The organism is Paenibacillus sp. FSL R7-277, from assembly GCF_000517965.1.
GTDB classification, from domain to species: domain Bacteria; phylum Bacillota; class Bacilli; order Paenibacillales; family Paenibacillaceae; genus Paenibacillus_AQ; species Paenibacillus_AQ silagei.
This window is the reverse complement of record NZ_ASPX01000037.1, coordinates 57,672-173,014: the sequence shown is the minus strand read 5'-3', so window position 1 is coordinate 173,014 and position 115,343 is coordinate 57,672. Positions and strand designations below refer to the sequence as shown.

Here is a 115,343-nt window from a genome sequence, read left to right as displayed (position 1 = left end):
CTCGCAGCCATCAGTGTGGGTGTCGTTGGCGACAAGACGCTGCTCGATCTGAATTATGAAGAGGATTCCAAGGCGAAGGTGGATATGAACGTGGTCATGACGGGCAGCGGCGCTTTCGTTGAGGTTCAGGGCACGGGCGAAGAGCGCCCGTTCACCCGCCAGGAGCTGGACCAGCTGCTGGGTCTCGGAGAGAAGGGGATCTACGAGCTGATCGCTGTGCAAAAAGAAGTCCTTGGCGCCATCGCGCTCAAAATCCCTGCCGGCCAGACCGGTCAAGAGGTGTAGGATGAAGTCCGGCAGCGGAATTCTGATTGTCGCGACGAAGAACAAAGGCAAGGTGCGGGAGTTCCAGCATGCCTTTGCTCCCTTGGGACTTACGGTCAAAAGCATGTATGACTACCCGGATCTGCCGGATGTGGTCGAGGACGGGGCCACTTTTGCAGAGAATGCCTTCAAGAAATCCCGCGCTGTAGGAGACGCTCTTGGACTGCCGGTGCTGGCAGACGATTCCGGTCTCTGTGTAGAGGCGCTGGACGGAAGCCCCGGCGTATACTCGGCCCGTTATGCCGGCGAGGCGGCGGATGATGAGGCGAATAATCTGAAGCTGATGAGCGAGCTGGAGCGGCTCAAGCAGGGGGAGGATACCGGACAGCCGCTGCTGAGTCCTGCCCGGTTCGTCTGTGCCCTGTCGCTCTATGATCCGGCGGACGGCCGGGAATGGACGGCTGAGGGTACGGTCGAAGGCTGGATTACCTCGGAGCCTGCGGGTGCCGGCGGTTTCGGTTATGACCCGCTGTTCTATCTCCCGGAATACGAGAAGACGATGGCTGAGCTGACGCTTGAGGAGAAGCAGTCGATCAGCCACCGCGGGACGGCGCTGCGGCGTCTGACCGAGAAGCTTGCTGCTGCGCAGAGCGGCGGTAAATAGAAGAGTTGGAATCTTGGAAGCAGCCCGTAAGTAGAATATGCTCGGGGCTGCTTCTGTTTTTTTTAGATAATAATCCCCCCTGATTATGGAAATTTATCCCTAGCATATCCTCCGGCTTTGTATGAGAATAAGAGTTGACTTCACCCCTTCGCAGGTCCTGCATCCTTCCGCAAATCGTCGCGATCCACCCACCCTGCCCTGTACCAAACAACAACGTAGGCCGTAGCGGAGCGAGTGATCCGTATGCTGCTGAACTGCGCTTTTTTTGAGCTGTATTTCACTATTCTACCAGTCAGATTGCCAGGAGTTTAATAGTTTCACAGGGTGAAGGTCAAGGCCAATCGGGTCCGGGAGGTGAACGCTGAGCTTTCTCATTCACGGCAAGGGAAGAACGGTCACTTAATATCCTTGATGGCAAAGACGCATGGATGTCCATGAAGCAGGCTTACAGGTTACGCATTGAACCGGGGAGGTAATCACGAAATGGCCTTTATCAAAAGCAAATCCTTTGTGCTTGGCTTGGCGGCAGTCCTTTTCCTTACTCTTTTTTCGGCTTTTGGTGCAAACAGCAGAACTGTTCAGGCAGCCGGAGACTACAAGATTGTCGGCTACTATGCTTCATGGGCCGCCTACGGGCGGGCTTATAATGTAACGGATATCGATCCTGGTAAAATGAATGTCATCAACTATGCCTTTGCCGACATTTGCTGGAACGGAATACACGGCAATCCCGACCCGACCGGGCCGAATCCGGTCACCTGGTCCTGCCAGAACGAGCAGGGACAGGCGATCAGCGTTCCCAATGGCACCGTAGTGCTGGGCGATCCCTGGATCGATGCCCAGAAAAGCTTCGGCGATGATAAATGGGATGACCCGATCAAGGGGAATCTGAAGCAGCTCTGGAAGCTGAAGGAGAAGAATCCGAATCTGAAAACGATGATCTCTGTCGGGGGCTGGACCTGGTCCAACCGCTTCTCGGATGTGGCTGCCACGGCGGCAACCCGTGAGGTGTTCGCCAATTCTTCCGTCGATTTCATCCGCAAATACAAGATGGACGGTGTCGATCTGGACTGGGAATACCCGGTCAGCGGGGGACTTGCGGGCAACAGCTACCGTCCTGAGGATAAGCAGAACTACATCCTGCTGCTCCAAAAGATCCGGGAGAAGCTGAACGCCGCAGGAGCTGCCGACGGCAAAACGTATCTGCTGACCATCGCTTCCGGTGCCGGACCGACCTACATCCAGAATAACAATCTTAGCGGAATCGCCTCTGTGGTGGACTGGATCAACATTATGACCTACGACTTCAACGGCAGCTGGAACCCTACTACCGGCCACAATGCGCCGCTGTATTATGACCCGGCAGCCGCATCGTCAGGGCTGACCGAGCCGGCGAACTATAATATCGACAAGGCGGTGACCAGCTATCTGAGTGCAGGCGTACCGGCTAATAAGCTGGTGCTCGGCATGCCGTTCTACGGCCGGGGCTGGGGCGGGGCCCCTGCTGCGGGGAACGGGCAGTATCAGGTATCTGCCGGGATCTCCCAGACCGGAACCTGGGAGAAGGGCAACTACGATTTCAGTGATCTGGAAGCCAATTATATCAATAAGAACGGCTACACCCGTTACTGGAACAATACCTCCAAGGTTCCTTATCTCTATAACCCGTCCAATCAAACCTTCATCAGCTATGATGATGCCGAATCCATCGGCTTCAAAGCCAGCTACCTGAAAACCAAGGGTCTGGCCGGAGCCATGTTCTGGGAGACCAGCGGAGATCGCAACAAGACGCTGCAGACCAAGCTCAGCGCTGAACTGGGCGGCGGAGTGGTCACACCAACGGCTACGCCGGTGCCGACCGCAACGGTGAAGCCATCGGCCACGCCGACCGCAACAGCTACGCCGACTGTGACACCAGGTCAATGCACGGCCGCTGCGTGGAGTTCCACCGCTGTCTACACACAGGGGCAGCAGGTCTCCTATGGAGGGCTGATCTATCAGGCCCAGTGGTGGACGCAAGGGGACCGGCCGGATCTTAGCGGAGCCTTCGGGGTGTGGCGGGTGACCGGAACCTGCGGTAACGCTACTCCGCATCCGACAGCTACGCCACTCCCGACAGTAAGCCCTTCGGCTACGCCGACAGTAGCGCCAACCTCTACTCCTGTAGTGACACCAGTCCCTTCGGCTACCCCAGGCGCTGCTGCCTGGAAAGCGGGCGCCACTTATAGTGTCGGCAATATCGTAACTTACAGCGGGCAATCCTACACCTGCCTGCAGGCGCATACCTCTCTGGCCGGCTGGGAGCCGAATGTCACTCCTGCGCTCTGGAAGCTGAACTAAAGGCGGAGCGGACAGCACGGAAATCCAGCCATAGGGCATGAGTATGCCTAAGTATAGAACAAGGAACGGTGCTGGCTTTTAAGCTGGCACCGTTTTTTTAAGTGCTTTTTAGAATAGGCTGTTTCGTACACGATCCTGCTTATAGATGAGTGCGAGCTGACAGAGTTGGAAAAGAGGCACTTAATTGTGCCGAAATGCGCTACTTAGAGCGAACAGTTGGAAAAAGTACAGTTAATCCGCCGAACGCTCCCCATTCAAGGGAATCTGGGCCGATTAAGTGTTGTTTCTCCAACTAATTTCTGTAGGTGCCATAATATTTCTTATTTAGATGTATTAAATCCACTTGCTTGATCCGCCCCTCTCCATTCCAGTTCAGGCGTGGTGGCTGGCACCGTATTTATAACTAATTCCGTTCCTTGGAGGTTTTGGAAGCAGGATTCCGGGGTACGGAAATGTGGGTAATGAGTTTTTTGCGCTTCGATGGGATATATTTATGTTTAAATACAATTTAGCCGACCTGTATCCCGCTTAAGGTTCATAAGCTTCCACAGGCTGAAATATAATGAACAGACAGGCGGCTGTCCCGGCCTCCAAAAATTTTGTGAAACGTGATGCCGATTATTTCGTTATAGTAGTATATAGCGGAAGGTGGTGGGTTCACCAATGAGTATGTGGGTATTATGGTTGATTGCCGCTGGCGTCTTGTTTGTTGTAGAGATGTTTACGTTTACATTCTATTTGTTATGGCTTAGCCTGGGAGCCTTGGCTGCCGGACTGGTTGCGCTTGTGCTGCCGGATGCATGGCTGCTGCAGGTTGTAGTGGGTTCGCTGGTAGCCCTGGCCCTGACGTTCTTCACCAAGCCATTGTCTGAGCGGCTGCGCAATGCGCGGGGCTTCAAGGATACGGGTACCGAGATTATCGGCAGGCAAGGTCTGGTCGTTGAACCGATTGAGCCTGGCCGTTACGGGCAGGTCAAGATTGGCGGCGATACATGGAGTGCGACCTCTACAGTAGCACTGGGCAAGGGTCAGCAGGTAATTGTAGTAAGAAGAAGCACTACCATTATTGAAGTAGAACGATGGGGGGATATGTACTAATGGAATTGGTGATTATCGGAATTATTATTGTTGTCGTCGTAGTATTTATCGCAATGACGATCAAGATTGTCCCGCAGCAAAGAGTTGGAGTTGTAGAGCGTCTGGGTAAATTCCATCGCCTGCTCACACCAGGTCTGAACATTCTGATTCCGGTTATTGATCAGGTGCGGGTCTATCATGACTTGCGGATTCAACAGGCGAATGTACCGCCGCAGACGGTAATCACGAAGGATAACGTACAGGTGCAGATCGATACGATTATCTTCTATCAGGTAGTGGGTCCGGAAGAAGCAACGTACGGAATCTCCGATTATGTGTATGGGGTACGGAATATCTCCACAGCCACTATGCGTCAGATTATCGGTAAGCTGGAGCTGGATGAAACCTTGTCCGGCCGTGAAAAAATCTCCTCCGACATCCGTCTCGCGCTGGATGAAGCGACAGAGAAGTGGGGCGTGCGCATTGAGCGTGTCGAAGTGATCGACATCAAGCCGCCGCTCGATATCCAGGAAGCCATGGACAAACAGATGAAGGCAGAACGCAGCAAGCGTGCGATTGTCCTGGAGGCGGAAGCCGCCAAGCAGGATATGATCCTTCGTGCTGAAGGGGATAAGCAGAGTAAGATCCTGAAGGCCGAAGGGGATAAGGAAGCCCGCATCCGTCAGGCGGAAGGTCTCGGTCAGGCGCAGGAGCTGGAAGCTCTCGGTCAGGCCAAGGCGATCGAAGCAGTGGCGATGGCCGAGAAGGCCCGGATTGCCATGATTGCCAGCGCAGGACTGGATGAAAAAGTACTGGCCTATCAGTCCTTTGAAGCTCTGACTGACATGTCTAAGGGACCAGCGAACAAAATATTCCTGCCGACCAGTGCGGTGGAGACGCTGGGCAGCCTGGGAGCGATTGCCGAAGTATTTAAGGCTAGCAAAGAAGGCAAATAAGCGGAAGATAATTTACAATTGCTGCAGGATCCGTTACAGTTAATAGCACAATCAGGCCGAGGCTTAGCAGGTACGCTTGTACCTCTTAAGCCTTTGCTTATGAAGACTGTTTTGCCGCTGTGCAAAACTTGAAGGAGAAGAACCCATGACGCAAAAAGAAATTTCCCCGCTCGTAGAAACCTTGGGGCTACAGCCCCACGTGGAAGGCGGATGGTACAAGAGACTGTGGAATTCTCCGTTTGAGATTCCTCAGGACACGTTGGGCGAGGCTTATTCGGGCCCGCGCGCATCAGCTTCATCGATCTATTTCCTGCTTCATGCTGACGAGAGTTCGGATTGGCATACTGTATTGTCCTCCGAAATCTGGCTGTATCATTCCGGCAGCCCGATCGTGCTTAGTCTGGGAGGCAATGGCGCAGAGCCGGAGAACGTAACGGAGGTTATCCTGGGTCTGGATATCGCTGCGGGCCAGCATCCGCAGGTAGTGATTCCTCCAGGCGTATGGCAGGCCGCCCGCCCGCTCGGCGAAGAGCCGGCGCTCGTCTCCTGCATCGTATCGCCGGAGTTCCACTTTGACGATTTCAAGCTGATTGACAAGAAATAAGCGGTCTATGTCATGGAGTGCAGCCGGGAAGGGGCTGTGCTCCATTTTTAATATGCAGGAGGCATACAATCTTCACGATTTGGCAACCTATTCGCTATAACGGGAACGGATTTCGCAATTGGATGATTATGAGAGCGGTAATACGGTTAAGGAAGCTTGTTGAATTCAAATTAGGCTTGGAGGGTATCCATATGAGTGAAAAGAACGCACCATTTACAGGCGGGCCTACCTTGAACGATGGAGTAACTATGCCGTGGCTGGGTCTTGGCGTATGGCAGACCAAGGATGGCGAGGAGGTTATCCGTGCGGTGAAGTCTGCGGTGGAGACGGGGTACCGCAGTATTGATACGGCCGCCGGCTATAACAATGAAGAGGGTGTAGGGCAGGCAATCCGTGAATGCGGAGTCCCCCGGGAAGAGCTGTTTATTACTACCAAGGTCCGCAACCTGGATCAGGGGTATGAATCGACACTGAAGGCCTTTGAAGTCAGCCGCAAGAAGCTGGGCCTGGAGCAGGTAGATTTGTATCTGATCCATTGGCCGGTGGCCGGTAAATATAAAGAAACCTGGAAAGCGCTGATCCATCTGCAAAAGGAAGGACTGGTCAAATCCATCGGGGTGAGCAACTTCCAGCCGCATCATCTGGAGGATATCATCGAGGACAGCGGCGTGGTGCCGGTGGTGGACCAGGTGGAATTCCATCCGCTGCTGACCCAGCGTGAATTGCTGAAGTATGCACGGGAGCATGATATCCAGCTGGAAGCCTGGAGTCCGCTCATGCAGGGGAATCTGGACCTGCCGCTGCTGAAGGAATTGGCAGAGCGTTACGGCAAGACGGTAGCACAGATTGTTCTGCGCTGGGATCTGCAGCAGGGTGTCATCACCATTCCGAAGTCGGTCCATCAGGAGCGGATCATCGAGAACGCCGGATTCTTCGACTTCACACTCAGCGATGAGGATGTTAAAGCCATCGAGGAGCTGAATCAGAACCACCGCTTCGGCCCGGACCCGGATAATTTCAATTTCTAAGCTGACAGATAGAGCATTATAAGCTGTAGATGCACAGAGCGGTCTCCTCAAGGGGGGGCTGCTTTTTGTATTTGGCGGCAGTGTAGCATTTTTTTTTTAGGACTATTCATTTAAAATTTTTATGTTATAATCGTAATTATTACGATTAAAGACATGGAGTTGAATGCCATTATACGAACTTTGTTGCAACGCTTATTGCAGCTCATTCCTGTGCTGCTAGGCATCTCAGTCATAACCTTTGCGCTGATGCACCTAACCTCAGGTGATCCTGCAGAGATTATGCTGCGTGCTGATGGTATTAAGCCTACATATGAAGCCATTGAGGCGGCAAGAATTGCACTGGGTCTGGATGGACCTGTATATATGCAATATGTTCATTGGTTGTACCGTGTGCTCCACCTCGATCTGGGCATATCCTACAGCAGCAATCGTCCGGTATTCACAGAGCTGATGAACCGTTTCCCGGCTACTGCGCTGTTGAGCGGCTGTTCCTTATTGGCAGCTATTCTTATAGCTCTGCCTATGGGGGTAGGCTCTGCACTGTATCCGGGAAAATGGTTTGACCGGCTGGGAAGAGTATGTGCTCTGTTTAGCGTATCAATGCCAGGCTACTGGCTGGGTCTGCTCCTGATTTATTATGGTTCAGTGAAGCTGAAGCTATTACCTGTAACAGGAATGGATGGGGTCTCCAGTGTCATTCTGCCTGCTTTTACACTTGGGTTTGGCATGGCGGGGGTGTACATCCGTTTGATTCGTTCCAGTCTGCTGGACGTTCTGGCTACGCTCTACATCAAGGCGGCGAGGGCCAAGGGGCTGCAGGAATGGAGAGTCATCACCAGACATGCGCTTCGTAATGCACTGCTTCCGAGTCTTACCTTACTTGGGGTTAACATAGCAGGGCTTCTCGGCGGTTCTGTTGTTGTAGAGACTATATTTTCCTGGCCGGGGATTGGAAAGTATGTGATTGAGGCGATTTTTGCAAAAGACTATATTGTCATTCAGGGTTATGTATTATGGATGGCTGTCGTCGTTGTTCTGATTAACCTGGCAGTAGATTCACTGCATCTGATGCTGGACCCACGAATCAGGCTGCGGTGACGCTGTAAAAGGAGTAAGGTATTATGTTTCGAAGTAGCTTATTTAAGAATAACGGAGCGAAGCTCGGGACAGGGATTATCCTTTTGTTCATTGGCGCCGGACTCTTTGCCCCCTGGCTCTCTCCTTCTGACCCGCTGCAGATTCACATGGAGCATAAGCTGAGTATGCCTTCCTGGGATTATCCGCTGGGTACGGATCATCTGGGGCGCTGTGTGCTATCCCGTTTAATCTATGGGACAAGAACTACGCTTTACTATTCATTTGCCGTTTTGACTGTAGTTTTTGCTATTAGCATCCCCGTTGGTTTACTGGCTGGTTACGCTGGCGGCAAAATTGATCAATTGATTATGCGGATCATCGACATCTTACTTGCTTTTCCCAGCTTAATTCTATCGCTTGCGATTACAGCCATGTTAGGCCCCAGTATGAAGAATCTGTTAATCGCTTTTGCAGCCGTCTGGTGGACAGGCTATGCCAGAGTGATCCGCAGCCTGGTGCTTCAGATCAAGGAAGGCGGATATATCGCAGCCGCCGCAGCGTCGGGCACTTCCCATTTGCAAATTGTGCTCAGGCATATCCTGCCGGTTGCGGCGCGGCCCATTCTGGTTCTGGCTTCTATGGAGACGGGTACAATTATGCTCTCGATTGCGGGCTTGTCCTTCCTTGGTCTGGGAGCCCAGCCGCCTACACCGGAATGGGGGATGATGCTGAACGACAGCCGTGCCTATATTCAGACTGAGCCGCGGCTCATGCTCTTCCCAGGAATGGCCATCCTGCTGGCAGTTCTGGGCTTCAATCTGTTGGGGGAAGGCTTGCGCCGCTCAGCGCGTGATTACGATACCCGGGAGGTGAGTGTCCGGTAAATGAACAATGAATCCACCCTGCTGAAGGTTAGTCACTTATCGACCAGCTTCCATACCGGAAGTCAGCAAGTCAGGGCTGTAGAGGATGTCAGTCTCGAAGTGAGGTCCGGGCAGATTGTTGCTCTGGTTGGCGAGAGCGGCAGCGGGAAAAGTGTTACGGCGATGTCTATTCTGGGACTGCTAGATCCTCCAGGCGTCATTGATAGCGGAGAGATATGGCTTCGCGGCCACAACCTCAGGGAGTGCTCTGCCCGCCAGCTAAGGAAGCTCCGGGGAACAGAAATGGCGGTTATTTTTCAAGATCCCATGAACGCGCTGAATCCGGTGCTTCCGGTTGGAAGGCAGATCATGGAGACGATCGCCCTGCACCGGCAAGTCACTGGGCAAGAAGCAAAGCAACTGGCTATGAAGCAGATGCAGCAAGCGGGCCTTAACGATCCGGCGCAGCTATTTAGTAAATATCCTTTTCAAATTAGCGGCGGGATGTGCCAACGGGTGATGATCGCTATCGCGCTGGCTTCCGGGGCAAGCTTACTTATTGCAGATGAACCTACAACGGCTCTGGATGTAACCATCCAGGCACAGATACTTACGGAGCTGGACCGGATCAGACGGGCGAATCATATGGGCATCCTGCTCATTACGCATGATCTCGGCGTTGTCGCCGAGCTTGCAGATTATGTATATGTGATGAAATCCGGAAGGATTGTGGAATCAGGCAACGTCTTTGACATCTTTTCACGTCCAGTGCATCCCTACACTAAATACTTAATGGATTGCAGATAACAACTATAGAATTATATGTTCTACGGGGGAGGTGGTGATCCATGAAGCTGCTGGAGGCGGTAAGCCTGAATAAGAAGTATGGAATGAAAAGGGGGTGGTTCACATCTGAAGCAAGGAGTGTACAAGCTGTGAATGATGTGTCCTTCAGCCTGGAGAGCGGAGAAACCCTGGGACTGGTGGGTGAAAGCGGCTGCGGGAAGAGTACCTTAGCCAGACTCTTGCTGGGACTGGAGAAACCGTCCTCTGGAAGAATGCTGTACCGGAGTATGGATTATACAGATTGGAGCTTCAGCGAGATGCTTCAGATCCGCAGCAGGATGCAGATGGTGTTCCAGAACAGTCTGGCTTCCTTTAATCCACTGTTCACAGTAGAGCAAATTATCGGAGAGCCTCTGCGGAACTACGGGGAGAGGAAAGCCGGCGCGCGGAGAATTCTGGTAGCTGACACGCTTGAGCTTGTTGGACTTGAGCAGAAGCACATTCATAGCTATCCGCATGAACTCAGTGGCGGCCAGCAGCAAAGGGTAGGAATTGCCAGAGCTATTGCACTGCGCCCGGAGCTGATCATCTGTGATGAACCGTTCTCCAGTCTCGATGTTACCCTGCGTAAGCAAATGATGGATCTGTTGCAGGCATTGAAGCGGGAGCTGGGATTAAGCTACGTGTTCATTACACATGACTTGTCGGTCGTTAACCGTTTTTGCGACAGTGTGGCTGTGATGGTTCAAGGGGAAATTGTGGAGAAGCAATCAGGTGAGGGGCTCATGCAGCAAGCAGACCACCCTTATACACGGAAATTGCTCTCCTCGATACCTGTGCAAGACCCCCGCTTAAGGAGAAAAGATAGAGAAAAGGAGTACAGAGAATGAGAGCCAGCTCAAAGTCAAAAACTGTATTAACAACATCACTATTCATCCTGCTTCTTGTAATAATAATGGGGATATCAGGTTGTAGTCATTCTGATAGAGCAGCCCAAACCTCTGAATCCGGGGACAAGGCAATCACTGTTGCCATAGCGGCTGATACCGGTCTTGACCGGCTGGATGCCGGGGCCTATGACGGTTCGATGAATGTACATGCGATGATATACGACGGATTAGTGGAGTATGGCGAGAAGGGCGAAATCTTGCCCTCGCTTGCGGAGTCATGGGACATCTCTGAGGATGGGAAGGGATATACCTTCCATCTTCGTCAGGGGGTCAAATTCTCAGATGGTACGGAATTTAATGCGGATGCGGTCAAGTTCTCCTTCGAACGGTGGGTTAAAGATCCGGCCAATTCGCTGAATGTAGCTACCGCCATGGAATCTCTTGAGGTCGTAGACGAGCATACGATTACTATGACATTCAACAAAGCGTATTATCCGTTCCTGACCGAGCTATCCTTTGCAAGACCGGTACGGATTATCAGCCCTACCGCAGTGGAGCCAGCAGGTGATATTAACGGTACATTCGTCCGGGCGATTGGAACCGGTCCTTGGATGGCAGAGAGCTATAAGACGGATCAGGAAGCCGTGCTGGTCAGAAATCCTAATTATTGGGGAGAGATGCCGAAGCTGTCCAGAATTATTATGAAGGTCATTCCTGATCCGCAGTCCAGGGTACTGGCGCTGCAAAGCGGGGATGTGGATATTGCCGGGGGACAAATGGGGAAGCTTCCAGTCGAAAGTGTACCCGTGATCGAAGCGGATTCCTCACTAACTCTGCAAAAATCACCAGGAACAAGCTCGCATTTCATGATTTTTAACTATAATACATCTGCTCTGCAAGACCTAAATGTCCGCAAAGCGATTAATTTGGCGATGAACAAAAAAAGCATTGTGAACGATCTTATGAATGGTATTGGACAGGAGGCCAAGGGCTTGTTCCCGCTGACCGTTCCCTATGTCACAGAGTCCAATAACACATGGTACGGCTTCGATCCCGAGGAAGCGAAGCAACTGCTGGCCACTGCCGGCTATAAGGATTCGGATGGAGATGGAATTGCCGAGAAGGACGGAAACCCGCTTGAGTTCAATTTCGTGCTGCAGCAGGCGGAATATCCGGAATGGAAGACCATCAGTGAGCTGATTCAATCGGAACTTAGGGAGATTGGCATTGACGTCAAGCTTCAGGTGCTTGAGCCGAATGCTTATTATGATGCCTTATGGACAAGCAAAGCCTACGATCTTATCTTGTACCGTACCTATGATGATGCCTATAATCCGCATTCATTCCTGTTGTCCCTGTTCCACCGAACCACTGAAGCACCTGCTGTGGTATGGTCTGATGCGGAGCTGGAAGCACAGATTGATAACGCAGTCGGAGCCATGGATATTCAAGAACGTCAGAGTGCTTATGATTCCATATTTTTAAGCATGTATCAGGATGCAATGTTTGCAGCTGTGTATTTCCCTGATGACATATTGGCTGTAAATCATAGAGTGACCGGATTCAAGCCGGGGTACACCACGTTCACCCCTGTCTTTTGGAACCAGCTGGATGTGGACAGTAAATGATAAGATACAGTACTTGCCAAGAAGGAGCGAATGATAATGAGTATACAACAAGAGGTAGAACAGTATTGGGAAGGCGAAGCAGAGCTGTATAGTGAAGGAATCCAGAAGGAACTGAACGGCTTCCAGCGGGAGGCCTGGCTGAAGCTTATCCTCGATCATGCTCCGCAGAAGGACAGCCTGCATGTTCTGGATATTGGCTGTGGTCCCGGCTTCTTCTCCGTCATTCTCTCAAGTGCCGGACATTTGGTTACGGCCATAGATTGTACAGACAATATGCTGGAAGAGGCGCGTCTGCACTCCAGCCGGGAAGGAGTCGATGTAACGTTCCGTAAGATGGACTCGCATAAGCTGGATTTTGCTGCGGAGAGCTTTGATCTCATCGTGTGCCGCAATGTCACTTGGAGTCTTGCCCATCCGCAGTCAGCCTACAAGGAGTGGGCAAGAGTACTCAAGCCCGGGGGACGGCTGCTGGTCTTCGATGCCAACTGGAACCGTCATCTATGGGATGAAGAGATGGCGCGGAAGCATGCGGAGGATCAGCAAGCCTATATAGATAGGGGCTATGGTGAGCTTCCGCATCATAAGGATATAGAAGAAACTGACCGTCTGAGTCTTGCCTTGCCGCTGACCAGAGAGTGGCGGCCGAAGTGGGATGTGCAGGCACTCACAGAGGTGGGCTTCTCTGCTGTCTATACGGAAGAGAATCTGAACGGCCAGGTGTTGGATGAGCAACAGCAGGTCTTGTACCGGTCAACGCCGGTGTTCATGATTTGCGCTGAAAAATAAGGCGGACCGGCTTGCTAAAATGTAAAATAAAAATAGCGACTCTCTTTGATGAGAGCCGCTGTTTTTGGTTTGAAGCGGCATCAGCCGATCGACACATTGTATGTCTTCAGCCACAGGTTGACCTGGGCCAGATAAGCGAATAATTGCGGGCCGGACATCAGCTGGCCGAACCACGGCAGATTGGTGGAGGACTCTGGCGATGCGGCGATTTCTCTGATTTTGGCCGGATCAATGAGCGGGAGGATGGGGGAAGAAGGATCGTCCAGAATGCTTAGCACCTGTGAGCGCACCTTGTTCAGATAGGCAGGGTTATGCGTTTTGGGGTACGGGCTTTTTTTGCGGTAGAGCACATCGTCCGGCAGTACACCCTCCAGCGCCTTGCGCAGGATGCCTTTCTCCCGGTTGCCTACCATCTTAATCTCCCATGGAATGTTAAAAACATATTGCACCAGCCGGTGGTCACAATACGGAACGCGTACCTCCAGTCCCACGCCCATGCTCATCCGGTCCTTACGGTCCAGCAGGGTCGGCATGAAGCGGGTTATGTTGAGATAGGACATCACCCGCATCTGTGCCTGTTTGCCGGTCTCGCCGTCAAGCTTCGGTACCTCAGCCACCGCATCGCTGTACCGGTCTCCTAAATATTCCAACGGACGTATCCACTCCCGGATTTCCGGCGATAATAATCCGGCACGCATATTGGGGGCCACTGACCAGGGGAAGGTACCGGAAGATAACATCTCCTCACGGTGGAACCAGGGATAGCCGCCGAAGATTTCGTCTGCTGCTTCGCCTGAGATGGCTACTGTAGCCTTCTTTTTGATCTCTTGGCAGAACAAATAGAGTGAGGAATCCACATCGGTCATCCCTGGCAAATCGCGGGAGTACAGGGCATTATCGAGAGCGGCTACCAGCTCCGGTGTGTCAAAAGCGATAAAGTGATGATTCGTGTCCAGCTCGTCGACCATCCGCTGAATCCAGGGACCGTCGGCTCCGGGCTGGAAGCTATGGCTTTTGAAATGCTTATCGTTGTCTACATAATCGACGGAGAAGGTATCGACCCGGCCCTGGCCGGTCCGCTTGTAATAATCTACGGCAAGCGCAGTCAGGGCGCTGGAATCGAGTCCGCCGGAGAGCAGCGAGCAGACCGGAACATCGGAGATCAGCTGGCGCTCCAGCGTATCCTGAAGCAATTCACGCACCCGTGCTGCCGTCGCATCCACGTTATCGGTATGCTGGACGCTCTCCAGCTTCCAGTAAGCATAGCTGCGGATTCCGCTGCGGCTGTAAATCATGGCAGACCCAGGGCGAAGCTCGAATATATCTTTGTAAACCCCTTGTCCCGGAGTCCGTGCCGGACCGATAATGAAAATCTCGGCGAGGCCCTCCGGTCCGACCTTCGGCTGGACGAGGGGATGCTGCAGCAGCGCTTTGGGCTCGGACCCGAAGACGAAGACATCATCGACTTGGCTGTAGAATAACGGCTTCACGCCCAGACGGTCGCGGGCCAGGAATACCTGATCACGTAAGCTGTCCCAGACGGCAAAGGCGAAGATGCCATTGAGCTTCTCCGTGCAATCCGGCCCCCATTCGATGTAGGCATGCAGCAGAACCTCGGTATCGCATTCCGTGAGAAAATGATGCCCGCGCTGCTTCAGCTCTTTTTTCAGCTCAGGGGCATTATATAGCTCGCCGTTATATACTATAGCGTATAACTTATCCTCATGGCGGGCAATCATCGGCTGTGCACCGTTCTCGGGATCGATGACGCTGAGTCGGCGGTGTCCGAAGGCAATAGGCCCTGAAATCCAGGTTCCGGCTGCATCCGGTCCGCGGTTGGCTAACGTTTCGGTCATTCTGACGAGCAGCTGCGAGTGCCCGGTAAGATCACCGCGCCACTGGACAAATCCGGTTATTCCGCACATGTCTGATTCATCCTCTCTTTTGTGCGATTGTTGTCTGTCCTTTCTTTTTTGCCAAGTAATACAGATATATGCCGATTGAAGGGATAAAATGTATGTCCTTATCCGAACACTAGGGGAGAGGGAAATTTGCCAGGAGGGATGATGACAAGTGTATTACATTAAAGACGCCAAAATCCGCAGAATGACTGACTATGACGGCGCGCCTTGCGCAGAGGTTGGCGTATTGCCTGGAGCTGTGGGCGATTCCGCACTGCTGGTGTATATTGTTGAGGATCAGCGTGAGGAGGGCTATGAAATTGTCCGGATTCTGACGAATGATGCGGATACGGCCACCGACTGGTTCGACAATAATCTGCATGATGCCTTCAAGGACGTTACGGTCAGCGGCTTCACCGGCAGTACGGTGATGACCCCGGAGGATGAACGCTCCAAGTTCCAGCGCGAGCTGCTGATCTTCGGCGATCTGAAGCGGCAGCTGGGCGAGCACTTCCGGCAGCTTCCCTGATTGACCATAGAGCAGGAGGCTTTCCGTGACAGCGGTTGCGGGAAGCTTCTTAACTGGAAGAGTTTGGTCTTGCTAATTCTGCTGAATCAGGTATAATGAATAACGTTGCGTTAATACATATCTCTTCAAAAGCTTCAAGTGATACAACGTTATCCTACATGTCCCGGTAGCTCAGTTGGATAGAGCATGCGCCTTCTAAGCGCACGGTCGGGGGTTCGAATCCCTTCCGGGACGTCAAAACAGCAGCCTTCCTTCGGGAGGGCTGTTTTGACGTCCGGGGATGAGAACCCTTGGCGCCAGCCGGGGACGTTGGAGCATAAGCTTCGTTAGGATTACTTCGCAATCAGCCCGAATGGGCTGTATCCCTTCCGGGACGTCAAAACAGCAGCCTTCCTTCGGGAGGGCTGTTTTGACGTCCGGAGGATGAGAACCCCCTTTTTATTTTGAGTAGGATCAACGTGGGCACTTGGGTGGACGCTCCGCGAACGGACCGTTGTTCCAATCGCTGTTGTGTCCAGATTTTATGTATTCCCCTTAGCGGTGAAAATCCGGACACAAAGGCGACCGCTATCGCTTTTACACAATCGTTCCGTCCGCTCCACTGTTTAAGCGGGGTGCAAAATACATAACAATCCAAAAAAGCTCAAAAACCATCCATTCCCAAGGAGCGATCTTAGTACGCTCAATTTAGAACGGACCAATTGACTCTAAATTTACTGAATGCGGCCCAAATGAGCGAATGAGGTGCATAAGTGCTCCTGAATTCATCAGATGTGAGCAAAATGAGCAAATGAGGGGCACAAGTGCCCCAGAATGTGCCGGAAGTCAGCGTCGAGCGGAAATGAGGGGCATTAATGCCCCTAGTGTATAAGTACACTTGAATTCTCTTGAATTCAGAGGATGCCCCCTGGAGTGGGCAGATGGAGAAGGGAGAGTAGCTGTGCAAGCTACACGGACCCGCATAGGTTCCTGCTCATTCATCCCATAGAGCAGGTATGTTCTTAAACGGATGTAGACTCAGCGCGTCTACATCCGCTCCGGCTTAGGCAGACCGAGTACGTCGAGAGCTTCACCCAGCGTATCGGTGAAGCTCCGGGTCAGCCACAGGCGGAAGGTGATGCTGGCTTCCCCGCCCTTAAGAATCGGGCAAGCCGAGTAGAAGTTACTGAACAACGACGCCAGGGAATAGGCATAGTTACAGATCGTATTCGGCGTAAGCTCCCGGCTTGCTGTATAGAGTGTGTCTTGCCACATGCTGAGCTGTCTCAGCAGGGCAAGCTCAGCCGCTTCGAGCTGCGCCGGGAACAGCGGGACCCCGCCAACTTCAGAATCGCTAGCGCCGAACTCGCCCACACCGGACTCGCTGACACCGCTCCCGCCACCCGCCGCAGCGGCCTTACTAAGCACGCGCTGCGCCCGGGCATAGGCGTACATCAGGTAGACGCCGGTGTTGCCTGAGATTTCCATTGCCTGCTTGAAGTCGAACACAATCTCGGTGCCCAGATTGAAGCGCAGCAGGTAGTAACGGATGGCAGCGGTGGCGATGAGCCGGCTGGACAGGCCGTTTTTGTCCGAACGGGTGGATTCAATCATGTCTTCCATGAGCCGGACGAGCTCGGTTACCTTAATGCCGATTCCCTGGCGCCCGGACATGGCGTAGGAGCTTTTGCCGCTGGAGGTATCAATGCCCAGACCGGCCGCAGAAGCGGGACTCAGCGAAACTACCCCATAGCTGACATGATGCAGCGCGTCTGCCTGCGCACCGAATCCCAGTGCCTGGAGCGCCTGCTTGACCATCAGCTGCGGATATTCCTGCCGGTAATCAATGACGTTCACGACCTGGTCCGCCCGTCCAAAAGGCAGAGCCTGTCCGCTCAAACCGGTCGTCCACAGTCCGCTCTGAAATTCGCTGTAGCTAAAGTCCTTCTCCAGCAGTCCGAACTTCCACAGATGATAGGCGATGTCCTTGGCGGTATAGGTCAGAATTCCGTTCGAACGAACCAGCACCTTATCCTTCTGATGCTCCTCCAGCGTGTCTGGTGTAGCATCTTCAGCGGGTTGCTTCAGAATCCAGCAGCCTGCCAGCTTGCCTTCCGTCTCCTGCACGAAGATCTCCGTCTGCGACAGCAGCTCGAACGCCGAAGCCCAGAAGCCCTCCTTCAGAATGCTGCTCTCCCACACCAGCAGATCGTAGTCAATGCCGAACCCCCGCATCTCCTCCACATGCTCTTTCACGATCTGCCCGGCGACGAGGTTGCCAATCCAGGCGGTGTTGCCGTGGCCTTCCTCCAGCGCATGAAGAATTTCGGTCCGCTTCTGCACCATCTCCGGCTGCTGCGCGTACGTTTTGTTAATCTCGGCATAGATGTCCCAGCAGTAATCTCCGAACCGCATATGCTCTCCCGCCAGCGGAACATTCAGCAGACCGGCTACGGTGTCTGCCAGCTGATTGCCGAGATCATCCACGTAGTTGTGCACCTCAACGGTATGGCCGGTCGCCCGCAGTACTCTCACCAGTGCGTCCCCGATACAAGAGTTTCTCAGGTGTCCAATGTGCATACTTTTATTCGGGTTGACCGAGGTATGCTCTACAATCACTTTCGACCCTCCCGCATGCTGGGGCAGCGTGAAATTCCCCTTCGCCCGTGCCCAGGCCTGCCAATCCAGATACATATTAATAAACCCCGGTCCAGCCACCTCGGTTCTCAGCACCAGTCCGTGAACAGAGCCCGAAGCTTCAAGCTCGGCAACGATCAGCCCGGCGATAGCCAGTGGAGCTTTGCGCAGGGGGCGGGCCAGCTGCATGGCGATATTGCTGGAATAATCCCCGTGGTCGGCACTCGCCGGCTGCTCCAGGGCAACATTTACTTCAGCGATGGCGGGCACGCCCAGGGTTAGCGCGATTTTGTGAACAGACTGCTTCAAGCTCTCTTGGATTAGCTCACTTAGCATTGGCATGAATAACAACCTCCTGAATAAAATAACGACAAAAAAAGCCTTCATCTCCTAAGAGACGAGGCTTCTGCGCTCGCGGTACCACTCTCGTTGCTAAACCTCACAGTTCAGCCACCTTACAGGTTAACGGTCCTCAGCCGGGGCTTCCTACTCTCAGGGTTCAGAAGTCCATCTCACGGGTGCGCTTCATGGTTCTAATCTGTACCGGCTTCCACTAACCCGGCTCGCTGGGGACTAGATATAAGACCATTACTCTCCCGGTCATCGATTGAATATGGATTTGTATCAGTATAGCGAATTTCTGGGAGAAAGCAAGAGCGGATTACCTTGTAGCAGGAGTTCTCCGGTTAAGAATTACACGTCACTAGGCGCCCCTGTCAGATTCTTGATGTCCGTTGAACCATAAATCAGCAACAGAATTACAATGATCAGCAGGAGTCCGCCGGCAAATCCTTCTCCGTCAAAACTGTCCATAGCCCCGTCCCTCACTCTCAATTCCGGATGTGTTCAGATGTTCTCGGCTTTCTTTTTCAAAGCGGTCATGATCTCGTTCAGCGTCAGGCTGCTGTTGTCATCGAGGAAGCTAACCAGCTTATCGACATTGTCACTACTTAGCTCGCTTAAGGTTTTATATTTGCCTACCAGACTGACGAACAGCGACGCGTCCGTATACATCTGGATAGAGTCTACTTTCAGCTTGCCGGTCAATAGAAGTGCAGCTACGGCGAATTCAAGCCCTTTAGGTGTCTGGGTTTTGGAGCTGGACGCTGTTTTTTTGGCGGCGGGCTTTTTTCCTTTTCCTGGAGGGGGCATGGGAGTCCCTTCTTCCGTTCGGCGTTCGTATGCAGAAAGCGCAGCCCATGGGCGGTCTTTCTTCCTCATTCAAGGATATGCGTGCCTGCGGTCATTGGTGAATAGGCTCAGGCCTGTGTCCACACCGTTACAGGAAAGTCCGAATATGAATATATCGTACTTTGACACTAGAACTTCAAGGGAGGACGAGACAGGATGGCGATTTTGTCAACGGGACCGATAGAGAACAATGCCGTTTCGGGAGTCAGACCTACGCAGACGGTGACGGTAAGAATAGTGAAGCGGAGTGCCCCGGGCAGCGCTACTATTAGTATTCAAGGGTATGTGCTGGGCACCACCAGAACGCTGTATGTCAGTGAGGTGATTGAGGTTGCTCCGAATCAAGTGGTAACCCGGGATTATTTTGCCGATCTGAATGCTTATGAATTTGTGTTCATCACTGGAGAAGTAGACGAAGATGAGCTCGGAATATCCGTGTGGGGCAAGACATCAACCGGCCAGCTGGTGAATGCACACCGTGTAGTGACGCATGAGAAATTAAGCTCAGACGTATAGAGGGTTAGGGTATTATTCTGGACTTGCCAGTTGTAAAATGAAACAGGGACCTTTCAGAGCTACTCGCTCTCAGAAGGTCCCTGTTTATATTGCAAATAGAGCAGAACGGGCTACAACAGGTTGTTCAACTCAGATCGAGAGGATTTCACGTATATCATGCTCGCTCAGGCTCGACAACGCCTCCTGCCCCGGCTGGATCACCTCGTCAATCAGGTTTTTCTTTTTCTGCTGCAGCTCGTACATTTTATCCTCCACCGTACCCTGGGCTACCAGGCGGATGACCTGGACGATCTTTTTCTGCCCGATCCGGTGGGCGCGGTCGGCGGCCTGCTGTTCGACCGCAGGGTTCCACCACAGGTCATAGAGAATGACCGTATCGGCGCCGGTCAGGTTGAGGCCGGTGCCGCCCGCCTTCAGCGAGATCAGGAACAGTTCACGCTCGCCTTCATTGAAGCGGCTGCATAGCTCAACCCGCTGGGAGGCCGGGGTCTGTCCATCCAGATAGAAATGCGGAATCCCGAGCAGCGCCAGCTCGCGCCCGATCATGCCGAGCATCTGCGTGAACTGCGAGAAGATCAGCATCCGCTTGCCGGAGCTCCGGCATTCGTCGATAATCTCCAGTAGCTGCTCGAATTTGCCGGAGCCTCCTGTGTACCCGTCCACGAACAGGGCGGGATGGCAGCACAGCTGGCGCAGCCGGGTCAGTCCGGCCAGCACCTTGAGCCGGCCGTTCCCGAAGCTGTCGCTGTCCAGATGCTTAAGCGCTTCTTTGCGCAATCTGGCCAGGTAGGCGACATAGAGCCGTTTCTGCTCCGGCAGCAGCTCGGAGGCCTGGAGGGACTCGATTTTGTCCGGCAGCTCCTTCAGCACATCGCTCTTCAGGCGGCGCAGCAGGAAGGGGCGGGCGCGCCTGGCGACCGTCTCCCGGGGAAGGTCATGGAACGCCTTCTTTCCGGGGAACAGTCCAGGGAAAACGACACTGAAGATCGACCACAGGTCCTCCAGTGCATTCTCCACCGGCGTACCGGTCAGCGCAAAGCGGTAGCGGGCCTGAAGCAATCTGACCGCTTGCGAAGTCTGGGTCTCATGATTCTTAATCATCTGCGCTTCATCCAGAATGAGCGTATGGAACGACTGCTTGGCATACTCATCCACATCTCTGCGCAGCAGCGGGTACGAGGTGATGATGACATCATGCCCGCCCGTATTCCGCAGGGCCCGGCTGCGTTCACCGGCGGTGCCGTCGGCAATGACCGCCTGAAGCTCCGGGGCAAAGCGCTTCAGCTCGTTAAGCCAGTTATAGAGCAGGGAGGCCGGCGCCACAATAAGCGCAGGTACGCCGCTCTGCCGGATGTCTTCCCGCATCGAGAGCAGGAAGGTGATGCTCTGCAATGTTTTGCCAAGGCCCATATCGTCCGCCAGAATCCCGCCGAAGCGGTAATGGGCCAGCGTCCTCATCCACTGGAAGCCGTACTGCTGGTAATCCCGCAGTACGGGAGCCAGACTCTCCGGCACTGGGAAGTCCAGATTTTCGGGACTCGCCATGTTGGCCAGCAGCCGCCGGAAGGAGCGTCCGGTCTCGATAGTCTGCCCCTGGAAGGTGCCTGCATGGAGATGGAGGGCACGGACCAGCGGCAAGGAGAACTCCGTACTCCGGATATCCACGCTGCGGACGCCGAGCTCGTTCATCAGCGCGATAATCTCCTGGAACTCAGCGGTATCCAGCGGGAGCAGAGCTCCGTCCTTGAGCCGGTGATATTTACGTTTTTCCTGGAGAGATTTCAGGACCGCGGTAATGTCATTCTCCGTGATGCCCTCCATGGCGAACTTGAAGTCCAGCCAGTCGGTCTTCTCGTTCCAGCTCAGGCTGACCTTGGGCGCTGCATGCTCCGTAAGCACCCGCTCCTTGACCGCAGTGGTCGCATAGACCTGAAGCAGCGGTTCCAAGAGCGGGATGGTATGGTGCAGGAAGTCGAATTCCCCGTCCTCGTCACGCATGATATATCCGCTCTCCGTCCGCGAGAAGGACTCATGGGCCATCAGGTCCAGAATCCGCCGCTCCGCTTCCCCGTCCCGCATCAGAATGACCTCGCTGCTCCGCTCATGCGCCTTCTCCTCCAGCGGATTGATGACAATTCCGCCGTACTGGAATTCCAGCCCGGCCAGCAGCCGGTCCCTTACCCGGTCCAGGTAGAGTCTGGCGTGTAGCCGGGTCTGGACGATCCGGTCCGCGATGGCGTCGGCAATGCTTACTCTGCCCAGCTTCTTCAGGCCGGGTATGACCCTGTCCATGAAGGGCTCCATCTGCTCAGGCGCAATCGCCAGGCTATCCCGCCGGCTGCTGCTGAGCATCCGCTTCAGCTCTGCGAGACGCCCGCATTCCTGCGCCGGGAGCTTCAGCAGCCTGCCTTCGGTCAAGACCAGCCCGTAGCTCTCCAGAATCGTAAGCTGCTCAAGCCCCCGGACATCCAGCCGGTAGCCTTCCTCCTGTGCCTGGTCGAACTGGAAGCTGAGCGGCAACGGCTCCTCCGAGACCGACAAGCGGTCAAGTTGAAGCTGTCCATGCTGAAGGCGTACGGCAGGCGCGGCTTCTAGCAGGGGGTACAGACTCTTCCAGAAAAAAGGGGCCACCGGCAGCAGCCGGTCATTTCCCGGATGGCTGGAGCCAGTAGCATACGGATTGTTGAGGCTGTTGTAGACCTTCTCATTCTGCATGATCTCAATCAGCTTCAGCAGGACCTCATTATCCTCCTTGGAGAAGCTGTGCAGGGCGGGATCATAGCTGAAGTGCGCTGTGAACTCAAAAGGCTCACCCCGGCGAACCTGCTCCAGAAAAGGTCTGATCTTCTGCGCGATATAGAGGCGCTTGGGGCCCAGCTTCACTTCGATTCCAAGCATCGTGCTGCTGTAGCCGAAGCTGAAGGGCCGGCAGATGAACTCGACCTGGAGCGGTGTCCGCAGGTCGATATACGTGCCGGCACCGCTTGGCAGCTGCCGCCCTCCGGTGAATATTCCGAGCATGCTGTTCACCAGCTGCCGGTCTGCGCTTCGCTCCTTGTGCTCTGCCCCGGAGAGGGGAGAGCTGCCTTGCACGAGCGGCAGACTGCCGTCCCTTGCGGGATAAATCTCCTCCGCATCTGCCTGAATATCCGCCGCCTGGTCAGCTCCGGCCGCCCGGCTGCGGTAGAGGACCGCTACCAGCGCCGCCGCAATATGCTTGCAGAAGGGGCTGCCGTGATAGTAAGCCGGGCAGGTGCATTCCCCCTGCACATCCCCGTCACTGTCGATAATCAGCGCGATCTCATGGCTCTCCAGCCCATGGACCTCAGCGCGGTATTTGGAATATTCGTCTTCCTCGTTATGCTCCGTATAGACAAGATCCACCTTATGGGCATGATAATAAGCCGCTCCCTGGTCAAAAGCAGCATTGCCGCACAGCAGCTTGATTACCCGTTCCGGCACCTGATAACCCACGTATACTCACTTCCTTTTATTGCTTCTGTCTAAGCCACCCCCACGGGGGATATCGTACTTAAAGATTATCCATTCCCGCCGATCCCGTGCAGAATGAAGCTTATCGTCTGTTCAATCTCTGCCTCGTCATTCCAGTCCTGCTCCGGCATCAGCACCAGCCTTGTCAGCAGGTATCCGGCAATTGCGGAGATGGTAAAGCGGATAATCGCAGGAGTGGGCGCATCAATTACTTCACCTTCCGCCTTGAAGTGCTCGGTAATTGCAGTGACACGCGCCAGAACCTGCTCGAAGATATTTTCGGTCAGCTGCTCCTTCAGCGCAGGCTGGAAGGGGATCTCCTGAATGAGAATTTTGACGATCTTGAGATTCCTGCGGACGAACTCCAGCCGGTTCACCATGAAGGCCTTAAGGAAGGCTTCGTAGCTCTCGAACGGCACATCCAGCACACCGCTGAAGTTGCGCAGTACGAACGGGGCGATCATCCGGCTCATGGTAGGCACAACGATGGCGAGCAGGAGATCTTTTTTGGTCCGGTAATAACGGAAGATCGTGCCTTCGGCCACGCCGGCCTTCTGGGCAATCTCACTGGTGGCGGCCGCCGAGAATCCCTTCTCTGCAAAAACATCAATTGCCGCCCGCAGAATGGACAGCTGCTTGGGCGTGACCTGCTCCTTCTCGCTGAGGTCCAGCAGCTCCTGGACCCACTGGTCTTGCTCCAGCTGCCCCTGATCGGCAGCAGGGTTATTCTCCATCAATAGAACCTCCAGACTCTTGCAGTTCCTCCTAGTGTACCATAGCCTGTTCACCCTTTACATTCTGCGGTGCTTGCGCAGAGCCAGCACATTCAGCAGCATGAACAGCAGGGAGAAGCCGATCAGCATGAACACATCCCCGGCGATATCACTCCAGCCTCTGCCGCGTACCATGATATCCATCAGTGCCTGTGAACCGTAGTACATGGGAGTGGCAAGTCCAATGCGCTGGAGCCAGAGCGGCAGGGTATCCAGCGGGAATAATCCGCTCAGGAAGATCTGCGGCACAATGACCAGGGGGATGAACTGGATCATCTGCAGCTCGTTGGCGGCGAACGCTGAGAGCAGGGTGCCGAGCGTCAGCGCCGACATCGACAGCAGCAGCGTCATCAGCAGCACGTAGCCGAAGCTGCCCGTCATCATAATCCCCAGCACCTGGATGGAGAACCAGGAGATCAGCAGGGCCTGGAAGACGGTGAAGATGCCGAAGCCGCACACATATCCGGTGACGATCTCCCAGCGCTTCAGCGGGGTGGAGAGCAGACGCTCCAGTGTGCCCGTGGTCCGTTCGCGCAGGAAGGAGACACCGGCAATCAGGAAGACAAAGAAGAACACGAACACCCCGATCATAATCGGGCCGAAGCGGTCGATCGTCTTCATATCCTCCGCGCCGTAGAGGTAGCTGATCTGCGGCTGGAGCTGCCCGCCGCCCGGAGCTTGCGGCCGGAGGCTCTGCGCAGCTTCCTGCAATGCCATGATCACAGCACGGTTAGCCGCCGGATTGCTGCCTTCAAGGACAACAGCGGGAGCGTCTCCCTTCATTGTAAGGAGAGCATCGATGGCTCCCGCCTTCAGGGCGGCTTGCCCGGATGCTTCATCAGCATAGCTGGTAACCTCAGCCTGCTCGGCTTCCAGCGCTGAACTGAACACTGCCGCACCCCCCGAGACGCCGATCCTAGGCTCATAAGCTTCGCTGCCGAACACCAGGCTCATCAGGCTAAGCACCAGCAGGGGAGCGATGAACATCAGCGCCATGGTTCTCCGGTCATGGATGAACTGCTGCAGAATTCTCAGGGTAATAGCCCGGATTCTCATCGGCGTACACCTCCATAGCAGAGGAAGGCTTCCTCAATGCTGGCGGTGCCGGTGGCCTGAAGCAGTCCGGCCGGGGTATCAGCCGCCAGCAACACGCCGTCCCGGATCATCGCCAGCCGGTCACATTTCTCCGCCTCATCCATCACATGTGTGGTCAGCACAATCGTCGTTCCTTTGCGGTTCAGCGCCTTCAGCTCCTTCCAGATAGACTGGCGCAGCACCGGATCGATGCCAACGGTCGGTTCATCCAGCAGCAGCAGCGGCGGCTCGTGCAGCAGGGCAATCGCCAGGGACAGCCGGCGCTTCATGCCGCCGGAATATTGGTCCACCCGCTTCCGCAGATGCTCCTGCAGATTCACCAGCTCCATCACATCCCCGATCCGCCGTGTGCGGTTGCCACCCTTCAAGCCATACAGAGCAGCGAAGAACTCCAGATTCTCCTTGGCGCTAAGCTCCGTATACAAGGCATCCGACTGGGCCATATATCCGATCTGCTGGAGCATGGCAAGCTTCGGCATCCGCACCCCCAGCACGGTGACCTCACCGGAGGTTACCTCGTCTATGCCAGTAAGCAGCTTGACCAGCGTGGTTTTGCCGGAGCCGGATGGCCCCAGAATCCCGAAGGTCTCTGCCTGATTCACCTGAAGCGTAATATCCTTCAACACTGTTTTATCACCAAAAGCCCGGTTCACATGAGTAACCGCAATGACAGGCTTCCCCTCATCCATACCAATCTCCTCCATTCGCCATAATAATGAGTGAGCGCTCACTCATTATACTAATGATTCCCTGCTCAAAAGTAAATAAAATTGTAACGATTATCCGTTACTCCTGCTCTTGATCCGGGTAATAAAAGGGACATCCTATGGTTACCGGCATCCTGAAACCCAATTCACTAAAGGCGGTGGAATTATGGCAGGACATAAGCTGCTCCTTCCTCTGGCAGCTCTGCTGGCTGCGGCTGGACTTAGCGGCTGCGGCGATGCAGACAAGTCCGGCAGTGGCGGACGGTTTCATACCTTGGCAGACGAGAAGACGGAGGCAAGGCAATATTTGCCGGAGGATCTGCCGATTCCCGAAGGGGCAGGCATTACTTTTACCCAAGGTGAACAGTCAGAGGGGAAGAAATCCTCCATGCTGGTCTATCAGACGAAGGAGAGTATGGCCGCTCTTGGAACTACATATCAGAAGTATGTAAGAGAGAAGGAGCTGGAACTCGGGACAGAGATTGTCGACAGCCATAACCTGCTGATTACCGGCAAAGTGAACGGCTCTTATTCGTATTCTATTATTGGCAGTGCCTCGGAATCAGAGCGCGGCGGGAACGAGATTATCGTGACGTGGATTGGGAATTAACACAGGATTTACAATAGGCCGGTCCGGGAGGGTTCCCGGGCGGGTCTTGTTTGGTTTGGGCTTGTAATTATTTTTACAGTTAATATTTCCATAACATTCCTGCGCAACAGAATTGACACTCGTAGACGAAAATAACATTAGCAGTTACCTATAGGAAAAGGGTGAATCTAATTGAAGAATAGTAAATGGATCGGCGCGGCTCTGGCTTCTGCACTTCTCGTAACAGGGGGAGCTGTTAGTGTTCTGGCCACAAGCAGCCAAGTAAGTGCCGCAGCTGTGAACACAGCAGCCGTAGAGGGCAGCATGTCCTGGAGCATCAACGGTACGCCGGTTACACTCAGCACAATTAACAGCGGCGGATACAAGCTCTATTCATTAAGCCAGGTAGCCGCAGAGCTGGGAGCAGGACTTGTGCACGGCAGCAGCGGAATCCAGCTGAATGACAGCAAAGGTCTACATAGTGTGCAGCTCCAGCCTGGCGTGAAAAGCTATCAGGTGGATGGCGAAGCCCTGGAATTCACAGTGGCCCCGGTTGTACGTAACGGCAAAACGTATGTGGAGCTGACGAAGCTGGTTACGGCGCTTGGCGGTGAGCTTGCGGCCGATGCCCACACGATTCTGAGCTTTGCCCGGCCCGCCGGTTCATTTGATACCCTTCACTGGAGCGCTGACGGCAGCCTGATTGCGAATAGAAGCGACGCGGAATCCACCCTGCTCTATAAATTCACCCAGACTCCAGGCAACTATGATCTGTTCTCTTCCAGCGAAGGCGCGGTGGATTTCGCAGTCTCCGCCGACCAGCAGTGGGGCGCATTCAGCGATGAGACTGGCCAGCTGAAGCTGATCAACCTGTCCACCGGCTTAATCAGTCCGCTCGGCAAGGACACCAGCGTGAAGACAGATATCGTGTGGTCCAGTGACGGCAAGACGCTCTATTTCGTCCAGGGCGACAAGCAGGAGAAGCTGGCACAGATTTCAGTAGAGACCGGAGAGATCAAGGCTCTGCTTGAAGATAAAGTGGAGAACAAATCGGAGCTTCGCATATCGGCAGACGGCAAAAGTGCAGTATACATCGTCAACATCACCGGTACCGCGAAGAATGATGCCGACAGCACAGAAGATTCACTTACCGTAGACTTCAGCAAGGCTGGAGAACAGCTCTATAAGCTGGATCTTACGACCAAAGGTGCTAAGCCGGCAGCCTTGACTACTACGCCTGACAACAAGCTGTATCCTGAGATTCTGGCTGGCGGCAGCGTGACCTACCTGAGTGCAGATGCAGACGGCAATGCTGCTAACACGTTGAAGCTGATCACAGCAGACGGTAAAAGCACAGATGTCGCCCTCGGTGCAGAAGCGAACTGGTCCATAGGGGTTAGCACGGGCCTCGTTGTCTCCGGGACTACAGCGGACGGCAACACGGTAATTTACTCTATTGCAGGCAGTGCAGCTCCGGTTGAACTGTACCGGACAGCTGAAGATGTATCGGAAGTGGCGGTATCGGCAGACGGCAGCAAGCTGGCGATTATCAGCGACGGCAAGGTACTGGTCATTCAGAACGGCAAAGCGCTGCAATTGTCAGTCTCACCGGAAGCTGCTAATTAATTACAACATTTATCGGCGCACACCGCCGGGAGGAGAATTCAGACATGAAGATGTTCAAAAAATTCACAGTTACAGCACTTACCGCGGTGATCGCGGTTACCGCATCCTTTGCAGGGGCAGCCGCAGCAGCGGACAGCCTCAAGGGTAAAATCACCGTTAACGGTTCTACGGCCCTGCTTCCGCTGACGCTGCAGGCCGCTAAGGAATTCCAGAAGCTTCACCCTAAAGTAAAGATCGCCGCTTCCGGCAAGGGCTCCGTGACTGGACCGCAGGCCGTGAAGAAGGGGATTGCCGATATCGGAGCCTGCGACTGGGATGCCAGCATTGATGTTCCGGGCTTCAAGGCCTTTGACGGACAGGTGGCGAATAAGGTCGCTGTGATTCCTTTTGCAACCATCGTTAATAAGAATGTCGGAGTAGACAACCTGACTACAGAGCAGCTCAAAGGCATCTACGCCGGTAAAATCACCAACTGGAAAGAGGTCGGCGGATCGGATGCGAATATCGTAGTGATCACTCGTGCCTTTGGCTCCGGTACGCGCGTTAACTATCAGGCCAAAGCGCTGGGCGGCGGAGACATCGTGAAGAAAGAGAAGAACTACAAGGAAACCGGCTCCAGCGGCGACATGAAAACAGCTGTAGGTACAACGCCTAACGCTATCGGTTACATCGACCTTGTCTATGTAACGGGCGGCGATATCAAGGCTGTGAAGTTCAACGGTGTGGAAGCTAACACGGATAACGTAATCAACGGCTCGTACAAGATCTGGGCTTACGGCTACTACATGACGAAGGGCCAGCCGACCGGCGCGACCAAAGAATTCATCGAATATGTACAGAGCAAGAAGTTCCAGCAGGGCTCGCTTAAGAAGCTTAAGTTCATTCCAATCTCTGCGATGCAATCCTAAGATCGCTCAAGACAAGCAAGCATAATAGATTGATAGGTAACAGCGGCCAGCTCCGGGATATACGGGGTTGGCCTCTTACAGGAGGGAAAGTATGGGGGCACCGGTTCATAGCCTGAGCGCTAAGGCACAGACAAGCCTAGAGGAAGTTAAACGTAACACCAAGCGGCACCGCAGACATCTGCTGGGCAACAGCATCTCCCGTTATTATTTCTTATTCAGCATCCTTGCGCTCTGTCTTGTGCTGGGACTAGTTATTGTATTCATCGGCAAAACGGCGCTGCTGCTCTTCACCCGCATCTCCCCGCAGGACTTCTTCTTCTCGTTCAACTGGACGCCGGAAGAGGATGCCTTCGGCGCCGCCGCCTTCATCGTAAATACATTATCGCTTACCGCGCTGACGCTGGTCATTGCCGTGCCCATCTCGGTCGGGATGGCTGTGCTCTGTGCGGAGATTGCCCCGAATTGGCTGAAGAGCTTCATCCGTCCGGTGCTTGATCTGCTGGTCGGTATTCCTTCTATTGTATACGGCTATCTGGGCTTGACCGTGCTGCTGCCCTTCCTGCGCAGAGTCAGCGGAGAAGGTCTCGGGGACGGACTGCTTGCCGCCGCACTCGTGCTGGCATTGATGGTGCTGCCGACCATCTGCCGGATCAGCGATGATGCGATTGTCTCTGTTCCGCGCAAATACCGTGATGCCGCCTATGCGCTAGGCTCAACCCGCCTGCAGGTCATTATGCGCGTCGTTCTGCCCGCGGCCAGCCGGGGCATTATCTCGGCGGTCATTCTTGGCATGACCCGCGCAGTCGGGGAGACCATGGCGGTTGTGATGGTCATCGGCAATACGCCGCAGCTGGCGAAAAGCCTGTTCGCACCCACCTCGGTGCTGACCAGTAATATCGTGATGCAGATCTCCAACGTGGAGTTCGACTCCACTTGGAACTATTCCTTGCACATGATGGCCTTCCTGCTGCTGCTGATCTCGTTTGTACTCATTCTGATTATCCGGCTCCTGGGCCGCAAACGGAGGGATGCCTGATGAACGGATTCACGCGCACACGCCATACGGCCAGAGCCCAGCGGCGTAATAAACTGGCGACCATCGGCTTCTATACGCTGGGCGTTCTGGTCATGCTGCTGATCTTCTGGCTGCTGTTCACCATTCTAAGCAAAGGTTTGCCTTCGCTCAGACCCGATTTCCTGCTCAAGCAGCCGGAGGAGATCGATCCCGGCGGCGGGATTGGTCCCGTCCTGTTCAACTCCTTCTATATCCTGTTCATCTCGCTCCTGATCTCCGTTCCGATCGGGATCGGGGCAGGGATCTATATGGCGGAGTACGCGCCGGATAATGCCTTCACGGGTGCGCTGCGCATCTGCGTGGAATCCCTGTCCTCGGTGCCGTCCATCGTGTTCGGCCTCCTGGGCCTGGCGATCTTCGCCGAGTACTTCGGTGTTGGCTTAACGATCCTCGGCGGGGGCGTCAGCCTGGCGCTGCTGAATCTGCCGATGCTGGCCCGCGTCACGGAGGAAGCAGTGCGAGCGGTCCCCGGCGAGATCCGTGAAGCCGGCTACGCCCTCGGCATGACGAAGTTCCATGTCATCCGCAAGGTCGTCGTGCCGGTAGCCCTTCCGGCCATCGTCACAGGCGTCTGCCTGGTGGCCGGCCGCGCCTTCGGGGAGTCGGCGGTCATTATCCTGACCGCCGGGCTCAGCACCTCCGGCGAGATGTGGGACTTCAACCTCTTCTCACCGGGCGAGACGCTGGCTGTGCATCTGTGGTACGTGCAGTCTGAGGCCATCGTCGAGGATGCGCGGCAAATCGCGGATAAGTCTGCCGCTGTGCTGGTCTTTGTCGTGCTGCTGATCAACTTTATGTTCCGCTTCCCGCTGTGGCTGGGCAACCGCCGCCGGGGACGCTGAGAGGGATGCGGATGCGCGGATTCACGCTATCGCTATAACCCTGTAAGAACAGGCTGCTCTGCTATGGAAGTTTCATGGCGGGCAGCCTGTTTGCTGTGAAGGGGTTGGAGCTTCTGAGTGCTCCGGGAAGCGCTGAAACTCACCTCTAAATTTCCTGTTTCCCGGCCCTGATATGGTATAATTCGACTATAAAATACGTGCAGGCTGGACTAGCCTGTGCCCATGATAAGGACAAGGAGGCAGAACGCTGTGAGTACGCAGAAGAAGAGTCGCCGTAAGCCGAACCGGAAGCAGACGACCGAGTATCCCTTGAATACACCGCTGCCAAGGCCGGAGCTGCTAGCCATTCTGCAGGCAGCCGATGAGATTATCGCCGCCGGGAGGCGTACGCTTTTGGCCGAGATCCTGAAGGGCTCGAAGGAGAAGAAGCTGCTTGAACTCGGCTTGGATCACACTCCTGCCTATGGCTTCTTCCGCGAACTGACGATGGAGCAGATCATGGAGAAGGTGGATGTCCTCATCGAAGCCGGGTACCTGAAGACCGAGCTGTCCGGGAAGCTTCCCTTGATCGAGTTCACCGTCTACGGCTGGACCGTCCGGCGGGAGCGGGCGACGGAGGAGCTGCTGCGGGAGTGGGAGAACTGGCTGGACCAAGGGATCACGCCGGTCAGTATGGAGTATCTGAAGGACCGGAACCGGGGGATGATTCTGATGTTCCTGTTCAAAATCCTGTGTTCCGGTGACCGGAAATACATCCCTTTTTTACAGCAATGGCAGCCCATAGAGTTCAGGAAGGTACAGGCTGAGATCAGGCAGGTAATAGCAGACCTGAATGAGCGCGAACGGCTGGTGGAGATGGAGTGGCATGAGCTGCTGCGGGAACGTGCGCAATCACTGATTGTACGTTCGCGCGATCCAGTGCTGCTGCAGTGTGCGGAATGCGGCTATCCGTATGTATTCGATCACCTTGATTTTAGCTGCTACCGGGCAGATGGCATTTACTTTCCGGAGAAGTGTCCCGATTGCCTGCATCAGGAGGAGTCCTTACATGAATAGGCTTGAACTGCGAACGAAGGTACGCCATGTGGTCAATGAAATCGTTTCGGAGAAGGGTTTCGTAAGTCCCCTGGATGTATTCTTGAGGATCGGGAAAATCACTTCTAAGCTCGTAGAAGAGTGGCGCTTCGGAAGAGTGCCATATTTGGAACGTGTACTTCAGGGCAATCTGTCTCAATTCAGCTTTATCATGTCGCTGCTTCGCGAGAACGCGCGAGAGCTTCATTTGAAGCCGTCTTACACCGCCTATATGAGGTGGGGCAAAGGCCCAAAGCGACCGCTCCGCTTTTCAAAGTCCGGAGATCCCAATGTTGAGAAACATTACGCTACTCATTATGTGCCGGCTAAGCAGGAGGTACCTCGAAATCCATCGTTGACTAGTTGGAATATGCAGCCGAAGGGTGAGTAAGCAACATAATAAGAGGGGGACCTGCTAATGTTCAATACCGAACAAGTCAAAAGCTTTATTCTCCATCCGGAGCCGGCTGTGAGCAATACCGCTTTGAGGTATTTTGCCGACAGTTTCTTGTATGAGCACGATAATACGCTGATGCCGCTTGTGTTACAAAAGCTGAAGCAATGCAAGGATACCGAAGAGGTTCACCTGTTCCATGCCTATAAGTTCCCGCAGACCGAGGAAACGATCCGTGAGCTGCTGGCTTGGTACCAATCTCCTTCCACCCACTATAATACAAGATTTCTGGTGCTGGGAATTTTGAAGAATTGTGATCTTCGGCTATTGGACCCGTTCATGGAGTCTGTCCAGGAAATTCCGGAATGGAAAATTAAGGTTGATCAGAAGATTCGCCTCTCAAAGATGACAGACCAGGAGCTGTTGGACGAATTCAGCTTACATTTAACGGCCCCTGAGTCCGCATGATCTGTGGGCAGGCCTGGTCCGCCGAAATAAAGGAACTCCTGTGTTTGTGCCGGGTTCGCTGTTACTCGGGCATCCTCCCAGGCAGCCGGTTCAAGATGAACGAATTGACATGTAGCCACCAGCAGATGTATCCGGACTGAGGGTACGCTATTCGCCGAAAAAACCAACTTTTCTGTCTTAAACGGACTCAGAGGACGTTAAACTGTTCATTTGAGCAGAAAATGCGAAGAAACAGGTTACTTAACGACCCCTGAGTCCGCATGGCCCTGTGGACAGGCGTGATCCGCCGAAATAAAGGATCTCCAGTCCGCATAGTTCCTGCATGGTTCTCATCCTCCACTACCTAGTAGTGGTGGTTTCTTTGAACATTCATTTCCCGCTCAAACAGCGGAGAGGACGGAACGATTGTGGAAAAGCGATAGCGTTCGCCTTGGTTTCCGGATTTTCACCGATTAGGGGAATGAAAAAAATCTGGAAAACACAGCGATTGGAACAACGGTCCGTTCTTGCAGCGTTCACCCAAGTGCTCACCCTGATCCTACTCAAAAAAAGGGGGGGTCTCATCCCCCGGACAACAAAACAGCCCTCCCGAAGGAAGGCTGTTTCTATGACGTCCCGGAAGGGATTCGAACCCCCGACCGTGCGCTTAGAAGGCGCATGCTCTATCCAACTGAGCTACCGGGACATGAAGACTGACTGAAAAGCAAGCAAAAATTATGTTATCATACATAGTTAACTTTTTCAACTTGTTTTTTTGAAACCGGGCAGGGATATGCTATAATCTACAATTGATTAAGGTTCAGAAGCGATTACAGTTCGGAGAAAAGGAGGTGCCCTCATGAATCAATTCAATTCCCCCGCCAAAGAGAACATCGTGCTGTTTCCCAAGACCCTGGATTACTACCAGATTCAGCTCACAGTTATGCTGGAGAATGAACGTTACGGGGAAGCGATGGAGCTGTTGCGTTTTTTGCTGCAGTGCCAGGGACAGGAAGAGCGGCACTACGAGGAATGGCGGTCGCTGCTGGAATGGCTGGCGGCGGCCTTCCCCTACGCGGCGCAGGGCGGTGACGGGGAGGATGCCCCGGATGCGGAGGATATGGATCTGGGGGAAGAGGACATGGCCCGGATTCTGGCCAGATCCAAGCTGGAGGAGGATGCGGAGTACCCGGATAAGCTGCTGAAGCGGGTGATGAACGAACCGCTGTCTGAAGCGACAGTGCTGGCGCTGGAGCAGCTCTCCTACCTGGAGGGGAGCGGGGTGGATGAAGCGCTGACCGGCTGGCTGCAGCAGGCGGAGGTGCATCCGCTGCTGCAATTCCGCACGCTGCAGACGCTGCGGCGCAGAGGGGCTCAGGGGGCAATCAGGCTGAGCCGGGGCCATGAGGCCGCTGAGGTGGAGATCGAGACCGTGCCGCTGCAGAACGACGAATTCCCGCCGCAGATCAGCCAGGTGCTGGAACGGGTGGCAGAGCAGGCGGAGGTGCATGAGCCGACGCTGTATTATTTTGCCCAGGAGCTGTGGGGGCAGTTCGTCATGTCCATCTACGGGACGGCGGATTACCGCAAGCTGCTGGACGGGGAATATTCGCAGCTGGATATTTGGGCGGGGGCCCTGCACCAGATGGTGTCGGAGAGCCTGAACGGGAACCGCAAAGAAGAGGAAACACGGGGGATGTACGGCATCACCGATAGCATGCGCTTCCAATTTGAGGGGGCCTACCGTTCGCTCAGGGGATTCGTGAAGAGTTCTCTACTTGATAAATAAAGTAATGTTGTATATAATATAGTGGTTATTCTGTGCGTGAAATGTTGGACTATTTAAGTAAACATGTAACCTATTTTTGGAGGGAAAAGTATATTATGAAAGCAACTTGGGAAAAGATAGAGAAGAACCTCGGAGTTCTTGAAGTCGAAGTAGAAGCAGACCGCGTAGCTGCAGCACTCGACAAAGCCTTTAATAAAGTGGTAAAGAAAGCAAACGTACCTGGATTCCGTAAAGGTAAAGTACCGCGGCCGATTTTTGAATCCCGTTTCGGTGTTGAAAGCCTGTATCAGGATGCTATCGACATTCTTCTTCCTGAAGCTTACGGCGAAGCCGTTGAACAGACTGACATCTTCCCTGTAGACCGTCCTGAAGTGGACATCGAGCAATTCGCCAAGGGCCAGCCGTTCATCTTCAAAGCGAAGATCACAGTTAAGCCAGAAGTGAAGCTGGGCGAGTACAAAGGTCTAGAAGTACCAGTGCAGAAGGCAGAAGTCACTGACGAAGAGCTGGATGCTGAACTGAAGCGTCTGCAAGAGCGTCACGCTGAGCTTGTTGTCATTGAAGAAGGAGCAGCAGCGAACGGCGACATCACAGTAATTGATTTTGACGGTTCAGTTGATGGCGTTCCATTCGAAGGCGGACAGGCTGAGCGTCATTCCCTGGAGCTGGGCAGCAATTCCTTCATTCCAGGATTCGAAGAGCAGGTAGTGGGCATGTCCACTGGAGACTTCAAGGATGTTGAAGTAACCTTCCCTGAGACTTACCACGCTGCTGAACTCGCAGGCAAAGCTGCTGTATTCAAAGTGAAGCTGCACGAAATCAAGCGCAAACAGCTTCCTGAGCTGGATGATGAATTCGCCAAGGATGTTAGTGAATTCGACACACTGGAAGAATACAAAGCAGACCTGAAAGCACAGCTCGAATCCCGTAAGCAGGAAGAGCTGAAGAGCGTTCGTGAATCCGCGGTAGTTGACGCAGCAGCAGCTAATGCTGAAGTGGAAATTCCTGAAGCCATGATCGCCAGCGAAGTGGAGAACATGGTTCGTGACTTCGATACCCGTCTCCGTCAGCAGGGCATGAACATGGATATGTTCCTCAGCTTCTCGGGCCAGACTCGTGAAGACCTGCAGGGACAAATGAAGGGCGATGCTGAGAAGCGCGTTCGTAACAACCTTGTTCTGGAAGTTATTGCTAAGGAAGAGAAGATCGAAGTGTCGGAAGAAGAAGTTACGCAAGAGCTGGCTACTATGGCTGAAGCTTACAAGCGTACTCCTGAAGAAATCCGCAGCATTCTGGCAGCCAACGGTTCCCTGAGCAGCCTGAACGATGAGATCTCCCTGCGCAAGACCATCGAATTCCTCGTTAGCAACAGCGTGGAAGTTGAAGCTCCGGCTGCACCTGCAGAAGAAGCGGCAGCAGAAGAAGCAAAGGCTGAGTAAGCTACAATCCTTTACCTAGAACGGCTATCCATTAGCCTCCATAGAGATTTGATAAGGCACGTAAGTTTTTGTTACGTGCCTTATTTTTATCGGGGGCCGGGCGTTTGGTAGTACATATCATGAATCCGTCAATTGGCATTGTCCGTGGAATTGCGTTATAATGGCATGCACATGAGCAATGCGGTTTAGGGGCACAGTGAATAAATGACATCCCGCTTTGAACGTGTTAAAATATTTCTGAAACGGAAAGACTAATCTGTATAGAGAAAAGAGGTTGGTGGCATGAGTCTGGTACCAATGGTTGTGGAAACGACAAGCCGGGGAGAACGCTCATACGATATCTATTCCAGATTGCTCAAGGATCGCATCATCTTCCTGAGCAGTGCGATTGACGATGATGTCGCCAATCTGGTTATTGCGCAGTTGCTGTTCCTGGCAGCAGATGACCCCGAAAAAGACATTCACTTGTACCTCAACTCGCCCGGTGGTTCTGTCACAGCCGGCATGGGTATATATGATACGATGCAATATATCAAACCGGATGTTTCAACGATTTGCGTAGGGATGGCAGCCAGTATGGGATCATTGCTCCTGACAGCCGGAGCGCCCGGCAAGAGATATGCGCTGACCAACAGCGAGGTTATGATTCATCAGCCGCTTGGCGGCGTTCAGGGGCAGGCGTCCGACATCTGGATTCATACCGACTGGATCCTCAAGACCAAGGCGAAGCTGAATCAGATTTATGTAGAGCGCACAGGTCAGCCCCTTGACAAAATCGAACGGGATACAGACCGCGATAACTTCATGAGCGCGGAAGAAGCGAAGGAATACGGGCTCATTGACCAGGTACTCTCTTCACCGATCATATCTTAAAGGGGTGGTAAGATGTTTAAATTTAACGATGAAAAAGGACAATTGAAATGTTCCTTTTGCGGCAAATCACAAGAGCAGGTTCGTAAGCTCGTAGCGGGACCTGGCGTTTATATATGTGACGAATGCATCGAGCTGTGCACGGAGATTGTGGAAGAGGAGCTTGGCCACGAGGAAGAGCTGGATATGAAGGATATTCCGAAACCGAAGGAAATCCGTGATATTCTGGATCAATACGTTATCGGCCAGGAGCAAGCGAAGAAATCGCTCTCCGTCGCTGTATACAATCACTACAAGCGTGTGAACAGCCAGAGCAAGATTGAAGATGTGGAGCTGACGAAAAGCAACATTCTGCTGCTCGGACCTACAGGCTCCGGTAAGACCCTGCTGGCGCAGACAATGGCGAAGATCATCAACGTGCCTTTTGCCATTGCAGATGCCACTTCCCTTACGGAAGCCGGTTATGTGGGTGAAGACGTTGAGAACATCCTCCTGAAGCTGATTCAAGCGGCTGATTATGATGTGGAGAAAGCCGAACGCGGCATTATCTATATAGACGAAATTGACAAGGTAGCGCGTAAATCCGAGAACCCGTCCATTACCCGTGACGTATCCGGTGAAGGCGTTCAGCAGGCGCTGTTGAAGATTCTGGAAGGTACAGTCGCTTCAGTTCCACCGCAAGGCGGACGCAAGCATCCTCATCAGGAATTCATCCAGATTGATACTACGAACATTCTGTTCATCGTAGGCGGTGCCTTCGACGGCCTGGAGCAGATGATCAAGCGCCGTATCGGCAAAAAAGTCATCGGCTTCAACGCTGCGGTTGAAGGACAGAAGGACCTCAAGGCCGGTGAATACCTGTCCATGGTATTGCCTGAGGATCTGCTGAAGTTCGGTCTTATCCCAGAGTTCGTCGGCCGTCTGCCGGTGATCTCGACCTTGGAGCCGCTTGATGAGAGCACCCTGGTTCGTATTCTCTCCGAGCCTAAGAATGCGCTCGTGAAGCAGTATGTGAAGCTGCTGGAGATGGATAATGTAGCTCTGAAGTTCGAGCCGCTTGCTCTTGAAGCGATTGCGAAGGAAGCGATCAAGCGCAACACCGGTGCGCGTGGACTGCGTGCCATCATCGAGAGCATTATGCTTGATGTGATGTACGAGGTGCCTTCGCGCGATGACATCAAGGATTGTGTCATTACCGAGCAAGTCGTCCAGGAGAAGTCACTGCCGGAGCTCAGTCTCAAGAAGGATAAGAAAAAAGAAGAAAGCGCGTAAGCCAGGCTTAAATAACCGGGCCTGACACGGCTTAACAATACAGCTCAGGGTCTCCACTTTCTCCCGCATACCCCGCATGACCTGCGGGGGCGGGGAGGGTGGAGCTTTGATCGTTATGGGGGAGAAAACCATGTTCCTGAGACACCAGACCCGTCCCGTCAATGTTGGCGGAGTGATTATCGGGGGTAACAACGAGGTTGCCATCCAAAGCATGTGTACGACCAAGACTGCTGATGTGGAGGCAACTGTGGCCGAGATTCTGCGGCTGGAGGAAGCCGGCTGTCAGCTCGTGCGGGTAACGGTCAACAATGAAGAAGCGGCAGCAGCGATTAAGGAAATCAAGAAGCAGATTCATATCCCGCTCGTAGCGGATATTCATTTCAATTACAAGCTGGCCCTGCTGGCGATTGAGAACGGCATCGACAAGGTGCGGATCAATCCCGGCAATATCGGACGCCGTGATAAGGTGGAAGCTGTCGTTAAGGCCTGTAAGGAGAAGGGGATACCGATCCGTATCGGGGTTAACGCCGGTTCACTGGAGAATCACCTGCTGGAGAAATACGGTTATCCTACACCGGAGGCGATGGTTGAGAGTGCCTTGTACCATATCGGCATCCTGGAGGAGCTGGACTTCCACGATATTATCGTATCGCTGAAGGCGTCCGATGTGCCGATGGCCATCGAAGCCTACCGCAAGGCAGCGGAGGTCATTCCTTATCCGCTGCATCTGGGGATTACCGAGTCCGGTACTCTGTTCGCCGGAACAGTGAAGAGCTCCGCCGGGATTGGCGCGCTGCTCTCCATGGGCATCGGCAGTACAGTGCGGATCTCCCTGAGTGCTGATCCGGTGGAGGAAGTGAAGGTAGCGCGTGAGCTGCTGAAGACCTTCGGTCTGATCTCGAATGCGGCAACTCTGATCTCCTGCCCGACCTGCGGACGCCTGGATATTGACCTCTTCTCGATTGCGAACGAAGTGGAGGAGTACATCTCCAAGCTGAAGGTGCCGATTAAGGTATCCGTCCTCGGCTGTGCGGTGAATGGTCCGGGGGAAGCCAGAGAAGCGGACATCGGCATCGCCGGTGCGCGCGGAGAAGGGCTGTTGTTCCGTTACGGCAAGATGATCCGCAAGGTGCCTGAGGCGGAGCTGGTCTCCGAGCTGAAGAAGGAGATTGACATTATTGTGGAGCATTTTGAGGCGACTGGCGAGATTCCCGGCCGTAGTCATGCCGGACTGGCTCCGGCAACGCCAGCCGGCAATACCGGGAACTAATACTATATATAGCATCATGCCCTGTCCGCCCGGAGATGATCCGCAAGCGGGCAGGGCTTTTTGGTATGTCCGGCAGCGCTAACCCAGGCAGCAGAATCTTAAGACCTGGCTGCGGAGGTGCCCAGTTTCTGGCGGATCAGTGCGATCAGATACACGACCAGCGGAACAAATACGAGGTGGATGGCGGCGAATTTCCACCAGACATTTTGGGCTATATCTAGCACATACACTATGTTGATATAAACATTGGAGGCTAAGACGAATAACAGGACTGCCAAAGGATAGATCAGATGAGAGGTGCGTTTCAGGCGGAAGACGGTCTGCAAGTTTTGCAGGAGCAGCAGGAAGAGCAGCGATATTTTGATGAAGAAGGTCATAATCCAGATTGTAATCAATACCCCCTCTACCCGTTGCAGCACGTTGCCGATATTAATGGTCTTCGCCAGAACGAACACCGGGTAAATGCTGTTCGAGGTCTGTTCAATCCCGAGGACCATTACGCTAAGCAGTACCAGCACGAAGAGGATCAGCCCGCCGGCGGTCATTCCGCCGAGCAAAGCCCGCGCCTGCTTACCAGGCAGCTTCACCAGAGGGAGGAAGCCCATTAATACAATGGGCTCCTGGAACATGGAGGATTGGATGCCGGCAGACAGAGACGGTCCAGCGCCATCCTCCATGACGGGAAGAATATGCGTCCAGGTGACTTGAGGAATCAGGGCCAGAATGAGCAGCATCAGCAGCAGCAGCAGCCAGGGGAAGAGCAGCTCACCTAATCGGGCCAGGATAATGATACCCTTCCGGGCACCGATGACGATAACGAGGAGGAATATCAACTTGATCGCCTCTTGCGGGGTTTCAGGCATCACCTCTGTGGTGATGAAGGTTCCCATATCTCCGAGTAACGTACTGGTAAGGGTGAGGAAATAGAATAAGTAGATGAGCGAAAATGCCTTGCCCGGCCATCGGCCCAGCACGGACTCCAGAATTTCAAACAGATTCTGGCCCGGATACAGGCGGGAGAGAGCGAGACATAAACCAGCCATCAAAAGATTGATGAGCAGGCTGATGAGGGCGGCGATCCAGGCATCCTCTCTGGCGACCAGTGCTATGGAGCCGGGCAAATCAAGGATGGAGGTTCCGGTGGCGAGCCCGAAGGTCAGGATGAAGAATTGCACGGAGGAGAGCTTCTTGGACTTGCTCACAGGTCTGTCACCCTTTCAGTTCAATTACTGGTTACAAGTGAAGCAGCTTAACGATGCTCTCTACCCAGTTCATGGGCCGGATCACAGTAGAGCCTGCCATGTCGGCAATGGTGGCTGAAGCAGTAAGCAGCCAGAGCACGCAGAAGACCGCCGTATCCTGCGGAGAACGCAGCCTGATCAACTGAGGGAGCTGCGTAACGGCGGCAACCAGCAGGATCAGAAGCAGCAGCCCATCCCAGTTCATTTAGACTCCATCTCCCTTCTCTGCGGCTGATCAATTGAACCGATCCGCCGGACATGCGCATCACAGTCTACGCTTATCTTCACCTGCTTGAAATGCTCGTCCCACTCCTCACGGTAGGTTCTCCAGAGCCGGGGATATTTGCGGTGCAGCGCTTCGCCGAAGCCGAAGATGTCAGAGGCAAACGTCTTCTGCACATTTTGAATATTCCTGCTCATCACTGTTTTGTATTTCTTCTCGATTTCGGTTTGGAGCGTCTCCACATTGGCTGGCTTGCTGAGATCCATGGTGCTCTGGATCGTAGTAAGGTCGACCTCGACATTGATCCTCACCGTGAATTCGGGCTTACTGTCCGGGCCGATCCGGGGATGGATACGGCTCTCGGAGCGGGTGACGATGAATCCAATCTTGCCTCCATCGGGGCAGGTGACATTGCCGTTAGTAGAGCTTACTTCATTTAGTGTATAATTGACGGTCTTGCTTGTGCTCTCCCCCAGCCAGCCGACCAGGCGGTCTTTTTTGAAGATGGCCATTCCCGCCTGGACAATCTGTGACTTTGGCACAATGGATTGGACGTTTTGGAGCGTGCCCCCCTCCGACTTATCTCCTTTAAGCTGCACGCCGGACATAATAGGATTGGAGCCGCCGCGCTCCAGCTCAAGAATGAATTGCTGCAAGGTGATGCTGCCGGTAGCCGCCCAGTTTTTGTGGGAGACCATAATGGAGGAGTAGAGCGAATTGGCGGGAATCTGCTCGAGCGGTGTGTTAATCTCCAGAATGTCAGAGGCTTGGGAATGCTTCGCAACCACCAGGAAAAAATCACTGCGGAGCTGATGGTTCCGTGTAATGAAGTCCATAATGTCACTGACCCCTTGCCGGGCCAGCTCTTCCCCCAGAACCAGAACCCGGACATGGGATAAATAGAGAGCGTGCGGTGCGGCGCTGAGTATATGCTGCAGAGCGTCGGGGACGGTCTGTCCGGTGGCTTTGTAGGTGAGAACCGGCAGGCTTTTGCCGGATTCCCCTTTATTATTACGGGCTTCCCCGGAATTCAGCACCTGAGCGGACACGGCGTAACCCTGAGGAGCGGTATCAATCCCCAGCGCCATGACCACGGCCAGCTCGTTCAACTCCTTGCTGCTCCAGCATCCGGGTAATACCGCCAGACTGAAGACCAGAAGAAGAACCGGGAGGACTTGTTGGAAACGTTGGGTATTCATAGGAAGCACTCCTCTCTGTCAGTTATGCCCCGTGTATTTCTTCATGCTCCGCCTGGACATCCGGATTAGGCTGTCCTTTTGGCTCTTCCACTGCCAGGGTGCGAAGGAGGTCATGTAAGGGAGGCCCATGGATTCCAGGCTGCATAGATGCAGTCCCAGAATTAATAAGGCGACAATAATCCCGTACAGGCCGAAGGAGGCGCCGATTACCATCATCCCGAAGCGTAGAATCCGTACCGAAATGCCGATGTTGAATGCTGGTAGAGCGAAGTTGGAGATGGCGGTAATGGCGACTACGATAACCATAGCGGCCGACACCAGCCCCGCATCCACCGCAGCCTGGCCAATAACCAGCGTGCCGACAATAGATACGGACTGGCCGATTGACTTGGGCAGGCGAATGCCGGCTTCGCGCAGAATCTCGAAGGTAATCTCCATAAGGGAGGCTTCAAAGAAGGCCGGGAACGGAATACCTTGACGCTGTCCAATCAGGCTGATCAGCAGGGATGTCGGAATCATCTCCTGGTGGAACGTGGTAATCGCAATATAGAAGGCGGGGGTCAGCAGAGCCACCGCGAAACAGAAATACCGGAGGATACGGACCAGGCTGGCAAAATCGCTCCGCTGGTAGTAATCCTCACTGGACTGGAAGAACTGCACGAACAGCGCAGGGACGATCAGCACGAACGGCGTGCCTTCCACCAGAACGGTAATCCGTCCTTCGAGCAGTGCGGATGCGGCGGAATCCGGGCGTTCCGTATTGTAGACCGTAGGAAAAGGGCTGTATTGCCGGTCCTGAATCATCTCCTCAATGTAATTGCTCTCCAGCACGCTGTCGAGTCTGGCCGCATCCAGCCGTCTGCGCAGCTCTTGCAGCACTCCCGGATCAACATTGCCTTCAATATACATGACTGCTATGTTGGTCTGTGTCTGTTTCCCGAGAATTCTCTCTTCAATGCGCAGCTTCGGATTCTGGATTCTCCGGCGGATGAGCGCGGTATTATCCCGCAGGGATTCTGTGAAGCCTTCGCGCGGCCCTCTGACCACGGACTGGGAGCTGGCGTCCTCCACGGCCCGCTGCTTGAGCGCTTCTGTTCCGGCAGAGAGGGCGATTTCTCCTCCGTCGATGAATACGATAGAATTGCCGGCCAGCAGCTCCCTCTCTACCCGGGGATAATCGCGAACCTCCCCGACCTTACCCAGTGCGAGGGTGCGTGTCTTCAGCAGCTGCAGGCAGCTTGCCGGCTCAGGGTTGCTGAATGCATTGAACAGATCCTCGTCCTCATGGATCGCGTGGATCATCTCTTGCGGATCAGCCATGCCTTCAATATAGATAATGACAGCGGCGAGCGGGCCGAGCTTCATGAACCGGTAGATGATATCTGTGCTTATGCCCAGCCGGTCCTGCAACCCATTGGTGAATTCATCTAGTGATTGCGGCAGCTTCCCCTGTGTTATTTCTTTCTGTTCCGTATGTCTCATGGGCTTCACCTCCTGTCATTCGCGTATAGTCTTTCCGATTATGGAAATCGTATGCAATATGTGGACCGTCAGGGAGGCGGAGGCTTTTGTTTTTTTGCCGCCGGAGTTTACGAATGTTTGAAACGGCTATACTACCTAGTAGAAGCTGAATACAGAACATGCAGATGGAAGGATACAGGAGGGTGACCTATGGAACTAAGTATATTGCTGATGGTCGTGCAGCTCTTTTTCGCGCTGGTCATCGGCGTTTATTTTTGGAATCTGCTGCGGGGACAGAAGACGAACAAGACAGCGGTGGACAGGGAATCGCGCAAGGAGCTGGACAAGCTGCGGAAGATGCGGATGATCTCACTGACCAAGCCGCTCTCGGAAAAGACACGCCCCGCCTCCATCGACGATATCGTCGGACAGAAGGATGGGCTGCGCGCCTTGAAGGCCGCGTTATGCAGTGCCAATCCGCAGCATGTTATTATCTACGGGCCGCCGGGTGTAGGCAAGACGGCAGCGGCGCGGGTAGTTATGGAAGAAGCGAAGAAGAATGCGTTATCGCCATTCAAACGTGATGCCAAATTCACCGAGATCGACGCCACTACGGCGCGCTTCGACGAGCGCGGCATTGCCGATCCGCTGATCGGCTCTGTGCATGATCCGATCTATCAGGGTGCGGGGGCCATGGGGGTGGCCGGAGTCCCACAGCCGAAGCCGGGCGCAGTAACCAAGGCGCATGGGGGAATTCTGTTCCTCGATGAGATTGGCGAGCTGCATCCCATTCAGATGAACAAGCTGCTGAAGGTGCTGGAGGACCGCAAGGTGCTGCTGGAGAGCGCCTATTACAACTCAGAGGACAGCAATACGCCAGCGTATATTCATGATATCTTCCAAAATGGCCTGCCTGCCGATTTCCGGCTGGTCGGAGCCACGACACGGTCGCCGGACGAGATCTCGCCGGCGCTGCGTTCGCGCTGCATGGAGATCTATTTCCGTCCGCTGCTGCCGGAGGAGATTGCCGTGATCGGACGGGATGCCGTCCAGAAGATCGGGCTGAAGCCAAGCCCCGAAGCGGTCGAGGTTGTGCAGCAGTACGCTACGAACGGCCGCGAGGCGGTGAATATGATTCAGCTGGCTGCGGGTCTTGCGCTGACCGAAGGCCGGGATACGCTGAGCGCGGCGGAAGTGGAATGGGTCGCCAGCAGCAGCCAGCTGCCGCTGCGGACGGAGCGTAAGATACCATCCGCCCCGCAGGTCGGACTGGTCAACGGCCTTGCCGTCTACGGGCCCGGCATGGGCACACTGCTGGAGATTGAGGTCTCCGCCGCGCCAGCCCTTAACGGGCCGGGCAGGCTGAATATCACTGGGGTAGTCGATGAAGAGGAGACACGCGGAGGCTCGCGGACTGTGCGGCGCAAGAGCATGGCCCGGGGCTCGATTGAGAATGTGCTGACCGTCCTGCGCTCCATGAAGCTGGAGCCGGACAAGTATGACCTGCACATTAACTTCCCCGGCGGGACGCCGATTGACGGCCCGTCCGCCGGGGTGGCCATGGCGGTAGCCATCGTCTCTGCCATCCGGCAGCTGCCGGTGGACAACACGGTGGCGATTACCGGCGAGGTCGGCATCCATGGCCGGGTGAAGCCGGTCGGCGGCGTGGTCGCCAAGGTGGAGGCAGCCTTCCAGGCGGGAGCAACGACTGTGCTGATTCCGAAGGAGAACTGGCAGTCGCTGTTCGCCGATCTCGGCGCGCTGCGGGTGATCCCGGTGGACACGGTGGAGGAAGTCTTCCGCCACCTGTTCGGCACCGATACGGCAGACATCAGAATGCCCGCCGTATCCGGCGAGACCTTCTCTTCGGCGCCTTCACTGCTGAAGGCGGATGCTTCGGGCGAGAGTCTGCCCGGGTAAGACAGACACATAGTAGAATCCTCTGGCGGGTAGCTGCCGGGGGATTTTTTTTGGCGGATTAGGAGGGGGAGCAGCAGCGGCATAGGACACGAATGTTCGGCGAATACTACATACCGATGGGTGAGCGTGCCAATAACGCCAATTGCGGATACGGGTTGTTGGTGTTTTCATGCGGCTTTTGTTAGAATGAATGCATATGACACTACTTATGAACCATGGGAGGTGCGAAAGCGATGATACAAAATAAATCCAAAGGTCGTCGTTTTCCTTTATTACCGCTTAGAGGTCTTCTTGTATATCCCAGTATGGTTCTGCATCTGGATGTAGGCCGTGAGAAGTCCGTCCGGGCACTAGAGAAAGCTATGGTTGAAGATAATCTTATTCTCCTCTGCTCCCAATCTGAAGTTAATATTGAGGAGCCGGGGCAAGAGGATATATTCCGCGTGGGTACAGTGGCGAATGTGCGGCAGATGCTGAAGCTTCCCAATGGTACGATCCGTGTGCTGGTGGAAGGCGTAGAGCGGGCTGAGATCATTCATTATACGGACAACGAGGAGTACTACGAGGTGATGGCGCGTGAGCTGCCGGAGCAGGAGGATGTGGACCAGGAGAGCGATGCCCTGATGCGCAGTGTGCTGAGCCAGTTCGAACACTACATCACTTTGTCCAAAAAAGTAACGCCAGAGACACTCGCTGCGGTCTCCGATATCGAGGAGCCTGGGCGGCTGGCGGATGTCATCACCAGTCATCTGGCGCTGAAGATCAAGGACAAACAGGAGATTCTGGAGACCATTGACGTCAGCAAGCGTCTGGAGAAGCTGCTCGATATCCTCAATAATGAGCGCGAAGTGCTGGAGCTCGAACGCAAGATCAGCCAGCGTGTGAAGAAGCAGATGGAGAAGACCCAGAAGGAATATTACCTGCGTGAACAGATGAAAGCGATCCAGAAGGAGCTTGGCGAGAAGGAAGGCCGGGCCGGTGAAGCCGATGAGTTGCGCACCCAGATGGAAGAGAAGAATCTGCCGGAGCGGGTGCAGGAGAAGATCCTGAAGGAGATCGACCGTCTGGAGAAAATGCCGGCAAGCTCGGCCGAAGGCAGCGTCATCCGCAACTACGTGGATTGGCTGCTCGGTCTGCCCTGGAGCGAAGCCACGGAAGATGATCTGGATATCCGCAAGGCGGAAGAGGTGCTGGACGCAGACCACTATGGTCTGGAGAAGCCGAAGGAACGTGTGCTGGAATACCTGGCCGTGCAGAAGCTGGTCAAGGGTCTGAAGGGGCCGATTCTGTGTCTGGTAGGTCCTCCGGGCGTCGGCAAAACCTCGCTCGCCCGCTCCATCGCCCGCTCCCTGAACCGCAAGTTCGTCCGCATCTCGCTGGGCGGTGTGCGGGATGAAGCTGAGATCCGGGGTCACCGCCGCACGTATGTCGGCGCAATGCCGGGCCGGATCATCCAGGGGATGAAGACGGCAGGCAGCATCAACCCGGTCTTCCTGCTGGATGAGATCGACAAGATGGCAGCGGACTTCCGCGGCGATCCGTCGGCGGCCCTGCTGGAGGTGCTGGACCCGGAACAGAACAATACGTTCAGCGATCACTTCGTAGAGCTGCCGTTCGACCTGTCGAACGTCATGTTCGTCACTACGGCGAATGCCGTGCACAACATTCCGCGTCCGCTGCTGGACCGGATGGAGATGCTGTTCATTCCCGGCTATACGGAGCTGGAGAAGCTGCAGATTGCCAGCCGTTATCTGCTGCCGAAGCAGCGCAAGAGCCATGGCCTTGCGGAAGAGCAGCTGTCCATCGGAGACGATACGCTGCTGAAGATTGTCCGCGAGTACACCCGCGAATCCGGGGTGCGGAATCTGGAGCAGCAGATTGCTGCCCTCTGCCGCAAGGCGGCGAAGCAGATTGTCTCGGAAGAGAAGGAACGCGTCAGCATTCTTCCGGAGGAGATCAAGGATTACTTGGGAGCCTCCAAGTTCCGTTATGGAATGGCTGAGCTGGAGGATCAGATCGGTACCGTTACCGGGCTGGCCTGGACAGAGGTTGGCGGCGATACGCTGCTGATTGAAGTCACAGTGGTTCAGGGCACCGGGAAGCTGACGCTGACCGGACAGCTCGGCGATGTAATGAAGGAGTCGGCGCAGGCCGCCTTCAGCTATACCCGCTCTAAGGCGGAGGAGCTGGGGCTTGCCCCTGATTTTCACGAGAAGAACGATATTCACATCCATATTCCCGAAGGTGCGATTCCCAAGGACGGTCCGTCCGCAGGGATTACAATCGCCACAGCGCTCATCTCCGCGCTCACCAAGCGTTATGTCTCCAAGCATGTAGCCATGACCGGCGAGATCACGCTGCGCGGACGCGTATTGCCGATCGGAGGCCTGAAGGAGAAGTCCCTGGCCGCCCACCGTGCAGGCTACAAGAAGATTCTTATGCCGAAGGATAATGAACGCGACCTCAAGGATATTCCTGAGAGTGTCCGTAATGATGTCGAGTTCGTGCCGGTATCCCATATGGACCAGGTGCTGAAGCACGCGCTCGTAGACCATGCAGAAGAAGTTAGCACCGGCTCAGATTCAGATACAGAAATAAGCATTGAAGCGCCCAGTAGTGTGCATTAGAAAGGAAGTCTTATGAAAGTTAACAACGCCGAATTTATTATCAGTGCCGTAGGCCCTGACCAATACCCAGTGGACGCCTTGCCGGAGATTGCTCTGGCAGGGCGCTCCAATGTAGGGAAGTCCTCTCTGATCAACCGGATGATTAACCGCAAGAATCTGGCCCGCACCAGTTCTACACCGGGCAAGACGCAGCATATGAACTATTATCTTGTGAATGAGAGCATGTATTTCGTTGACTTCCCGGGGTACGGCTACGCCAAGGTCTCGAAGACACAGCGCGCCTCCTGGGGCAAAATGGTCGAAAAGTACATGGCGGAGCGCGAGACGCTGAAGATGGTCCTGCTTGTCGTGGATCTGCGCCATCCGCCGACAGCCAATGACAAGATGATGTTTGACTGGCTGAAGCACTACGATCTGCCGCTCTGCGTAGTGGCTACCAAAGCGGACAAAATTCCGAAGACCCGCTGGCCGAAGCATATCAAGGTAATGAAGCAGGAGCTCGGTGTGCTGCCGGGAGACAGCTTCATTGCGTATTCATCAGAGATTGGACTTGGCAAAGACGAATTATGGGAACTTATAGATAGACATACTCTACCCACCGAAGAAGAGCTTCCGGCAGAACCGGATGATCAGGATTCCGGGGATGAACCGCAGCACGAAGCGCCTTCCGAGACTTAAGGGTTTGTCATTAAGAATTGAGGGATGTTTATGGCTCAGCGTCTGGCAATGGAATATGTGAATGCAACGATGCAAATGACCGAATTTCAGCTGAACCAGTTTCTGCTGACCGCTGATACCAGCTATATCAGTCACCGTGTGAAGGTACTAGGCGCGGGAGAACAGGAGATTGTGCTGGAGGAGGCCGGAGGCGAGGAGGTCCATCTGTCTTTTGAACGCAAAGGCGGCATCTATATGGGTTCCTTGTCCTGCAGGGTGGTGAATCCTCATCTGATTAATGCAGTCCGCAAACTATTCTTCATGTATAAGGGCACGGGGACCGTAAACCGGATTTATAAGGATCTTACAATGATGTACTACTATGAAGGCGGCTCGGTGCGCCGGATCTCGGAAGTGAGGCCGGGCGGCACCAAGCTGATCTATCAGCATAAATATTCAGTGGCAGAGATGCTGGCTGTCTACAAGCGTCAGAGCGTAGAATGTGAGATTGAGCAGCTCCGGCAAGAGATTGATAGACTGCTCGATATGCGCAACCGTAGTCAGCAAGAGGCAGTAATTAAGGAAGTCGATGAGAGACTTGCAGAGGCGGCCGGCCGGCTGTTCCGACTGGAAGCATAAATGATATTGTTTTAAAATTTGGCAATCATTTCCTAGTGAAATGGTTGTATTTTTTTGCGAAAACTATACATATCCTCTACGAAGGGACCGATATACAACATATGATAGATATCCATAGCCACATTCTACCCTTCATGGATGACGGAGCCGCTGATTACGACGCCGCTCTCGCCATGGCGCTTGACGCCCATAACGATGGTATTACAACTGTAATGGCTACCCCCCACCATGCTAACGGAGTCTATATGAATCCGGCCCCGGAGATTGAAGCGGCGGTGCGGGTGCTGAATGCGAAACTGCAGGAGGCAGGCAATCCGCTGGTCGTGCTGCCCGGGCAGGAGATCCGGATCTACGGAGAACTGCTCGATGATCTGGAGCGCGGACAACTGCTGACGCTTGCCGGTTCCCGGTATATTTTGCTGGAGATGCCCTCTTCGCGGGTGCCCCGCACGATGGAGGAGACCTGCCATGAGCTGGTCATCCAGGGCATGGTGCCGGTTATCGCCCACCCGGAGCGCAATGCGGAGGTTGCTGCCGATCCGTCTAAGCTGCTGCGTTTAATAGAGCTTGGTGCCCTGGGACAGGTAACCGCACAGAGTATAGCCGGCGTCTTCGGGAGTAAGCTGCAGAAGCTGTCGCTCGAATTATGCCGGCAGCATGCCGTGCATGTTATTGCATCGGATGCGCATGATTCTGTGAACCGTCCTTTTGGATTAAGCGAGGCTTACGGAGTGGTGCGGCGGGAATTGGGAGAAGAATCATTCGACTTTTTTCAACATAATGCGCGCGATATGCTTGCAAATAAGGAGATTAATCGAGTTAATTCTATTCAATCTGCCAGCAAACTTCATAGATTGTTCGGATTTTTTTCTCGCAAAGGGTGACCTTCTGTGTCATTAATGGTAGAATGGGTATTACTGGATTCTTGCACTATTATTAATACAAATACATACCAAGAGGTGGATGACAAGTGACTTTGAAGAAAAAATTAGCAGTATCTACACTAGCAGTAAGCATGGCAGCGGCATCCGTTGCCGGATTCCCGTTCAGCAGCAAGGGGCTGGCTGAACATTTTGGAGTGAGTACAGCTTCCGCAGCAGTATCTCAGGCAGATGTGAAGGCGAAGGTTGAGAAGATTTATGCTCAGCTTACAGAAGCCGACAGATTAGCGCTTCTGAATTACAAAAATCAAGCAAACGCTGTCGATCTTACAACATTCAGAGCGATCTTCGATCCAGTATTGAAGAACCTTACCTTCCTGGATGATGCGGATGTGGCAACTGCCCATGAAGCTTTCAAGAGCGTATCCAGTGTAGTCTATGATGTGTATGACAAGGATTACACTGCAATTAAGGATATCCGCTACAATATGGACAACGTAGCCCTGCTGAAGAAGATTGCAGCTGAGGCTGGCGTAACTGGTCTTACAACGGATCATTTCATTGAGTTCCTGTTCGGTACTAATGGTGTTGAAGCTGAGCTTCGCGCATTGGTCAGCAGCAAATCAAAGTCTGATCTGCTGGACATTGTCGCTAATCCTGCAAGCCAGGATAAATTGATTAATGATGCTATTACTGCAGTACTTAACCATAACACAGGTGCTGGAGCCCTTACAGTTAGCCAGGTAGTATACAATCTCCACATTTCTCCTGCTGATGTGAAGGAGAGCCTGAAGAACCTGAATATTGCAGTTCCAGCAACGAAGCATGCTGTGAAAGCTCTTGCTTCAGCTTATGTGAAAGCTTACATCAATGATCTCGTAACACCTGGTCCTGGAACCGACCCTGGAACTAGCCCTGGCAACGGAAACGGTGGTGGCGGCGGCACAGTAACAACTCCAGTTACGAATCCTACAGCTACACCAGGTCTGTACGATGTATCCAAGCTGGTAACGGTTGTAGGCGACAAAGCAACCCTGAAGCTTGTAGATGCTGACGTACTGAAATCCTTTGATGCACTGGTTGCAGCCAATGCCGGTAAGACAGGTCTTACCCTTACCCTGGACTTGGGTACAGTGAACGCGGCAACAGTAGAGGCTCCATTGTCCAAAGCAATCATCGAAGCAGCCAAGGCGAAAGGCATTGCCAACATCGCCATTACCTTCAACGGCTTGACCGTAACGATTCCGGTAGGACAGTTCAGTGAAGCTATTGCACTGACCACTTCCACTGTAGCAGATACAACCGTAACTTCCTTGTCCAGCATGAAGCTGGCATCCAGCGTATATGACTTCGAATTGACTGTGGGCGGTGTGGTTACATCCACTTTCAAGGAGCCAATCATCATCAAGCTGCCGCTTAAGAATACAGAAGGCCTTGACCGTGAACTGCTGTCCGTTGCGAAGGTAGTCTACGAAGAACTGCAATACCAGGGTGGTGTTGTAGATGGTGATCACATCACTGAACCGCGTGACGGCTTCTCTTCCTACGCTGTACTGGAGAACAAAGTCAGCTTCAAGGATGTTGCCAGTGTTCAGGCTTGGGCTGGAAGACAGATCTCAGTCGTAGCAGCCAAGGGTGCTATTGAAGGCGTAGGCAACGGTAACTTTGCTCCGAAGAACAATGTGACCCGTGCAGAATTCGCCAAGATGCTGATCCGCGCACTGAACCTGGAGAACAACTCCGCGAAGCAGAGCTTCGGTGATGTAAGCTCCACTGCCTGGTATGCTCCTTATGTAGCTGTTGCTGCTGAGAAGGGCATCATTACAGGACGCAGTGCAGCCCAGTTCGATCCTAGTGCAACGATTACCCGTGCGGAAATGGCAACGATGATTGCCCGTGCCGTGAAGTCGCAGAAGCCGGAAGCTGCAACGAATGTCAGCTCCCTGAGCAAATTCTCCGATGCAGGCAAGATCGCTGCTTCCCTGAAAGACGGAGTAGCCTTCGCTGCCAGCAACAACCTGGTGATCGGCAACGCCGGCAAGTTTAACCCTAACAACACAGCTACACGTGCTGAAGCTGCAGTGATTATCTACCGTACAATCAACTTCAAGTAAGTAAATAGGATTGTGGAGAGCCTCCTCTCGTCGTATAGAGAGGAGGCGCTTTTTTAGGATATAGGGTATAAGAATTTACAGCTTGGAGGGAAATGCACTTGTCAGCACAAGAATTGGATTTGCGCGATTATTTCCAGATTGTCAGGAAGAGACTGTGGATGATTATCAGCATTGTTATCGTGGCTTGTATTCTTGCCTCGATCTACAGCTTATATATCAAGAATCCGGTCTATGAAGCTTCAACGAAGATCATCGTTAATCAGACGCCTACCCAAGCTACGGCAGCACAGCTGGATCTGAATCAGATCAATACCAACATTCAGCTGATCAATACGTACAAGGAAATTATCAAGACTCCGGCGATCCTCGATGTTGTGGCTAAGAACTACCCGCAATTCGGGATTACGGCAGAGGAAATGCTGAAGAAGGTTAACGTGAGTTCTGTAAATAATACGCAGGTGATGACACTTGTCGTTCGAGATAATTCATACCAGAGAGCCGCAGAGATCGTGAATGCCATATCACTTGTATTTAAGCAGGAGATTCCGTCCTTGTTCAACGTACAGAATGTGTCCATCCTCAACGAAGCCAAGCTTAATCCGCCAGTTGCACCCGGACCGGTAGAGCCGAATGTAGTCATGAACCTCGCCATTGCTTTTATCGTATCCCTGATGATTGGTCTGGGGATTGCCTTCCTGCTGGAGTATCTCGATGATACGCTGAAGACAGAAGACGACATTAAGAAATACCTTGGACTTCCGACTATAGCTATGATTACGCGGCTGGGGCAGGAAGAGACCAAGACCACCGGGCAGCAGGCTCAGACACAGAGCAGAAAGGCGGGGGAACTCGAGCATGTCACAGCAGCCAAATAAACAACGTCATCTGATCACCGTGACCAACCCGCGTTCGCCGGTATCCGAAGCCTTTCGGGCACTGCGCACGAACATAGATTTCTCCTCTGTAGATGAACAGATCCAGATTATTATGGTCACTTCTTCCGGACCGGAGGAAGGGAAATCAACCGTTACTGCCAACCTGGCCGCTGCGTACGCGCAAGCGGATAAGAAGGTGCTGCTGATCGACGGTGACTTACGTAAGCCTACAGCGCATAAGACTTTCTCACTGAGTAACCGGTATGGGTTGTCCTCCTTGCTCTCGCAGCAAGCGAATTTGTCCGACGTGATTCAGGAGTCCGGTGTGAACAACCTGTATCTGATGACCTCCGGCCCGATTCCTCCGAATCCTGCGGAGATGATGGCCTCCAACCGGATGAGTGCGGTGCTGCAGGAGCTGCGCCAATTATATGATGTCATTCTGATTGATACACCGCCGCTATTGGCCGTTACAGATGCACAGATTGTTGCCTCCAAGAGTGATGGCGTAATTATGGTGGTCAGCTACGGTAAGGTGAAGCGCGATATTGCAGCTAAGGCGAAGGCCAATCTGGACCGGGTCGGGGCCAAGATGCTGGGCGTGGTCCTTAACAATGTGAAGCGCAAGGCCAGTGAAGGCTACTATTATTACTACTACGGCAATTGAATTGTTCAATAGATAAAATGTTATTTTTGGAGGCACTGAAAATGACAGCGAAAACCAGAGTGTTGGTGTTATTCATGATCGATATTGCGATCATATGGTTCAGCATCGTGACGTCCTACCTGTTCCGGTTCTACAATGAGATTCCGCCGGAATATGTGGTACAGATGATCGTGTTCGGCGTAATCTCCACGGTGGCGGTTGGGGGAAGCCTGGTCTACTTCGGACTCTACCGCAGAATGTGGCAATATGCCAGTATTAACGAGATTATCTCGGTCCTCAAAGCTATTGTAGTAGGATCAGTATTGTCATATGCTGCTGCTTATATCATCCTGCCTGAGCGCGTGCCATTCAGCATAGCCATCCGGTCGATGGAGACGGTTCTGCTACTGGTGGGGGGCGTCCGCTTCTTCTGGAGAGTCTTCCGCAGTGACCGGAGCAACAATAAGAATACTGAGCTTCATACGCTTATTGTCGGGGCCGGAGATTGCGGAATCCTGATTGCCAAAGAACTGACGGGACCTTCCTTCGCGGGCACCCGGCTGGTTGGATTCATTGATGACAGCGCAGATAAATATCACCTGTCCATTCTGGGTGTACCTGTACTGGGTAACCGTTATGATATTCCGCGGATTGTGAAGGAGAAGGAGATTCACGAGATTATTATTGCGATGCCCTCGGTCTCCAGAACCCAAATATCCGAGATTATTAATCTGGCCAAGGCTACAGGTGCGAAGCTGAAGATTATTCCGGCACTGAATGACCTGATCGCTGGCAAGATCTCTGTCAAGAAGCTCCGCGATGTCAGCGTAGAAGACCTTCTGGGCCGTGAACCGATTGTTGCAGACATGAACAGTATTCTGGGCTATGTTCATAACAAGACCGTACTGGTTACGGGCGCAGGCGGTTCGATCGGATCAGAGCTATGCCGCCAGATATCCCCTTTTGCACCGGACAAGCTGTTAATTCTGGGACACGGCGAGAACAGTATCTATACGATTGAGATGGAGCTGCGCAAGAGCTTCCCTTACCTGGAGATCGTGACCGTAATTGCTGATATTCAGGACCGTACCCGGTTAATGGATGTATTCCAGAGCTACAAGCCGCAGGTGGTCTTTCATGCAGCAGCACATAAGCACGTTCCTCTGATGGAGCGCAACCCCTCCGAAGCCATCAAGAATAATGTCTTTGGGACCCGCAATGTAGCCGACTGTGCAGACATGTATGGTGCAGAGCGCTTCGTGATGATCTCGTCCGACAAGGCCGTCAACCCTACCAGCGTCATGGGAGCCACGAAGCGGATTGCTGAGATGTATGTGCAGAGTCTCAATGTAACAAGCTCTACCAAGTTCTCTGCGGTACGGTTCGGTAACGTACTAGGCAGCCGGGGCAGTGTCATTCCCGCCTTCAAGCAACAGATTGCAGCGGGTGGGCCTGTCACTGTAACGCATCCCGAGATGGTCCGTTACTTCATGACTATTCCCGAGGCGGTTCAACTGGTGATCCAGTCCGGTTCCTTCGCGAATGGCGGAGAAGTCTTTGTTCTGGATATGGGTGAACCGGTTAAGATCCTGACGCTTGCGGAGGACCTGATAACACTGTCGGGTTACGAGCCTTACAAGGACATCGACATCACCTTCTCCGGCATCCGTGAAGGCGAGAAGCTGTATGAAGAACTGCTGACCGACGAGGAGAACCTGGGTTCCACTCAGCATGACCGGATCTTCATCGGCAGACCTAATGTTTTCACCCGGAGTCAGATGGAGCTTGAATTCAAACGGTTGGAACGGGTTATCACCGAAGATGCAGAAGCCATCCGCGAAGTGATTAACCAGATCGTACCGATGCAGCCAGTCATCCAGGCAGCCATTAGCTAATTAGAGATGTGGAGGTACCTGAAGTGAAAAGATGGAAAAAAGTATTGATCTGGACGCTGTCGGTCATCGTGGTGTTAGGTGTTGGCGGGCTATTCGCGGCCAATTATGCTGTCGATAAGCTGATGAACTCCATGGCAGGCGGCTTCGATGTGGAAACTGGTAATACGCCTAGTGTCCCTCAAGGACAAGTGATTGAACCTGTCGTAGCAGATAGTGACCCGTCTGCGGAGCCAGCAGCTTCCGCTGATCCGGCTTCAAGCTCTGCACCGGATGGTACGCCTGCATCCAGCGGGACCGGAGATCAGACTACTACTGGTACAGACAAGTCTGCCAATACAGATAAGCCTGCAAGCACTCCTGCTCCAACACCTGCGGGTGTGGATGGACTAGCCCATATTTCAACGGACAAGGCCAAGGAAGTTCAAGAGAACGTAACGATCACAGATAAAGCGAATGTGGCAGCGATCGTAGCTAAGCAGCTCAGTGTATCAGATATTAAGAGATTGCAAGAGTTAGCCCAAGGCGGCCTAACCAATGAAGAGAAGCGGGAAGCCCGTAGCATTATCCTCGGCAAGGTCTCAGAAGAGCAGTATAACGAGCTTGCTCAGATTGCCAAGAAGTACGGCGTTAGCCAAGGCAAGACCCGGGATCAAATCCTGGCTGAAGAAGAACAGCTCAAAGCCCAAGAAAAAGGAAGTGAATAGGCATGTTCAAGATCAAGATTCCTGCAGCAGCACTTCTGAGCGTAGCCTTAATGGGCTGTGAGCCCCTGACAGCATCGGCTCCGGTTACCACCGTAGCGGCAGCTACTCCTGTAGCCGCTGCAACAGCAGCGCCCCTCAAAGCGTCCAATGCTATCAAAGTACAGAATGTGGATGTGACCATGCTATTCGACGGTGTAGCACTACAGCCGCCCGCTGGACAACATGTGTTCATGTACAATAACACCACCTATGTCCCTTTGCGCTTCATGTCGTATGCCCTGCAGAAGAGCGTGAGCTGGGATGCTAAGAACCTGAAGGTAACCGTAGCTGAGCCAAGCAGCTCAGAGATGGTAGTCATCAAGGAATACCTGATGAATGCGACTTCCAGTCCTTCTTTTGCAGCCAAGAATATTACGCTGAACAACGTTAATGCAAGTTATGTATTTAGCGGGAGTACGAAGGCATTACCCAAAGGCCAGTCCAGTTATCTGCTGAACGGCTCGATCTATGTCCCCCTAAGATTCTTATCGGAATCTGTAGGAAATTCCATTAGCTGGAATCCGAAAACAAAGACCATAACAGCAAACTCCAAGAACTACGAAGAAAATACGGCTTCGGCGAAACCAACCGACAAGGGAACTAGTCCAACTGCAAGTGCAACCCCGGCACCGGCAGCCACCCCAGCGGCTGAACCAGGTGGAGCAGCAGCAGGCGGCTCAGGATCGGCAGGAACAGGGTCCGGTAAGGTTTCTTATGAGAGTATTACTAGTGAGACTGAGGCGAAGTTAAATGCGCTAAAATCACAAAGTACTTCTACTTTGTTTGGAATTGCTTTGGAATATGTGAATGCTACAGATGCTGCAACTAAGCAAAGTATCAAGGCCAAAGGGATAGAGCAACTAGCTTCTTTTAAAGCCTCATTTAACAGTATAATCGCTGACGCTGAACAAAAACTAAACACTAATGGGTATAGCACAGCTATTATTGCTCAGTATAGAGCTGCCTTTGAGGCTGAACTGGATAATGGTAGAGCTGCGGCTGAGGGTTTGGGGAAATAATAGGCTTGAAAAGTATCAATATCAGAACAAACATGGTTTACAGTTGTAGGATGCATTCTATTCAACCGTAGCTGTAAACCATAGTATCTCAAGGACAAGGTGAATGTATGAAGCCTTATATGATCGTCAAACAAACTTTAGATTTCATATTGGCTCTAATCGGAATGCTCCTGTTATGGCCTTTTTTCTTGATTATCGCCATGGTGATCAAGTCCACATCTAAAGGACCTGTTCTATTCCGGCAAAAGCGGTTAGGCAGGAACAAGAAAGAGTTCTATATTCTGAAGTTTAGAACTATGCGCACAGATACACCAAGCGATATGCCTACACATTTGCTGCAAGATCCTGACTTCTTCATCACCAAAGTAGGCAAATTCCTCAGGAAGACAAGCCTTGATGAGCTTCCTCAGATTATAAATATTCTCAAAGGCGACATGAGCATAGTAGGCCCGCGCCCTGCGCTGTGGAACCAGTATGACCTGATTGCAGAGCGAGATAAGTATGGGGCGAATGAGATTAAGCCTGGTTTAACTGGGTGGGCGCAGGTTAATGGGCGGGATGAGTTGGGAATTGGAAACAAAGCTATATTTGATGGAGAATATACTAAGAAAATAGGTTTTGTTATAGATGCAAAGTGTTTTGTTAAAACTTTTATGAACGTTTTAAAAAGTGAAGGTATAGTTGAAGGTAGTAAAGAAGTGAGAGACATACAGGGAAATATAGTAGGAAATGAAATTAAGTAATGGACGTTCAAAGTGGATGAAGTTCATTAATTCCATCCTAAAGGGAGATATACGGAATGAAGCTATTGTTTATTACTACAGAAGGTTTTGATACTCCGGGGCCAAATAATCAAATGGCCATGGTATTAATAAATGATATTTTAGAAGCAGGCTTTGAAGTTCACTTGATACAAAGCAGAAGAAAGAAAGTTAATCCAGATATTCCTTCAATATTGAAAGATAAAGTTGGTTTTACATATGATGTGGTTGATAGACAAATTATAGATAAGACAAGTTTTATTAAACGTTACTTGGATGAAGCATGGTATGCGATTAATAGTTTTAAGAAATGGCGTAAGATTAAAGATGCTGATTTTGTTTTCTTACAGTCATGCCCTACTGTAGTATATCAATTATTACTGCTAAAAATTTTCTATAGAAAACCTATAATATATAACATTTATGATATCTTTCCTGGACATGCTTATGATATAGGAGTGATTAAAAACAAATTTGTATTTAATATCCTTAAGCTTATCCAAAAGACTACTTATAAATTAAGCACAGTTATTACGGTTTTGTCAGATGACATGAAGGCAAAGATAATGGACGAAGGAGTTCCATTGGAAAAAATACAAGTCATCCCTGCTTGGTACGATGATAAAGCTATTAAAGAAATACCTTTAGAAGATAATAAATTTATTAAAAAATACAATATTCCTGCTGATAAATTTTATGTTCAATTTGCAGGGACAATTGGATATGTTTTTAATTATAAAGCAATTTTGGAAGCTGCAACTCATTTAAGAGATAACAAGTCAATTTTATTTCAGATAGTTGGAGACGGAAATGTAAAAGAGAGATTTATGAATGAAGTTATAAACCGCGATCTGAAAAATATAATGTTTTATCCTTTACAACCTTTAGAAATTGTTCCAGATGTATATAGTGCATGTTCAATTTGTATTATTCCTTTGAATAAAGGTGTAATAGGTAACGGAGTTCCTAGTAAGGCACCTATTTTAATGGCCTGCCATCGAGCAATAGTAAACTCAGTTGAGCCTAATTCAGAATATTATTCAATGTTCAATGATAACGAAATCGGTGTATCTGTATCAAATAGTGATCATAAACAATTAGCAGAAGTAATATTAGATTTATATCTTAATCCTGAAAAAGTAAAGAAAATGGCTGATAAAGCCAAAGTATTTGGAGAAAATAATTACTCTAGTACTAGAAATACTAAAAAGTTTATAGATATTTTGAATGAACTTAAGGTGATAGCAAAATGAAAATATTATTGATAGGTTTTACGAAGATTGCTTACATGCCATATATGAATTTTTATCTAAATCAATTTTATAAAGAAGATAATGAAATTCACTTACTATATTGGAATAGAGATGGAAAAAAAGAAATCCAACTTCCTAATAAAGTGAAATTACACGAATTTAAAATGTTACAAGAAGATGAAGTGCCGAAAATTAAGAAATTAAGAAGTTTTTCTAAATATCGTAAAAATGCGAAGAAGCTGTTGATGAAAAACAAGTTTGATTTGGTGGTTGTAATGCATACACTGCCAGGTGTACTGCTAAATGATACTTTAGAAAAACATTATTCTAAGAAATATATATTAGATTATCGAGATGTAACCTTTGAGAGTTTTAAGTTTTATAAAAAGCTTATTCATAAACTTGTGAAAAACTCCATAGCAACTTTTGTCAGTTCAGATGCATTTAGAATTTATCTACCTGTTTTGGATTATATATATACCTCTCATAATATTTTAATAGATTCTCTTGATTATAGAGATATTAGACGTAATGAGTCACGAATTGTAAAACCTATTAGAATTAGATATTGGGGGTTTATAAGACATGAATCGATCAATAAAACTATTATTGATCGAGTAGCGAATGATGAAAGATTTGAACTTCATTATCATGGACGAGAACAAGAGACTGCGCATAATCTGAAGCGATATTGCGAAACAAAATCAATAGATAATGTTTATTTTCATGGGGAATACAAACCTGTTGAAAGATATGGCTTCGCTAAAAACACCGAAATTATCCATAATATGTATGAAAATGATAAGATGACACAACCAGCAATGGCAAATAAGTATTATGATGGACTTATTTTTTATATTCCCCAACTTTGTAATGAGGGTTCATTTATGGGGGGGCGCGTTGCACATAGCAAGATTGGATTTATTTGTAATCCCAATAATATTTCTTTTGCTGATGATTTGTTTAATTATTATAATTCAATATCTTGGAGCACTTTTGTTCAAAGTTGTGATCATGAATTAGATGATATTCTAAGTGAATACAAAAAAGGAGCTAATAAAATCCAGAATATTATTAATTCATAACTTAGATTTAGGTATTCAACTGTGTTATAAAAAGAATGGTTTCCTTAAAGATCAAATCGTTAAGTTTACATAGAGTTGAGGAGAAACGTGTAATTAAATCAGCTGAGAATAATTCAGAATACAATTAGATTTATATTTTTTGAACAGGAGGGGAAGAGTTGCAACAATATTATACAAAAAAAAAAAATTTAAAAGAAAGCCACAGTGCTTATATTATAGTTTTTGTTTTAATATATATGACATCCTCATATTTTTCTACTGTTGCAGGGATAATACCGGGTATTGTATCAGTGGTTATTTTATTTTTAGCTTCCGTGTTAGGTGTTTTTATAAATAGAAGAAATTTCAAGGAGAATTTTAACGCTAGAGGCTACTTGTTGTTATTATTATTAATTATAGTATCTTTAATATCTTCTTTTATTTATGGAGATGGCCTCTATAATCATTTAATAATAATTTTTGCTGTTCTTTCTGGTTATTTAGTTACATTAGCATATTCCTTTGAAAGATTTGTTGATATATACCTTAAATTGATGTATTTTTTATCCGTTTTTTCTATACTTGTTTTTCTTGTAGTATCTATTATTCCTTCTATTTTTGTTTTTACTCCAGTAATTGGATACAGAGTAGGAGTTGAGGTTCATAATTTGTTTTTTGCAGTTGTTTTACCTGGAGCTGAATTTAATAGAAATTATGGTCTTTTTTGGGAACCCGGTGCATTTCAAGTATACTTGAATTTAGCTTTGATTTTTGAGTTGTTTGCAAAAAATGAAACGAGAAAAAGATATGTTTTAGGATTTATTGTTGCAATTATTACTACCTTTTCAACTACTGGTTATATTGTTCTTGTTCCTATTTTATTAGCATTTTTAATAAAATCTAATTTTTTAATTAAATACAAATCAAATTTTAAATATGTAATACTTATAGCTATAATATCCTTATTAGCAATAAAGTTCATGCCTGAAAATTATATTCGTTTATTGTTCGGAAAACTTGAAGGTTTATTTTCTGAAAGTGGAAATTCAAATTTTTCTACTACTGTACGGGTTAATGCTATTATTTATCCTTTTTATGAATTCATAAAATCGCCGTTTATTGGTATTGGTTATAGTCAATATTTAAAAATGGCTGCTGAGAAAATCTACACTATGCCAACCTTCACTCCAATTAATTGGTTTGCTCTTTTTGGATTGTTGTGGGGACTTCCTTGTAATTACTACTATATAAGGAATGTATTGAATTTTAAAACTGGGAATTTTTCAAGATTTCTTATCGCGATAGCATTGTTTTTAGTAATTATAAGTGAGGATTTTATAAGGATTGCTTTTATGTATGTACTAATATTTTATGGAACTAAAAATATGAATCAGAATAAACAAGTTAATACCCTTGTTGTAGGAGGGGGAATATGAGAACTATACTGTTTTTGGTTGGGGAAAAATTGTCTGCAAATGGTATTTGCGTTGAGGCGATAATGAAAGAATTGAATGTTAGAGGCTATAAAGTTATTTGTATAACTAATCAAGAATATAAATCTCCTAAAAGCGAGATTAGTGATGGTATATTTGTTAAAAGGATTAAACCACGGTTGACTTATCGATTAAACGCATGGTGTAACCAACACCATGGTATTTTGTCTATATTAGTTAATAAACTATCATTTGCTTTAAATAAAATAAAATTATTATTTAGCATATTAACTTGGCCACTTATCTCACCCCTGTATACTTTTCGCTTTTATAAAGAAGCAAGAAAAACATATGATAATGAAACATATGACTGTATCATCTCAACTTATACACAAATTGATACTCTTATCGCTGGATATTTTATTAAAAGAAAATTCCCAGAAGTGAATTTTGTTCCATACTTCCTAGATTCACTATCAGGTGGAGCTGGACCGAAAATGTTTTCAAAAGATTGGATTATAAAAAGAGGATTGATATGGGAGAAAGTTTTATTGAAAAGTGCAAATAAAATAATTGTGATGAAATCAAGTCGAAAACATCATGAGCAATATAGTGCTCGGCAAGAGTATTACCCTAAAATTAGGTATCTTGATATTCCTTTGCTGAGTGTGAATAACTCTGAATTTCCTAGAACTAGTATTCTTGATCAGAATACAATTAACGTAGTATATATAGGCTCAATTCCTTATCATATTAGGAATCCTGAATATATTTTGGAGATATTTAGTAGGCTAAAATCGGAGAAATACACTTTTACAATAATCGGTAAAAATACTTGCCCAGAAATCATTAATGATGCCATGGAAAAATGTGTTGGAAATCAAATCAAAATAATAAAAAGCATACCTCATGTGGAGGCAGTGAAAGTACTGAGAGATGCTGATATTTTAATTAATATCGGAAATAATATATCTACTATGGTACCTAGTAAAATTTTTGAGTATATGTCGACTGGAAAACCGATAATTTCTACATATCCAATTGAGAATGAGCCGAGTCTAACTTATTTGGAAAAATATGAATTATCATTGTTACTAAATGAAAAACATGGAGATATTCAAAAAGATGTTTCAAGAGTAGAGGAATTTATTGACTCTAGCATCGGCAAGAGGGTAGATTTTAATGAAATGAAAAATAAGTTTTATGAAAACACACCACAAGCTTTTGTAGAAGAAATTGAATTGCTTTTTAAATAAGATGAATAAATATTAATTTGTTAGATGAAAAATTAATTGCCATGAAAACTAGAGGTAATATTAACTTTATAGGAGAGATAGTCATGTTTACAGAAAATACACTTTTAATAACAGGTGGAACAGGTTCATTTGGAAATGCAGTTATGAAAAGATTTCTTGATACTAATATAAAAGAAATACGCATATTTTCAAGAGATGAAAAGAAACAAGATGATATGAGGAAAAAATATAATAATGATAAACTCAAGTTCTATCTTGGAGATGTACGTGATTTATCAAGCGTTAAAAATGCAATGCATGGTGTCGATTATATTTTTCATGCGGCTGCCTTAAAACAGGTTCCATCATGTGAGTTTTTTCCATTAGAAGCTGTAAAAACTAATATATTAGGAACGGATAATGTTTTAACAGCGGCTATTGAGAGTGGAGTGAAAAAGGTTATTTGTTTATCAACCGACAAAGCTGCATATCCCATCAACGCAATGGGGATTTCAAAAGCAATGATGGAAAAGGTGTTTGTGGCAAAGGCAAAGACAGTAGATCCTAATAAAACTTTAATTTGTGGTACTCGTTACGGAAATGTTATGGCTTCTAGAGGGTCGGTAATTCCGCTGTTCATAGAGCAGATAAAGACTGGAAAATCCATAACAGTCACTGATCCAAATATGACAAGATTCCTTATGAGTTTAGAGGAGGCTGTTGAACTTGTGATATTTGCTTTTGAAAATGCTGAAGCAGGAGATATTATGGTTCAGAAAGCACCCGCATCAACTATTGGCGATCTTGCACTAGCGATCAATGAATTATTTAATTCGGATAACGCTATAAAAGTTATTGGTACTCGTCATGGAGAGAAATTATATGAAACTTTACTCACCAGAGAAGAAAATGTAGTAGCTCAGGATTTGGGAGGTTTTTTTAGAGTGCCTGCAGATAATAGGGATCTTAACTATGACAAGTATTTTGTATTGGGTGATCAAAAACTATCATCAGAAAATGAATATAATTCACATAATACAGAGATTTTAAATATTGAACAAATTAAGAAAAAATTAATAGAACTAGATTTTGTTCAAGAACAACTGAAAGGCTGGAATTCATGATGAATGTACTAGTGACTGGTTCAGAAGGGTTCATTGCCAAAAATCTTATAGTAGAATTAAAGAATCATAATAATATAACTATATATGAATATTCCAGAGAAACTGATCCACTATTGCTCGATGCTTATTGTAAATCAGCAGATTTCATCTTTCACCTTGCAGGAATAAATCGTCCAAAGGATCAATCTGAGTTTATGGATGGTAATTTTGGTTTTTTGTCTATGCTCTTAGATCTCCTCAAAAAACACAAAAATAATTGCCCGATTATGCTTTCATCTTCTGTACAAGCTTTACAAGATAATGCTTACGGAATCAGCAAAAGAGCCAGTGAAGAATTGCTTATAGAACACAATAAAGCTACAGGTGCCAGTATATTCATTTATCGTTTTCCTAATGTTTTTGGTAAGTGGTGCAAACCTAACTATAATAGCGTCATAGCAACATTTTGTTATAACATTTCTCGTGATCTATCTATTAAAGTAAGTGATCCTAATGTTGTAATGAATTTAGTTTATATAGATGATGTTGTAGAAGAATTAATACATATCTTAAATAAAACAAAAAAATCAGATGATCATTTTTTTGAAGTTCCTGTAACACATACATCAACCCTTGGTGAGATTGTTGACTTAATTCGTTTTTTTAGAGAGAGTCGCGAAACAAAAGATATTGCAGATATGTCTGATGCGTTAACAAAAAAAATGTATAGCACTTATTTAAGTTATTTACCAGAAGATCAATTCAGTTATCAATTGAAAATGAACAAAGATCAAAGAGGTTCTTTTACTGAATTTATTAAGACAACGGATCGGGGACAGGTTTCTATTAATATTTCTAAACCGGGCATAACGAAAGGAAATCACTGGCATCATACAAAAAATGAGAAGTTTCTTGTTGTTAGCGGCAAGGGGGTAATTCGTTTCCGGAAGATTGGTTCAGATAAAGTATTGGAATATTTCGTGAGTGGTGATAACTTGCAGGTTGTGGATATTCCTGTAGGATACACTCATAACATTGAAAACCTTCTTCATGATACTGATATGATCACTGTTATGTGGGCAAATGAGCACTTTAATCCTGAAAAACCCGATACTTATTTTATGGAGGTGAACTAATGAAAAGATTAAAGGTTATGACTGTAGTTGGTACTCGACCTGAAATAATTAGACTTTCTGCAGTCATAAAAAAATTAGAGCAATCCAATGCTATCGAACACATACTTGTTCATACTGGCCAAAATTACGATTATGAATTAAATGAAGTGTTTTTTAAAGATTTTAATCTAAAAAAACCGCATTATTTTCTGAACGCTGCAAGTGGAAATGCAGTTGAAACAATTGGAAATATTCTCATTAAGATTGATCCTATTATGGACGAAGTTAATCCTGATGCTTTTTTGGTATTAGGAGATACAAATAGTTGCCTATGCGCTATTGCAGCTAAAAGAAGACAGATTCCGATTTTTCATATGGAAGCAGGTAATAGATGTTTTGATCAAAGAGTACCTGAAGAAACTAATAGGAAAATAGTGGATCATATTGCAGATGTCAATCTAACTTATAGTGATATAGCAAGAGAATATTTAATAAGTGAGGGTTTGCCTGCTGATCTTATAATAAAAACAGGAAGTCCTATGTATGAAGTCCTGAACTCAAAAAAAGAAGATATCAAGAAATCCGATATACTAAAAAGACTACAACTTAAAGAAGAAGAGTACTTTGTAGTGTCAGCTCATAGAGAAGAAAACATTAATTCTGAAATTAACTTTATGAATTTAGTGGATACTTTGAATGCTATAGCAGAAAAATATAACATACCTGTTATTGTTAGTAGCCATCCTAGAACACGAAACATGATAGAAGCAAAAAACATAGAATTTAACCCATTAATAACAATTTTAAAACCACTTGGGTTTAGTGACTATGTTAAGCTTCAAATCAACTCGAAAGCTGTAATCAGTGATAGTGGTACTATTAGTGAGGAATCTTCAATTCTAAATTTGAAAGCATTAAATATTAGACAGGCACATGAAAGACCCGAAGCTATGGAAGAAGGATCGGTCATGATGGTCGGTTTAAATAGAGATAGGATTCTGCAAGGACTTCAAATACTGGAAACGCAAAACAAAGATTCCTTGGTGACAGTAGAAGATTATTGCAAACCTAATGTCTCTGATAAAGTACTAAGGATTATAATCTCTTATACTGATTACGTGAATAGAGTAGTTTGGAGAAAATAAAGACTATGTTATTAGTATTGAATTAAATATTGATGAAGGTGAAAAATGGGTAATCGGCTAAAAATACTGCATATTAATTCTGGAAACTTTGGGAGTACAGGGAGTATTATGTTAAATATCTCGGAGGCAGCAGATGAAAAAGGACATGATTCTTATGTATCCTTTGCTAAATCTAGGACAAGTAATAAGAAGGTAATAAAAAATGGGGTTTCAATTGGAAGTATAGTTGAGAGGAATGTCCATTTGAAGTTAGCCTACTACACTGGACTTAATGGGTCATTTTCAATATTTTCCACAAAGCGATTTCTTAGGAAAATTGATATAATCAAGCCCGATATTATACATCTTCATAATCTCCATAATTGTTATATAAATTTGAAGTTATTATTTGATTACATTAAAAAAAAGAGGATTCAAGTAGTATGGACTCTCCATGATTGCTGGGCCTTCACTGGACAATGTACACATTTCACTTTAACAAACTGTGAAAAATGGAAAAATCAATGTTACGAATGTCCACAGTATAAAGAATATCCAGCAAGTCGGATTGATATGACCAGAAAGATGTATTCTCTTAAAAAAGAATGGTTTAATGGTGTTGAAAATTTAACTCTAGTTACACCATCCCAATGGTTAGCAGATAAAGTCAAACAATCTTTTTTAAGGGGTTATCCAGTCAAGATTATTAATAATGGAATTGATTTGAATATTTTTAAACCGATAAAAAGCGATTTTAGGAGTAAATATAATTTATCTAAAAAAAAAATTATACTTGGTGTTGCAAATCCCTGGAGTAAAGGTAAGGGTTTAGACATTTTTGTTGAATTGGCGAAGAAAGTAGATAAATCATACAAAATTGTTTTAGTTGGACTATCCTCAGAGCAACTGAAAAGTATTCCTTCAAATATATTAGGATTACCTAAAACAAATAATACTCAAGAATTAGTAGGAATATATAGCTCAGCAGATTATTTTGTTAATCCTAGTATAGAAGAAACAATGGGATTAGTTACAGTGGAATCAATAGCGTGTGGTACACCAGCCATAGTATCAAATTTTACAGCAGTACCAGAAATGCTTAATTCGGAAAGTGGAATAGTGATTGATAAATATGATGCTGACACTTTTTATAAGGCTATCAAGTCAAACAACAAATTTAAACAAGAGAATCTTCTTAAATGGGCTGAAAATTTTGAATTGAAGCGTAAATATAAAGATTATATACTGCTTTATGAATCAATTATTAAGTAGAAATAATAATATAGATTGTTGAGGTCATAAAATGAGAATTGGGACAATTACATTCCATTGGGCAACAAATTATGGTGCTGTGTTGCAAGCTTATGCTTTACAGAGATACTTGATAAAGAGTGGATTCAAAACTGAAATTATAAATTATGTACCTTTTAAAGTTAAAGCAAGAGAAATTTTATCTAACATTAAAAGACTACAAATAAATAATTTGAAAAAAGAATACAAGATAAATAAGTTTAGAAATAAAAATTTGATGTTATCAAGAAGGAAATTTCATTCAAATGATCAATTATATAAATATTGCAATGATTACGATGCGTATGTTTGCGGCAGTGACCAAGTATGGAATGAATGGTTCTTGAAATCATCAGAGAATAAGCCTAATTTGAGTTACTATTTGAATTTTGTAAGCACCAGTAAAAAAAGAATATCGTATGCTACCAGTTTTGGTGCTAATAAGTTATCTGATGAAAATGCTAATGTAGTTAAAACAGAATTGGATAAATTTAATAATATTGGAGTTCGCGAAAACACAGGTAAATCAATAATTGAGAATTTAGGCTTAAATGCACATTTGGTGGTAGATCCTACCCTACTATTAGATGTAAATGAATATAATGAATTAATTGCCCACATAAATAAAAAATCTCATTACAAATTGTTTTCCTATGTGCTGCATAAAAATCAGGATATTTCGTTAAAAATAAATAATTATATTTTTGGGAATTATTTCAGTGATAAAGATAAGATATATTATAATGAGCCGATAGGTATTCCTGAATGGTTGTATGCTTTGAAAAACTCAGAGTTTGTTTTAACTAATTCATTTCACGGGTCGATTTTTTCTATAGTATTCCGTCGGCCGTTTTTAGTTGTTCCTGTTGAAGGTTCTAAGATGAATGATCGGATTACAACCTTATTACATTCAGTAGGTTTAGAAAATAGAATAATAGATGAATATAATGAAAGTACAATTGATAGGCTAATGAACGAAACTATTGATTGGGAGAAAGTTGATGAGAAAGTAAAGGAAATGAGAAAAGGTTCCATTAATTTCCTTGAAAATTCTCTTGTACAGCAGAAATAGAAATTTGTATATTATACCGAAAGTAGCTGTTTAAAAATGAATTCAATAAAAAACGGAGCGCTTTTATCATACTTTTCACTCTTTGTTACTCTATTAATTGCTTTATTATATACTCCAATAATGATTCGATTATTAGGTCAATCTGAGTATGGGCTATATTCACTTATTGGCTCAATTGCTGCATATTTAAGTGTTATGGATATGGGATTAGGAAATGCAATTGTACGTTACACAGCTAAAAATAGGGTCGATGGAAACAAACTTGCAGAAGCTAAACTCAATGGCTTGTTTTTAATTTTATATTCTATAATAGGTTTTTTAACCCTTTTTTTAGGTGTTCTTTTATTAAAAAGGATTGATAACCTTTTTGGTTCTAGTCTTACGTCAATAGAGTTAACAAAAGCAAGAGTAATGATAGTAATCTTGATAATTAATTTTTCTCTTTCCTTTCCGTTAAGTATATTTGGATCAATTATGCAAGCTTACGAAAGATTTATAGCAATAAAGCTTTTGGCAATAATTCGTACAGTCATTACACCGCTTATGACATTGCCAATACTATTTTGGGGATATGGATCTGTTAGCGTTGTTTTGATTACTACAATTATAAATATAACTAGCTTAATATTCACCATGTTTTATAGTTTTAAATATTTAAAGATTAATTTTCGTTTCGATAAGATTGATTATAGGTTATTAAAGGAGATAATAGGCTACTCCTTTTTTGTTTTTTTAGGTGTAATTGTTGATCAAATATATTGGAATACAGATCAATTTATTTTAGGTATAATTGCTGGAACAATACCAGTTGCAGTTTATGCAATAGCGATGCAGTTCATAAGAATTTATATGCAATTTTCTACATCTTTAAGTGGCATGTTTTTGCCAAGAGTAACTATGATGGTAACAAATAAAGCCACTGGTATAGAACTAACAGAAATAATGACTAAATACGGAAGACTTCAATTTATTATCATGGGGTACATCTTAAGCGGGTTTATATTATTTGGCCAACACTTTATTAATTTATGGGCAGGAGTTAACTATGGAAATGCTTACTACATAGTTTTAATAATAATGATACCTCTGGCTATTCCATTAATACAAAATGTGGGGATTTCGATTTTATATGCTAAAAACTTGCAAAGATTTAGATCAGTTATTTTAATATTTATAGCAATATTAAATGTTGCCATATCATTACCATTAGCAAGAAATTTCGGAGGAATTGGTGCTGCTCTAGCAACAGCAATTTCTTTAGTAATTGGAAATATTATTTGTATGAATATCTATTATCATCGTAAGATTGGTATAAATATAAAAGATTTTTGGCTCAACATATTTTTAATGGCAATACCAATGCTCATTTCAATATTTGTTGGCTTTTGTATAAATTATTTAATTGAAAAAAATGGATTGATATTTTATGCGAGTAAAATTCTGATTTTTTCAGGTTTCTTTTTTACTTTGATGTGGTTCCTTGGGTTTAATAAATATGAAAAAAACTTATTTTTATCAATTTTCAATCCAATAAGAAGTGTGATAATTAAAAAAGCAGTTAATAAGGAAGTGTAAACATGGGTGGGGCTTTTAATGAATTGATTGACACTGTAATAAAGAATGATTATTGCATTGGCTGTGGTACTTGTGCAAGCTTAGACAATTCTCCAGTTTCTATGGAATTGGATAAAGACGGAAAATATAAACCATTAATTAATAATGAATTGTTAACTAACGATATGAAGATTAATGTTTTATCTGTGTGTCCATTCTCGGGTAACAGTAAGAATGAAACGGAAATAGCTAAAGAATTGTTTAGTCAAAATGATGATACTAAGTACGATAAATATTTAGGGTACTATACGGAGAATTATGCCGGCTACGTTAAGACTGGTGAATTTAGGGAGGTGGGAGGATCTGGCGGGATGGGCAATTGGATTGCTTCTCAGCTTCTTAACCATAACTTAGTGGATGCTATAATTCACGTTAAATCTAATACTTCAAATGAAAATCAATTGTTCGATTATCAAATTTCTTATAGTCAGGACGATTTATCTAATGGTGCAAAATCAAAGTATTATCCTATAGAATTATCTCAAGTTTTACAATTAGTTAAAAAGAATGAGGGTAAGTATGCTTTAATCGGTATTCCCTGCTATATAAAATCTATTCGTTTACTAGCAGAACAAGATGAGGAAATTAAAGCAAGGATAAAGTTTTTTATAGGCCTTGTATGTGGTCATTTGAAAAGTGATTTGTTTGCAAAATCTATAGGTTGGCAGCTCGGAATAAACCCGGAGGACTTAACTAGCATTGATTTTAGAAAGAAAATGACTGGTAGAGGTGCCAATGATTATGGTGTTGAAGTTACAGGAGAATATAATTCTGAGAAAATTGTGCTAAGCTCACCATCCAAAGATTTATATACGACGAATTGGGGGCATGGACTTTTTAAATACAATGCTTGTGAATATTGTGATGATGTAATGGCAGAAACTGCTGATGTAACGGTTGGGGATGCATGGCTACCGGAATATTTAAACGATAGTATGGGTACTAATATTGTAGTAGTACGAAATCCTATAATAAAGAATATAATTGATGAACATAAAAATGATATTCACATCCAAAAAATTAGTTCAAAGAAAATATATCAATCGCAAGCTTCTGGTTTCAGACATAGAAGACATGGTTTAGCTTATAGGTTATACCTTAAAGATTACAATAGTGAGTGGAGACCTGAAAAGAGAGTTAAGCCAAATAATAAGATGAGTCTTAAAAGAAAACGAATTTATGAGATGAGAATGTCGCTTTCACATGAAAGCTTTAATGCATTTAGAGTAGCAGAGGGTGAACAGAATTTTGGTGCTTTTATAAATTATATGAACCCGATTATTAAGGAATACAATAGAATGATGGTACCCTCTTTCATGAAAAGGGCTTTAGGAAGGATAAAAAGAGAAATTCTATGTTTAGTGAAAAAATAAGATTCTTAGCGGCGAGTACCGGAAGTAGCTTATGAGACCCAACCTAACCAGGAACAAGCCGGGCAAGCGCAGAAAAAGAATTCTCTTTCTGTTCTTGCCCATTCTATTAATGCTCTTGCTGCTCCTGTGCGCCGGGCGTTTCCTTCCCGTATCGGAGACTCCAAAGCAAGCAGACGTCATCATCATCCTTAGCGGCGGGGGAGGACGGGTGGAGCAAGGGGTTAAGCTGTATAAAGAAGGCTATGCGCCGCAGCTCCTGCTGTCTAACGCTAAGGAGGGGGCCGGTCCCGCCGGTGACATGCGCGAAACAGCCCTCTCCCTGGGAATACCCGAGACGGCGCTTCTGAGCGAAGACGCTGCCGAGAGTACCTACCAGAACGCGCAGCTTACGCTCCCGATTATGAAGCAGCATGGGTTCAAGTCGGCGATTGTGGTGTCGTCGGATTTTCATATGCGGCGGGTGAAGTTTATCTTTGATCATGTGTATAAGAAGTCGGGGATTGAGCTGACTTATATCGGGGCGGACTCGGGCTATAACGCGAAGGCGTGGTGGAGTGACCGGTATAGCCGGGAGACGACTTTTAACGAATACATTAAGATGATTGGCAATGCCTTCGGCTACAATGGCCCGGAAGCGAAGGGTTCGCTGAAGCAGATTAAGCGCTGGTTCCGCAGTGGGTGAAGGAGGGGGAACAGTAGAGGCAGCAGCTTTGCAATTGTGATACCAGGACGACAGAGACCTTATGAGACTACTAGGTGTTTCTGCTGAATCATAACGCCGCGAAGCTGGCGGGATTGCCTGTCCGGAAGTTGCCGGATATAATAACAGGATTCTAACAAAGAAGACATAGACGACGTTCATATGCAGCAGGTTATCTTTTCGATAACCTGCTCTTTATCTTGATTTACCTTAATTAAATTCTCCACCATCCTCTTTATACACCTGACACTACGATATTCAAGGCTTTGATTTTCCCGTTATTAAGCGTGAAGCGGAAATCCAGTGGAATTGGACTGCCTTTGAAATTACCTGAAATGGTGGCGGTGACAACCGTTTCGTCATTTTTCTCCGCACAATTGGTGATTTCAGTCCTACCCGCAGCGTCTCTGTTTGCCTTCACAATGAACTTGCTGATAACTTCGGGACCATGAAATTCTTCTCCATTGTCAACTAATATGGCATCCTCTGCAAAGCAGTTAGCGAGAAGGTCACCGTCAAAGATATCTGAGGCATGATAATAGGCTGCAATAGGCTGCGGCAAAGGAATTGCCCTACTGTTAGAGGAAAGAACATTGTGCAGGCGTGTAATTTTATCCCCTTGCACAGTAAAATGAAAATCAAGATAGAGGGGGTCCGGTAGTCCGGTTTTGTCGTAATTTCCGTCTGATTTTGCGGTAACAACGATCTGCTTGGCATTCTGAACGACATTTATGATTTCTAGTCTTAAGCCTACTTCGAAATAATCGTGGTTGCTCCACTCTTTGATAGCGGTTTTCCCGTGATATTCTTTGCCGGCGTCAAAAACAACGGCATCCTCGGCAAAGATCGAAAGGAAGGCCGCGGGATCATCTGTATTTGTCGCATGAAAATGTTCCTCAACCGGTTGGGGTAATTGAATTTTGTTTATCATAATCATCATTCTCCTTTATAATGTGCGGACAACGCCGCAGTTGATTGTACACTTCTTAATATAAAGGACAAAACCTGACAACAGTCCGTCTGGTTTTGTGTTAAAAAATATGCAAATATGACACACTGGTGTCGTGTTCAGAACGATATACTGTACTTGAATTGAGGTGCTTTAATGCAGATCAGCAGACTTTTCGGCATTGTTTATTACTTACTTGAGAAAAAAGAAACTACGGGGAAAGAGCTTGCCGACCGTTTTGAAGTATCGGTTAGAACAATATATCGCGATATTGAGACATTAAGCAGCGCTGGCATACCTGTCTATACGAATCAAGGCAGAGGCGGCGGAATCGTCATTCTTGACAAATTTATACTCAATAAGTCATTACTTTCTGAAAAAGAACAGGATGAAATACTGCTCGCCTTGCAGAATCTATCAGCAGCGCGGTATCCGGAAATTGAGACTATTCTTTTACGATTAAGCAGCCTTTTCAAAAAGAGTGATGTTAATTGGATTGAATTGGACTTCTCACCCTGGGGAAGTGATGAACGAAACAAAGAAAATTTCCATGCACTAAAAATGGCAATTATAAGTAAACATATTATTATATTCGAATATTTTAATACCTCAGGTGTGAAAAGCTTGCGCAGGGTTGAGCCGAATAAATTGATTTTTAAGGATAAGGCATGGTATTTGAAAGCATATTGCTATGATAAAAGAACATACAGAACATTCAAAATATCCCGTATGGCTAATATTGAAATCACTGAAGAGGTTTTTGAGCAAGAGACATTAGTGGAATCTGCGGCTGAAGCGACAGATAATCAAGTTCAGAAATTTATTGATATTCGGTTAAAAATCTCTCCGGCTGGAGCGTATAGAATATATGATGACTTTAGTGAAAAAGAAATAACAAAACATGAAGATGGATCTTTTACTGTTATCGCATCGATGCCCGAAGGAGATTGGCTTTCAAATTACTTTCTCTCTTATGGTCCGATTATTGAAGCGATGGAGCCTCAAAGTCTACGGGATGCTGTTATGAGCAAGATAGAGGTGATGATGGGGAATTTGAATCGAAAGGGTGGACTTACCTTATGAGACTACTAGAGTCTCTATTTTTTTGCGATCCTGGCAAACCGGTTGCCTGTAGTTCACGGATTAGACTAATCTGCAGCAGTCTGCGTTATTGACCATTGGTATAATGTGACATATTATTACAACTATAAAAGAAATTATATTGGATTCCAGTTAGGTGGTGTTTGCGTGGTCCCTACTACTAGAACGATGATTCGCGATCAATTAGCGTTGTATTTGTCGCAGAAGGGAATGCCTATTAATCAATTCTCGGGACAATCCGGAATTAATTCAGGAACGCTCAGCAGGATACTCAGTGGTCACCAGCCCATTGCTATGAACCATCTGGAGCGAATCACCAAGGCGATGGATCTGCCGGAGGATCATTTTTATAGCTTATACGTGGATGAATGTTTCTATTTCTCGTCACCCACCTGGCGGCGTCTCCGGCCTTTTCTTGTGCGCTCCGCTGAGCTGGGCCGTCTGGATTGCGTTGAACAGGTGGTTCAGAATCTGCTGGAGAATCTGGTCTATGCCCCCATGCTGTTCGAAGTGGCTGAAGGCCTATTTCAAGAGGGGCTGTGGCAAGCTGCTGAATTGCTGTATAAGAATGTGAGTGTCAGTGAGAAGTATCAGAATTCCGAGAGACTCGCGTTATGCCAATACCGTCTGTTCCGTATCGCCATTGGTGATGACCAGGCGCGGAATTTACAGGCTGCGCATCTCTTCGAAGGTTACCTGGACCGGCTGGATGAAGCGGATCAATTGGACGGGTTGAATCATTTGGGTCATGTCTACGGTTCAATGAATCGGTGGCATAAGGTGGATGAACTCGCGAAGAAGATGCTGCAATTAGCGACTCTTCGTTATAATCTTCAGCGCCAGTCGGACCGCAGAGAGAGTAACGAGAAAAAAACCGAGGAACCTCTGTACTTCTATATTCTGTATGCTCAGCTTATCCGTTCAACTGTGTGTGAAGAATTAGGAGACTACAATTCGGCATTAGATTGGGTGTCCCTCTATATGGATGGAAGCTGGATACAGGAGGACAATGAAGAAGCGAAGCGGATTGTAGCTCAGTTCCAGGAGTGGGGTACCGCGAATAGACTGCTCTATCGGGTCATGGGAGGACAATATGAGGCGCTCTCTGACTATGTTGAATATATATCCGCTCGACCAGATGAGATATTTATAGCGTTATACAATATTATCTTGTCTGCTAACCGCTACGATTGGAATGTTGATTATATTCTGGAGCGTTTTGCTTCCTATATTCCTTACCGGACAAATCTTGCAGAGTATGGGATTAATCATAACCAACAAATCATAACCAACCAATACTCGCGATTTCTTGCTGAAATGGCATTCTATTATTTACATAATAAGCGAAAAGAAGGGATTATTTTCATTCTGCAAAGTTTGGAATCATCCGCTAGAATAAATAACGAGAGTAATATCCTCAAATGTGTCGATCTATTCGAGCAGCATCGGCATCTGGCAGATGAAGAAGAGAAAGAGCAATACAAACTTCTAATTAGAGAGGTGCAGGATTTACATGAAAAGAAAATTTATCAAGCTTCTAGCTTCCTGTAGTCTGGCTATTTTAATTATTATACCTGTTGGTACTACTGAGCCCGTAGCAAACAGCAGCACTCAAGCTCTAATTCAAACTATGGGTCACGGTTATGGCGGTTAATGCTTGCCGGGCAGCAATGATATGATATCAAGTAAGTACGCAGACCAAATAACGTTCCCGGTATATCGGGAGCGTTTTTTGATTTGAACGAACTCTTTATAATCCAGTTTACCATATAGTCCCGAACCCCAATAAAATCAACGATTCACTAACAGAGTGTAAGGCATGTACCCCTTTCCTCTATATCAGTTGGTTGGAGCGTTCGAATCCTAGCCGAGCAGAGTATTCATACTTTGACAAATTAATTCATACCAAATACAAATTGTTTTAAAAATTCACTACTGAAAGTCATAGTATAGTCACGGTTTTCTTCTATTAATGACAAGATTCTACAAAATGACCCTCTTTTTCTTATTTTCTTTATCATGTAAAATCTTATTAAGGGATAGCAATGAAAGGAGATGATGGAGAAATTAGCTATTCCTAATAAAAAGTAGGAGGGTATTTTGTGAAAAAGAAATTTTCCATCGCACTTTGTATTGTCTTATTGTTTACAATGTCGATAAGTGGTGTTACTTCAGCTAGTAATATAGAACCTGTTAATAATCTAACGGATACTAAAGTTGAACAACTAAAAGGCTTAGGCTTTAGTGAGGATCAAATTTTAAGTATGCCAGCAGATGTATATAATAGTAAATTCCAGGATCTTAAAGGGGAAGTTATAAGTCAGGTAGAGACTATATCTAAATTCGATGGTAATGGGAATGAGACAGTTTATTTTTCTAAAGAAGAAGCGTATAATGCAATGTTTCAACAATATTTAACTCCATTTTCAGGCGGGTCAAATTCGCACAATGATTCTTGGATTAGCAAAACAATGACCGTTTCCGACCTAGGAAGTAAACAGTACCTCCTTAAATATGATTTTAGATGGCTTAATGCTTTCTGGTTCGCTTTGAAAGATGCAGTGGCTATAACTCATCCTGAAAGTCTTAGCCCAATAGCAAACTCGGAAATAATGGTGTATAGTTATGATAATCCTCACAATGGCCAAACAATTTCAAATTACTATTGGACTGCTCAAGAACAAAAACCGTTCGGTTATGGATTTCAATTCGACTTAGTTGGAGATATTCTTGGTGATGGGACAGTTCAAAATAGAGGATATATGAGTTATAGAGTTAAGGCAACGCCAGATAGTTATGTGGGTTTTGCAAACGCTTACGGACACTACGCGCATAAAACACTTAGTCTTACAACTGGCTTTGGTCTTATACCTGGGGGATTAAATGTTACTCCTTCATCTGCATGGAACAAAGCGACAGATGTTAATGCCCAATTTAGAATTGAGTAGGTGAAAGAGTGCTTATTTGGTTGTATATTGTTCTTCCAATATCGTGTTTTTTATTTCTTTTTAACTTTGTACTTGCGTTTAACAAGATCCGTGAAGGTAAAGGGATTTCTATCCTAAACGTAATTCTGGCTTCAATTGGACTTTATTTAATGATCTTTATCCCATCATGGTTTATTGCTTTGGAAGCTGGAAGAGTATAATTCATGTTCTTTAGTAAAAGATGAAATACGATCTGAGTTAAGATCGTATTTCATCTTTTTTGTGTGCAATCAATTTTATGCAATCAATACTCACGTAACAAAACAAACTATTGGGAAGTTCTATTCGGTTGTTGTGTATTCACTTACTGATTAAGCGCTGGTTCCGCAGGTAAGTGTCTTTTTACAAAAAAAGTAATGCTATTCCCTATTGCCCTCCACAATGCGACAAACAAACCAGGTATCCCGGTCTATAATTAGGAGCAAATCTATTTATAGTCTGGGAGAAATGGACCATGCCTAATTATTATTTTAGGGAAGTGTGGACACCGTTACGCTTGTTCGGGATCAGATTCTACCGGGATGACCAGGACCGGCTGTGGGTGAAGAAGGGGAAGCAGCGGCGGAAGCTGGTACGGAAAGAGGATAATGAGACGATGGAGACCTGAGGGTCTTCATCTTTTTTTATAGGAAATGCAGGTGTATGATGATTCAGTAGACTAGATAGAGAGAAGGAGTTGCGGATATGTTGCCTAAGGAGAAAGTACATAAGTTAAGAGAATGGATGGCGGAGCGCGGGATAGCGGCCTGTGTGGTATTAAGCGGGGATGCGCACATCAGTGAATATGAGGGGGAGCACTGGAAAAGCCGCCGCTGGATTACCGGCTTCACCGGTTCCGCCGGAACGGCTGTGATCACGCTAACGGATGCTGGCTTGTGGACGGATGGCAGGTACTACATTCAGGCGGAGCGGGAGCTGGAAGGCTCGGGCATCCGTCTGTTCCGTATGGCTGAACCGGGCGTCCCGCAATGGGATGAATGGCTGGCAGAGCAATTGTCGCAAGGCGCACGTATGGCGGTAGATGGCAGAACGTTGTCCGTATCCGCTATGAAGGGCTTGCAGGGCAAGCTCGCGGAGAAAGGGATTCAGACGATTACAGACGTCGACCCGGTAGGGGCGATCTGGACGGACAGACCGGCCATTCCGGCCGAGCCGCTAATGCTGCATGATGAACAGTATGCGGGCCTCAGCCGGGTAGATAAGCTGGAGCAGGTCCGGCAGGCGATGAAGCGTAAGGGGGCTGATTATTATGTGCTGTCTGCGCTGGATGATCTCTGCTGGTTGTTCAACATCCGGGGACGGGATATTCCGTTCAATCCGTATGTGACTGCTTTTGCCATAGTAGGGGTACATCACGCAATATTGTTCGCCGGAGGACATAAATCCACCCCGGAAGATAAGGATACGCTGGCCCGGGATGGAGTGGAGATCAAGGAGTATGAGGACATCCTGCCGTTCCTGCAGGCGCTCCCGGAAGCGGCTTCGGTGCTGTACGATCCGAATAAAACCGGATATAGTCTGGCGGCGGCCATCCCGGAATCCGCTTCTATTATGGAAGCGCCGGGTCTTGTGGTGGCCCTTAAGTCGATTAAGAACGAGGTGGAGATCCGTAATATCCGTGATGTCTATTTGAAGGATGCCGTTGCCCTTGTAGGATTGTTCAAATGGCTGCAGGAGACCGTCCCCGTGCGTCCGGTGACAGAGGTGGAAGCAGACCAGAGGGGGCTGGAGCTGCGGCGGCGGCAGCCGTTATTCGCTGAGCTGAGCTTTTCCAGTATCTCTGCTTACGGCGCGAATGCTGCGATGATGCACTACTCGCCGTCCGCCGACCATCCGGTAGAGTTGGAAGCCAAAGGCCTGTATCTGCTGGATTCGGGCGCACACTTCCAGAACGGGACAACGGATATCACCCGCACGCTGGCGCTTGGCCCGCTGACGGATGAGGAGAAGAGAGATTTTACACTGGTGCTGAAGTCTGTGATTGCGCTCTCTACGGCCAAGTTCCTCTATGGCTCCACCGGATCTACGCTCGATATTCTCGCCCGCAAGCCGATGTGGGACCATGGCCTCGATTACAAGTGTGGAACCGGACATGGTGTGGGCTATTACTCCAATGTGCATGAAGAGCCGCAGCGGTTCAGCTTCAAGCCGAATGAGGTCCGCCTGGAGCCTGGGATGATTATTACGGTAGAGCCGGGAGTCTATAAGGAAGGCCGTCATGGTATCCGTACGGAGAACACGCTGCTGATTACGGAGGATGTGACTACGGAGTTCGGAAGATTCCTTAAATTTGAAGACCTCTGTTATTTACCGATAGACCTCCGGGCGATTGAGCCGTCTATGCTAAGCAGCGAGGAGCTGGATTGGGTGAACCATTATCATGCTGAGGTGTACGATAAGCTGGCTCCGCTGCTGGATGAGGAGCACCGGCTGTGGCTGAAGCGGGAGACGGCGGCTTTGGTGTTGTGAGGAATAGTAGAATTGAAACGGCGGGGACCTTGGGGTCTTCGTCTTTTTTATATGTTTTTGGAATTTATTTTAGACAAAATATGACAAAAACCCGGCGTGAAGTTAACTTTCCGGGACCCTGTTAAGGAAGTAATAGACATTTTCGCGAAAAAAATGTAACATCCTTGTTGTGAGTCTTCTGAATAGGATTAACTGGGGAGGGAGTAATAATCTAACTATAAGTTAAAGTGTATGGATTGAACTGGGGAGAAGGAGATGTAATATGTATTCGAAGAAATTAAGAACGGCAGTTTCCATGGTTATGGTCGTATTATTATCGTTTTTAAGTGTGCTTGAGGTATCAGCCGCCCCGTTCAGGGCAGGGGTAGTCTCTAACGACAGGCTCCCGGACGGGACACAAAGGATTACGGTCAATAGTGTAGTAGATGTGACTTATAGCGATCTTAAGGTTCTAAATGAGGTTAAGTTCGTACTTATGAAAGAAGATGCCCAGATAGCCAGTAAGGTGAAGGCGAGAAGTGAAGCCAAGCTGACTGTGCTGGATGCAGTGTATACTTCTATGGAGTACAATTATCTTTCTTTTGAAGGGCTGGCTGCCGGTGAGGAATATTCTCTTCATGCCGAATATACGGGCGAGCAGGGGCTGGTGGTGACACTCCCGCAGAGCATCCGGGTGCCTTCAGCTACGGGGATTGAAATCTCTGTAGAACGGATGACTAAGGATTCCAATACATATGAAAGTGCTACACAATCGGAGATCCGCAGCGATGATAAGAATGTAAGGCTTACCATCCTGAATAATGGTGTTCCGCTTGTGAATGGGTCTGTGGCGGTATGGATGAATTATCAGTCTTACAACTATACCACGGATGCGAACGGACAGATTCAGCTTAGGGATAATCATCAATTATCTATGAATAGTCCGGTAATGTTCGTATTGCTTAAGCAGGGAAGCGAACAGTATGAGGCTAAGCCTATCTATGTAACTGATCGGGAGCAAGCGGGTACATATATGGTGGCTGTCCGTTATCTGGATGCCAAGGGGAAGCTGTTCACTCAGCCGTTCCTGACTAACTCCGGACTCAGTGGAATGGTGAATCAGTTTGCGGTGCCGGGATATACGGTGCTGGTATTCAGAACGGGAGAGGTGTCTGGAGACTATAAAGCTTATATAGCCACTGAGGACCGTGAAGCTTACATGTTCCAGCTTCCTGCCTCTTCATTGTACGCAACGGAAGACGGGCTACACAAAGAAATCATCAAGGATGCCAGTGACTACAGCCGGATCAGCTTCCGTGCCTCCTTGGACGGTGAGCCTGTATATGTAGAGAACTATTCTCTCATTGATAATACCAGGTACAAGCAGATTGGCGATGCAAGAGGTGCTAAGCTCTTTTTCGGGCAAAGTATCTATCTTGAGAAGAATAAGGAATATGAATTCACGTCGCTTGCTAGAAATCGTGATACCGGCGTCAATATCTTATTCCGCAATAAAATCACTCCGACTGAAGCAAAACATGAAATATTCTATGATGGACATTCCCGGGATTTCAGCAAGCTGCAACTTCAGATACCGGCTATGGGGATGGGGCGTGGTAAAATAAACATTTCTTATCTGAACGAAAGATATAACTATAACCAGATCAGTATGAATCTTGCTGTAGGCGATCATCTGTATGTACCTAAGGGTGAAGAAATTCACCGCTTGACGGCAAACACTACTTTTGGCGGTGCGGATTCTAACAGCAATCCGAATGAACTTGTATTGAGTTCATACTTCACTCCGTCAGATAATGAGTATACCATCCGTGGAGGCAGTACTTATAAGGCCGGAATCAGCTTCCGGGTTCCGGGTTCCAATTATTATGACGAGGCTGAACTCCGCAATCAGGTAGTTCTGGGCGAGAGTGTAGATGTTCTGGTGAAGGTGACAGATGAGTACGAGAATCGTCTTGATCTCAGCAGTAATTATAAGCTGGTCATCACAGATGAGAGCGGTGCAGTGATCTCGGATGACTCTCTGTATTGGTCTACTGAGGAACAGGAAGGCAATCCGCAGCGAATCAACATGCGGAATTGGAAGCCTGCCAAATCAGGCACGTATAAGGTTCAATTATTCCCAAACACCTGGATAAATAATGGTTATGTTCAGGGGGACTTGCTGAGTGAGGCTGAGCTGAAGGTTCTGCCGAAGAACGAATTGGATATTGAGATTAGAGGCAATGACGGCAAGCTGGTGGATCTGGTAGACAAGCCATACCTGACCGATGACCAGGCGCAGAAGGTAACGATTACTGTACGCCAGCATGATACGGGTGCCCAGGGGCAACCGGTGGCAGGAGTGCAGATCCGCCGTTATGAGGAGGTGCTTGGCACCACCGATGAGCAGGGAACGTTCACCATTCCGGCTGACAAGGCTTCTTATATAGGTGAGCTGTATTTTAAGAAGACTGATTATTTAGCTAAAAGTGTGTACGTAGCGATCATTGATCCGCAATCGCAGGCTGTCATCCGTGTACGGGGTCTCGATAAGGCGGAAGGCGGGAACTATGCGGGCGGGATTCCGCTCGATAATGCGAATATCCAGGCTATAGTGAAAAGAAGCGACGGAACTTCTGCTACCGCCTCTTCTTACATTCGCACTCCCGGATCACAGGGATTCCTGGTAGTAGATTCTCCTTCTGCCGTAGATGTTGATTTCATACGCTACAACAGAAGCCATAATGGAGTGGAGTCCAAATATGGTTACTACATGTATGGCTCCATTAACACAGAACCCGGCAAGGATTATTCGCTGGTGCTGGATGCAAGACAAGAGCTTCAGGAAGTCAGCAAGGTTCTATTAGATCAGCCGACAGATGAGTTGTATGTGGTGCGGCGGGACTTGGCAGGGGCGGATTATATCCCTTATGTTATCGACAGTAATCCTGCAGATGAGAATTATTTCTACGCAACTCAAGGAACCTATAGCATGCTGGCACATACCCGGTCGGACACTTTTGTATACCGTGATCAGGTGGTAATCGGTGCAGGAGACAATAGCTTGTCGATGGATGATAGTGCGTCCGCGCTGGCTACGCTGGTGGCGCCTGAATCGGGGACAATCTATGCGGTTAAATATACGACTGCGGGCCAATCGACACTCCAGGGCTATGCGTTCAATGCCAATCAGGTACAAGTTACCCCTGGCGATGTAGTAGTATCTGTAGACCAAATCAAGGGTGCCATCGAATACCAGTACGATATTCATTTCGCACCTGGAACGCTGCAAGCAGGCACACTAACCCAGATTGCGCCACCGGCCTTGAAAGGGCTGGATATTGTAGGGTTGCAGAATGGAAAATTAATCCGGCCCGCAGGTACGACCTTGCTTGAGATTGGACTGGTCGATACGGCAGGCAACTCCATCGGACAAATCAAGAAGCCGCAAATTCTGGTTGCCAATGGCGGATCAAGCAGAGGCAGCAAGAGTCTGTCCCCGGACAAGGCTACCTATGAGCTTCAGGACGAAGCGGGGAAAGTGCTCTCTACAGAGACGATACAAGGCTACCCGCTAATGGCGGTCTCTTATAATTATGCAGATAAAAAATTTTTGACGGACGGTACTTATGTGATCAAAGCTTCGATGACTATTGATGGACAGACCTATACCCTGGACAAAAAAGTAATCCTGGAGTCGTCTGGAGGTACTGTGGTTAATCCGGCCCCGAACCCGCCGGGAAGCGATAATGGTGGTAGCGGCGGCAACACCGGTACGAATCCAAATCCTGCACCGGCACCAGGAGGAAGCGGGCCGGGAGCACCTGGACCAGCAGCAACACCGGCTGCTCCGGCTCCGGCTGCGGCAACAGGGAATGACGCGAATGTTCAGCAGCAGAATGACAAGCTGCAGGACTTGCTGAAGAATACTTCCGGCTCTGCGGCAGAGAAGGCTTCGGCGGCCCAGAATGCGCTGTCCAGCATTGCCGAGTCACTCAAATCGGCTAACACGCCTGCACAGGCTGAACAGAACAGTAAGAGTCTGTCTCAGGCCATGGGCACAGCAGCGCAGCTGCTGGGAACTATTCAGGATTCCTCAGAGAAACAGAAGATTGTGAGTTCAATTACTCAATTGATAGGAAGTGCGCCTTATTTACTGAACAAGCTGGATAGCTCCAGCAAGGCAGTAGAGGTTGCCCAGGCCCTTATTAATAATGCGGCTGCGGTGCTGAATAACGCGCAGGGCATCAAGGCTGAAGAGGTTCAGAAGCTGAAGGATGCTGTTATTCATTCCAGCCAGGCCGCGCTTAACAAGGCTGGCGAAGTTACAATTACCAAAGAAAATGTAGCTGTAGAAGGAAATGCCGTCTCTTCACAGCTGGATGCGGGATTCATCAGCGCACAGATTGAAACGGCCAAGCAGGCATTAGCATCAGTCGCTGGAGAGCTGACAAGCAAGCTTGGGGCCGGAACAGCTGCTGACCTCAAGCTGAGCCTGACGGTGAAGGTACCTCCGGTGGATAAAGGGATTCATAAGCTCAACACCACGCTTCCCTCCGAGATTCTTACCCTGGTGCGGGAGAATGATATTGCCGGATTGAAGATTCAAATGGATCAGACGGCATTCACCATTGAGCCGGATACCTTCGGTAAGGTTGAGGCAGGCCAGAAGATTAATCTGGCAGCAGAAGTTGTACAGAATGCTGTGATTACCAAACCCCGTCAGGCAGAACCGCTGGCTAACATCCCAGTGATGGAATTCAGTGCTTCTGTTGGCGGCCAGCCGGTGAAGAGCTTCGCTAAGCCGATCGATGTGACCTTTGATGTGTCAGCCATTGATATTTCGAAATATTCGGAGGCGAATCTGGAGAATCTGACCGTGTACGTCCTGAATGAGAAGAGTCTTACCTGGGAAGCGGTTGGGGGTAAATATGATCCTGTTACTCAAACTGTAACTGCGCCGAGAGGACACTTCAGCAAGTACACTGTGATGCTTGGAGCTGCTGCATTCACAGATGTGCCTGCCAGTCACTGGGCAGTGAAAGAGATCAATTACCTGTTGACCAAGGGAATCCTGGACGAAGGCGGAGCATTTGCTCCATCTGACAAGATTACCCGCGAGCAGTTCGCGGCAATGATCGCCAGAGCTTACGGACTGAATGGTGAGGGAGTGGTCTTGCCGTTTAAGGATATCAAGACAACGAATCCTTATGCGGATGAGATTGCTGCGGCTTATGCAGCCGGGATCATTAACGGCAAATCACCGGCAGCTTTTGACCCTGAGGCAACCATCACACGTGAAGAGATTGCAACAATGCTTGCACGTGCACTTACAGCGTATAACGGTAAATCGGCTGTTACCCAGCCGGAAGCATTGATTGCCTCCTTCACAGATGGAGCCAAAATATCGAAATGGGCGGCATCCAGTGTGGCATTGACCAAGAGTATGCATCTGTTCGAAGGCTTCGGGGATCAGAGCTTCCGTCCTGCCCAGACCGCCAGTAAAGCAGAGGCGGCGGCCTTGATCTACCGGTTATATCAGTTGAAATACTGAATGATATCTAAACTCAAAAAAGCAGCGGTTCTCCCGGTATTGGAGAATCGCTGCTTTGTGTTGTGGTCAAAAGTCTGAGCTGTATAACTACAGGATCACTCCCGCCTCCGCTCAGGAATCACAAAGGATACCGTAGTGCCAACTTCGGGCTGGCTGCGGATGACGAGGCCTTCGCCGTAGAGCTGAGTCAGGCGCCGGTTGGTGTTCAGCAGGCCGATGCCGCGGTGGGCCTGGAAGGTGTCGTCGAGCAGACGGGCCACCTGTTCCCCGCTCATGCCCTTGCCGTTGTCCTCCACTTCGAAGGAGGTGTATCCCTTCTGGCGGTGAATGCGGACCTGGAGCTTGCCTCCGGCTTTGCGGCTCAGCAGGCCGTGTCTGACGGCGTTCTCCACCAGCGGCTGTAGGGTGAGCGGAGGAAGCAGCAGCTCGATGCCGGGATCAACCTCCCATTCGATCTGCAGACGTTCCTCGAAGCGGGCCTTCTCAATGAAGAGATAGGATTCTACCAGCTCCAGCTCATGGGATAATCCGACGAGCTGCTGCGAGTTCATATAATCGAAGCTGATGCGCAGGTAGGAGGAGAAGGCTTCTCCGAGATCGCGCATCTTCGGCTGGTCGAATTCACTCAGCGCCATCAGTGCGTTCAGCGTGTTAAACAGGAAGTGCGGCTGAATCTGTGCCTGCAGGTAAGCTGCCTCCATCCGCAGGCTCTGGTTGATGGACTGCTTCAGTCCGGTCAGCGAGCGGACCCGGTACTTCAGCTCCAGCGCGTCCACCGGCTTGGCGACATAATCGTTGGCCCCGGCCAGGAAGCCGGTATAGATGTCCGCCGGCTGGTTGCGGGCGGTGAGCAGCAGGATCGGCAGCTCCGAGAGGGAGAAGCGCTGCCGGACGATCCGTGTTAATTCATAGCCGGACATATACGGCATCATCACATCGGCGATCAGCAGATCCCACGGCTCGGTGCCAAGCAGCTCCAAGGCTTCCCCGGCGCTGGTGGCGGTGACCAATTGATAGTGCTCTGCCGAGAGCATGCTGGAGAGCACCTTCAGATTGACCGGATCATCATCGACAGCCAGGATCAGAGACTTGGCCGACTGAGAGGCGTCCTGTATCTGCGGCGGAGCCGTTAACTCTATAGGGACTGTGAGATTGCGGATATCGGACTGTTGTAATAGCAGCCGGTTCTCCTCAAGCAGCAATCCCTTCAGATCCGTGTTGTCCGGCTGCCTTGCGGCATCTGTATCCTGACCTGTCCTCTCCCGGGCCCCGGCAGAGGAGGCCAGCGGAAGAGTGAAGGTGAACACGGACCCTTTTCCCGGCTCAGAGTCTAGTGTAAGGTCTCCCCCGTGCAGCTCCGTCAGCTGCTTGCTGATGCTTAAGCCCAGACCGATGCCGCCTCCGTCAATGATGCCTTTGCTGCCCTGTTCATAGGGCGAGAAGATCCGCGCCTGCGTCTCCTTGTCGATCCCTGCCCCGGTATCGGCTACACTAATCCAAGCAAGCTTGCCGTCGTTAACGGCGGAGACGGTGACTGTTCCGGCCTGCGTGTATTTGATGGCATTGTGCAGCAGGTTATACAGAATCTGCACAATCCGCTTCTCATCGCCCCAGACCGGGGGCAATGAAGCAGGCAGCTCATTACGCAGCTGCAGGCGTTTGCCCTCGATCATGAATTCGAACATCCCCAGTACGCCCGAGACCAGTGAACCCATGGCCAGCGGCTCACGCTGCAGCACAATCCGCTTCTCCTGCAGACGGGTCACATCGAGCAGATCGTTAAGCATCAGGGACATCCTGTGGCTGATCGTAATGAGCAGCTCCAGATCCTTAGAGCTCTGTTCGTCCAGCACCTGTTGTTCCTTGGAGGCTACAGTCTGGGCAATGCTGATAATGCCGTGCAGCGGTGTCCGCAGCTCATGGGAGGTATTCGCCAGGAATTCGTCCTTCTTCTGGTCGCTCTCCTTCAGTTGCTGGTTGAGCAGCCGGTTCTCCTCTGCATTGCGGAAGTACCGCTTGAACCAGTAGGAGGAGAAGCCAATAATTGCGGCAATGACATCTATAGGATAATACAGGATACTTCCCTTGGCATTGGATTCCATGGCCCCGCCAATGACGCTGGAGCCGATAGCGGCGGCAGCAAACAGCAGGAAGAATGAATCCTGCTCCTGCCGCATCACCATCCGGCCTATAGAATAGATGACTCCGACTACCGGAAGCAGGTAGAGGACGGAGAAGAACAGTCTGGCATAGACCACGTAATGTGCCGGTAAGATCAGAACATAGGCGGTATAGACCAGGAGACCCAGCAGATAGATTTTGAACAGACGGCCGGGGCGCTCGTAGGCAGAGAAGCTGCGCGTCAGCAGTAGCATGAACAGAGACAACGCAGGGTAGGCCAGCATTTTGAGCTTCAGTGCCCAGGTATAGTTAATGGGGAACCAGAGCAGGAGAATCGTATCGTTATCGGCTACAATGGTAGTTGCTACTGCCATCAGCAGGAGGAAGAAGAGCAGGAACGCCCGCTGCTTCCGGTTAAAAAAGAATAAAATCCCCGCATACAGCGCATGCAGCAGCATGATCATGAACGCCACCAGCTGGAAGCCGAGTGAATACATCCGTTCGCTATCCACCGCTGCTTGGGAGCCGAAACGGATCGACCTCACAATCCCGCCCTCCAGCGGATGGTCGTAGTTGGCTGCCCGGACGAGGAGAACAATCTCCTGTCTTCCCGGATTCTCGTAGGCTGCGGTGTAAGAGACCGCCTTAGGGATATAGTCCCCGCTATCCGTGGACAGCTTCCCGAAGCTGGTCTCTCTCTGCTCGTTAATATCGATGCTGGAGGTGGCCTGAATCCGCTGAATCCAGAAGCCGTAAGATTCGGTCTGTGACGGGTCTATAAGGATGCGCAGCTTGTATGTACCATAGCCCAGAGAGGATTGCTCCCCTTCCGGGAAGCCGCTGCTCCAGTCACCTGGAACCTGGACAACATGCGGTGTGGCCGCAGCAAGTAGGGCGGAATCCTCATAGCCCAGGAGCTGGCCGGGATAGAACTCCCATTCTCCATCCAGCTGAATGGACGGGGAATTCACGAAGTCCCAGCCCCGCATATCCAGCACACCTTGCTGTGCCTCGGGATGCTCAGACGCCGTATTGGCATTGAACCACAGATCGCGCAGACTGATCAGAATGGTTAAGTAGAGAAGCAGCAATAGAGCATGCTTAGGGTTGAATCTGGCTTTTGTCTTCATTAGGTGTGTACTCATCGAGGTTATCTTCATCATACGGTTTCAATTCGACATCTGTGATAGTTATCCTGCTTACCCCCAAATGCCAATTAGCAGAATTCCGCAGAAAATGACAACCGAGCATATCATCCGCCGCAGGCCCTGCCGCTCCTTCAAGAGCAGCACACCGAGGAGCGTAGCGAATATGGTTCCGATCTCTCTCAGCGGGCTGATGTGGGCGAGCGGTGCTTGCTGAAGTGCGAACAGGAACAGCAGATAGGAGCCCGGATTCAGCACGCTGCCCAGCAGGATGGTGAATTTGTTGCGGCGCCACTCTTCAAGCAGCTTCCGCGATCTCAGGACCGCGGGTGTCAGTCCGGCAACGAAGCCGATATTGGTCACCTCAAGCAGCGCCAGCGGCGACATATGCTGAAGGTTCAGCTTATCGACGAATACGTAGCAGGTGGTGCATAATCCTACGCAGAGGGCCATGAGTATCGGTGTGTAGTAGCCTAAGGTGGTGCCGGAGCCGGAGGAAGCCGGGAGGCTTCTTCTTGCGCCAATTCCGCTGAGGACAGCGAAGCCGCCGAGCATGCAGCAGATCCCGATCCAGCCGTAGACAGACAATGATTCCTTCAGGAAAATAACGCCTATCAACGGGATCAGCAGCGTGCTCGTTCCCCGCATTACCGGGTAGATCTGGGACAGGTCGCCCATCTCATAGGTTATGGATAAAAGCCAGGAATACAAGGCCTGCAGCGCTACAGAGAGTAGCAGCAGGGCGTAAGCACCGGCGGCCAGCGGCTGTGTCCACAGCTCGATAAGCAGGACCGGCAGCAGCAGCACTGTGGAGACCATCATGATCGACCACAGGAAGATACTTTTATTCAGGCTTCTTTTGGTGAACATGCTCCACACCGCGTGGCACATTCCGGAAGCCAGCACCAAAAGAATTGGCAGGAGCATGGATAGTCAACCCCTCAGGAAGTAGTTAGTGTTGTGAATCGGCAGCAGAGAGAGGTATATGGGCAGGCTGTTCAGTGCACCGGGAGCCGTCTGCCAGCCGGAGCCAGGTATCGAAGGACGGATGGTCCTGCTCTAGACGGATGACGCGGGCGCCTCGCTTGAGGTTGTCGTGCCCGTAAGTATTATAGCCGGTTGCCCGGCCATAGCTGAGGCGGATGCCATGCAGCGTACCGGTGAAATCATTGATATGGTCATGTCCGCAAAAGGTGCCTGCCACATCGCCCATCTCTACGAGCGTAGCGAATAAGCCTGAATTCAGAACCGGAGCACAGACCCGTTCATACTTGTGTCCATAACAGACTTCGGTGTTCCACATCTCGTCATATTCGGGCAGCGGGATATGGAAGAACGCCAGCGCAGGCCGCTTCCCTTGACCTTCTCCGGGATTCAGCCGCGCAGACTGCTCTGCCAGCCAATCCATCTGGTTGCGCCGGACCCAGCTATACCCGGGAATCTGCTCCAGCGGAGAGTAAGCGCCCGTATCGAGCATATAGAGGATGGCTCCCGCATGATTGCCCGCGCCCTCAATCTCCAGGACGTAATTGCTTGAACCTGCCAGCTCTGCCGGACCAGCCTCAGCCAGACACTGCGGAGATTCCTGCGCAATCTCCATCAGCTCGCTGTAGGTCACTCCATTCTCCGTGTCATGGTTGCCGAATACGAACGCCCAAGGCACACCGGAATTCACTACAGCAGCCACGGCATCGCGGAAGGCCTGCTTGGGGTCCTGGCAAGGAAGCTCGCCTTCACGGACCGGGCCCGTATAGATCGTATCCCCTGTGAAAATAACCAGGTCCGGCTGCTCCGCCTTCAGCACCAGCTCCATCAGCTCCCGGGTCTGCTGATCCTCTGCTCTTCCATCCATCCAGTGCAGGTCGGTGAACTGTACGATGGTGAAGGTACCGTCTGGCCGAAATGATAATTTACTGTTCATGCGGGAAATCCCCTCTCTTGTCAATCCGATTATGGGTTAAGCGGTAAGGCGTGTGGTGATGTAATAGTGCGGTGTTTGTTGATTCAATGTGTTGTTGATTCGTGTTTCTTTATGTTGTTTCATGTTGATTTTAGGCTCGGATGGTTATTCTGTCAAGCTTCATTTCGTGCTGGTTGTATTCTCTGCAATAGAATTAGCACGAGATTAGGCAAAAGCTCATTCTGCTGTAGTTCATACATTAGATTTCACTAATATAGCTTCAAAACCTCTTCTTAGCAGAATTCTAGTGTACAAAGTGCAGCAGAGGCTATTTTTCGGAAGATTTTGGAGTAATCTGCTGTATAAAGTACAATGTGTGCCACACCTACATGCCTACCAAGGATTTTTCTGTGGTAAGGGGTCCGCATTGACAAGTGGAATTCAGATTCATATACTGGTGAAAACAACATCAATGCACTAGAAACAACATTCCAACTAGAGATAAACAACATACATTTGTTTGTACTAAACTAGTAGAGAATCAGAAGTAAACAAGTGATTTCATTCCATAAATATGGTATGGTATGAAGCTGCGTTCTTAGCAAAGCAACAGGGATAAGTGTATTCTGTGCAACTAAAAACAGTGAAACGGGTGGGCTTCCTCTTCTAATTGTAGTTCGTACAACTAAATTTGCCCGGATGGGCGAAAATCCAGATATAGAGGCATTTTAATTGCAGGAACTACAACTAAACGGAGATTTGGCAGCACATAAGGCGATTTAGTTGTACAAATTGCAATTAAGCCTCCCCCTTGCACACTAAACGGGCGCGGTAAACCCTCAGCAAGCCATTAGTTAGTTAAAGTAATTAAAAGTACAATCACTATAAAATCCACAACGACTGGAGGAAGCAGGGATGTCGCTGACCTATGAAGAACGCAAGCACACGATTCTCGCCCAGCTGGAGCTTGCGGGGAAGGTGCAGGTGCATTTTCTCGCGGAGCGGTTCGGGGTGACGACGGAGACGATCCGGCGCGATCTCGACCGGCTGGAGAAGGAAGGGCGGCTGCGCAAGGTGTACGGGGGAGCGGTGCGAATCCGCTCGGAGAATCATGAGCCTACGTTCATGAAGCGCGCCCAGATGCATCTGCCGGGCAAGCAGGCCATCGGCAAGCTGGCAGCCTCGCTCATTCAAGACGGTGAGACGGTCATCCTCGACAACGGGACAACGACCCTTGAGATTATGCGCGCGCTTAAGGACCGTACACAGGTGACGGTGATTACGAACTCTGTTCCCGTGCTGAATTGTGCGCTGGAGCAGTTTGCGGGGAGGGTTATTTTTGCCGGGGGTGAGGTGAATGCAGGGTATCAGGCAGCAGTAGGAGGCACCGCGCATGATCTGCTGGGTCAGTTCAAGGTGAATAAGGCGTTCATCTCTGCCGGCGGGATCTCGCTCTCGGAGGGAATCACCGACTACCACCTGGAGGAAGCCCTCATCTCCCGCAAAATGATGGAACGGGCCGAAGAATCCATTCTGGTCGCAGACCATTCCAAATTCGGCATCACTACCTTTGCCCAGATTGCTCCGCTCGAGCATATCTCCATGGTGCTGACGGACAGCGGCTGCTCTGCGGAATGGAAGGATACCTTTGCCCGGCTGGATATCGAGCTGCTGACAGGGGCGTAACGCAGAGCTGTGCAATATAAATAGCGCCAATCCTTACACTTATGAAGTGTAGGATTGGCGCTATTTGTTATGACTATGGGTAGGGTCAGCCGATCCAGATCCGTTGCATGCTATGGTCGCTGGAGCTTGCGCCGAGCATAATATCGAAGTCTCCAGGCTCGAACACGAGCTGATCATCCTGGCCGTAGAACATCAGCATGTCTCTGGTGATCTCGAAGGACACCGTCTGCTTCTCATGCGGGGCAAGGGTAATCTGCTTGAAGCCCTTCAGCTCTTTGCCGGGACGGACCACACTTGCGGTAACATCGCGGATATAGAGCTGAACGGTCTCCTTGCCGGTAACCTCCGAGGTGTTCTCCACCTGGATGGAGGCAAGCGCCTTGCCGTCTGCCGCAGCTTCTACCGTAAAGCCGCTGTAGGCAAACGTAGAATAGCTCAGGCCGTAGCCGAAGCAGAACAGCGGATCATTCGGAATGTCCAGATAGCGGGTTACATAACGCACATTCGGATACTGGGGATCATAAGGGCGTCCTGTCTGATAAGCGTTATAGTACACCGGAATCTGTCCCACGGAGTAAGGGAAGCTCATGGAGAGGCGTCCGGACGGATTATAATCGCCGAACAGCACATCTGCAATGGAATTTCCCGACTCGGTGCCGAGGAACCAGGCCTGTACCAGCGCGTCACTTGATTCAAGCACTGGTGCAAGCTCCAGCGGGCGGCCGCTGAACACAATGGTGACCACCGGCTTGCCGGTTGCCTTGAGGCGGTGGATCAGCTTCTCCTGATTGGCGGACAGCCGCAGGCTGGCCTTACTGCCGCCTTCCCCGGTATCCTGCTGATTCTCGCCGACTGCGGCCAGAATCACATCGCAGTCCTTCAGCTGCTCGTAAGCCGCTTCGGAAGCATCCTCCACATCGAATACACCCTCCAGCATGCTTCCCAGCTCGCCGGTCATGGCTGTGAGCAGGTCCGATGCCGGGATTTTGCCGGTGATGCCGGTGTAGAGGGAGACCGCAGGGTCTTTCTCGGTACCAGCCCAGCCGCCAAGAACATTGATCGAGGTAGCGAAGGGACCGGCGAGGCCAATCTTCATCCCGCGCTTCAACGGCAGGACTCCGCCTTCGTTCTTCAGCAGAACGATCGAGCGGGCGCCCATCTCGCGTGCCGCCTGAAGGTGCTCAGGACTTGGCTTATCGGCTTCGTCAGCTACAGGGTCGGCATCCTTAAACGGATTGTCGAACAGGCCGAGGGCATCCTTAAGCTCCAGTACCCGCGTAACCGCTTCGTCGATGAGGCGGAGGTCGAGCAGACCTTCCTGGACCAGCGAGGCAGCATGGTTCAGATAGTGGGTGGACATCATCTCGATATCAAGTCCCGCTACCAGGCTCTTCAGGGCAGCTTCACGTCCGTCTTGCGCTGCGCCGTGGGGCACCAGCTCGTTCACGGAGTTGAAGTCGGCGATGGTTACGCCATCGAAGCCCCATTCCTCGCGGAGAATACCGCGCAGGAGCTTGCTGTTGCCGCTGGACGGAATGCGGTCAATGGTATTGAACGCAGCCATCACCATAGCGACACCGGCATCTACTGCCGCCTTGTAGGCAGGAAGATAGAACTCGCGGAGCACGCCGGTGGACATGTCCACCGTGTTATATTCACGGCCGCCTTCAGGCGCGCCGTAGCCGGCGAAATGCTTCACGCAGGCAGCGATCCGCCCCGGCTCCTTCAGGTCCTTGCCCTGGTAGCCCCGGACCATGCTCTCAGTCACCCGGGCGTTCAGGTAAGGGTCCTCACCGGAGGTCTCCATGACCCGGCCCCAGCGCGGATCGCGTACGAGGTCGGTCATCGGAGAGAAGGTGAGGTGAATGCCGGCGGCAGCGCTCTCCCGCGCAGCTACTTTAGCGAACTGCTCACAGGCATCAAGATCGAAAGAACAGCCCATGGCGAGCGGAATCGGCAGAATGGTCCGGTAGCCGTGAATGACATCGGCCATGAAGATCAGCGGGATCTTCAAACGGCTGGATTCCAGATGCCGGGTCTGCAGCTCAATGACATTCCGTGCGCCGATGCCGTTCAGAACGCTTCCGATGCTTTTGATCACCTGCGGCTCGATATTAAGTTCTTTGAATGGACCCGTCAAATCCACGGTATCATCCAGACCCCAATAGTATGGACCAAGCTGGGTAAGCTGGGCTAACTTCTCGTCTAGTGTCATATCGTTCACGAGATCCTGGATAAACGGTTTAGTCATGGCTAACTCCTTCGTAAGCGTACTGAAAGTTATTGTGTTACATAGATATGCAGCTGATATGCAGCTCATCGCCGGGCAGGCTCAGCAGGTGATTCTTAGCAATGCTTACCGCGCCCGGGCGGTATGGATTCGGTAGAACCTGGCCGGTAACAGCAACGCCTGCTGCCTGCACTTCCGGGGTGCGGGCCTCACCTTCGCTGATGTGATAGACGAAGGTAATCTTTTTGCCGAAGCACTCATAAGTGAAGCGCAGGCCGTCAAGGCTGGCCGGAAGGACCGGATCGATAATCAGCTCTTCTTCACTGAAGCGGATACCCAGAACGGCTGAGATCAGCTGATTAAGATAGATCCCGGGACCGCTGGAGTACAGCCGCCAGCCGCCCTTCACTTCTACGCTGCCGTCACGCAGTTGGTCGAAGTTCTCCTGATAGCTGTAACGGTCAGGGAAGTCGCCGTCCGAGCTGCTGAAGTACATGTTACTCTGGCGCAGCTGGGCATTAGGCACACTCTGCCGGATGTTGATCGGGTTGATCTGGAACAGGCCATCCCAGGCACGCTTCGCTTCGCCCAGCTTGGCGGAAGCTTCAATATAGCGGATATGGGCATGTACATATTGCAGGCTGATCTCACGGCCGACGCTGGCTGCTTGCTCCGCACGGCGGAAGATGGTACTTACGCCGCCTTCATAGCGGGCAGGACGGTCCATCAGGCGCACGCCGTCCGGGCAGTTCAGGTGCTCGTCGATCAGGCGCAGGTTCTCTGCCGCCTGATCCGGAGTAACCAGCTCCGCAATAATACTGCGGGTCATAGGTAGTAACCGGTAATGAATGCCGGTCTCTGTATCCAGCGGATGAAGCATATAATCAATGCTGCCGTCCTCCTGGAAGTAAGCGAAGCCGGCGATCACGCCGTCTTTGATCAGAAGGGTACGGAACGATTCCTTCATCTCTTCGGCCATAGCTGACAGGCTGGCGGAGAATTCAGGATCGGCAGAAGTCACCTGGGACAGATTGCGGATCACCTGGAAGGCGAGTGCGACCGTCCATGCGCTGACCAGCTTGGTCTTGAGCGCTTCATTGGCAGGCTGCAGGGTGTCATCCCAGTCGCCGCCGGCATAGTTGATCAGAGCTGTGCCCGGTACGAAGCGTTCACGGATGGTCTCTACAGCAGCCTTCACATGTTCGAGGACTGTTTCGGTCTGCTGGCTTGGCTGAGCATCCGCCAGATGGTGATAACCGATTTTCTCGTTAAGAATCGTGTAGTCTCCGGTAGCCATGATGTAATCGCTGATGCATTTCAGCGGCCAGAGCACGACGTCGCCATGCCATTCATGAGCCTGAACCGGATGCTGGTCGAACATGAACCATTGCGGCCATTCCTTGCTCTCCCACAACTGATGCGAATAGATCTTCAGCAGAACGTTGCGGGCCAGCTCATAATGCTGCGTCATCAGGAAGTATTCCATCGGCCCTTGACAGACATCGCGTGTCCCCCAGGCTGCTCCGCCCGGCTGTTCAAGGCCATGCGGCATGATGAAGTGGGTCATCGCATTATGGGTGTACCACCATGCGGTCTCATTCAGAATGTCGATCCGTGACTGCTCCGCGCCATCCAGCTCCAGCTGGAAGCCGGAAGTGAACGAAGCGTAGAATTCGTTAAACGCTGCCTGTTCCTTCTCCAGTGTGTAAGGTGCCGCCAGTGGATTAGCATCTGCTGCAGTTAGTCTGCCCTGAATCACAAGCTGGAAGCCGGAGGACTGCGTTACCGACAAGGTGAGCAGAGTGCCGTTGCGCGGTTGTCTGTCGGCAAAGAACATCCGGTCATCGCTGTAGGTATATGCGGTTCCCGGCAGCTGGATATCGAAATGCAGGCCCGGATAAGGAAGCTTCTGAAGTAATGCTTCATCAGGAAGAAGCTGCAGGATGCTGTCCTTCTCTTCCACCCGTACCGGATGCTGGAATTCATGCTCGCCCATGACCAGCTGGTTCGTGATCAGATAATCATAGGATTTGCCCAGCTTGGACTGTACCTGCAGCGCGACATCCGGCTGGCCTGCTGCTGCGATCGAAGTAACGGTCAGTACATCGTCTTCCAGCTGATAATGCCATTTCGCAAAATTCACGCCCATCTCGTAAGCCGCAGGCAGTGTAAGAATCCGGTAAACCCCGTCCATGCGGACATAGATCCGCTGACCGCTATTGCGCTGAATGTTCAGCAGACCGCGCGGCGTAGAGAGCCCTTTATGGAAAGAGGTATTCCCCACCACGGTCTGACCGTTGAAAAGACCGTACATATAGTTAGTGGAGGAGATCAGGTTGTTGTCTACCTGCTTGTCGCCCAGCAGCGAGGTGATAATATGGCCATGCGGACGTTCCACAAGCAGCTCCTTAGGCTGCAGAACCACATGGACATGCCCGTCTGTGAAGAAAGAGAGCAGCTGGCCGTTCTCCATCTCCTCAAGCTTCCGGTTAGGGAAGGTGGCATCAATCTCGGCCTGTGACCACTGTGGGGAGACATAAGGCTTGCCGATGTCGTCACTCAGCACAGGAACATCCCGGCTTGGCACGGCTTCCTTGCTGCTCCAGTCGATCTCTGCATAAGCTGCCTGCAGCTCAGCCTGGAATTCAAGCCCGGTTACAGCAGCCGGATGATTCGGACGGAACAGGCCGTAGAAGGCGAATTCAACGGGAGCCGACAGGACCATAGTCTCGGTCTGGAGTGCGGTATAAGCCAGCTCGTATTGATAATTACGGTTCTGCAGATTGCCGGCAAGCGCCTCAGGCACATAGCTGCCTTTATAGGAAATGCCGAAGAATTGCATACCATCCGTGGAGTAGCCTACTGTCCGCGAGCCGACTACACCCTGCTGAAGATAAGGGAAGTTAGTTCCTTGCGGCTGGTTCTGGCGCGAGCAGACGGCGTAGCCCTGCGGGCCTTCCCAGATGCTGTGATCCAGATATTGGCTCATGTACAGCTCATTGGCGAGAATGCCGCCTTTGTCTGCAATGCCCACATCCTGGCCATACACTACATCTACAGTCTCGCCGTTGCCGGAGAGCTGAAGCTGCCAGAACCAGATGCCGTCCTTGGCCGGTGCGAAGGTAACGCGGTAGCTGATTGCTTCTATAGAACCTTCAAAAATCAGTTTGTCATCGGTACGGGACAGCTTGGAGCCCGACTTAATACCCAGCAGCGGATAGCTCTGGATTCCTTGCTCCGTATATACGCGCAGATAGATATTATTGGAAGAGCCTTCTGCCGGATTACCCTGGAACAGATTAATAAGAGTGGAGCCCTGCGTGAATTCAAAAATATCTCCTGTAGGCAGGAATGTATACGACAGGTCATCCCGGGTTAAGGTAATCATGTTCATTTGTTGTTTGAATATCATATCGAGCCTCGCTTTCCAGTGCTTAAGTTAGGACATGAAATCGATCAGAACGGGGGAATTCATCATCAGATGTCACAAAAAAGGGCTGACATGTCCATGTAAAGAATAAATAGAAACGTTTCCATAGGCGATACATTTCGAGTTTAGACTTTTGACTGAAAAAAGTCAATTATCTATAAAAAAAACGGCTTTTCATCTATTATGTACAGCGAAATGTAATTTTATTACTTGTTATTTAAAAATAAAAAATGTTTGACAGCGTATACAAGGAAGGAGTATGCTCTGAGCAGGGGAAACACAAAGAAATAATGGAAACGTTTCTATATGGTCGAAAAGGGTTAATTAGTTGCAGTGGAATGCAATGTTTAATTTGGAGGTGGGTTCATTGGCAAGATTTGTACAATCGGGCGGAAATGTTGTCCGGGAATTATTGAAGAACAAAGTGCTGTATCTCATGCTGCTGCCTGTCATTGTGTATTTTGCTGTGTTTCATTACGCGGTAATGCCTGGCGCTTACGTGGCATTCGTAGATTACAAGCTCAACAAAGGGATCTTTGGCAGTGACTTTATCGGACTCAAGAATTTCGAGTTCCTGATTCAGAACGGAGACCTCTGGAATATCACCAAGAATACTTTGCTCTACAATCTGGTGTTCCTTGCACTGGGTAACATCATCCAGATTGTATTTGCCATCATGCTGTCGGAGATTGCTGGCAAGTGGTTCAAGAAGATCTCCCAGTCGGTTATTCTGCTTCCGAACTTCATCTCGATGGTTATCGTCGGTGTGTTCGCGTATAACCTGTTCAATTTCAACTCCGGGTTTATCAATACGATGCTTACCAGTACGGGCTTAGACAAGATTGAGTTCTACTCCGACGCTGGAATCTGGAAATACATCATTGTAGCATTCAAGATCTGGGCAAGTACCGGTTACGGTATGATTGTCTATCTGGCAGCTATAACGGGGATCAACCATGATCTTTATGAAGCAGCCTATATGGACGGTGCCACTACCTGGCAGCGTATCCGTTATATGACTCTGCCGATTCTAAAGCCAACCTTCATTCTGCTCCTCCTGTTCGGTATGGGCGGAATTCTCAAAGGCTCCTTCGACCTCTTCTACAATCTGATTGGAACAAACTCCGTGCTGTATCCGCAGACGGATATTATAGATACGTATGTCTTCAGGTCGCTCGTGGGACAATTTAACTTCTCCATGGGTGCTGCGGTAGGCTTCTACCAATCCTTATTCGGTCTGGTTCTGGTGCTTGTGGTTAACTTTATTGTGCGCAAGGTTGAACCGGACAGCGCGTTGTTCTAAGACAAGATAAGAAACAGGGGTGTTAATATGGCAAGTAATACTATTAAACAGGATTCAGGCAGCATTTTCATTAAGGTGATCAGCTACATTTGCATCTCCGTATTTGCCCTGTTCTGTGTGTTTCCTTTTGCGCTGATGATTTCATCCTCCTTCATGAATGAGCAGGAGATTATCCGCGAGGGGTACAAGCTGATACCGAATGAGATCTCTTTCAAGGCCTATGAATTGTTGCTCAGTAACTCCTCCAAGCTGGTGGATGCTTATCAGGTAACGATCTTTATCACAGTCGTCGGTACGGTGCTCGGGCTGTTCATGATGTCCATGGCCGGATTTGTCCTGAACCGCAAGGATTTCAAATACCGTAACTTCTTCTCCTTCCTGATCTATTTCACCACCTTGTTCAGCGGAGGATTGATTCCGACTTACATTCTGATGGTTAAGCATCTGCACCTCAAGGACAATCTGTTCGCCATGATCCTGCCGGCGGTGGTAGGGGCGTGGTCGATCTTCCTGATGCGTAACTTCATGAAGGCGATCCCGGATTCCCTGTATGAATCAGCGACGATTGACGGCGCAGGCGATTTCCGCATCTACTGGCGGATTTTCATGCCGCTGGCGGTTCCGTCACTGGCAACGATCGGACTGTTCTCGGCACTGGGCTTCTGGAATGAGTGGTACAACGGAATGCTGTACATGGACACTCAGAGCAAGTTCCCGCTCCAGTACTTCCTGCAGCGCATGATCAATCAGGCGAATATGGGCAGTCTCATCAACTCGGGGGCGGTCATTAATACAGCCGATCTGCCGACCCAATCGATCAAAATGGCTACAGCCGTGCTCGCCACAGGCCCGATCATTCTCCTGTATCCATTCATTCAGCGTTACTTCGTAACCGGTCTTACCATCGGTGCTGTTAAGGGTTAATGGACGCCTGCTTCAATTGAAGGGTGTTTGTTATAGATGCAAGATCAATAATATAGAAAAGAAAAGGGAGGCTTACCGAATGAAAGGTAAAAAGATTGCTTCTTCTCTAGCTGCTGTCCTCATGCTTACTGGAGTGCTATCTGCTTGTTCGTCAAGCAATAATGCAAATGGAAATACAGGCTCGTCGAATACTCCATCCTCTTCCACTAATTCCGGAGGCGTAGACACTTCTAAGGAAGCGAAGCTGGTGTACTACCTCTGGGGCAGTGAAGGGGTTAAAAATAAGGAGATTCTAGCGGAGATTAACAAGAAGCTTAAGGCCGATCTGAATACTACGCTTGAAATCAAATATATTGACTGGGGAGACGTAGCAACCAAGTATCCGCTGCTGTTCGCTTCCGGCGAATCGTTCGATCTGTCGCATGCTTCTCCCGGTGCTGCTGTGTCCTACTATACATTGGCTACTGAAGGTGCGCTGACCGACATTACCGACATGCTGGATAAGGTAGCGCCTAAGCTGAAGGCTGAGATTCCAGAATCCTCCTGGCAGAACACTAAAGTGAATGGCAAGATCTACGGCGTACCGAGTCTGTTCAGTGAATATACGCCTGCCGGTTATGCCTACCGTACCGATCTGCTGAAGAAATATGGCATGACCGACATCAAGACGATTGCCGATATGGAGAAGTACATGGATAACGTGGTGAAGAACGAATCCTTCCCTCCAATCAACGGTAAGGCTGAGGATGCACAGAACATGTACAGAATGCTCGTTGATACTACAGGCATGTGGCTGAACGCACCTGGTATCTCTCTCAATGAATTGAACCTGGTCACTAAGAGCCCAGAGGATTACAAGACTGTATTCCATCCGGCCTTCACCCAGGAATTCGAGGATTGGGCTGTGAAAATGCGTGAGTGGGGCGACAAGGGCTACTGGGGCAAAGACGTTCTGTCCGCTTCCCTTGGCAGCAAAGACAACTTCAGAGCGGCGAACTCTGCCGGTTATCTGACTCATGCCCAGGACTGGATCGGCCAGTATGGTGGAGATATCAAGGCGCTGCCTGACGCTCCTACAGCTTTCTATACTTTTGCTGAAGCTAACAAGAAAATCAAACGTAAAATGGGTGTAGATAACTCAACGGTTATCAGTGCCAATTCCAATAATCCAGAGCGCTCTCTGATGGTCATTGAGAAGTTCATGACAGATAAGAGCTACTACGATCTGATGCAGTACGGTATTGAAGGCAAGCAATATATCATTGAAGACGGCGTGAAGAAACAGCCTCCAGGCTTCAATGAGAAAACAGACGGCGGCGGCTTCTCCGCTTGGTCGCTCAGAAACGATAAGTTTGTGATTCCGACGGATACCGAGAACCCGATCCGTAAAGACCTGTTCACGGCATGGGATAAAGAAGCGATTGATGATCCGTACAACGGCTTCAGCTTCGACCCGGCTAATGTAACTACTGAGATTGCTTCGATCTCGAATGTGAATGCACAGCTTGGTATTCAGCTCATGCTCGGTAAAACAAACAAAGATGCAAAAACGGCTGTAGCAGAATACCGCGATCAGCTGAAAAAAGCAGGAGTTGACAAGGTCATTGCCGAAGTAGAGAAACAATTGGCAGAATTTACACCTGTTAACTAAAAGAATGTATAGGTTACAGGGGAGCTATATCTATATAGCTCCCTTACCTGTAAATGGGGGAGTAGAGTGGACGTAAACATTAAGGATATCGCCAGGATATCCGGTGTCGGCATCTCAACAGTGTCCAGAGTGATCAATAACAAGGGTCTGGTGAGCGATGCCACCCGGGAGAAGGTACTGAGTGTCGTCAAGGAATATAACTATATTCCCAATTCCAATGCCCGAAATCTAAAGACAACCCAATCCAAGAATATTGCACTTATGGTAAAAGGGATTACTAACCCGTTCTTCTCCATTATGATTAAGGAGATTGAACGTCAGGTCAATCTGCGCGGCTATCCGTTTCTCATTCATCAGGTAGAGGACGGCACCGATGAGATCAACGCCGCCATTCAGCTGGTGAAGGAGAAGAATCTTAGCGGTATCATTTTCATGGGCGGTACCTATAACCACTCCGAAGAGAAATTCAAGCAGTTAACGGTTCCATTCGTACTCACGACCATCACTACCTCACAGGAAGTGGACCCGTCCATTTTCTCAAGCGTAACGATCGATGAATCCAAGGAAGCCTATAAGGCAACCTCTTATTTACTTTCACTTGGACATCGAAACATCGGCTTTCTCGCCAAATCCCCTTTACTGGAAGATACCACAGGCAGCCGCCGCCTTCTTGGCTACAAGATGGCGCTGGAAGAACATAACATACCTTATAATTCGGGATTCGTAGAGGATTGTGAATACAGTCCAAGCTCGGGCTTCAATGCTGCACGCAGACTGCTGAACCGCGACAGAACCGTAACTGCTATCTTTGCGGCCTCCGATACGATTGCGATCGGTGCGGCCAAAGCTGTGCTTACCGCAGGCTTATCTATCCCCGATGATATTTCCATCATTGGTTTTGACGGCATTGAGATGGCCGAATACTATCATCCTGCACTGGATACGATCAGCCAGCCGGGCACCGAAATGGCGTTGTCCAGTGTGGGCGTGCTGTTCGACCTGATTACCAAACATTCCTCCCATCAGCATATTGTCTATGATGCGGTATTGCTCAAGCGCGGCTCTTGCAAGATGATTAAGGGCCGGTAACAGCAGGGCGCTGACTATAAAACTAACTGGAGTTGACAAAATCATGCAAGATTCACTAAGAATAGGGACGCTTGTACGCGGCGGCGAAGCCGTCCAGGTCATTCCGCAGATTGTGGAGCATGGCTTCGAATCCTTTCAACTGAATTTCTGGCAGACGACAGGCGGAATCGACCTGGTGGAGACCGCAGCCCGGGTCCGGGAGCTGGCGGCGGAGCATCACTTCGTCATCTCTGCTGTCGGCATCTACGGCAATCCGCTCGGCGGCGGACCGGAGGCTGAGACGGAGGCCACCTTGGCGGGCTGGGAGCAGCTGATCGAGCACGCTCACTTGTTCGGGACGGACATTATTGGCGGCTTCACCGGACGGCTGCCCGGCTCGTCGATTGACGAATCGCTTCCGAGATTCGCCGAGGTGTTCGGGGAATTGTCGAAGCGGGCGGCAGATAAAGGTCTGCGGATTGCTTTTGAGAATTGTGCAATGGGCGGGAGCTGGCAGAAGGGTGACTGGAATATCGCCCATAACCCTACAGCTTGGGAGAAAATGTTCAACGCCGTTACGGCAGACAATCTCGGGCTGGAATGGGAGCCTGCCCATCAGCTCACCGCGCTGATTGATCCGATCCCGCAGCTGCGCAAATGGGTGGATAAGATCTTCCATGTCCATGGCAAGGATGCGACGATTGCCTGGGACATAGTCAAGGAGTACGGAATTCATGGTCCGAAGCCTTATGTGTGGGACCGGACGCCGGGCTTCGGGGATACGAACTGGACGGATATTATCACCATTCTCCGGCAGGGCGGCTATCAGGGCACGATTGATATTGAAGGCTGGCATGATCCGGTCTACCGGGACGAGCTGGAGATGACCGGCCAGGTCCATGCGTTGAATGTTCTTAAGCATTGCCGGGGCGGCAGTATGATACCAAATCCGGTTGTATGAGTATACAAGAAAGACCTCATGATTCACATCTGCGGATGTGGCCGTGAGGTCTTTTTGGTTGTAGTTATGTGATTAGATGAATCGCTTGATGGTCCAATAGGGGACGGTGAAGGTCCCTTTATTCGTTTCAATATGCAGTGCATCTGCGGAATGATCGATTTGGCATACTCCGGTGTACGTTTCTCCGCTGATCAAATGCACGCGCTGGCATAGATTGGAGAGAAGTGCATGCTGAATATCCTGTTTAATCATACTCTTCACTTCCTCCTTGAATGCAGAATGCTTGTAAATCTCTTTACTTATTATTAAACACGAATAGGAGATTTTAACAGCGAAATTAGTTACAGTTTTGTACCATTTCACACCTACATAGTTGGCCTCAGATGGAGTAACATGTTCATGTACTGTCAGAGTAACGTTCTGCTCAGAGGGTATATATATTCTAGGAGGTGTCACCAATGAATTGGACAACCAGATTACAGCAGATCACCGTAACGCTCCTTACCGCAGGTCTAATCTCTCTAGTCGGCTGGGGGGCGTCATCTTCCTCGGTTCAGGCAGCAGCACCGGCCCCAACTCCGCCGCAGGGATGCAGCACCGGAGACCATGGGCTTCTTAAGGATCTGCAGAAGGCACACCAGGGAGCGGAAACGCAGCCGCTCACCTTCTCGGATGTAGAGTTCCTAAGCTCAGATACGGGGCGAGCAGCCGGGAACGGCTTCCTGATTGGAACCTCGGACGGCGGCTGCCATTTCCAAAAGATCTATGAAGGACAGTGGAGCTTCCAGCAGATTGATTTCCCGGATAATGTTCACGGCTGGGCGCTTGCCGCGGTCAAGGACGGACAGGCTAAATATCTGTTAAGAACGGCAGACGGCGGCTCTACCTGGACAAGGCTGTCGAACCAGGCCGTGACCTTTGAATCGGTAGAATTTCTGGACAGCAGCAAGGGATTCGGCTACAACCGGACCTCTACTTACTATACGAACGATGGCGGGGAGAGCTGGAGCCTGATCAAGACACCTGCCAATACCCGCGGAGCCCATTTCACCAGCAGGAATAACGGCTGGGCTGTGGTAGTTGTTCCCGGGAGCGGCTATCGGGTAATGAAGACAACTAACGGCGGAGCAGCCTGGAAGCAGGTACTTAGCGCCTCCACCCCTGAGGCGAATTACGGGCAGATCTACGCCAAGGACAGTCAGGTGTATGCGCTGCTGTACGGCGGCGTCGGCATGTCGCAGACCTCTTATTCTCTCTACGGCAGCTCTAACTCCGGCGGCAGCTGGACCCGGGTGATTGCCCAGGAGACCGCAGGCGGCGGTCCGGCTCCGGGCAGGGGCGCAGCCGTAGCGAAGAAGGGGCCTGCCTCGGGCAGTCCCGGCAATATGGTGCTGATCGGCAAATCGGTAGCTTTCCTGGCAGGATACCAGCCGGCAGCGGAGCAAGTGGGCATCGGGCTCACCAAGAACAACGGACAGAGCTGGAAGAATCAGCAGACCGTTCCCGGCTTCGAAGGAACGATCTCGTTCACCGATGCCAATCAGGGCTGGATGGCTGTGAAGGATATGAATAGCTCTACCCTCTATGTGACGAAGGATGCAGGTGCTACGTGGACAGCGCGGTTTTCTTTTGAGACGGCAGGGCGGTAGGTTGTCCGTAAGATAATGATGAATTACGAATGACGAATGACAAAGACGAAGACGGGTCTTGTCCCTATGAGGACGGACCCGTTTTTGCTTGTGGTGCAGCAGAAGAATAGGTAGGTATTGTGGAGAATGGAGTTAGCTTTGGTGTAATACTTTCGATTAGCGGGTAATGGGATAGCATAGGGGGTGAAGTATGGTTAGACCCGTTAGAATACTCTGGATAAGCGCTGTAGTAGTGAATATCATAGGATTGGCCCTCTTTCTGTTACAGACGAGCCCGGGGTTCAGCCAAGGGTTTATCCTGGATGTTGTAAATATAATGCTGCTCCAGATATTAGGCATTCCCTCTGCGGTTTTGGTTGTTGCATCGCTTCTTCTGTTGAAGTACACAAGGAAACCGCCAGGCTGGGCGGGGTACATAGGAATCTTCATCATGATAGGGGCACTGCTGTGGATTGGGGGATATTTTCTGCTTTTTGCAAGGCTGATGCTATTTGAGAACGTCCGGTAAAAATAATACTTTACTGATCGTTCTCGAATATGCTAAGATGCTGGTACGAGGCAGATTATTTTTTTGACTATAGTAGAACGAACGGTCTCAAATGAAACAGATGAGGAGTGTTAACGATGGGGAAGCTTGACGGGAAAGTTGCATTGATTACTGGAGGAAATAGCGGGATAGGGCTGGCTAGTGCCAGGCTATTTGTGGCGGAGGGCGCAAGAGTGGTCATAACCGGCCGTAATCCGGTATCCCTGCAGGCGGCGGTAGAAGAGCTGGGTGCGGAGCATGCAGTTGCTGTCCAGGCGGATGCGACTGATCCGCAGAGTGCGGTGAAGGCTGTGAATGCAGCAATAGAGGCCTTCGGCAGACTGGATGTGGTCTATGCGAATGCAGGAATCGCGGGCTATACACCGCTGGGCAGCACAGAGCTTGCCACCTTCGAGGAAGTGCTCCGGATCAATGTGACCGGTACCTTCTTCACCGTCCAGGCTGCACTGCCTCATCTGAAGGCCGGAGCCTCCGTCATTCTGACCGGCTCCGTGTTAGCCAAGGCCGGAAGACCCGGCAATTCCGCTTATGCTGCCAGCAAAGGAGCAGTCAGCAGCATGACGAAGGTACTGGCCTCCGAGCTGTCTCCGCTGGGCATCCGCGTCAACAACATCGCGCCTGGCGTAACGCGTACTCCAATCTGGGGAGAGTCGGCGATGGATAACTGGAAGCAGGTCGAGGCAGGCATGGCACTGTCGATTCCTCTGGGCCGTGCGGGTGTACCCGAAGAGATCGCTAAGGTCGCCCTGTTCCTGGCCTCCGATGATTCTTCGTATATCCAAGGCGCAGATATCGCCGTGGACGGCGGTGCAGGCAGCTCGCCGCTGGGCGCGCCGGTATACCGGCAGAACTCATAAGGATGGAAAGTGGTAGGAAGAGTGGCTAGTGGCAGGAAGCACCTTGAGGGGTGCTTTTTTTGCGTTCAGGCCGGAGAGAAGAATGTATGCGAAAAACCGAATACAATGTGCTGGCATTCACACTGGTATGGTAAAATGAACTGACACATGTAAAAATATGTTATCCCCACTCTGAGCTAAAACCCTATTTTTTGAATGGAGGTTATCCGCATGAGGCTTACGAACCGGACTACGATTATAGCTGGTATAGTAATAATTATAGTTGTGGGTGGAATCTATGCGTCGCTTACAGGCTTACCTTATAAAAGAAGCCAAATTGCAAGCGAGGTCAGAGAATACCTGGTTCATACCAGAGCATACCCCGCAGCAGATATTCAGGAGGTCCGGGGAGTCTACAGCTTCAAATCGGGAGATTATGAAGTGGAGGTACGCTATAAGGATGAACCCAATCAGAACTATACGTACGCCAAAGTGGATGGAGCGTTCAGATTGGTTGGCGCTTCCAGCCTGTACGGAAATCATATGGATGAAACTTTTTACTGAATGAGCTTGGCGGGAAGAGGTAATCAGCATACACTGTCGAATTAGAGAATATATATACAGTTGGAAAATATTTGTATACGCACAGCTGGTATATTGTAAACGCTAACAATAAGCGGGAGGCGAACGGGATGGACGGAAGCAAGTCGTTGATCTATCAGATTCTCAAGACGATTGAAGAGGGCAAAGAACCGGTACTGGATAACCTGGAGGGTGTGACGGTCGGGGGCTTCCACAGTGCGCTGGAACAGATCGCAGAGAACAAGCTGGCGAGCAATATCAGCTTCTCTGTTAGCGGGAAAGGCAAGAAGGCAGTCCGCGTCGCGAATACGAGCGGTTCTAAACTGACTGCGCAAGGCGTTAATTATATTCATATTCAGGACAGCCGCAGCTTCTAGAATGTCTTGATCCTGGCAGAGATAAGGCACTACCCCTCATCCGCAGACTGGACAGATCTCCTGCTGCGGTTTTTTGTTGTAAGCAGAATGTGGCTTACACCAGCCTTCGGATCACCCGGGCGATGGAATTCTGTTAGAAGCCGTGATCAGAATGTTCATGGGCCGACCCGGATCGACAATTACAATATATCATGATATATTATTATGTATGATACCGAAAAATGAACGTCAGGGGACCATGAACGTTATGACTGAAACAACCTCTTCCAAGCCGATGTATGAGAAGATCTTTGATGAAGTGAAGGATAGCATCCTTACACAGGCTTATAAACCCGGAGAGCGGGTTCCTTCCGAGAAAGAGCTGGCTGAGACCTATAGTGTCAGCCGCATAACCAGCAAAAAAGCACTTGAGATGCTGGCCGCCGAACGGCTGATTGTCCGCAAGCCCGGCCGCGGCTCGTTCGTAACAGATGCTTCCGCTGAGCAGTCTGACCCGGGGATGAACCTCACAGCCCCGGCTGCGATGAATATTCGTGCCAATGAGAAAACAGTCGGCCTGATCATCACCGACTTCGGCAACAGCTACGGGACGGGGCTGATCTACGGGATGGAGCAGGCTTCGCGCGATAATGACTGCTTTCTGGTGCTGCGGAGAACCTTCGGGATTCCGGAGAATGAAGAGCAGGCGATCCAGAAGCTGCTGAATCTGGGTGTAGACGGTCTGATTATTTTCCCGGCCCAGGGCGAGTATTTCAATGCGGAAATTCTGAAGCTGGTCATCGGGCGTTTTCCGCTCGTGCTGGTAGACAGACATCTAAAAGGAGTAGCTGCGGCCTCCATCAGCACCGATAATCTGCAGGCGGCCCTTGAAGCGACGGAGTATTTATTTGACCTCGGGCATACGCATATTTCGTTTCTGTCTCCGCCTCCCGTGGACACCACTGCGGTGGAGGACCGGATTGAGGGATTCATTCAGGCCCATGCGCAGCGGGGGGTCATGGTTGACAAGGAGCTGTGGGTCAGCGATTTGACCTCGACGCTGCCGAAGTTTTTTAATGCGGATAATATTGAACGGGACCTCTCGCGGCTGGTCACCCATCTGCAGAGCCATCCGTCCGTCACGGCGTTATTTGCCATTGAATACAATATCGCGCTGCTCGCGAAGACTGCGGTGGAACGTCTGGGGCTACGCATACCTGAGGATATCTCCATTATATGCTTCGACAGTCCGCCGACCCATCTGGGAGGCGGGTATGCCTTCACCCATATGCGGCAGAATGAAGAGGAGATGGGCCGGATTGCCCTGGAGAATGTGCTACGTATTATGAACGGGGAGGCTGTTCCCCATAAGGTGATGCTGGAAGCTGAGCTGGTGCCCGGGAATTCGACCGGCCCTGTCCGTCACAACTAGCTGCTGTAATCTAAAGACCCATTCCGCCGGACATTCCGCCGGATGGGTTTTTTTGCTGTGTCCAATGTGATCCGTTTCCGGCCGGAAGATTAAGCTTGCAAGTTAGCCTAGTCTAGTCAATATCAGTGTATTTCATATGTTAATATATTATTATCTAAAAATACATATTGACATATCATTTACATACCAATATACTCATTTGTGAAAGCGCTTCATTCATTACAGAGGAGGTCATTCCGATTGAAAGCGATGAAGGAAACACCTAATTCCCTGCGGGAGCTGGCTGGCCGTGTACGTCAAAAACTGCCCAGCCATCCGCACCTGGCAGATATGTTTGAACAGTGCATGCTCAATACCTGGAACACAACGATACAGCGCAACCCGGATGGAACAACCTTTGTCATTACCGGTGATATACCGGCCATGTGGCTGCGGGATTCCACCGCACAAGTCCGTCCCTTCCTGATCCCCGCCTCCGAAGATGAAGAAATTGCCGGCATGATTGAAGGGCTTATCGCACAGCAATTTGCCTATATTGCCATTGATCCCTATGCGAATGCGTTCAACCGGGAAGCGAATGGACGGGGTCACCAGGAAGACAAAACGGCGATGAGTCCATGGATTTGGGAACGGAAATACGAAATTGACTCCCTCTGCTATCCCATTCAGCTCAGCTATCTGCTGTGGAAAAACACCGGGCGGATCACGCAGTTCAATTCAGCGTTTGAAGCAGGAGTGTGGCAGATTATTAAATTATGGATCAGGGAGCAGAGTCATGAGAGCGGTTCCGATTATGTTTTTGAACGCGTGAACTGTGTGCCAACCGATACGCTTGTCCGCGACGGCAAAGGCTCTGTAACCGCCTATACCGGAATGACCTGGTCAGGCTTTCGTCCAAGCGATGATGCCTGCGAATACGGTTACCTGGTGCCTGCCAATATGTTCGCCGTCGTTGTCCTGCGGTACGTCAGCGAAATCGCATCCGATGTGCTTGGCAACCCGGAGCTTGCACAGGCGGCGGAAGATCTGGCTGAGCAGATTGACGGGGGAATCCGGCGGCATGGCATTGTGGAGCACCCTGAATATGGTCCTGTCTACGCCTATGAGACCGACGGCCTGGGAGGCGTGAACCTTATGGATGACGCCAATGTGCCCAGCCTGCTGTCTATTCCTTACCTTGGCTATGCATCTGCGGATGATCCGGTGTATCTCAACACCCGCAAGCTTATTCTAAGCCGGACCAACCCCTATTTCTATGAAGGCAAGGCGGCAGCAGGTATTGGCAGTCCGCATACCCCTCCGCATTATATATGGCCTATCGCCTTGGCGGTTGAAGGAATGACCTCCGGGAAGAGGGAGGAGCAGGAGGCAATGCTTGAGCTGCTGCAACAGACAGATGCCGGAACCGGATTGATGCATGAGGCTTTTCATGCGGATCATCCGGAAGAGTATACCAGACCCTGGTTTTCCTGGGCCAATATGATGTTCTGCGAGCTGCTGCTTATGCGCTGCGGAATTGAGGTGAGTAGAGGCTGAGCAGCCAGGGCTCTAATAACAGACAAATACAAATGAAGGGGATGTAATAATGAAAAAAGGATGGGTTACGGTACTCTCGGTGATGATGGTCGCTTCCTTGGCGGCAGGGTGCAGCAGTAATTCGGCAAAAGAAAGCCCTGCGAATGACGGCAAAGCCGGAAGCGGCAGCAGCGGCAAGAAGACGGAGCTGACGTTCTGGGGCGATTGGGGCGGTGAAGGCCAGAAGCAGTTCGAGACCATGGTGGATGCCTTCAACAAATCACAGGACAAAATTCATGTCAAATATGTGCTGCAGCAGGATATGATCACCAAATTCCTGACGGCGGCTACGAATGGCGGTGCTCCCGATGTGCTGTTCTGGGACCGCTGGCGGACCTCGCTGTATGCTCCCAAGAACGTGCTGCATCCGGTGGATGAGTACTTAACGCGTGACGGCATTTCCAAGGATGATTTCTACAGCGAGTCATTGACCGAGCTCTCCTATAACGATAAATTATACGGGCTTCCGCTGACCGTTGATGCACGGGCATTATTCTACAATAAGAAGCTGCTGGATGAAGCAGGGCTTCAGCCCCCGGCTACCTGGGATGAACTGGAGCAGGCTGCTGCCAAGCTGACCAAGTGGAACGGCGACAAGCTGGAGGTGGCGGGCTTCTCCATGGGTGACCTCGGCCTGTTCAATATGTATCTCCAGCAGGCAGGCGGCCAGATGCTTACTGAGGACGGCAAAACCAATTTCAATAATGAGCAGGGCAAGCAGGTGCTTGAATTCTGGGACCGCCTGATGAACAAAGACAAGGTGTATAAGGTTGGCTTTGAGCTGGGACTTGGCGAAGGGCAGGATGCCTTCGTTACAGGCAAGGTCGCCATGCTCTATTCCGGCCCCTGGATGCTCAGTACCTATAACAAATACGGTAAAGATCTCGAATATGGCATTGTACCGCCTCCTGCCGGGCCGAACGGCGACAAGGGCAGTGTGATGGGCGGCTTCGGACTCGTGATTCCGGAGGGCTCCAAGCATCATGATGAGGCATGGGAATTCATTAAATGGTGGACCGCGAACAAGGATAATGCCTTGATGTGGGCCAAGACCAGTCTGAATCTTCCGGGCTTCAAGCCTTCGATGGAAGATCCGTTTTTCCAGGATGACCCGCAGTGGAAGCCGTTTCTGGATACGCTGGAATTTGCCAAAATCCGCCCGACTCATCCCGGCTATTCCGTGATGGAGACCGATGCGCTTGCGCCTAATCTTCAGCTGAACCAGCAGAACAAGCAGAGCATTGAAGACACGCTGAAAAAGGCTCAGGAACAAGGCGACAAGATGCTGAAGGATAACGCGGTTGTTAAGTAACCAGCCTGATGCCGCGGGGAGGCGGTGCCTCCCTGCTGCCATGGAGCCTTGCCGGATGATGAGAGGGGGAGTTGTATGGCTTCCATGAGAAAAGTGGAACGGCACGAAGCCCGGACGGCTTATGTATTCATTACGCCTACGGTGCTGCTGTTCACTGTGTTTACAGTTATACCTGTAGTGATGGCCCTGTATTTAAGCTTCACCAACTATGATGTGCTTAGCCAGAATGACTGGGTCGGCCTGGACAACTACCGCCGCCTGATTGAAGACAGCCTGCTGTGGAAAACGTTCAAGAATGTGTTCTTCTACTCGATTATTTTTGTTCCGCTGAATATTATCATTTCCCTCCTGCTGTCCATGCTGCTGAGCAGGGCGTGGCAGGGAGTCAAGTTGTTCCGCACCTTCTATTATCTGCCCACGCTGACGTCGGCTGTAGCTGCGGCCACCGTATGGATCTGGCTGCTGCATCCGGAATTCGGTCTGGTGAACGGCTTGCTGTCCTATGTGGGCATTACCGGTCCTGCCTGGCTGTCCGAGACAAGTACGGCGATGCTGTCCATTGTAATGCTCACCCTCTGGCAATCCGTCGGCTCCAATATGATTATTTATCTGGCCGGTCTGCAGGGGGTCCCGGATTATCTCTATGAATCGGCACGGCTGGACGGGGCGAATACATTTGACAGCTTCCGCTTCATCACCTGGCCGCAGCTGCGGCCAACTACCTTTCTGGTCAGCACGATGGCGATTATCGGTGCGCTGCAGCTGTTTGACCAGGCCTTTGTACTGACGCAGGGCGGTCCGGCCAATGTGACCAAGACCCCGGTCTACCTAATCTATCAGCAGGGCTTCAATCAGCTGCAGATGGGCTATGCCTCGGCGCAGGCCTTTGTGCTTGCTGTAGCCATTCTTATTTTCTCGCTGATTAATATGCGGGTCTCCAAAGCGGAGGAATCGATCATTTAGGGGCAGCTTGTCCAGGAAAAAGGAGGTTTGCAGGATGGGTGTTACTGGGGGTTCGGCCTTGAAGAAGGGCCTCTACAAGCTCATTTTCTATATTGTATGTATCCTTATAGCGGTTGTTATGTTTCTGCCATTCTACTGGAGTTTGCTAACCTCACTCAAGCCGGATGATGAGATTTTTGCGATGCCGATCCAGTGGTTTCCGAAGCATCTGACCTTCGAGCATTACCGCAAAGCCTTTTCAACGGTGCCGTTTGCTTTATTCTTCTGGAATTCGCTCGTGCTTGCCGTGTCGGGCGTCCTGGCTAACCTGTTTTTCGGATCACTTAGCGGCTATGCCTTTGCGAAGCTGAGATTCAGGCTGAACAAGCCGGTGTTCCGCGTGCTGCTGGCGGCAATGATGATTCCCGGCATTGTGACCATGATCCCGACAGTGTATGTGATGCGCCATATTCCGTTCGCCGGGGGCAATGATCTTTTTGGCGGGGGCGGCAATGGACTGATGAACTCCTTCTGGGGCATTATTCTTCCCGGCGCTTCCGGGAGCTTCGCTGTATTCTTTATGCGGCAATTTTTTCTTACGCTCCCCACTGACATGCTGGAGATGGCCCGGATTGAGGGCTGCGGGGAATTCAAAATTTTCTGGAGGATCTATCTGCCGCTTACCCGTCCAGCGCTGGCTACCTTGAGCATCTTCACCTTCCAGGCCGGCTGGAACAGCTTCCTGTGGCCGATGATCGTGCTGAATGATCCGGACAAGGCGACGATTCAGATGGGCCTGCAGGCTTTTTCTTATAATTTTCAGACGGATTACGGGCCGATGATGGCCGGGGCGCTGGTGGCGATTCTGCCGATACTGGTGCTGTTCCTGGCGCTGCAGCGTTATTTTGTACAGGGGATTGCCTTCAGCGGCATCAAAGGCTGAGCCAACTAAGGGAGGCAAATTATAGACGGGGAGAGAGACCATATGAAGCAAATAGAGCTTGAACAATGGGCGGAACGGGCGGACTCGGCGCAGGAAGCGCTGGATGTATTCTTCTGGAACGAAGACATCGGAATGTATGACATTGAGACACCATGTCCGGAAGGCGCATGTAATACAGTCTTTCATTATTGGTGGATGGCCCATGCCGTGGATGTGCTGGTCGACGGCCTGCTGCGGACTGGGGCTGCTAAGTACCGCGAACGACTGTCCGCTCTACATGGGGGGCTGCTCCGCCGCAATGACGGAGTATGGCCCAATGAGCTGTACGACGACATGGAGTGGATGGCCCTGGCCTGGCTTCGCGCTTATCAGGCAACGGGAGATGAGCTGTACAAAGAGACGGTTCTTATCCTTTGGACGGATATCAGAACCGGCTGGAACAGCCATTCGGGGGGCGGCATCGCCTGGCAGAAATCGCAGCTGGATTACAAGAACACCCCGGCCAATGCACCGGCGGCCATCCTTGCCGCCCGCCTGTATCAGGCTTTCGGAGATCCGCAGGACCTGGAGTGGGCGCACGCGCTCTATAACTGGCAGCAATCCCGTCTGGTGGACCCGGACACAGGCTTCGTCTGGGATGGGATGAACCGTACCGGTGACGGCCGGATCGATAAGGATTGGAAATATACGTACAATCAGGGTGTTTATATCGGTGCGGCTATCGAGCTGTACCGGGTTACCGGAAGCCGTGACTATCTTGAGGAGGCCCGGCGCACGTTCGCCGCAGCGGTCAAGGAGCTGGCTGGCCCGCATTCCGGTATACTTCCGGATGAGGGCGGCGGCGATGCCGGTCTCTTCAAGGGCATTCTGGTCCGCTATGCGGCAGAACTGGCGCTGGCCGGGCCGGAAGACGGCGCCGCTACGGCCTTCCTGCGCAGCAACGCAGAGATGCTGTGGGACCAGGGCAAGCCGGCAGACAAGGTGCTGTTCGGCCCTGACTGGACTACGCCGCCTTCAGGCGTTGTGCAATTGAGCACCCAGCTGAGCGGCATGAAG

General features: G+C 49.8%; 93 protein-coding genes, 2 tRNA genes and 1 other annotated feature (2 of these 96 cut by a window edge). Of the genes, 76 read left to right on the top strand and 19 right to left on the bottom strand.

Annotated elements, in window-relative coordinates; genetic code table 11:
* From rph to C173_RS14930, 13 genes are all read left to right on the top strand, one after another.
* A protein-coding gene (gene rph, locus C173_RS14990) for a ribonuclease PH (RefSeq protein WP_036726064.1) crosses the window boundary here: on the top strand, positions 1-285 show its final stretch. The gene continues 474 nt to the left of window position 1, outside the view; 285 of the gene's 759 nt are visible here — the last part of the coding sequence; its start codon lies off the left edge, out of view; its stop codon occupies positions 283-285.
* Position 286: 1 nt separating this feature from the next.
* Positions 287-928 carry an XTP/dITP diphosphatase gene (locus C173_RS14985; protein ID WP_036726063.1) on the top strand — a complete coding sequence of 214 codons (642 nt, stop codon included), beginning with the start codon at positions 287-289 and terminating at the stop codon, positions 926-928.
* 483 nt (positions 929-1,411) lie between these two features.
* On the top strand, positions 1,412-3,268 hold the full coding sequence (locus C173_RS14980) for a glycosyl hydrolase family 18 protein (protein WP_036726061.1): 1,857 nt from the start codon (positions 1,412-1,414) through the stop codon (positions 3,266-3,268).
* 663 nt (positions 3,269-3,931) lie between these two features.
* Positions 3,932-4,366 (top strand): NfeD family protein, encoded by a 435-nt coding sequence (locus tag C173_RS14975; protein WP_036726060.1) that lies wholly within the window; start codon positions 3,932-3,934, stop codon positions 4,364-4,366.
* A complete protein-coding gene (locus C173_RS14970; RefSeq protein ID WP_081751185.1) occupies positions 4,366-5,301 on the top strand; it encodes an SPFH domain-containing protein in 936 nt (311 codons plus the stop codon). Before C173_RS14975 ends, C173_RS14970 begins: the two co-directional genes overlap by 1 nt.
* Before the next feature lie 145 nt (positions 5,302-5,446).
* Entirely contained in the window at positions 5,447-5,905 is a 459-nt protein-coding gene (locus C173_RS14965; protein ID WP_036726056.1) for a cupin domain-containing protein, read from the top strand.
* 191 nt (positions 5,906-6,096) lie between these two features.
* Positions 6,097-6,933 (top strand): aldo/keto reductase, encoded by an 837-nt coding sequence (locus C173_RS14960; RefSeq protein WP_036726055.1) that lies wholly within the window; start codon positions 6,097-6,099, stop codon positions 6,931-6,933.
* A gap of 183 nt (positions 6,934-7,116) precedes the next feature.
* Positions 7,117-8,031, top strand: coding sequence for a nickel ABC transporter permease (gene nikB, locus C173_RS14955; RefSeq protein ID WP_235191898.1), 915 nt, complete (start codon positions 7,117-7,119; stop codon positions 8,029-8,031).
* A 23-nt stretch (positions 8,032-8,054) separates the two neighbouring features.
* Positions 8,055-8,894: a nickel transporter permease gene (nikC, locus tag C173_RS14950; protein ID WP_036726054.1), complete on the top strand. Its 840-nt coding sequence runs from the start codon at positions 8,055-8,057 to the stop codon at positions 8,892-8,894.
* A complete protein-coding gene (locus tag C173_RS14945; protein ID WP_051478063.1) occupies positions 8,895-9,680 on the top strand; it encodes an ABC transporter ATP-binding protein in 786 nt (261 codons plus the stop codon).
* Between the two features lie 41 nt (positions 9,681-9,721).
* Entirely contained in the window at positions 9,722-10,549 is an 828-nt protein-coding gene (locus C173_RS14940) for an ATP-binding cassette domain-containing protein (RefSeq protein WP_036726053.1), read from the top strand.
* Positions 10,550-10,614: 65 nt separating this feature from the next.
* Complete coding sequence (locus tag C173_RS14935) at positions 10,615-12,177, top strand: nickel ABC transporter substrate-binding protein (RefSeq protein WP_235191897.1); 1,563 nt, start codon at positions 10,615-10,617, stop codon at positions 12,175-12,177.
* Between the two features lie 36 nt (positions 12,178-12,213).
* Positions 12,214-12,963, top strand: a complete 750-nt coding sequence (locus C173_RS14930; protein WP_036726050.1) for a class I SAM-dependent methyltransferase — start codon at positions 12,214-12,216, stop codon at positions 12,961-12,963.
* A gap of 80 nt (positions 12,964-13,043) precedes the next feature.
* On the opposite strand, the gene asnB is transcribed toward C173_RS14930, so the two are convergent.
* Positions 13,044-14,888: an asparagine synthase (glutamine-hydrolyzing) gene (gene asnB / locus C173_RS14925; protein WP_036726048.1), complete on the bottom strand. Its 1,845-nt coding sequence runs from the start codon at positions 14,886-14,888 to the stop codon at positions 13,044-13,046.
* 148 nt (positions 14,889-15,036) lie between these two features.
* Here asnB and C173_RS14920 point away from each other — a divergent pair, with 148 nt between their 5' ends.
* Positions 15,037-15,393, top strand: a complete 357-nt coding sequence (locus C173_RS14920; RefSeq protein ID WP_036726047.1) for a hypothetical protein — start codon at positions 15,037-15,039, stop codon at positions 15,391-15,393.
* 160 nt (positions 15,394-15,553) lie between these two features.
* Positions 15,554-15,627, top strand: a tRNA-Arg gene (locus tag C173_RS14915).
* 792 nt (positions 15,628-16,419) lie between these two features.
* Here the strand turns inward: C173_RS14915 and C173_RS14910 are convergent.
* Together C173_RS14910 and C173_RS14905 are read right to left on the bottom strand one after the other, a co-directional pair.
* Positions 16,420-18,345, bottom strand: a complete 1,926-nt coding sequence (locus C173_RS14910; RefSeq protein ID WP_036726101.1) for an arginine--tRNA ligase — start codon at positions 18,343-18,345, stop codon at positions 16,420-16,422.
* Positions 18,346-18,399: 54 nt separating this feature from the next.
* Positions 18,400-18,622, bottom strand: a binding site (T-box leader).
* Between the two features lie 233 nt (positions 18,623-18,855).
* Positions 18,856-19,161: a hypothetical protein gene (locus tag C173_RS14905; RefSeq protein ID WP_036726046.1), complete on the bottom strand. Its 306-nt coding sequence runs from the start codon at positions 19,159-19,161 to the stop codon at positions 18,856-18,858.
* Positions 19,162-19,356: 195 nt separating this feature from the next.
* Here C173_RS14905 and C173_RS14900 point away from each other — a divergent pair, with 195 nt between their 5' ends.
* Entirely contained in the window at positions 19,357-19,716 is a 360-nt protein-coding gene (locus tag C173_RS14900; RefSeq protein WP_036726044.1) for a hypothetical protein, read from the top strand.
* A 129-nt stretch (positions 19,717-19,845) separates the two neighbouring features.
* On the opposite strand, the gene C173_RS14895 is transcribed toward C173_RS14900, so the two are convergent.
* The 4 genes from C173_RS14895 to C173_RS14880 all read right to left on the bottom strand — a co-directional run bounded on the left by C173_RS14895 (position 19,846) and on the right by C173_RS14880 (position 25,765).
* A complete protein-coding gene (locus C173_RS14895) occupies positions 19,846-23,190 on the bottom strand; it encodes a DEAD/DEAH box helicase (protein ID WP_036726043.1) in 3,345 nt (1,114 codons plus the stop codon).
* 65 nt (positions 23,191-23,255) lie between these two features.
* Positions 23,256-23,942, bottom strand: coding sequence for a TetR/AcrR family transcriptional regulator (locus tag C173_RS14890; RefSeq protein ID WP_051478062.1), 687 nt, complete (start codon positions 23,940-23,942; stop codon positions 23,256-23,258).
* 57 nt (positions 23,943-23,999) lie between these two features.
* Positions 24,000-25,037 carry an ABC transporter permease gene (locus C173_RS14885; protein WP_036726042.1) on the bottom strand — a complete coding sequence of 346 codons (1,038 nt, stop codon included), beginning with the start codon at positions 25,035-25,037 and terminating at the stop codon, positions 24,000-24,002.
* Entirely contained in the window at positions 25,034-25,765 is a 732-nt protein-coding gene (locus C173_RS14880; protein WP_036726041.1) for an ABC transporter ATP-binding protein, read from the bottom strand. Before C173_RS14880 ends, C173_RS14885 begins: the two co-directional genes overlap by 4 nt.
* 184 nt (positions 25,766-25,949) lie before the next feature.
* Between C173_RS14880 and C173_RS14875 the strand changes: the two genes are divergently transcribed.
* The 8 genes from C173_RS14875 to C173_RS14840 all read left to right on the top strand — a co-directional run bounded on the left by C173_RS14875 (position 25,950) and on the right by C173_RS14840 (position 32,759).
* Positions 25,950-26,393, top strand: a complete 444-nt coding sequence (locus C173_RS14875) for a hypothetical protein (RefSeq protein WP_036726039.1) — start codon at positions 25,950-25,952, stop codon at positions 26,391-26,393.
* Positions 26,394-26,564: 171 nt separating this feature from the next.
* Positions 26,565-27,998: a stalk domain-containing protein gene (locus C173_RS14870; RefSeq protein ID WP_036726037.1), complete on the top strand. Its 1,434-nt coding sequence runs from the start codon at positions 26,565-26,567 to the stop codon at positions 27,996-27,998.
* Between the two features lie 44 nt (positions 27,999-28,042).
* Entirely contained in the window at positions 28,043-28,906 is an 864-nt protein-coding gene (locus C173_RS14865) for a phosphate ABC transporter substrate-binding protein (RefSeq protein ID WP_036726036.1), read from the top strand.
* A 91-nt stretch (positions 28,907-28,997) separates the two neighbouring features.
* Positions 28,998-29,942, top strand: coding sequence for a phosphate ABC transporter permease subunit PstC (pstC, locus tag C173_RS14860; protein WP_036726035.1), 945 nt, complete (start codon positions 28,998-29,000; stop codon positions 29,940-29,942).
* Positions 29,942-30,823 carry a phosphate ABC transporter permease PstA gene (gene pstA / locus C173_RS14855; RefSeq protein ID WP_036726033.1) on the top strand — a complete coding sequence of 294 codons (882 nt, stop codon included), beginning with the start codon at positions 29,942-29,944 and terminating at the stop codon, positions 30,821-30,823. Before pstC ends, pstA begins: the two co-directional genes overlap by 1 nt.
* Positions 30,824-31,072: 249 nt before the next feature.
* Positions 31,073-31,879 (top strand): RQC-minor-1 family DNA-binding protein, encoded by an 807-nt coding sequence (locus tag C173_RS14850; protein ID WP_051478061.1) that lies wholly within the window; start codon positions 31,073-31,075, stop codon positions 31,877-31,879.
* Positions 31,872-32,288, top strand: a complete 417-nt coding sequence (locus C173_RS14845) for a hypothetical protein (protein WP_063830915.1) — start codon at positions 31,872-31,874, stop codon at positions 32,286-32,288. Before C173_RS14850 ends, C173_RS14845 begins: the two co-directional genes overlap by 8 nt.
* A gap of 27 nt (positions 32,289-32,315) precedes the next feature.
* The gene (locus C173_RS14840; RefSeq protein WP_036726032.1) at positions 32,316-32,759 is read left to right on the top strand and encodes a hypothetical protein; all 444 of its coding nucleotides are present in this window, start codon (positions 32,316-32,318) and stop codon (positions 32,757-32,759) included.
* 611 nt (positions 32,760-33,370) lie between these two features.
* On the opposite strand, the gene C173_RS14835 is transcribed toward C173_RS14840, so the two are convergent.
* A tRNA-Arg gene (locus tag C173_RS14835) sits at positions 33,371-33,444 on the bottom strand.
* Positions 33,445-33,597: 153 nt separating this feature from the next.
* Between C173_RS14835 and C173_RS14830 the strand changes: the two genes are divergently transcribed.
* The 5 genes from C173_RS14830 (at position 33,598) to ispG (ending at position 39,378) form a co-directional block, all read left to right on the top strand.
* A complete protein-coding gene (locus C173_RS14830; protein WP_036726031.1) occupies positions 33,598-34,527 on the top strand; it encodes a hypothetical protein in 930 nt (309 codons plus the stop codon).
* 95 nt (positions 34,528-34,622) lie between these two features.
* Positions 34,623-35,966, top strand: a complete 1,344-nt coding sequence (gene tig / locus C173_RS14825) for a trigger factor (RefSeq protein ID WP_036726030.1) — start codon at positions 34,623-34,625, stop codon at positions 35,964-35,966.
* A 282-nt stretch (positions 35,967-36,248) separates the two neighbouring features.
* Positions 36,249-36,839 carry an ATP-dependent Clp endopeptidase proteolytic subunit ClpP gene (gene clpP, locus C173_RS14820; RefSeq protein ID WP_036726029.1) on the top strand — a complete coding sequence of 197 codons (591 nt, stop codon included), beginning with the start codon at positions 36,249-36,251 and terminating at the stop codon, positions 36,837-36,839.
* A gap of 12 nt (positions 36,840-36,851) precedes the next feature.
* Positions 36,852-38,108, top strand: a complete 1,257-nt coding sequence (gene clpX, locus C173_RS14815) for an ATP-dependent protease ATP-binding subunit ClpX (protein WP_036726028.1) — start codon at positions 36,852-36,854, stop codon at positions 38,106-38,108.
* Positions 38,109-38,238: 130 nt separating this feature from the next.
* A complete protein-coding gene (ispG, locus tag C173_RS14810) occupies positions 38,239-39,378 on the top strand; it encodes a flavodoxin-dependent (E)-4-hydroxy-3-methylbut-2-enyl-diphosphate synthase (protein ID WP_036726096.1) in 1,140 nt (379 codons plus the stop codon).
* A 98-nt stretch (positions 39,379-39,476) separates the two neighbouring features.
* Here the strand turns inward: ispG and C173_RS14805 are convergent, their stop codons facing one another.
* Genes C173_RS14805 through C173_RS14790 form a run of 4 tightly spaced genes read right to left on the bottom strand, consistent with a single transcriptional unit; the run spans position 39,477 to position 43,523 of the window.
* Positions 39,477-40,580, bottom strand: a complete 1,104-nt coding sequence (locus C173_RS14805; protein ID WP_036726026.1) for a GerAB/ArcD/ProY family transporter — start codon at positions 40,578-40,580, stop codon at positions 39,477-39,479.
* A 31-nt stretch (positions 40,581-40,611) separates the two neighbouring features.
* Complete coding sequence (locus C173_RS14800; RefSeq protein ID WP_036726024.1) at positions 40,612-40,824, bottom strand: hypothetical protein; 213 nt, start codon at positions 40,822-40,824, stop codon at positions 40,612-40,614.
* The gene (locus tag C173_RS14795; protein WP_036726023.1) at positions 40,821-42,041 is read right to left on the bottom strand and encodes a Ger(x)C family spore germination protein; all 1,221 of its coding nucleotides are present in this window, start codon (positions 42,039-42,041) and stop codon (positions 40,821-40,823) included. The genes C173_RS14800 and C173_RS14795 overlap by 4 nt, the downstream gene beginning before the upstream one ends.
* A gap of 18 nt (positions 42,042-42,059) precedes the next feature.
* Positions 42,060-43,523 carry a spore germination protein gene (locus C173_RS14790; RefSeq protein WP_051478060.1) on the bottom strand — a complete coding sequence of 488 codons (1,464 nt, stop codon included), beginning with the start codon at positions 43,521-43,523 and terminating at the stop codon, positions 42,060-42,062.
* A 189-nt stretch (positions 43,524-43,712) separates the two neighbouring features.
* On the opposite strand from C173_RS14790, the gene lonB reads away from it, so the two are divergent.
* The 24 genes from lonB (at position 43,713) to C173_RS14670 (ending at position 72,637) form a co-directional block, all read left to right on the top strand.
* Positions 43,713-45,422 carry an ATP-dependent protease LonB gene (lonB, locus tag C173_RS14785; protein WP_036726022.1) on the top strand — a complete coding sequence of 570 codons (1,710 nt, stop codon included), beginning with the start codon at positions 43,713-43,715 and terminating at the stop codon, positions 45,420-45,422.
* 233 nt (positions 45,423-45,655) lie between these two features.
* Positions 45,656-48,049 carry an endopeptidase La gene (lon, locus tag C173_RS14780; protein ID WP_051478059.1) on the top strand — a complete coding sequence of 798 codons (2,394 nt, stop codon included), beginning with the start codon at positions 45,656-45,658 and terminating at the stop codon, positions 48,047-48,049.
* Between the two features lie 12 nt (positions 48,050-48,061).
* Entirely contained in the window at positions 48,062-48,727 is a 666-nt protein-coding gene (yihA, locus tag C173_RS14775; RefSeq protein WP_036726020.1) for a ribosome biogenesis GTP-binding protein YihA/YsxC, read from the top strand.
* Between the two features lie 30 nt (positions 48,728-48,757).
* Positions 48,758-49,345, top strand: a complete 588-nt coding sequence (locus C173_RS14770) for a hypothetical protein (protein WP_036726018.1) — start codon at positions 48,758-48,760, stop codon at positions 49,343-49,345.
* Between the two features lie 101 nt (positions 49,346-49,446).
* Positions 49,447-50,229, top strand: coding sequence for a tyrosine-protein phosphatase (locus C173_RS14765; protein WP_036726017.1), 783 nt, complete (start codon positions 49,447-49,449; stop codon positions 50,227-50,229).
* Between the two features lie 92 nt (positions 50,230-50,321).
* Entirely contained in the window at positions 50,322-52,340 is a 2,019-nt protein-coding gene (locus tag C173_RS14760; RefSeq protein ID WP_235191895.1) for an S-layer homology domain-containing protein, read from the top strand.
* Positions 52,341-52,438: 98 nt separating this feature from the next.
* Positions 52,439-53,215, top strand: coding sequence for a YveK family protein (locus tag C173_RS14755; protein ID WP_081751183.1), 777 nt, complete (start codon positions 52,439-52,441; stop codon positions 53,213-53,215).
* The gene (locus C173_RS14750) at positions 53,196-53,882 is read left to right on the top strand and encodes a CpsD/CapB family tyrosine-protein kinase (RefSeq protein WP_036726012.1); all 687 of its coding nucleotides are present in this window, start codon (positions 53,196-53,198) and stop codon (positions 53,880-53,882) included. Before C173_RS14755 ends, C173_RS14750 begins: the two co-directional genes overlap by 20 nt.
* Positions 53,883-53,923: 41 nt before the next feature.
* Positions 53,924-55,756, top strand: a complete 1,833-nt coding sequence (locus C173_RS14745; RefSeq protein ID WP_036726010.1) for a polysaccharide biosynthesis protein — start codon at positions 53,924-53,926, stop codon at positions 55,754-55,756.
* A gap of 23 nt (positions 55,757-55,779) precedes the next feature.
* Entirely contained in the window at positions 55,780-56,460 is a 681-nt protein-coding gene (locus C173_RS14740; protein WP_036726009.1) for a hypothetical protein, read from the top strand.
* A gap of 2 nt (positions 56,461-56,462) precedes the next feature.
* Positions 56,463-57,518: a stalk domain-containing protein gene (locus C173_RS14735; RefSeq protein ID WP_036726007.1), complete on the top strand. Its 1,056-nt coding sequence runs from the start codon at positions 56,463-56,465 to the stop codon at positions 57,516-57,518.
* A gap of 119 nt (positions 57,519-57,637) precedes the next feature.
* Positions 57,638-58,261, top strand: a complete 624-nt coding sequence (locus C173_RS14730; protein ID WP_200869546.1) for a sugar transferase — start codon at positions 57,638-57,640, stop codon at positions 58,259-58,261.
* A 56-nt stretch (positions 58,262-58,317) separates the two neighbouring features.
* A complete protein-coding gene (locus C173_RS14725; protein WP_036726004.1) occupies positions 58,318-59,532 on the top strand; it encodes a glycosyltransferase family 4 protein in 1,215 nt (404 codons plus the stop codon).
* Positions 59,529-60,617, top strand: coding sequence for a glycosyltransferase (locus C173_RS14720; protein ID WP_036726002.1), 1,089 nt, complete (start codon positions 59,529-59,531; stop codon positions 60,615-60,617). Before C173_RS14725 ends, C173_RS14720 begins: the two co-directional genes overlap by 4 nt.
* Before the next feature lie 158 nt (positions 60,618-60,775).
* Positions 60,776-62,032 (top strand): hypothetical protein, encoded by a 1,257-nt coding sequence (locus C173_RS14715; RefSeq protein ID WP_036726000.1) that lies wholly within the window; start codon positions 60,776-60,778, stop codon positions 62,030-62,032.
* Positions 62,029-63,285 carry a glycosyltransferase gene (locus tag C173_RS14710; RefSeq protein WP_036725999.1) on the top strand — a complete coding sequence of 419 codons (1,257 nt, stop codon included), beginning with the start codon at positions 62,029-62,031 and terminating at the stop codon, positions 63,283-63,285. Before C173_RS14715 ends, C173_RS14710 begins: the two co-directional genes overlap by 4 nt.
* An 83-nt stretch (positions 63,286-63,368) precedes the next feature.
* Complete coding sequence (locus C173_RS14705) at positions 63,369-64,388, top strand: polysaccharide biosynthesis protein (RefSeq protein WP_036725998.1); 1,020 nt, start codon at positions 63,369-63,371, stop codon at positions 64,386-64,388.
* The gene (locus tag C173_RS14700; protein ID WP_036726091.1) at positions 64,388-65,503 is read left to right on the top strand and encodes a capsular polysaccharide biosynthesis protein CapF; all 1,116 of its coding nucleotides are present in this window, start codon (positions 64,388-64,390) and stop codon (positions 65,501-65,503) included. The genes C173_RS14705 and C173_RS14700 overlap by 1 nt, the downstream gene beginning before the upstream one ends.
* Positions 65,503-66,627, top strand: coding sequence for a non-hydrolyzing UDP-N-acetylglucosamine 2-epimerase (gene wecB / locus C173_RS14695; RefSeq protein ID WP_036725997.1), 1,125 nt, complete (start codon positions 65,503-65,505; stop codon positions 66,625-66,627). Before C173_RS14700 ends, wecB begins: the two co-directional genes overlap by 1 nt.
* A 108-nt stretch (positions 66,628-66,735) precedes the next feature.
* Positions 66,736-67,878 carry a glycosyltransferase gene (locus tag C173_RS14690; protein WP_162174694.1) on the top strand — a complete coding sequence of 381 codons (1,143 nt, stop codon included), beginning with the start codon at positions 66,736-66,738 and terminating at the stop codon, positions 67,876-67,878.
* Positions 67,879-67,909: 31 nt separating this feature from the next.
* On the top strand, positions 67,910-68,968 hold the full coding sequence (locus tag C173_RS14685) for a polysaccharide pyruvyl transferase family protein (RefSeq protein ID WP_036725994.1): 1,059 nt from the start codon (positions 67,910-67,912) through the stop codon (positions 68,966-68,968).
* 36 nt (positions 68,969-69,004) lie between these two features.
* Positions 69,005-70,543 carry an oligosaccharide flippase family protein gene (locus tag C173_RS14680; protein ID WP_036725992.1) on the top strand — a complete coding sequence of 513 codons (1,539 nt, stop codon included), beginning with the start codon at positions 69,005-69,007 and terminating at the stop codon, positions 70,541-70,543.
* A gap of 2 nt (positions 70,544-70,545) precedes the next feature.
* Complete coding sequence (locus tag C173_RS14675) at positions 70,546-71,955, top strand: Coenzyme F420 hydrogenase/dehydrogenase, beta subunit C-terminal domain (protein ID WP_036725991.1); 1,410 nt, start codon at positions 70,546-70,548, stop codon at positions 71,953-71,955.
* A gap of 31 nt (positions 71,956-71,986) precedes the next feature.
* Positions 71,987-72,637, top strand: coding sequence for a YdcF family protein (locus tag C173_RS14670; protein WP_036725989.1), 651 nt, complete (start codon positions 71,987-71,989; stop codon positions 72,635-72,637).
* A 253-nt stretch (positions 72,638-72,890) separates the two neighbouring features.
* Here C173_RS14670 and C173_RS34680 read toward each other — a convergent pair whose 3' ends face one another.
* Positions 72,891-73,586 (bottom strand): nuclear transport factor 2 family protein, encoded by a 696-nt coding sequence (locus tag C173_RS34680; RefSeq protein WP_200869544.1) that lies wholly within the window; start codon positions 73,584-73,586, stop codon positions 72,891-72,893.
* A gap of 174 nt (positions 73,587-73,760) precedes the next feature.
* On the opposite strand from C173_RS34680, the gene C173_RS14655 reads away from it, so the two are divergent.
* The 6 genes from C173_RS14655 to C173_RS14635 all read left to right on the top strand — a co-directional run bounded on the left by C173_RS14655 (position 73,761) and on the right by C173_RS14635 (position 85,694).
* Positions 73,761-74,687 (top strand): helix-turn-helix transcriptional regulator, encoded by a 927-nt coding sequence (locus C173_RS14655; protein WP_036725988.1) that lies wholly within the window; start codon positions 73,761-73,763, stop codon positions 74,685-74,687.
* Between the two features lie 165 nt (positions 74,688-74,852).
* Positions 74,853-76,256 carry a helix-turn-helix domain-containing protein gene (locus C173_RS14650; RefSeq protein WP_081751182.1) on the top strand — a complete coding sequence of 468 codons (1,404 nt, stop codon included), beginning with the start codon at positions 74,853-74,855 and terminating at the stop codon, positions 76,254-76,256.
* A gap of 551 nt (positions 76,257-76,807) precedes the next feature.
* Positions 76,808-77,653: a hypothetical protein gene (locus C173_RS14645; RefSeq protein WP_036725986.1), complete on the top strand. Its 846-nt coding sequence runs from the start codon at positions 76,808-76,810 to the stop codon at positions 77,651-77,653.
* Between the two features lie 493 nt (positions 77,654-78,146).
* Positions 78,147-78,299, top strand: coding sequence for a hypothetical protein (locus C173_RS34245; RefSeq protein ID WP_155991469.1), 153 nt, complete (start codon positions 78,147-78,149; stop codon positions 78,297-78,299).
* Positions 78,300-78,376: 77 nt separating this feature from the next.
* The gene (locus tag C173_RS14640; protein ID WP_036725985.1) at positions 78,377-80,161 is read left to right on the top strand and encodes an aminopeptidase P family protein; all 1,785 of its coding nucleotides are present in this window, start codon (positions 78,377-78,379) and stop codon (positions 80,159-80,161) included.
* A 262-nt stretch (positions 80,162-80,423) separates the two neighbouring features.
* Complete coding sequence (locus tag C173_RS14635; protein ID WP_036725983.1) at positions 80,424-85,694, top strand: S-layer homology domain-containing protein; 5,271 nt, start codon at positions 80,424-80,426, stop codon at positions 85,692-85,694.
* Between the two features lie 95 nt (positions 85,695-85,789).
* Here C173_RS14635 and C173_RS14630 read toward each other — a convergent pair whose 3' ends face one another.
* The 3 genes from C173_RS14630 to C173_RS14620 all read right to left on the bottom strand — a co-directional run bounded on the left by C173_RS14630 (position 85,790) and on the right by C173_RS14620 (position 90,881).
* Positions 85,790-88,945 (bottom strand): hybrid sensor histidine kinase/response regulator, encoded by a 3,156-nt coding sequence (locus C173_RS14630; protein ID WP_081751181.1) that lies wholly within the window; start codon positions 88,943-88,945, stop codon positions 85,790-85,792.
* Positions 88,946-89,014: 69 nt separating this feature from the next.
* The gene (locus C173_RS14625) at positions 89,015-89,887 is read right to left on the bottom strand and encodes a DMT family transporter (RefSeq protein WP_036725981.1); all 873 of its coding nucleotides are present in this window, start codon (positions 89,885-89,887) and stop codon (positions 89,015-89,017) included.
* 25 nt (positions 89,888-89,912) lie between these two features.
* A complete protein-coding gene (locus C173_RS14620; RefSeq protein WP_036725980.1) occupies positions 89,913-90,881 on the bottom strand; it encodes a metallophosphoesterase family protein in 969 nt (322 codons plus the stop codon).
* A gap of 894 nt (positions 90,882-91,775) precedes the next feature.
* Between C173_RS14620 and C173_RS14615 the strand changes: the two genes are divergently transcribed.
* Positions 91,776-92,546 carry a DeoR/GlpR family DNA-binding transcription regulator gene (locus tag C173_RS14615; RefSeq protein WP_036725979.1) on the top strand — a complete coding sequence of 257 codons (771 nt, stop codon included), beginning with the start codon at positions 91,776-91,778 and terminating at the stop codon, positions 92,544-92,546.
* Positions 92,547-92,631: 85 nt separating this feature from the next.
* On the opposite strand, the gene bglX is transcribed toward C173_RS14615, so the two are convergent.
* Positions 92,632-94,866, bottom strand: a complete 2,235-nt coding sequence (bglX, locus tag C173_RS14610; RefSeq protein ID WP_081751180.1) for a beta-glucosidase BglX — start codon at positions 94,864-94,866, stop codon at positions 92,632-92,634.
* Entirely contained in the window at positions 94,835-98,164 is a 3,330-nt protein-coding gene (locus C173_RS14605) for a GH36-type glycosyl hydrolase domain-containing protein (RefSeq protein ID WP_235191894.1), read from the bottom strand. The genes bglX and C173_RS14605 overlap by 32 nt, the downstream gene beginning before the upstream one ends.
* A gap of 409 nt (positions 98,165-98,573) precedes the next feature.
* On the opposite strand from C173_RS14605, the gene C173_RS14600 reads away from it, so the two are divergent.
* The 5 genes from C173_RS14600 to C173_RS14580 all read left to right on the top strand — a co-directional run bounded on the left by C173_RS14600 (position 98,574) and on the right by C173_RS14580 (position 104,113).
* Entirely contained in the window at positions 98,574-99,509 is a 936-nt protein-coding gene (locus C173_RS14600) for an ABC transporter permease (RefSeq protein WP_036725975.1), read from the top strand.
* Positions 99,510-99,536: 27 nt separating this feature from the next.
* Positions 99,537-100,433 (top strand): carbohydrate ABC transporter permease, encoded by an 897-nt coding sequence (locus tag C173_RS14595; RefSeq protein WP_036725974.1) that lies wholly within the window; start codon positions 99,537-99,539, stop codon positions 100,431-100,433.
* 79 nt (positions 100,434-100,512) lie between these two features.
* Complete coding sequence (locus C173_RS14590; protein WP_081751179.1) at positions 100,513-102,084, top strand: DUF3502 domain-containing protein; 1,572 nt, start codon at positions 100,513-100,515, stop codon at positions 102,082-102,084.
* 66 nt (positions 102,085-102,150) lie between these two features.
* Positions 102,151-103,173, top strand: a complete 1,023-nt coding sequence (locus tag C173_RS14585; RefSeq protein ID WP_036725971.1) for a LacI family DNA-binding transcriptional regulator — start codon at positions 102,151-102,153, stop codon at positions 103,171-103,173.
* 43 nt (positions 103,174-103,216) lie between these two features.
* A complete protein-coding gene (locus C173_RS14580) occupies positions 103,217-104,113 on the top strand; it encodes a sugar phosphate isomerase/epimerase family protein (protein WP_036725969.1) in 897 nt (298 codons plus the stop codon).
* Positions 104,114-104,185: 72 nt separating this feature from the next.
* Here C173_RS14580 and C173_RS14575 read toward each other — a convergent pair whose 3' ends face one another.
* On the bottom strand, positions 104,186-104,365 hold the full coding sequence (locus C173_RS14575; RefSeq protein WP_036697495.1) for a hypothetical protein: 180 nt from the start codon (positions 104,363-104,365) through the stop codon (positions 104,186-104,188).
* Between the two features lie 206 nt (positions 104,366-104,571).
* Between C173_RS14575 and C173_RS14570 the strand changes: the two genes are divergently transcribed.
* The 11 genes from C173_RS14570 to C173_RS34995 form a co-directional block, all read left to right on the top strand.
* Positions 104,572-105,762, top strand: coding sequence for a hypothetical protein (locus tag C173_RS14570; RefSeq protein WP_036725968.1), 1,191 nt, complete (start codon positions 104,572-104,574; stop codon positions 105,760-105,762).
* Between the two features lie 190 nt (positions 105,763-105,952).
* Positions 105,953-106,270: a hypothetical protein gene (locus C173_RS14565; RefSeq protein ID WP_036725966.1), complete on the top strand. Its 318-nt coding sequence runs from the start codon at positions 105,953-105,955 to the stop codon at positions 106,268-106,270.
* A 116-nt stretch (positions 106,271-106,386) separates the two neighbouring features.
* On the top strand, positions 106,387-107,166 hold the full coding sequence (locus C173_RS14560) for an SDR family NAD(P)-dependent oxidoreductase (RefSeq protein ID WP_036725964.1): 780 nt from the start codon (positions 106,387-106,389) through the stop codon (positions 107,164-107,166).
* A gap of 210 nt (positions 107,167-107,376) precedes the next feature.
* Entirely contained in the window at positions 107,377-107,709 is a 333-nt protein-coding gene (locus tag C173_RS14555) for a DUF3139 domain-containing protein (protein WP_036725961.1), read from the top strand.
* Between the two features lie 128 nt (positions 107,710-107,837).
* Positions 107,838-108,104, top strand: a complete 267-nt coding sequence (locus C173_RS14550; protein WP_036725959.1) for a hypothetical protein — start codon at positions 107,838-107,840, stop codon at positions 108,102-108,104.
* Between the two features lie 247 nt (positions 108,105-108,351).
* The gene (locus tag C173_RS14545) at positions 108,352-109,515 is read left to right on the top strand and encodes a GntR family transcriptional regulator (protein ID WP_036725957.1); all 1,164 of its coding nucleotides are present in this window, start codon (positions 108,352-108,354) and stop codon (positions 109,513-109,515) included.
* A 249-nt stretch (positions 109,516-109,764) separates the two neighbouring features.
* On the top strand, positions 109,765-111,051 hold the full coding sequence (locus tag C173_RS14540; RefSeq protein WP_036726085.1) for a glycoside hydrolase family 125 protein: 1,287 nt from the start codon (positions 109,765-109,767) through the stop codon (positions 111,049-111,051).
* A 49-nt stretch (positions 111,052-111,100) separates the two neighbouring features.
* Positions 111,101-112,402: an ABC transporter substrate-binding protein gene (locus tag C173_RS14535; RefSeq protein ID WP_036725955.1), complete on the top strand. Its 1,302-nt coding sequence runs from the start codon at positions 111,101-111,103 to the stop codon at positions 112,400-112,402.
* Between the two features lie 75 nt (positions 112,403-112,477).
* Entirely contained in the window at positions 112,478-113,365 is an 888-nt protein-coding gene (locus C173_RS14530) for a carbohydrate ABC transporter permease (RefSeq protein ID WP_036725954.1), read from the top strand.
* 34 nt (positions 113,366-113,399) lie between these two features.
* The gene (locus C173_RS14525) at positions 113,400-114,287 is read left to right on the top strand and encodes a carbohydrate ABC transporter permease (protein WP_036725951.1); all 888 of its coding nucleotides are present in this window, start codon (positions 113,400-113,402) and stop codon (positions 114,285-114,287) included.
* A 42-nt stretch (positions 114,288-114,329) separates the two neighbouring features.
* Positions 114,330-115,343, top strand: the 5' portion of a protein-coding gene (locus tag C173_RS34995; protein WP_036725950.1) for a glycoside hydrolase family 76 protein. It continues 63 nt past the right edge of the window; the window shows 1,014 of its 1,077 coding nt (coding positions 1-1,014); it begins with the start codon at positions 114,330-114,332; its stop codon lies beyond the right edge, outside the window.

What these genes read in the sequence shown, in the direction of transcription:
- C173_RS14905 (WP_036726046.1), bottom strand. Translation starts at nt 19,161, where the DNA reads ATGCCCCCTCCAGGAAAAGGAAAAAAGCCCGCCGCCAAAAAAACAGCG.
- C173_RS14640 (WP_036725985.1), top strand. Translation starts at nt 78,377, where the DNA reads ATGTTGCCTAAGGAGAAAGTACATAAGTTAAGAGAATGGATGGCGGAG.
- C173_RS14960 (WP_036726055.1), top strand. Translation starts at nt 6,097, where the DNA reads ATGAGTGAAAAGAACGCACCATTTACAGGCGGGCCTACCTTGAACGAT.
- C173_RS14670 (WP_036725989.1), top strand. Translation starts at nt 71,987, where the DNA reads ATGAGACCCAACCTAACCAGGAACAAGCCGGGCAAGCGCAGAAAAAGA.
- C173_RS14980 (WP_036726061.1), top strand. Translation starts at nt 1,412, where the DNA reads ATGGCCTTTATCAAAAGCAAATCCTTTGTGCTTGGCTTGGCGGCAGTC.
- C173_RS14890 (WP_051478062.1), bottom strand. Translation starts at nt 23,942, where the DNA reads ATGGAGAATAACCCTGCTGCCGATCAGGGGCAGCTGGAGCAAGACCAG.
- C173_RS14970 (WP_081751185.1), top strand. Translation starts at nt 4,366, where the DNA reads ATGGAATTGGTGATTATCGGAATTATTATTGTTGTCGTCGTAGTATTT.
- C173_RS14765 (WP_036726017.1), top strand. Translation starts at nt 49,447, where the DNA reads ATGATAGATATCCATAGCCACATTCTACCCTTCATGGATGACGGAGCC.
- C173_RS14700 (WP_036726091.1), top strand. Translation starts at nt 64,388, where the DNA reads ATGAATGTACTAGTGACTGGTTCAGAAGGGTTCATTGCCAAAAATCTT.
- C173_RS34245 (WP_155991469.1), top strand. Translation starts at nt 78,147, where the DNA reads ATGCCTAATTATTATTTTAGGGAAGTGTGGACACCGTTACGCTTGTTC.
- nikC (WP_036726054.1), top strand. Translation starts at nt 8,055, where the DNA reads ATGTTTCGAAGTAGCTTATTTAAGAATAACGGAGCGAAGCTCGGGACA.
- C173_RS14625 (WP_036725981.1), bottom strand. Translation starts at nt 89,887, where the DNA reads ATGCTCCTGCCAATTCTTTTGGTGCTGGCTTCCGGAATGTGCCACGCG.
- C173_RS14685 (WP_036725994.1), top strand. Translation starts at nt 67,910, where the DNA reads ATGAGAATTGGGACAATTACATTCCATTGGGCAACAAATTATGGTGCT.
- clpP (WP_036726029.1), top strand. Translation starts at nt 36,249, where the DNA reads ATGAGTCTGGTACCAATGGTTGTGGAAACGACAAGCCGGGGAGAACGC.
- C173_RS14615 (WP_036725979.1), top strand. Translation starts at nt 91,776, where the DNA reads ATGTCGCTGACCTATGAAGAACGCAAGCACACGATTCTCGCCCAGCTG.
- C173_RS14930 (WP_036726050.1), top strand. Translation starts at nt 12,214, where the DNA reads ATGAGTATACAACAAGAGGTAGAACAGTATTGGGAAGGCGAAGCAGAG.
- C173_RS14590 (WP_081751179.1), top strand. Translation starts at nt 100,513, where the DNA reads ATGAAAGGTAAAAAGATTGCTTCTTCTCTAGCTGCTGTCCTCATGCTT.
- C173_RS14680 (WP_036725992.1), top strand. Translation starts at nt 69,005, where the DNA reads ATGAATTCAATAAAAAACGGAGCGCTTTTATCATACTTTTCACTCTTT.
- lonB (WP_036726022.1), top strand. Translation starts at nt 43,713, where the DNA reads ATGGAACTAAGTATATTGCTGATGGTCGTGCAGCTCTTTTTCGCGCTG.
- asnB (WP_036726048.1), bottom strand. Translation starts at nt 14,888, where the DNA reads ATGTGCGGAATAACCGGATTTGTCCAGTGGCGCGGTGATCTTACCGGG.
- C173_RS14545 (WP_036725957.1), top strand. Translation starts at nt 108,352, where the DNA reads ATGACTGAAACAACCTCTTCCAAGCCGATGTATGAGAAGATCTTTGAT.
- C173_RS14985 (WP_036726063.1), top strand. Translation starts at nt 287, where the DNA reads ATGAAGTCCGGCAGCGGAATTCTGATTGTCGCGACGAAGAACAAAGGC.
- C173_RS14605 (WP_235191894.1), bottom strand. Translation starts at nt 98,164, where the DNA reads ATGATTACCTTAACCCGGGATGACCTGTCGTATACATTCCTGCCTACA.
- C173_RS14530 (WP_036725954.1), top strand. Translation starts at nt 112,478, where the DNA reads ATGGCTTCCATGAGAAAAGTGGAACGGCACGAAGCCCGGACGGCTTAT.
- C173_RS14940 (WP_036726053.1), top strand. Translation starts at nt 9,722, where the DNA reads ATGAAGCTGCTGGAGGCGGTAAGCCTGAATAAGAAGTATGGAATGAAA.
- C173_RS14675 (WP_036725991.1), top strand. Translation starts at nt 70,546, where the DNA reads ATGGGTGGGGCTTTTAATGAATTGATTGACACTGTAATAAAGAATGAT.
- C173_RS14900 (WP_036726044.1), top strand. Translation starts at nt 19,357, where the DNA reads ATGGCGATTTTGTCAACGGGACCGATAGAGAACAATGCCGTTTCGGGA.
- C173_RS14580 (WP_036725969.1), top strand. Translation starts at nt 103,217, where the DNA reads ATGCAAGATTCACTAAGAATAGGGACGCTTGTACGCGGCGGCGAAGCC.
- C173_RS14770 (WP_036726018.1), top strand. Translation starts at nt 48,758, where the DNA reads ATGGCTCAGCGTCTGGCAATGGAATATGTGAATGCAACGATGCAAATG.
- C173_RS14935 (WP_235191897.1), top strand. Translation starts at nt 10,615, where the DNA reads ATGGGGATATCAGGTTGTAGTCATTCTGATAGAGCAGCCCAAACCTCT.
- pstC (WP_036726035.1), top strand. Translation starts at nt 28,998, where the DNA reads ATGGGGGCACCGGTTCATAGCCTGAGCGCTAAGGCACAGACAAGCCTA.
- C173_RS14710 (WP_036725999.1), top strand. Translation starts at nt 62,029, where the DNA reads ATGAGAACTATACTGTTTTTGGTTGGGGAAAAATTGTCTGCAAATGGT.
- C173_RS14540 (WP_036726085.1), top strand. Translation starts at nt 109,765, where the DNA reads ATGAAGGAAACACCTAATTCCCTGCGGGAGCTGGCTGGCCGTGTACGT.
- wecB (WP_036725997.1), top strand. Translation starts at nt 65,503, where the DNA reads ATGAAAAGATTAAAGGTTATGACTGTAGTTGGTACTCGACCTGAAATA.
- C173_RS14535 (WP_036725955.1), top strand. Translation starts at nt 111,101, where the DNA reads ATGAAAAAAGGATGGGTTACGGTACTCTCGGTGATGATGGTCGCTTCC.
- C173_RS14575 (WP_036697495.1), bottom strand. Translation starts at nt 104,365, where the DNA reads ATGATTAAACAGGATATTCAGCATGCACTTCTCTCCAATCTATGCCAG.
- C173_RS14750 (WP_036726012.1), top strand. Translation starts at nt 53,196, where the DNA reads ATGTCACAGCAGCCAAATAAACAACGTCATCTGATCACCGTGACCAAC.
- C173_RS14555 (WP_036725961.1), top strand. Translation starts at nt 107,377, where the DNA reads ATGAGGCTTACGAACCGGACTACGATTATAGCTGGTATAGTAATAATT.
- C173_RS34680 (WP_200869544.1), bottom strand. Translation starts at nt 73,586, where the DNA reads ATGATAAACAAAATTCAATTACCCCAACCGGTTGAGGAACATTTTCAT.
- C173_RS14705 (WP_036725998.1), top strand. Translation starts at nt 63,369, where the DNA reads ATGTTTACAGAAAATACACTTTTAATAACAGGTGGAACAGGTTCATTT.
- C173_RS14595 (WP_036725974.1), top strand. Translation starts at nt 99,537, where the DNA reads ATGGCAAGTAATACTATTAAACAGGATTCAGGCAGCATTTTCATTAAG.
- C173_RS14550 (WP_036725959.1), top strand. Translation starts at nt 107,838, where the DNA reads ATGGACGGAAGCAAGTCGTTGATCTATCAGATTCTCAAGACGATTGAA.
- C173_RS14975 (WP_036726060.1), top strand. Translation starts at nt 3,932, where the DNA reads ATGAGTATGTGGGTATTATGGTTGATTGCCGCTGGCGTCTTGTTTGTT.
- C173_RS14865 (WP_036726036.1), top strand. Translation starts at nt 28,043, where the DNA reads ATGAAGATGTTCAAAAAATTCACAGTTACAGCACTTACCGCGGTGATC.
- C173_RS14885 (WP_036726042.1), bottom strand. Translation starts at nt 25,037, where the DNA reads ATGAGAATCCGGGCTATTACCCTGAGAATTCTGCAGCAGTTCATCCAT.
- C173_RS14795 (WP_036726023.1), bottom strand. Translation starts at nt 42,041, where the DNA reads ATGAATACCCAACGTTTCCAACAAGTCCTCCCGGTTCTTCTTCTGGTC.
- bglX (WP_081751180.1), bottom strand. Translation starts at nt 94,866, where the DNA reads ATGAGCTGCATATCAGCTGCATATCTATGTAACACAATAACTTTCAGT.
- C173_RS14570 (WP_036725968.1), top strand. Translation starts at nt 104,572, where the DNA reads ATGAATTGGACAACCAGATTACAGCAGATCACCGTAACGCTCCTTACC.
- C173_RS14840 (WP_036726032.1), top strand. Translation starts at nt 32,316, where the DNA reads ATGTTCAATACCGAACAAGTCAAAAGCTTTATTCTCCATCCGGAGCCG.
- clpX (WP_036726028.1), top strand. Translation starts at nt 36,852, where the DNA reads ATGTTTAAATTTAACGATGAAAAAGGACAATTGAAATGTTCCTTTTGC.
- lon (WP_051478059.1), top strand. Translation starts at nt 45,656, where the DNA reads ATGATACAAAATAAATCCAAAGGTCGTCGTTTTCCTTTATTACCGCTT.
- C173_RS14830 (WP_036726031.1), top strand. Translation starts at nt 33,598, where the DNA reads ATGAATCAATTCAATTCCCCCGCCAAAGAGAACATCGTGCTGTTTCCC.
- C173_RS14790 (WP_051478060.1), bottom strand. Translation starts at nt 43,523, where the DNA reads ATGAGACATACGGAACAGAAAGAAATAACACAGGGGAAGCTGCCGCAA.
- C173_RS14725 (WP_036726004.1), top strand. Translation starts at nt 58,318, where the DNA reads ATGAAGCTATTGTTTATTACTACAGAAGGTTTTGATACTCCGGGGCCA.
- C173_RS14720 (WP_036726002.1), top strand. Translation starts at nt 59,529, where the DNA reads ATGAAAATATTATTGATAGGTTTTACGAAGATTGCTTACATGCCATAT.
- C173_RS14880 (WP_036726041.1), bottom strand. Translation starts at nt 25,765, where the DNA reads ATGGATGAGGGGAAGCCTGTCATTGCGGTTACTCATGTGAACCGGGCT.
- C173_RS14910 (WP_036726101.1), bottom strand. Translation starts at nt 18,345, where the DNA reads ATGCTAAGTGAGCTAATCCAAGAGAGCTTGAAGCAGTCTGTTCACAAA.
- yihA (WP_036726020.1), top strand. Translation starts at nt 48,062, where the DNA reads ATGAAAGTTAACAACGCCGAATTTATTATCAGTGCCGTAGGCCCTGAC.
- C173_RS14745 (WP_036726010.1), top strand. Translation starts at nt 53,924, where the DNA reads ATGACAGCGAAAACCAGAGTGTTGGTGTTATTCATGATCGATATTGCG.
- C173_RS14635 (WP_036725983.1), top strand. Translation starts at nt 80,424, where the DNA reads ATGTATTCGAAGAAATTAAGAACGGCAGTTTCCATGGTTATGGTCGTA.
- C173_RS14965 (WP_036726056.1), top strand. Translation starts at nt 5,447, where the DNA reads ATGACGCAAAAAGAAATTTCCCCGCTCGTAGAAACCTTGGGGCTACAG.
- C173_RS14875 (WP_036726039.1), top strand. Translation starts at nt 25,950, where the DNA reads ATGGCAGGACATAAGCTGCTCCTTCCTCTGGCAGCTCTGCTGGCTGCG.
- C173_RS14945 (WP_051478063.1), top strand. Translation starts at nt 8,895, where the DNA reads ATGAACAATGAATCCACCCTGCTGAAGGTTAGTCACTTATCGACCAGC.
- C173_RS14730 (WP_200869546.1), top strand. Translation starts at nt 57,638, where the DNA reads ATGATCGTCAAACAAACTTTAGATTTCATATTGGCTCTAATCGGAATG.
- C173_RS14560 (WP_036725964.1), top strand. Translation starts at nt 106,387, where the DNA reads ATGGGGAAGCTTGACGGGAAAGTTGCATTGATTACTGGAGGAAATAGC.
- C173_RS14655 (WP_036725988.1), top strand. Translation starts at nt 73,761, where the DNA reads ATGCAGATCAGCAGACTTTTCGGCATTGTTTATTACTTACTTGAGAAA.
- C173_RS14690 (WP_162174694.1), top strand. Translation starts at nt 66,736, where the DNA reads ATGTTAAATATCTCGGAGGCAGCAGATGAAAAAGGACATGATTCTTAT.
- C173_RS14735 (WP_036726007.1), top strand. Translation starts at nt 56,463, where the DNA reads ATGTTCAAGATCAAGATTCCTGCAGCAGCACTTCTGAGCGTAGCCTTA.
- C173_RS14620 (WP_036725980.1), bottom strand. Translation starts at nt 90,881, where the DNA reads ATGAACAGTAAATTATCATTTCGGCCAGACGGTACCTTCACCATCGTA.
- tig (WP_036726030.1), top strand. Translation starts at nt 34,623, where the DNA reads ATGAAAGCAACTTGGGAAAAGATAGAGAAGAACCTCGGAGTTCTTGAA.
- ispG (WP_036726096.1), top strand. Translation starts at nt 38,239, where the DNA reads ATGTTCCTGAGACACCAGACCCGTCCCGTCAATGTTGGCGGAGTGATT.
- C173_RS14525 (WP_036725951.1), top strand. Translation starts at nt 113,400, where the DNA reads ATGGGTGTTACTGGGGGTTCGGCCTTGAAGAAGGGCCTCTACAAGCTC.
- C173_RS14800 (WP_036726024.1), bottom strand. Translation starts at nt 40,824, where the DNA reads ATGAACTGGGATGGGCTGCTGCTTCTGATCCTGCTGGTTGCCGCCGTT.
- C173_RS14630 (WP_081751181.1), bottom strand. Translation starts at nt 88,945, where the DNA reads ATGAAGACAAAAGCCAGATTCAACCCTAAGCATGCTCTATTGCTGCTT.
- C173_RS14845 (WP_063830915.1), top strand. Translation starts at nt 31,872, where the DNA reads ATGAATAGGCTTGAACTGCGAACGAAGGTACGCCATGTGGTCAATGAA.
- C173_RS14565 (WP_036725966.1), top strand. Translation starts at nt 105,953, where the DNA reads ATGGTTAGACCCGTTAGAATACTCTGGATAAGCGCTGTAGTAGTGAAT.
- pstA (WP_036726033.1), top strand. Translation starts at nt 29,942, where the DNA reads ATGAACGGATTCACGCGCACACGCCATACGGCCAGAGCCCAGCGGCGT.